The following is a 115343-nucleotide window of genomic DNA, read 5'->3' on the forward strand; positions in this document are numbered from 1 at the left end:
TTGCGGTCAGGCGCATCTTGTGCTGGAGCAGCTGGATGGGCCGGGTTAGCCGCCGGGTCAGCAGATAATGGAGCGTGATTGCAAAAATAATGCTTAAGCCCACGCTGATAATAATCAGCTGCCTGATCCGGTTCGCCTCGGCCACAATCTCCTGCAGCGGGGCTATGCCGATAATCGTCCAGCCTGTTGCCAGTGAGGAGGTATGGACGATGAACCGGGGCGGGCCGCCCGTCTGAAGCACGAAGCTGCCGCTTCTGCCCCGTTCCCCCGCAGGGATCAGGTTGTCCTGAATAACGGCCAGCTCCCCCGCCCGCACAGGAGGGACATAGAGGGGATTGTTCTGCTCGTCCAGCAGGTAGAAGAATCCGGTAGTGCCAATCGTCACCTTGTCGCAGAACTCTTTAATGAAGGAATCGTTCAGGTCCACAATGATATAGCCGATGACCTCATGCGTAATCCGCTGCTTGACCGCCTTCATTATCGAGATCACTCCCTTATCTCCGTAGGTGAAGCCGTCTACCCGGTCATAGCTGGTAACCAGCGGCGGGGGCACCCGGAGGATCAGCTCGGGATTCTGGGATAACGCCTGAAAATGCGGATTGCGCAGCGGGTTGATGCCCGACTGAAAGATTCCCCGGCGTTCGCTGATGCCTTTGCCGTACAGATTAATCAGGCTGATGTTGAGCACATTCTCATACTTGTAGGTGTCCCGGTAGAGGGTGAAGGTCTGTAGAATGTCCTTGGCCTCCTGGTAGGTCTCCGACTGCGAGAACAGAAAGTGGATGACCTGAGGATTATTGCTAAGCTCCAGCAGACGCTCGGTATCCTTGAACAGGTTGTCCATATTCGTTCCCAGCATTTCGGCCTGAAGCATGCTTGAAGCCTTGCTGTGACTGGAGATGGATTGGTAGGATTTCTGGTAGGAAATGAGGCCGACGGCAATCAGCGGTATGGTGGACAGCACTATGAACAAAGCCAGCAGTTTGGCTCTAAGACTGGAGGAGATCCAGCGTGTAATCCGCATTATCGGGAATTCCCTTTCACAAGTAGAGTAGATGCCGTTCCTAGTTTTTATTTTATAACAAATATTGGAATACCGAAACAAAAAAGAAAGCGCAAACAAAATATCCACCTTTTGAATAAAAAAGTACACCAAAATACCTGTTCGGAGGGAACAAACCCAAAATTAGAAAGCAAACGCCAAAGGCTGCCCGTATAATGCCCTTCTGTAAGCGTTCTATAATGGGCACAACACCGGAACATGGTGAACGTCAAGGGGGAGGAATAAGGAGATATGAATAAGCTTGGAAAAGTGGGGGCTGTGCTTGCCCTGACCCTGTCCATGACCCTGCTGGGGGCATGCAGCAGCAATAACGGCGGGAACACGGCGGCGGATGCGGGCAAGACAGACAGTGCAGCAACGAAGGCGCCGGCGGCCAATGCCACCAAAGAGGCCAAGGATATCACGCTCGGCTTCTCGCAGGTGGGGGCGGAGAGCGGCTGGCGCAGCGCGAATACGAAGTCGATTCAGGATTCAGCCAAGGAAGCGGGCTACACGCTGAAATTCTCGGATGCCCAGCAGAAGCAGGAGAATCAGATCAAGGCACTGCGTTCTTTTATCCAGCAAAAGGTCGATGTCATCTCCTTCTCTCCGGTAGTGGAATCCGGCTGGGATACGGTTCTGAAGGAGGCGAAAGCGGCTGGCATTCCAGTTGTTCTGACAGACCGTGCGGTAGATTCCAAGGATACCTCACTGTATGTTACCTTCCTGGGCTCCGATTTCGTGGAAGAAGGCCGCAAGGCAGGGAAGTGGCTGAGCGAGCAGTATAAGGATGCTTCCGGCGACGTTAATATTGTAGAGCTGCAGGGAACTACAGGCTCTGCTCCGGCCAATGACCGGATGGCAGGCTTCGCTGAGACCATTAAGGATAACCCGCACCTCAAGGTCATTGCTTCACAGACCGGCGACTTCACCCGCGCCAAGGGCAAGGAAGTCATGCAGGCCTTCCTGAAGGCCAATAAGAAAATTGATGTGCTATATGCCCATAACGATGATATGGCGCTGGGGGCTATTCAAGCGATTGAAGCAGCAGGCCTGAAGCCGGGCCAGGATATCAAGATTATCTCTGTCGATGCCGTGAAGGACGGAATGCAGGCCGCCAGTGAAGGTAAAATCAACTTCATCGTCGAGTGCAACCCGCTGCTTGGACCTCAGCTGATGCAGGTAGTTAAAGATGTTGTCGACGGCAAGCCGGTAGAGGCCCGGATCGTGACCGAGGAGACCACCTTCACTTCCGAGCAGGCCAAGGAAGCGTTGCCTAGCCGCCAGTATTAAATATTGTATAAGAAGAGCTTAAGAAATTAACGAAAAGCAAAAAGAAGCGGAGGGGAAATTTGGAACTGTAGGAGCGGTAGCGACCGCCTTTGTCACCGGATTTCAACCGCGAAGAGCGGATTAAATCAAGAAATCTGGTGACAACAGCGGCCGTAAGTCCAAATGTTCACCGCAGCGATGACCAAGCTTCAAGTTCAAACTTAAGTGCGTGGAGAATAAGGAGTGGATATAGCCTTGAGCACACAGCAGCCCATACTGCAAATGACCCGGATACATAAACGGTTTCCGGGGGTGAAAGCCCTGACAGATGTGAGTCTGCGCCTGTTCCCCGGCGAGGTGCATGCCTTGATGGGCGAGAATGGCGCCGGTAAATCCACCTTGATCAAGGTGTTGACCGGCGTCTATTCGATTGATGAAGGCCTTGTGGAGATGGAGGGTACCGCCATCTTCATGCGCAGCCCGCAGGAATCACAGTCTGCGGGCATCAGCACCGTGTACCAGGAGGTGAATCTGTGCCCCAACCTGACAGTCGCCGAGAATATTTTCATCGGCCGGGAGCCGCGGCGGTTCGGCTGCATCCAGTGGAAGCAGATGAACCTGCGGTCAGCGGAGCTGCTCCGGGAACGGATGAATCTGCACATCGACGTTACCCTTCCCTTGCAGAGTTACTCTGTTGCAGTGCAGCAATTGGTTGCCATAGCCAGAGCGCTGAATATCTCGGCAAAGGTGCTGATTCTGGATGAGCCGACCTCAAGCCTGGATCAGAACGAAGTGGATCAGCTGTTCCGCATTATGAGGAAGCTTCAGCAGGAGGGGCTGTCGATCCTGTTCGTGACGCATTTTCTGGACCAGATGTATGAAATCTCCGACCGGGTCACCATTCTGCGCGGCGGCGAGCTGGTCGGTGAATACATGGCGAACGAGCTAAGCCGAATAGATCTCGTACTCAAAATGATCGGCAAGGAGCTTCATCTGCTGGATGAGCTGCCAACGCTTGCGGCACAGGACAAGAACAGCCTGGGCGATGAGCTGCTGAGAGCTGAAGGGCTGGGCCGCCGGGGCGGAATCGAGCCGTTCGACCTGAATATCCGCAAGGGAGAGGTCGTCGGACTGGCCGGACTACTGGGTTCCGGGCGGACGGAGGCGGCCCGCCTGTTGTTCGGTGCCGACAAGCCGGACTTCGGGCAAGTGATCCTGCCGCCGTCCGGCGGCGGTGTGCACTCCCCCCGGGAAGCCATAGGACGGCGGATCGCCTTCTGTTCGGAGAATCGCAAGACCGAGGGGATCATCGGCGATCTGACGGTAAGAGAGAACATTATTTTGGCGCTCCAGGCCAAGGATGGAATGTTCAAGACGATCCCGCGTGGGCGGCAGGAGCAGATGGCTGGAGAATACATCCGCATGCTGAATATCAATCCTCCCAGCCCGGACCATCTGATCAAGAACCTCAGCGGCGGCAATCAGCAGAAGGTGCTGCTGGCCCGCTGGCTGCTGACGGAGCCGGAGCTGTTCATCCTCGATGAGCCGACGCGGGGGATCGACATCGGAGCCAAAGCAGAGATTCAGAAGCTGGTGCTGACGCTCTCCCGGCAGGGAATGTCGTTCCTGTTCATCTCCTCGGAGCTGGAGGAGGTGTTGCGGGTCAGCGACCGGATCGCCATTCTGCGCGACCGCCGCAAGGTGAAGGAAATATCAGAGAAGGACATGAGCCAGCAGCAGATTATGCAGGCGATTGCGGGAGGCTGAACCAACCATGAGCGTAGTAATGAAGCATCATTTATTCTGGCCGCTGTGCGTACTGGCTGCACTGCTGCTGTTCAACCTGTGTTATTCGCCGGATTTCTTCTCCATCACCGTCCATGACGGGCATTTATACGGAAGCTTAATCGACATACTGAACTTCGGTGCGCCGCTGATCCTGGTAGCTATCGGGATGACGCTGGTAGTGGCTACCAAGGGGATCGACCTGTCGGTCGGTTCCATAGTAGCTATCTCGGGCGCTATCGCCTGCCTGAGCATCAGCAGAGGAGCGGACCAGAACAGTATGGGGCTGATCCTGACCTCGGTGCTGCTGGCCGCAGGCCTGTCCCTGATGCTGGGGGCCTGGAACGGACTGCTGGTCTCCATGGCCGGGATTCAGCCGATTATAGCCACACTGATTCTGATGGTTGCGGGAAGGGGGATCGCCCAGCTAATTACCGGCGGACAGATTATTACAGTAACCAGCACCAAGTATGCGTATATCGGGTCCGGTTCACTGGCTGCGCTGCCCTTCTCTATTTTTGTCGTAGCGCTGGTTCTGGTGATCGCCCTGCTGCTTACCCGGCGGACGGCCCTCGGCCTGTTCATCGAATCAGTGGGCTGTAATCCGGCCGCCAGCAAGATGTCCGGCATCCGTGCCCACTTAGTCATACTGGCCGTCTATGTGTTCTGCGGCTTATGCGCCGGAATCGCCGGCCTGCTGCTCAGCTCGAATGTCTCCAGCGCTGACGGCAACAATGCCGGTCTCTGGTATGAGCTGGACGCTATTCTGGCCGTGGTCATCGGCGGGACGTCGCTGAACGGCGGCCGCTTCTATCTGACCGGCACCGTGATTGGGGCGCTGATTATCCAGACGCTGACCACCACCATCTATATGATCGGTGTGCCGCCGGAGATTACGCTGGTTGTTAAGGCCTGTGTCGTCCTGGCCGTCTGCCTGATCCAGTCGGACACCTTCCGCGCTGCGGTTGCCGCCCGCTGGAAGTCGCGGCATTACCCCGCTGAGAAGGAGATGAGCCGTCATGTCTCTTAACCGCAAGTATATTCCGATCGTTGTCACCATTCTGCTCTTCATCGTCATGTTCACCGCGGGTTCTTTCCGGTACACAGGCTTCTTCTCCCTTCAGGTGCTGATGAATCTGCTGGTGGATAATGCCTTTCTGCTAATCACGGCGGTGGGCATGTCCTTCGTCATCCTGTCCGGCGGCATCGATCTGTCTGTCGGCTCGGTGATTGCGTTATCCACAATGGTCTCGGCGAGCCTCGTGCAGCAGCAGGGCTGGCCGCCCGCCGTGGTTATCCCGCTGGTACTCCTGATGGGCGCCGTATTTGGTACGATTATGGGAGCGATTATCCATTATTTCTCCATCCAGCCTTTCATCGTCACACTGGCCGGAATGTTCCTGGCCCGGGGCTTATGCTATGTCATCAGCATCGATACCATTACTATTGATAACACCTTCTATACCGCCATGGCGCAGACGCGGATTCCGCTGCCGGGCGGCAGCTTCCTCTCCATCAGTGCTGTTATCGCCATACTTGTCGTAGCAGCCGCTATCTTTACGGCTCACTATACCCGGTTTGGGCGCAATGTGTATGCCCTTGGGGGCAGCGAGCAATCCGCACTGCTGATGGGATTGCCCGTGGCGAGAACCAAGGTGCTAGTCTATACGCTTAGCGGACTATGCTCGGCGCTGGCCGGCGTGGTGTTCACCTTTTATATGCTGTCGGGGTACGGGCTGCATGCCGTCGGCTTCGAGCTGGACACCATTGCGGCGGTCGTCATTGGCGGCACGCTGCTGACCGGAGGGGTCGGATATGTGCTGGGTACCTTCTTCGGGGTACTGATTCAGGGCGTGATTCAGACGATTATCAGCTTCGAGGGCACACTCAGCTCCTGGTGGACGAAGATCGTCATCGGCCTGCTGCTGTTCATCTTCATCCTGCTGCAGCGGGTGCTAAGCTCCAGGCGGCTGACCTTAAAAGAATAAGCAGTTCGCATAAAGAGGAGAGACAATTTATACTTGTCTCTCCATTTTTTTGAAATATAATAATGTATAGGCTTCAAGCTATACATTATCCTTCTATTTCTCGCCGAAACGGTACCGTCCTTTAGAAGGAAGGCAAAGCCGTTTCCACTTGCTATATAATTGTAATCGCTATCATATGGAAGGGGGAATCTGCTTGCGAACAGTAAAAGAGTGTCTGGTGCTGCTGGGCATCGTCCTGACACTGCTGCTGCTGGGCGGTTGCACGGGTGGCGGGAATAACGGCGGGCCGCAGGCGCTGCCCATACCTGAGCCTTCTCCTGCGGCGCTTACAGGCCTGCTGCCCTCCGCAGCAGAGACCGCCGCAGACAAGCCAATCGTGCTGGGCTTCTCCCAGCTCGGATCGGAGAGTACCTGGCGGGAAGCGAACACCGCATCGATCCGCGAAGCTGCCGGGGAGGCGGGGATTACGCTGCTGCTGAAGAACGCTGAGCAGGATCAGCAGAAGCAGTTCGAGGCCATCCGTTCTTTTATCCGCAGCGGAGTCGATGTGATTGCCGTTGCGCCTGTGGTGCAGACCGGCTGGGAGCCGATTCTGCTGGAGATTAAGCAGGCCGGAATTCCGGTGATTATCCTGGACCGTTCAGTCAATGTACCGGACAGCTCGCTCTATGTCACGTTCATCGGCTCTGACTTCTATGAAGAAGGTGTGAAGGCGGCCAAGTATGTGAGAGACAAGATGCGCCATCATAACGGGGAGATCCGCATTGCAGAATTGCAGGGAACCGTAGGCTCAACGCCGTCCATCGACCGTGGGCGCGGGTTCCGCAAGATGCTTGACGATCAGCCGAACCTGCAGATTACCCTCAGTGCTCCGGCGGATTTCACGCGCAGCGGCGGTCATGAGGTGATGAAGACTTTTCTGCAGCAGCCGAAGGAGCAGTGGCCGCAGGTGCTCTATTCCCATAATGACGATATGGCAATCGGCGCGGTGGAGGCTATTAAGGAGGCCGGACTTGTGCCGGGAGAGGATATTATTATTGTGTCAGTGGACGGGACGCGGCGGGCGTTCGAGCAGATGGTGGCGGGCAGCATCAACGCTGTGGTCGAATGTAATCCGCTGCTGGGGCCGCTGCTGATGCAGGCCGTGAAGGAGATTATGGCCGGCCGGACTCTGCCGAAGCGGATGGTGACCCCGGAGGATATATACACCCGTGAGCTGGCTGCTATGGAGATCAACAACCGCAAATATTAAGACATAAAAACCAAAAAATTTCAACTTTTCAAACAAAAATCTACATTGTTCATTGGGCAGAAGTATATTAAGATGAACTCGAATAACAAATATTAGTAGATTCGTTCAAGTAATTCAATAGGAGGGGAGGATTGTGAGCTTCCGGCATAAGTAACGCATCCGATTGAAAGGGTTTACACAAATTGTAATGGAGGAGAATGCCAATGTTCAAAAAGCTCTCGGTGCTTGCGATGACCTTTGTTCTGCTGCTGGGTTGCCTGCCTATGCTGTCTGCTCAGGCGGCAGGGAATGCCACAGCCAAACAGCCGGGAAATTCCAATCCGCTGATGGACCACAAGCTGGGTGCCGATCCCTTCGCATTGACGTATAACGGAAGAGTCTATATCTATATGTCGAGTGATGCCTATGTCTATAACAGCAACGGAACCGTGAAGGATAATGATTTCAGCGCACTGAACAAAATCAATGTCATCTCTTCGGCCGATATGGTGAACTGGACAGACCATGGCGCCATCCCGGTAGCCGGAGCCAATAATGTCAACGGTTCTGCGGGCATTGCCAAATGGGCCTCGCTCTCCTGGGCGCCTTCAGCAGCCGTGAAGAAAATCAATGGACAGGATAAATTCTTCCTGTACTTCGCCAACGGCGCGTCAGGCATCGGGGTACTGACAGCCAACTCTCCAATTGGCCCATGGTCCGATCCGCTGGGCAAAGCACTGGTGACTGGCAGTACACCGGGAATGTCCGGGGTGACCTGGCTGTTTGACCCGGCGGTGCTGGTCGATGACGACGGCAGCGGATACCTGTATGCCGGCGGGGGCATCCCCAATACCTCGAACCCGGCGTCTATAGCCAATCCCAAGACAGCCCGCGTACTCAGACTCGGTGCGGATATGACAAGCATTGTTGGAAGCGCATCCACAATTGATGCTCCCTATATGTTCGAGGATTCGGGCATCCATAAGTACGGCGGCAAATATTATTACTCGTATTGCTTCAACTTCTCCGGCACGCACCCGGCTGCCTATCCGGCGGGTGAAATCGGGTATATGGTCAGCAACAGTCCGATGGGACCTTTTACGTACACCGGACATTTCCTGAAGAATCCTTACACCTTCTTCGGGGTAGGCGGCAACAACCACCATGCGGTATTTAACTTCAATAACCAATGGTACGTAGTCTATCACGCCCAGACTGTGGCGAAGGCTGTCCTTGGTGACGGCAAAGGCTACCGTTCTCCGCATATCAACAAGCTGGTCCATAATGCGAACGGAACCATCCAGGAGGTTCAGGGAGACATGGCGGGCATCGCCCAGATTGCCAATCTGAATCCTTACACCCGGGTGGAAGCCGAGACGATCGGCTGGAATGCAGGCATTACAACGGAACGTACGCAGGCTGCGGGCGGTCCGGTTGGCAATATGAATGTGACCAATATTAACAATGGAGACTGGGTTGCCGTGGGCAATGCCGATTTCGGCTCCGGCGCTTCCAGCTTCAAGGCGAATGTGGCTTCCGCCACAGGCGGCGGTAAAATCGAAATCCGGCTCGACAGCGCAACCGGCCCGCTAGTCGGCACGCTGAATGTTCCTAATACAGGAGGAGCGCAGTCCTGGCAGGAGGTACAGACTACGGTCAGCAATGCGGTTGGGGTGCACAGACTCTATCTGGTCTTCACCGGATCAGGCTCCGGTAATCTGTTCAACATCGATTACTGGCAGTTCTCTACGGGTGGCGATGGCGGCACGACACCTCCTCCGGTAAGCAAGGTGGAAGCGGAGGACATGACGCTCAGCGGAACCTATGCGGGGAAGATTACTTCTCCTTTTAGCGGAGTGGCACTGTACGGGAATGATGACGCTGCCGCGTTCAATCAGTATTATGCCTACGGCACGCATAACTTCTCGGTCCGGGGGGCTTCCAACAATTCCTCTACAGCGCGGGTAGATCTGCTGATCGGCGGTGTGAACGTCGGCTCCTTCAATTTCAGCGGCACAACGCCCTCGGTACAGACGTTGACCAATGTGGCCCATGCCACCGGCAATCAGGAGGTCAAGCTGGTCGTTACCACGGATAATGGAAGCTGGGATGCCTATGTGGATTATATTGAATGGAGCCAGTGACGAGGGAAGCAGGCGGGAGGAGGGGCAATTGAATTCTTATATTTTTAAAAAGGCAGGGCTCTACCTGCTGGCAATATCGCTCATGCTTGGTATCCTGTTCAATCCGTCTACGGCTGCGGCGGCGACCTTTACTAATCCGTTTATTTATGCCGATGCCCCGGACAATGATGTCATCAGGGTAGGCAATGTGTATTACATGACCAGCACCACCATGCATATGACCCCCGGTGTTCCTATCATGAAGTCCTATGATCTGGTGAACTGGGAGATCGTGAATTATGTCTACGATACGTATGCGAACGGGGATGCGCAGAATCTGAACAACGGACAGAATGAGTACGGCAAGGGCTCTTGGGCCAGTAGCCTGCGATACAATAACGGGATCTACTATGTGTCCTTCGGGTCCAATTCAACCGGCCGGACGTATATCTATCAGACTACGAACATTGAAAATGGCCCCTGGACCTCATCGGTCCTGGGCAGCTACTATCACGATGCTTCGCTGCTGTTCGACAATGGCCGGGTCTTCCTGGTGTACGGGGTGGATAATATCAGCCTGATTGAGCTGACGGCAGATGCCAAGGCCATTAAGTCCGGCGGAATCAGTCAGGTCATCATCCCGAGTTCCAGTAATATTGCCGGCTCGAACTTCATCGTGAAGGCCGAAGGCGCGCATATCCAGAAGATCAACGGCTATTATTATGTGTTCCTGATCTGCTGGCCTTCAGGAAGCGGACGCACCCAATTGACCTACCGCTCCACCAGCTTAACTGGAGGCTACACAGGTCAGGTGTCGCTGAATGACTCGGGCATTGCCCAGGGCGGCATCGTGGACACGCCTTCCGGCTCCTGGTATGCGATGCTCTTCAGGGATAGCGGGGCTGTCGGCCGGATGCCGTATCTGGTGCCGGTAACCTGGTCCGGCAACTGGCCGGTTTTCGGAAGCGGTGGCAAGGCGCCGCGGACCCTGAATCTGCCTGCCGAAGGGTATCCAGTGAAGAAGGTGTACGCGTCAGACGAATTCACGGCGCCTTCGAGTGGAAACGGATTAGCCAAGGTCTGGCAGTGGAACCACAACCCCGATAACTCGAAGTGGTCCCTGACCCAGCGCCAAGGCTTCATGCGGCTGACCACCGGCAAGGTAAGTACAAGCCTGCTGAATGCCCGGAACACACTGACCCAGCGGACGTTCGGGCCGAAGAGCACAGGCGTGACGGCCCTGGAGACGGGCGGGATGAAGGACGGGGATGTTGCCGGACTGGCTGCTTTTCAGGCTAAATACGGGTTCGTCGGTGTGAAGATGTCCGGTAATTCCAAGTCCATTGTGATGGTTAACGCCAGCTCCGGGTCCATGACTGAAGTGGCGGGTGTGCCGCTCAGCCAGAACAGAGTCTATCTGAAAGTGCTCTGCGATTTCACTAATCAGACGGATAAGGCTTACTTCTCCTATAGTCTGGACGGCAACAACTGGACATCCATAGGGAATACACTGCAGATGTCTTATACGCTGCCTCACTTTATGGGCTACCGGTTTGCGTTGTTCAATTATGCGACGAAGTCAGCGGGCGGCTATGCTGATTTTGATTATCTGCGTCTGGAATAGCTTGTTTGAAGTAGAAACCAATTATGCAAAGGAGATGTATTATATTGAAGAACAGAATCAAGAAGGTTGTGGGCGGACTCGCCTTAGCGAGTGTCCTGCTCACCTCTGTGATGGCAGGCAATGCCAGTGCAGCCATTACCAATGGATCGAAGTTTCTGGGGAATATCATTGCAGGCAGTGCTCCAAGTAACTTCACCACCTATTGGAATCAGGTCACCCCTGAGAACGGTACCAAATGGGGCTCCATCGAAGGCAACCGCAACCAGATGAACTGGGGTAATGCGGACATGATCTATAACTATGCGATTAGCAAAAACATCCCGTTCAAGTTCCATACCCTCGTGTGGGGAAACCAGGAGCCTAACTGGGTCGCCGGCTTATCGGCAGCGGAGCAGAAGGCTGAGGTCAGCTCATGGATTACTCAGGCAGGCCAGCGTTATTCTGCAAAGACTGCTTTTGTGGATGTCGTCAATGAACCGCTGCATGCCAAGCCTTCTTACCGTAATGCCATCGGCGGCGACGGAAGCACCGGCTGGGATTGGGTCATCTGGTCCTTCCAGCAGGCCAGAGCCGCCTTCCCGAACGCCAAGCTGCACCTCAATGATTATGGCATTATCGGTGACCCCAGCGCAGCCGACAAGTACGTGAACATTATCAATATCCTGAAATCCAGAGGACTGATTGACGGAATCGGCATTCAGTGCCACTACTTCAATATGGATAATGTCAGTGTCTCCACTATGAATACCGTGCTCAATAAGCTTGCTGCTACAGGCCTGCCTATCTATGTCTCCGAGCTGGATATTACCGGTGATGACAACACCCAGCTTGCCAGATACCAACAGAAATTCCCTGTGCTCTGGAACCATCCTTCCGTTAAGGGCGTAACCCTGTGGGGCTACATCCAGAATCAGACCTGGGCAACCAATACCCATCTGGTGAATTCTAACGGCACAGAGCGCCCTGCCCTGAAATGGCTGAAGCAATACCTGGGCGGCTCGTCAGCCCTGATGGAAACCACTGACGCCCAGGATCTCACGATCACTGACAGTCTGATCCAGCCGGACAGTGTGGTTGAGCCAGACCCTCAACTGGATCTCCAGCCGGTGCTGGAACCCGTTCCGGCCGAATAAGCTGAAGCAGGCACGCTTTACTTAAGGGCTGCTCCCGTGGCGCAATGCGCCGGGAGTAGCCTTTTTTTGACTAGGATTGTATTGTATGTGAAAAATCGAACACCTTGGGCATGAGGGAGGCGTGTGAGCCAAATGAACACATTGTAAGTGCAGGCGGAGCGTAAGGAGCTAGTGATCTTCTTCTTGCGTTCGCTGACCAAAAGTGGCACACTGGTAACAGATATATTAAACGTGGCAAAGAATGCCCCGCTCCCTTCTCTTGTAGAAGGAGGCGGGGTTTTGTGCGTTTAGAGATTAATCTCATTGCAGACCGGGGGGATTAAAGTGGGATTTACAGAAGAACATGACCAGTGGTTAAGCAATCATTTGAAACGAAGAAAGGGGGAGCGGCTCGATGCACTTAAGCGGGGGCATAGCTACGGTAACCGCTTATTTGTTGAATGTGTATGGTGGCCACTTACCGGACATTTTCACGGACTCCATCCGGAATATGAAGTTAAGGACTGGCGCGGCAGATCCTATTTTGTTGATTTACTGTGGGAGGTTGGTTCCTCGCGTATTGCATTTGAGATTATGGATTACGGCTCGCATGGTACGGACCGGAGCAAATACCGTATGGATTTGAATCGCGGTCTCTTCCTGCAATCACAGGACTACATGGTTCTCTATATCTCGCTGGATGAGCTGAAGGAGAATCCGTCTTTTGTCCTTTCCACACTGAGGAACGTGCTGACTCCTTATTTGTTGGCAGGAACTGCTAATAGAAGCACAGAGAAATCCTATTCCAGAATTGAACGGGATTTGATGAGGTTAGCTATCCGTAACTATCGTGTCCTTCGTCCAGGTGATGCAGCGAGAGAGCTTGAGTTACATTACACGACAATTATTAAGTACAGCCGTATGCTGGTGGATAAGGGGAAATTCCGTCCTGTAGCTAGAGGGACATCTCCACGAGTTACATATTACGAGTACATTGGTACAATTCAAAGCCCAGATCTGGTCTAAAAAACAGCGTCACCGAATTTAATCGAAAAACCGATTACATTGCGCCGGACGGGGGTTGTGGAGGGAAATGTAATCGAAAAACCGATCACATTGCGCCGGATGGGTGGTGTGGGCGGAAATGTAATCGAAAAACCGATTACAATGGGCCGGATGGGTGGTGTGGACGGAAATGTAATCGAAAAACCGATTACAATGGGCCTGATGGGTGGTGTAGCCGGAAATGTAATCGAAAAACCGATTACATTTCGCCCGCCATCACTCACCGCACAGGCAGCTTGTCCCCGCACCTGCCAATCTCACCCCTCACTCCCATCCGCCGCAGGGAGGGACAGCTTACCCTCCCTATACACCTTCCTGTACTGTGACGGCGTGTAAGAAGTGACCTTCTTAAATATCTTCGAGAAGTACAGCGGGTCGTGGTAACCGACTGAGTAGGACAAGGACTTAACCGACAGCCGCGACTCTGCCAGCAGATCACAGGCACGCCGGATACGCACGGCGGTCAGGTAGCCGGAGATGGAGGTTCCTGTCTCTTTTTTGAACAGCCGGAACAGGTAGCTGCGCTCAATCGTCACATATTCCACCACATCCAGCACTGATAAGGAAGACTTCCAATAGTTACTCTCGATATAGGCCTTCGCTGACCCTACATAGTCCTTCTTGAGACTGGCCTGCCCGCTAGGATAATACTCCATGTAGTACGACAGCAGCAGATGAAGAGCCGCATCCGACCGCTCCCGTGCATACGGCTCCAGTTCGTACCCCTTGACCTGATCGAACATGGCCCTGAAATCCTGCGGGGCGGCCGACACAACGGGCTGCTCCGGTGAGATATGAATCATGGCAAGTAAGCGTAAGGCCTCTGCCCCGCTGAATTCAATCCAGCAATAGGCCCACGGGTCCTGCGGATCAGGATAGTAATACACCTCCGTCTGCGGAAAAATCATAAAGCTCTCCCCCGCCTCCACAGGGTGTACCACCTGGCCAGTCTTCAAGTAACCTCTGCCGCTTACGATATAATGCAGCGCATATACATCTCTGACGCCCGGTCCCCATCTGTGCAGATTAGGGGGCTTATACCCGTTCCCTTTTACCATTGGACCCTCGTTGAGTCCGTATTCCATAGAGTTCATAGTTGGCACCTGTACCCTTTAAAATGATAATACTACTATTATAAGCTGAATATCAGCCACTGGCTCTATGCCCAGTCGTCACTATAGTGAATATTTGGATTTCCTGCACAATACCCCAACAGGCTGGCAGAATTAACTGGATTTTATAGGCGTTTATGCAACTATATAGATTGAACTTGAAAACTCAAGTTAAAGGAAAAGGGGCGGAGGGGAATTTTGGAACTGTAGGAGCGGTAGCGTCCGCCTGAAAGCTTTCCGCAGGAAAGCTATCTACGGAAGCATATGCTTGGTTTGGATTTCTACCGCGAGGAGCGGTTTCAATCAGGAAATCCCAATACAACAGCGGCCGGAAGTCCAAAACTTCTCTGGAGTCGCGGCTAATCCCAAAACATAAAAATAATTAGTTCAATTTATATAATAATGTAGATGGAGCCAGTTAAGTATGTCTTAGCCGTATTCAAAAATGACAACGCTTTCTTAAGAATGTGAGCTTACGGCGCCCCTTCCCTGGAAGGTAAACTAAAGGTACGAGGGAGGAGCGCATATGGAATTGGAAACACAGCCAAAAAGTCCCGGAACCGGCGGCGGCCGGCGGTCGTTTTTATGGAAGCGGTTTAAAAAACAGAAAGTACTGCATTTGTTCGTCGGGCTAGGCATGATCTATCTGCTGATCTTCGCGTACACTCCGATGTTCGGCATCCTAATGGCGTTCAAGGATTACAGCATCTCCGGCGGCATCAAAGGAATCTTCACCAGCGATTGGGTCGGGCTGAGGTATTTCGATGAATTCATCCATGACTATCAATTCGGCAAGCTGGTCCGCAATACGCTGGTCCTCAGTCTGCTGAAGGTCATCTTCGCCTTTCCGGCGCCGATCCTGCTGGCGATCATGCTGAACGAAGTGAAGCACATGGCCTTCAAGCGGTTTGTGCAGACGATCAGCTATCTGCCGCATTTTATCTCCTGGGTGGTCGTGGTGGGCGTATCCTATGCCTTCCTGTCTGCCGATGTCGGTGTGGTCAATAAGGCGCTGATGGCGATGGGCTTCACGGATGAGCCGCTGGCCTTTCTGACCAGTCCGAATTATTTTTGGGGACTGGCGGTAGGGAGTGCGGTGTGGAAGGAGATGGGCTGGTGGACGATTATTTTTCTGGCGGCGATATCCGGGATCAGCCCCTCGCTCTATGAGGCCGCAGAGATTGACGGAGCCGGAAGGCTGGCGCGTATCCGTTATATCACCCTGCCGGGGATGAAGGGAACCATCGTGGTTGTCCTGGTACTGACCATCGGGAGCATTCTCGGCGGCGGACTGGTTGGTTCAAACTTCGAGCAGGCCTACCTGCTCGGCAACAGTATTAATAATCCAACCTCAGAGATTGTCCAGACCTACGCATTCAGGGTGGGGTTAAGCGACGGGCGGTTCTCCTATGCAGCAGCGATCGATTTAATTCAATCGGTGATATCTGTAGCGCTGATTTTCTCCAGTAACTATATCGCTAAGCGGGTATCGGGCTCCAGTCTGTTTTAGAGAGAGGAGGGAAGGCTATGCTGAAGAGTCAGCGGCAGAAGGATTTTGTTTTTGACAGCGTGATCTATGTGGTATTGTTCATTATTATGCTCACGATGCTGTACCCGTTCTATTACGTGTTAATAGCTTCATTTAATAAAGGCTCAGACTCGCTGCTGGGCGGGGTGTATCTGTGGCCCCGGAACTTTACCCTGGAGAATTACCGGGTGTTCATGGATGATCCCAAGTGGGTGAAGGCTTTCCTGGTCTCCGTACTGCGGACGGTGTCCGGCACCTTGCTCGGACTGCTGCTCACCAGTATCGTCGCTTACGGTCTATCCCATCGTGATCTGTTATTCAGCAAGGTTTATTTCACAGTGATCGTATTCGCCATGTACTTCTCCGGCGGACTGATCCCTTATTATGTAGTCTTGCGTTCACTAGGCTTGTTAAATTCCTTTGCGGTGTACATCATCCCGTCCATGCTCAGCACGTTCTTCCTGCTCATTGCGATCTCATTCTTCCGTGAAATTCCCGCTGAGCTAAAAGAATCTGCGCATATAGACGGGGCCGGTGAGCTTACGATATTCTTCCGCATCATCCTGCCGGTCTCAACGCCGGTGCTGGCGACTATGGCCTTGTTCATGGGGGTCGGGCAATGGAATTCCTGGCTGGATTCGGCTTATTTCGTCCAGTCCGAGGAGCTGCGTACGCTGGCCTTCCGCATGATGGAGGTCATCAACAAGAGCAACTCTCCGATGGATTCGCTGGCGGTAGCCAACAGTGCCTCGGCGGGGGTGACCAGCTTTTCGTTACAGGTGACCTCAATGGTCGTTTCCATTGTTCCCATTATCTGTGTGTACCCGTTCCTGCAGAAGTATTTCGTTTCTGGAATCATGCTGGGTTCGGTAAAAGGCTAGGCCAGTGCTTCGGTGTTCAAATGTTCCATCGCTCATACAGCCCATTAATTCAATCATGGAGGGATTAGCTTGAACAAAAGCAGAAGCTTCAAGATCGTCGCAGCCGCACTCTCAATGGCCGTAGTGTTATCCGCCTGCGGCGGTAACGGGGGAAATACCGCCCAGCCCGCCCCGTCCGGCAGCCCGGACGCCGCAGCAGGCGGGAATGCACCTGCCAAGCCCGGACAGGTGAAGGAGTTAAGCCTGTTCATTGATGCGTCGTGGTACCCGGTTACGGAATGGAAGGGCCCGGTCGCCGACATGATTACCGAGAAGACAGGGGTGAAGCTGAAGGTTACGGTTGCCACCGATGACAAACAGCTTCCGCTGATGATTGCCTCCGGTGACCTGCCGGACCTGGTGTTCACCTCTTCCAATGTAGACCGGTTATCCGACTCGAAGCTGTCGTATTCCTGGAATGAACTGATTGAGAAATATGCGCCGGATTTCAAGATTGACAAGACCCGGATTGCCATCCATACCATGGATGACGGCAATTTCTATACCGTGCGGAATTCCTTTGCGACCCAGGAGGAGATGAAGAATAGTAAATATTCGTTAGGCAGCGACGGCAACCCTGGCATCGCGGTACGGGAGGATATTCTGAAGGAGCTGGGGAATCCGCCGATTAAGACCCTGGATGATTTCGTCAAGGTGCTGGGCATGGTCAAGGAGAAATATCCCGAGATGGTCCCGCTGATTATGGACAAGGACTGGATCGAGCAGTATTTCCTGGCCCAATTCGGTACGGAGACCCTGCTCGACGGCTGGTATGAACAGGACGGCAAGGTGGAATATGCGATCAGGCAGCCCAAGATGCTGGACTTCTTCAAGTTCATGAATAGCCTGTACCGCAACGGCTATATCCTGGCTGAGAATTTCGCACTGGCCAATGACCAGATTGATGATCAATATGCTACGGGCGGCAAAGCCTTCGCCCATAGCCACACCGTATCCACCGCAGATACCGATAACATCAAGATCAAGAGCAATCAGGGGAATTTCTCCTTCAAGATGCTGCCAAGCGTATTGTCGAAGGATGCCAAGGTAGTCAGCTCAGGACTCGGCTTCTCCGGAACCTTTATCACCAAGAAGAATAAGGACCCGGAGGCCTCCATCAAATTCATCCAGTATCTGGCCAGCGACGAGGGCAAGAAGCTGACGATGTTCGGGGTAGAGGGCGTGCACTGGACCTGGAATGAAGAAGGCCACCCCGATTTCAAATACAATCCGTCCGATGCCGATTTCGTGAACAGCAACGGTATTAAGTGGTGGTATCTCTATAATGATGGAGTTACTGAAGGCATGCTGTCCTATGTTCCTGAGCTGCAGAAAACTCAGGCGCTGATGGATCTGAAGTCGATCCGCATCTACAAGCCGGAGATCGGCCTGATCCAGACTCAGCCGGATTCACAGGAGAAGACCATTAAGACCAAGATCGATGAGATGGTCAAGAATGAGAAGGTCAAAATCTATCTGGCTGAATCGGAGGAAGCCGCAGTAGCAGCCTATGAGAATATGCTGAAGAACGCAGAGAACATTGGCTTGCAGAAGCTCACCGACTGGGCGAATGCAACCTATCAGAAGAAAAAAGAATTGTTCAAGTAAGCGAATTCCTGCCGGTAGAGATCAGTCTCTACCGGGTTTTACATGTTCATGGTAGGATTATAGAACACAAGTCAGGCACCGGAGGGACAGACTGCCGTGAGCATTGTACGCAAAATGATAGCAGGGTATATCCTTCTGATTTTTATTCCGGTAGTTGCGTTTGGTTACTATTATTATAGTAAGATCTATGACAGTGTAAGCGGCCAGTTTGTGGAGAGCCGTCAGAAGATTCTGGAGCAGGCTTATGCCAACATGAAGGCGGACCTGGCCCGGATTGATTCCACGCAGCGGATGCTGCAATACAATCCGTATGTCACAGATTATCTGGACGGCAGCTATGAGACGGACGCAGAGAGTGTATATGCCTACAACCGTTATATTAATCCGGTGATTATGCAATCGCTTAATATCAGTCCTGAGATTGAGGGCATCAGAATCTATCTGACCAAGCAGGGCGTGCTGCCCATTACTGACCGGCTGCTCGAACTATCGGCGCTGGATGAACAGGGTGCCGAGGCTACCCGTATGCTGCGGCCGGGACAGGGCAAATGGATACTCCCCGACTCCAAGGTGGAAGCTCCCCCGCTGGTATTCTATCAGAATATATATAACAATGATTTTACCGAGATTGTGGGACTGCTGGAGCTGCGGGTCGGCAGTGAGCTGATCCGCAAGTTCTACCGGGCGACAGGCGGAGGGGATTGGACCGCGCTGCTGCTGCCGGCGGAGGGCAAGCCGCTGGAGCGGGAAGGCATTCCCGCAGCGGTGGACGATGCCACCTGGAGAAGACTGGCCTCGGGAGAAGCGCAGACCTATTTCATCAACCGGGAGGTCATTGTTAATCAGTTATATATGAAGGAACTGGGCGTACGTGTCGCCGTAATCGGCAAGGTATCCGAAGTGTTCCGCTCGATCCGGAGCCAGGAGCTGGTGATGATTACGACTTTCGCGGTGCTGCTTGCGTTATTGTCGTTTGCCTATTACACACTGGCTTCAACGATTACGAAGCGCGTTCTCCGTCTTGCCAGACATATGCGCAATCTGAATGATGACAACCTGAAGCAGTCGGTCAGCAAGGAGGATAAGCCGGGGCGAAGGGATGAGATCAGCTTCCTGACCGAGACCTATAATTCGATGCTCCTGCGCATGGATGAGCTGATCAACAATGTCCACCGGGCCGAGCTGCGCAATAAGGAAGCCGCTTACAAGGTGCTTCAGGCCCAGATCAAGCCGCATTTTCTCTATAATACGCTGGAGACCATCCGCATGCTGGCCGAATCGAACAACGACAAGGAAGTGGCCGAGATCTCTTACTGGTTCGGCAAGCTGATGCGCTACAGCCTGTCTGCCCAGGACGATCATACCGTTCTTTCCCAAGAACTTGAGACCGTAGTCTTCTACCTCAATATTCACAAAATGCGGCTGCAAAAAAGACTCACCTATGAGGTCGATATCGCTGTGGCTGCCGAGACCCTGATCTGTCCAAGATTCATCCTCCAGCCGCTGGTGGAGAATAGTATTATTCACGGAGCTGCCGTGACGCTGCGGCCGGTCCATATCCTGATACAGGCGAAGGAAACGGCGGATGAGATCCGAATCAGCGTGTCGGACAGCGGTATTGGCATTCCTGAGGAACAGGTACGGCTTATTCGCGCCCGGTTATCCCGCGGGGAAGAGGTGAAGGCTCAGGATGAGACGGAGGGAGGCGTAGGGCTGTATAATGTGAGCGAACGGATTAAATCATTTTATGGCGGGACCTCACGGCTGGTTCTTGAGAGTGAGGAGGGCAAGGGGACCTGCCTGACCATCATCCTATCGAAAGGGGCGGCAGAGCAAGCATGAGAATTCTGATCGTAGACGATGAGCCGATTATCCTTGGAGGGCTGGTGAAGGTGATTGGCGGAGCCGCGCCGGTCGGAGCTGAGATCCGCGAGGCCGGCGACGCCTTCGAGGCGCTTCAGATGATGAAGGAATATATGCCGGATGTGACAGTAACCGATCTGCATATGCCGGAGAAGAACGGGTTCGAGATGATGGAGGAGGCGAAGGAGAACGGTTTATGTGAGCGCTTCATTATTCTTACCGGACATGATGACTTCGAATATGCCCGCCGGGCACTCCGCTACGGGGTAGTGGACTACCTGCTGAAGCCGGTGGATAAGGAGGAGGTAGCCCGGCTGCTGAGTCAGGTGAACCGGAATCTTCCCTCCCTGGACAGCACGGACTGTCCGCCTCATGCCAAGCGGATTCTTGCCTATACCCGGCTGAATTATATGAATGACCTGTCCCTGGATCATCTGGCTGAGCTGATGCATCTTCATCCGAATTACATCAGCAGCCTGTTCAAGAAGGTCACCGGCGATACGTTCGTCAATTACCTGAATACCACCCGGATCAAGGAAGCGCAGAAGCTGCTGAGCCTCCACCGGGATCTGCCGGTAGTCGAGATCGGACGCCGGGTCGGGTATGAGAACAAGCATTACTTCAACAAGGTGTTCAAAAAATACACCGGCAGCACCCCGGGGGCTTACCGTGACAATCACTGAAGCTTGCGTGCGGCCGGAGGGCGGGCGCAAGGATGGGGCATGCTGTACCTACACGCCCCTCTTGGCCTTCATGCACTTGAGCTTGTAGGTACGCCCGTAGGCTTTGCCGTATCTTACGATCCGGTCCAGCATCCGGGTATCCTTCAGCTTGGTGAACGGGCAGGGATCGGGGGCGGTGTTCACCTCCAGAATCCACGGGATCAGCCGCCGGTCCAGAGCCAAGTCGACGCCGATCTCCTTAAGGCCGGGATAGACAGAGCTTAACTGGATGGCGCATTTCACGCCAAGCCTGTGCATTTGGGCAAGCAGAGGCTTGCGCTTCCCGGAACGGGTGTAAGCCTTCAGCAGCGTCTCCACCGGATAGATGGTTCCGCCTTGGCTGCCATTCGTAACCACCTTGTGCGGATGTGCCACGCGTCCCGCCGCTCCTGTAGCCTCCCACTCTCCCTGAGGATTACGCTGCACCATCACGCGGATATCAAAAGGCCGTCCGCCGTAAGTCAGCAGCCGGATGCCCTTTTGCACCAGATAGGCCCGGCCCCGGGTCTCCGTCAGGAGGGCCTCATATGCCTCGTTATAATTACTGAATGTGCTTATCCTTGTCCCTGCCTGATAACGGTAGGACCGCGTGGTCCCCGAATCAGCTTCGTTTCCGCCAGCGCCGCTACCACTCCGCAGTATCCGCTGTTCAACCCTTATGACCCCTTCGCCTAACGAACCGCAGCAGGGCTTAATATAGACCATCTGATGGTTTTGCAGCATCGCCTGGAGTACTCTCTGGTTTAATTGCCGGGTCTCCGGGATATGCCGCTTTAATTCAGCCTTCTTCGCCAGTACCCTTGTCTTCGTTAATTTATTGGATATCCGGCTGATTTGCTCCTTCATGCTACTCCTCCGTTCATAGACTCTAATAGGCTATAGTACGGTACAGAGCCGGATTTGGCTTGGGCGGATGCCCCGGGGCCGAACACACAGGCAGATGAATACATAGATTATTGAAGGTATTTATCCGGGAGGCTGCGTTCAGGCAACCGGTGCGGGAGGCGTCGAATGGAATGAGGGAGCAGTGGCGGGATCAAGTAAACGAAGTAATCAGGTACTTCCCCTGGTACAAGGATCTTATGGGCAATGAGCACGAGAATTACAGTCTGGAGTATCTTCCCCTGATGACTTCGGATCTGCTGGACACTCATTATTATAATAATGAACCCGATCCTTCTCTTGCCGTCTACCGGACCTCGGGCACCAGTACAGGACGGCGTAAGGCAATCGTCTATTCGGAAGAGGATGAACAGCATTATATCGATATCAAAACCAGGCTGTTCGGGGAATTGCTTCGGGGAAGCGGATGTGCCAGGGCGCTGGCGGATATGGGAACCGGACATGCTGCGGATACGGCACTGGCTATTTTTGCACGGCTGGGACTGGTGAACAGCTCCATTCCCTTCGAGTTGCCGGTAGAACAGCATATTGAGCGTATTCAGGCTTTCCAGCCCGACCTGCTCTACACAATGCCCTCTATCCTGGATCACATCGTACATGCAGCAGAAGACCCCCTGGCGTTTGGAATCCGCAAAATCATTCTGGTCGGCGAGATCGCTACACAGGAGTGGCAGCAGAATATGGCCCGCCTGTTCGGCCTGAAGCCGGAGGATATTACCGATACGTACGGCTCAATTGAAATCGGCACGATTGCTTATTATTCGCATGAGCTGGGCCGGTATCTGCTGGCTGAAGGCATCGTTGCCGAAACCGTAGGAACGGAGATCGTAGGAGAAGGACTCGACCCGCTGGGTAACGGTGAAGGAATTCTCGTGCTGACCTCAACTGTGCGTAAGCTGCTGCCAGCCCTCCGGTTTGTCACCTATGATGTGGTGAGGGATTTCAGGACTGTGGAGGTAGACGGGGTGGAGCGGCAGAGCTTCCAGTCCATCGTCAAGCGGGTGGGCCGCGAACTGAAGCATGGGGAGAAAATCAGCATCTACGATATTGAACAGGTGGTCTACCGTCACCTTCAGCAGGCCAGGGTCCGGGTCGGGGTCAGCCATAATGCATTATCCGTGTATATCCAGAGCAGGTCAGCAGATCCTACCTGCGTTCCGGTCATCAGGGAAGAGATCAGGTCATGCATCCCGGAGATTGGTCTGATGATCGCCAATCACCTGCTTGACGATATTGAGGTCATTCTGACGGCAGAGGACGGGGAGCTTGCGGGCGGGCAGGTGAAGAATAAGAAGCTGTATTACCGGAAAGATCAAATGAAGCGGCAGGCAGTGGAGCAGAGGGCTGAGCCGCAGCTTAACAGCGGGATATTATCGGCTATCGGGCATACACCACTTCTCAAGCTGGACCATCTGTTTCCCGAAAGCGGGTTCAGCGTATATGCCAAAATGGAGCTAATGAACCCCGGAGGAAGCGCTAAAGACCGTCCAGCACTGTGGATGATCCGGGAGGCCTGGAAGGAAGGGCTTATCGGGCCTGGGACCGTAATCATTGAATCCAGCTCCGGGAATATGGCCATCAGCCTGGCCATGATATGCAAGCAGCTCGGGATGACCTTCATCAGTGTGGTGGATGCCAGAACTACCGGGATGAATATTCAGATGCTGAAGGCGCTGGGTGCGGACATTGATTTCATTGACCGCCCGGATCCTGAAACCGGGGAATTCCTGCCGGCCCGGCTGAAGCGTGTGCAGCAGCTGCTCGCGGAGATACCGGGCAGCTATTGGCCGAATCAGTACGCTAGTCCCAATAACTATCTATCCCATTATGATACGACCATGCCGGAGATCGTGACGGAGCTGGGGCAGGTCGATTATCTGTTCTGTAGTGTCAGTACCTGCGGAACGATAAACGGGCTGGCAGAATACGTGAAGGACAAGGGACTGCGGACCCGGATTGTGGCGGTGGATGCAGAGGGTAGTGTTATTTTTGGCGGCCATCCGAAGAAGCGGCTCTTCCCTGGACTGGGTGCCGGTATTGTGCCGCCGCTGCGCAGACTGGAGCTGATCGACCGGATTGTGCATGTGACTGACGCTGATATGGTGAAGGGCTGCCGGGCGCTGGCCCGCAGGGAATCCATTCTGGCCGGAGCCTCCTCCGGGGCAGTGCTTGCCGCTATTCGGCAACTTAAGGAGGAGATCCCTCCCGGCGCAGTCTGCACCGCCATCCTGCATGATAAGGGGGAACGGTATCTCGATACGGTCTACTCGGACACCTGGGTTCAGAGCCAATTCGGAGCGGAGCTGCTGTCAGACACGGAAGAGTTCCTGGTGTGATCACAGGTGGGAACTTTTACGGGCAGCCAAACAAACCTTACCTGAGCTTGGCTTGATCGGCTAGGAGCCGTCGGGTCAAGCTCATAGTCGGAGGGGGGCGGCATTCTTTGGCGGCCTGTACGAGCGGATTCAGATATAGTCATCACCTGGGAAGAAGGCCTATGGTATGATGGACGTAATCGTAATAACAGAACTGCCCGTGATTTTACACCCCATTAACATGCTTCATATGTTCGCGTGATATAACTGAAACAATCGGTTATAAGAGGAGAAGATGAGATGAAGCTAAGCAAAGAGGAGAGATCGTGGATTCTGTACGACTGCGGGAATTCCGCTTATTCGATGGCCGTGACTACGGCGCTGCTGCCGATTATCTTCGGGATGTTCAATAATGTGGGCAGCAGCATGGATCTGGGGTACTTCAATTCGATCGCCAGTATTCTGGTCGCGGTCCTCAGCCCGATTCTCGGTACGATTGCCGATTATAAGGACCGGAAGAAGCGGTTCTTTATTTTTTTCGCTGCGCTCGGTATCCTTGCCACCGCATCCCTGGCCTTCGTGTCCCCGGAGAGCGGGCAATGGCAGCTGCTTATTGCCTTTTACATTCTGTCAGCGGTCGGCTTCGCCGGGTCTAATATCTTCTACGATTCCTTCCTGGTGGATATTACGGAGGATGAACGGATGGACAAGGTGTCTACCCGAGGGTTTGCCTACGGCTACATCTTCAGTTGTATTCCGTTCGGCATCAGTCTGCTGCTGATCTTCCTGCTGGGAATGGACAAGGCCATCGGCTACCAGATCGGGTTCATCATTACGGCGCTCTGGTGGGGACTGCTGACGGTGCCGATGATCCGGGATGTGAAGCAGAGATATTATATCGAGCCTGAGCCGAAGCCTGTGGCCCGGAGCTTCCAGCGTATCGCTGTCACCTTCAGGAATATCCGCCAGCACCGGATAGTGTTTGTGTTCCTGCTTGCTTACTTCTTCTATATTGACGGAGTGGATACGATTATCAAAATGGTTGTGCCCTACGCCACCTCGGTCCTCGGCACAGATGCCCTGGACACCTTCACGCTGCTGGGAATTCTGCTCATCATCCAGATTATTGCCTTTCCCTGCGCGATTCTCTATGGCAATCTGGCCAAAACCTACTCCGCCCGGAATCTGATTATTGCCGGAATCTTCACCTACGTTATTTCTTGTATCGCAGCGTTCTTCATTAGCTCGGTGTGGCATATCTTCCTGCTAGGTGCGCTGATCGGCTCGGCACAGGGCGGTATTCAGGCGCTTAGCCGGTCCTATTTCGCTAAAATCATCCCGAAGGAGAATTCCAACGAATTCTTCGGGTTCTATAATATTTTCGGCAAGTTCGCGGCGATTCTCGGCCCTGCCTTAATGTCACTGACCACTACCTTGACCGGGGATGCCCGCTATAGTATTTTATCGATCATTCCGCTCTTTCTGATCGGCTGCTTCATCTTCATCACATTGCCAAAGGGGACATAGTATGGAATCTGCCGGATTGCAACCGCAACCACTCTCTGCAGCCAAGCATCTGATCGTCATTTCCTATGATGCCTTCTCTGAAGACCACTGGGAGATGGCCAGCCGCCTGCCCAATCTGTCGAAGCTAATCACCGGCGGTGCCTACAGCAACCGTCTCAGAAGTGTCTATCCCACGCTCACTTACGTGGTGCACACTACCATCGCTACCGGCGTCTACCCGGATAAGCATGGTATTCATCACAACAATCCGCTGCAGCCGTTCGTGCCGGAGGAGGAGCAGCGCTGGTTCTGGTTCCGCGAGGCGGTACAGGTACCAACGATCTATGATGCAGCACATAAGGCGGGGCTGAGTACGGCGGGACTACTGTGGCCGGTAAGCGGCAAGTCCTCGATCCAGTATAATATTCCAGAGATCCGGGCGCTAAAAGGGGAGAATCAGGCGCTCAAGATACTGCGAAGCGGCAGTCCCCTGTACTGCGCCCGGCTGGAGCTGAAATACGGACGGATCAGGCAGGGCATCGCCCAGCCGCAGCTTGATAACTTCACCACGAAGTGCGCCGCCGATACAATTAAGCGTCATAAGCCGAACCTGCTCATGATGCATCTGATTGACCTGGATGACACCAAGCATATGTACGGCACGGACTGCGGGGAAGTAGACGATGTCATCCTGCGGATGGACAACCGGCTGGGTGAGATCATGCAGGCGGTAGAGGATGCCGGAATCCGGGAGCAGACGGTGATTATGGTGCTTGGTGACCATGGTCAGTTCAACGTGCGCTACAAGCTGCATTTGAACAATCTTTTGCAGGCTAAAGGGCTGATCTATGACAAGGACGGCGTGATGCACTGGCGGGCTTACTTCCAGAGCGGCGGCGGTTCAGCTTATCTGCATGTACAGCCCGGAGATGAGGAGGCGCAGCGGCTGGCCTTGGCGGCGGTGGATGAATACAGGCGAGATGGAGCACCGGGAATTGAGAGTGTATATACGGAAGAGACGCTGAAGAAGCTCCATGCCAGTCCAGTGGCAAAAGTCATGCTAGAAGCACAGCGGAGCTACAGCTTCGATGAGGCGTTGACAGACACGCTGGTCACCGATCTGCAGGCCGAGGGCATTCGCTATGCTACGCACGGCTACTCGCCGGATGCAAGCGGATACCGCTGCAATCTCGTCATCGCAGGCGCAGGGATCAAGCAGAGCTACCCCATCGGCGATCTGGAGATGGTTGACATCGCCCCGACGATGGGACGGATTCTGGGGCTGGGGTTCGGGCCGGGGGACGGGCGGGTGCTGGAGGAGATTTTTGAAGAATAGAGCAACTTCAATCGGTCTGATCAGGATGTCCGCGCACGCGGCAGCCGGGTCGGGCTTTTTTTATCGTTGGTTGTATCGGCAAATAGGATGATAGCTTGCTCATGCGGTGTTGCGGGGTGGGGTGCGTGTACTCGTAGGCCAAACGTATGCGGAAAAGCAAATACAATCTGCTGGTGCTTAGTAGAGTAGCGTTAGCCTTAGGAAACAGGTGGATTTCCTCCACTTGCTGATGAACGAATGAGCGCTTCCCGGACAACAGTTGTATAAACAACACTTAATTTCAGCCTTTCCAGCCGCAGAAGCCCAAACAAACTATTTCGGTTGTATTATTTCCACTTATTACCTTGTATTTGCCTAAAGCGGGCTTATTAAGATACGTTTTTCCACCTATTTGCCGCTAAGAGGGGGGCGCCGCCCCTGAACATTAATCAACGGCACGACTGTAATTAAAATTTAAATTACCGTTGACAATTTGCCTATGATCAAATATATTATCCATAAGAATAAAAGTTTCCTTAGGGAAACAATTGTGTTTATGAGAAACAATATACACAATAGATTCATTAAATTGCTATATAGATTGAACTTGAAAATATATGTAAAGGGAAAAGTGGCGGTGGGGAATTTTGGAACTGGAGGAGCGGTAGCTTCCGCCTGAAAGCTTTCCGTAGGAAAGCTCGCATCGTAAGCACCCGCAGTCACCGGATTTCTACCGCGTACAGCGGTTCGAATCAAGAAATCTGGGGACAACAGCGGCCGGAAGTCCAAAACTTCTCTGGAGTCACGGCCAATCCCAAACCTAAAAATCATTAGTTCAATTTATATAGATAGTCCAAACAAGAGACGGGGTGCAGACATGATTCAGATTAAAGGCTTGAACGTTGATTATTTCGGCAATTCAGCGCTGGAAGGAGTGACGCTCGATATCCCCTTCGGGCATTCGGTGGGCATTATCGGGCCCAATGGCGCCGGGAAGTCCACGTTCATTAAGGCACTGCTGGATGTGATCAAGAAGAGAAGCGGAACGGTGAAGGCGGAGGGCAAGGACATTGCCCTGTACAGACGGAATATCGCCTACGTGCCGCAGAAGAACGATATTGACCTGACTTTTCCCATTACAGTTAAGGATACAGTGCTGACCGGAACTTATCCGAACCTGAAGCTGTTCCGGCGTCCGGGTAAGAAGGAGCGGACTATTGCGGAGCGCAGCATGGCGATGGTGGAGATCGGTGACCTTGCGGATAAGCAGATCAGCAATTTGTCCGGCGGGCAGCTGCAGCGGGTGTTTATCGCCCGGGCGCTGGCCCAGGAGGCCAGTGTGTTTTTCCTGGATGAGCCGTTTGTCGGCATTGATATGGTTAGTGAGCGTATCATTGTGGACCTGTTCAAACAGCTCCGCGAGGAAGGCAAGACCATTCTGACAGTGCACCATGATCTGCATGAGGTCGAAGAATATTTTGACCTGATCATTCTGCTCAACAAGCAGCTTATCGCCTTCGGAGATGTGCAGGACACCTTCACCACAGAGAATATCCGCAGAGCCTACGGTACATCTTTGGGCAATGTAATGATCCAGGGAGCAGGAGGTGCCGCTCATGATTGAGTCCTTATCCAGTCTGCTGAATATTCCGGTATACGCGCTGAACGCCGGGTTATCTGCGATTATTCTCGGGATTGTCTCGGGGGCGCTGGGCAGCTTCATCGTTCTGCGCAAAATGTCGCTGATGGGCGATGCCTTATCTCACGCGGTGCTTCCGGGCGTCGCCCTGTCTTATATTCTGGGCATCAACATCCTGCTGGGCGCTTCGTTGTTCGGCCTGTTAGCCGCTATTCTCATTCAATTCATCACCAGCCGCAGCAATATCAAGAGCGATACCTCCATCGGCATCATTCTCAGCTCCTTCTTTGCACTCGGTATTGTCCTGATTACATTTGCCCGCAGCGGGCTGGATCTCACTCATATTCTGTTCGGCAACATTCTGGCCGTCCCGCAGTCCGAGCTGCTGCAATCCTTCATCATCATGCTGGCGGTGCTTGCCATTATTACTCTGCTGTATAAAGAACTGCTGATCAGCTCGTTCGACCCGGTGGTAGCGAAGGCTTACGGGCTGAAGACCGGCTTCTATCATTATCTGCTGATGATGCTGCTCTCCGTAGTGACCGTCTCCTCCTTGTCCCAGGTTGGCATTGTGCTGGTCATCGCCATGCTGGTCATCCCGGCAGCCACCTCGTATCTGTGGTCCAATTCCTTGCTGCATATGATCGTATTAGCCTCCGCAGTAGGGGCAGCCTCAGGGATCATCGGCGTATACGTGAGCTTCCGCTATAATCTGCCGACAAGTGCAACAATCGTGCTGGTAGGCGTCACCCTGTTCAGCATTTCATTCATCATATCGCCCAAGAATAATTTTCTGCGGAAAGGACTGAAGCAAGCATGAGACGTACAAACCGGATTCATATCGTCAAAATCATAACCGTATCCCTGCTCCTTCTGCTGCTCGCAGCTTGTTCTGACAGCAGTACCAGCAAGGAGGAGGCGGAAGGTGACGGGAAGCTGCAGATTGTAGCCACCTATTCCATCCTTGCAGACATGACCCGGAATATTACCGGAGATAAGGCGGAGGTCTACAGTATGGTACCTATCGGCACAGACCCGCATATGTATGATCCGCTGCCCGCAGATACAGGCAAGGTTTCCAGCGCGGACCTTATTTTCTATAATGGCTTGAATCTGGAGACCGGCAAAGGCTGGTTCCAGGATCTGCTCAAGGTGACGAAAAAGGAAGCGGCCGCATTTGCCGTCTCCGAAAAGGTCACGCCGATGTACCTGACCGAGAAGGGGAAGGAGTCCCAGGTTGACCCTCATGCCTGGCTGGATATACTGAACGCGGTCAAGTATGTGGAGGTCATCACTGAGCGAGTGATTGAACAGGACCCGGACAACAAGCAGTATTATCTGGATAACCAGACCGCGTACGTGAAGGAGCTGACGGAGCTGGATCAGTATGCCAAGGAAGCTGTGAGCAAGGTCCCGCAGGAGAAGCGCGTCCTGGTCACCAGTGAAGGGGCCTTCAAATACTTTTCCCGGGCCTATGGCTTCGAGTCCGCCTTCATTTGGGAGATCAACACCGACAGCCAGGGAACACCGGAGCAGATGAACCGGATCATCGGCATGATCAAGGAGAAGCAGATTCCGGCGTTATTCCTGGAGACGAGTGTCAATCCCAAGACGATGGAGACGATATCCCGCGAGACCGGGGTGCCGGTCCATTCCAGGATTTTCACAGATTCTCTGGCTAAGGAAGGGGAAGACGGAGACACCTACCTGAAGATGACCAAGTGGAATATCGATAAGGTCGTTGAGGGCTTGTCCCGTTAGACTTCAACAAATAACCCGCCAGCGTGGATGGATTGCTTATCCAGTCTTGGCGGGTTATTTCCGTTATTGTTCATTATTCAAGCGTTAACAATGCCTAACACAAATCCGTCATAGCCCTTGCTGCCCACTGTCTGCAGGGCCGTAGCATCTATGCGCGGCTCTTCCGCGAGCAGATCCATGAACCGGCGGATGCCCTGCACCCGGTCATCTGCACTGTCCGGATTAATCACCTCGCCGTCGCGCACTACATTATCGGCCACAATGACCGCGCCCGGCCGGGCCAGCTTCAGCGCCCACTTCAGGTAATGCGGATTGTTCGGCTTGTCGGCATCAATGAAGATGAAGTCGAACGGCTCCGTTCCCCGGGCTTCCAGCAGCGCCAGCGAATCCAGCGCCGGACCTTCAATGATCTCTGTCTTGTCTGCCAGCCCCGCCATTCTCAGATTATCCTCAGCGACAACGACATGCTTGTGCTCGAATTCCAGCGAGACCAGCCGTCCGTGCTCCGGCAACGCCCGCGCCAGCCAGATGGTGCTGTATCCGCTCAGGGTGCCGATTTCGAGAATGTTGGCGGCCCCCTTCATCTTGGCGAGCAGGTGCAGCAGCTTCCCCTGGTTGGGAGCGACAGCGATATCCGGCAGACCAGCCCCGGCTTGGGCATCCAGTACGGCGTTCAGCACCAGGTCTTCGTCCAGCAGATTGTTATTGAAATAGTCATCGACCTTACTCCATTTGCTCTGTTCGTTCATGTGAATCCCTCCGTTAGTTGTTTTTTTAGTTGTATTGGATCTGCTTTAAATATAAGGTAAAATCATTCATAATACTAATATATGTTTGTACAATTAACATACATTTAGATTATGAATGGAGAATGCTTATGAACCTTCATGCTCTGAGGTTATTCTATTATGTTGCTGAGACGGGCAGTGTTACGAAGGCGTCAGCCTTGCTTAATATCAGCCAGCCGGCGGTGACCAGCCAGATCAAAAAGTTCGAGAAGGAGCTGGGGCTGACGCTGTTCAACCCCAGCGGCCGGGGGATTTCGCTGACGCCCTTCGGTACAGAGCTGGCGAAGCAAGCAGGCAATCTGTTCACCTATGAGAAGCGGATGGAGGAGTTCATAGAGGATTACCGTCAGGGCAGGAAGGGGAAGCTGCGCATTGCCGCCACCTACCTTCCGGCTAATTTCCTGGTGCCGGGTTGGGCGGCCCGGTTCAAGGCCGGGCATCCGGGGGTGGAGATTGAGATCACAACGACGAATTCGCAGCAGGCCTTTGAGCAATTGCAGAGACGTGATGCGGACGTCGCCTTCTATGGGGGCGGGGCCAAGGAGAAGCCGGAGGATGTGGACTGGCTGGAGCTTTTGGAGGATGAGCTGTGGTTCGTAGTGGCCCCTTCCCATCCCTTCGCAGGCCGTACGGTATCGCTGCCGGAGATGATGCAGGAGCCGTTCGTGATGCGTGAGGAGGGCAGCTCCACCCGGGCGCGGCTGGTCTCGTTATGCACGGCCTATGGCCTGAAGCCGCCGCGTGTGACTCTGCAGTTCAGCGGGCTGGGTGAAGTGATCCGTTCAGTGATGGCGGGCTATGGGGCCAACTTCATCTCCTCGCTGGCTGTGCGGGACTATGTGGAATGGAAGCAATTGTCCCGTGTTCATGTGGAGGGCATTCAGCTAAGCAATAACATTGCCGTCTGCACACGTAAGAACGAGACCCTGCCTCTTGCGCTTCAGCAGTTCATAGATATCTGCCGTCAGGAATAAACAATAATAATATATTCTATTTCAATTAAAAAATATTGATTAACGATAAATTATATGCTAAATTGAACTCACATTAATAAGTGAGGTGTTTCTTGATGAATCGTAAGCCGGGATCAACGGCGTTTCTGAAGGCGGTCATTATTGTATTTGCGCTGGCGGCGCTGGCCTTGTGCATCTTTGCCGTACCGGCCATCGCGGAGTTTGCCTTGGAGCTGTATCCGGGCCAGAATTACATCCAGGTGCTGGTAATGATCGATCTTTACGGGGCGGCGCTGCCGTTCTTTATAGCACTGTTCCAGGCCTACAGGCTGTTAGGCTTCATTGACCGTAATGAGGCTTTCTCGGAGAATTCGGTACGGGTGCTGAAGCATATCAAGCATGCGGCAGTGTCGATCAGCGGAATGTTCACTTTAGGATTACCGCTGTTCTATCTGCTGGCGGAGCGGGATGATGCCCCGGGCATTATTGTGATCGGGCTGATCCTGATTTTTGCTTCAATGGTCATTGCCGTATTCGCGGCCGTACTTCAGAAGCTCCTGAATGAGGCAATAGCATTGAAATCTGAGAATGATCTGACAGTCTGAGGTGATGACTATGGCGATTATAGTGAATATTGATGTGATGCTGGCGAAACGGAAGATGAGTGTGACTGAGCTTACAGAGCGCGTGGGCATCACTATGGCGAACCTGTCGATCCTTAAGAACGGCAAGGCCAAAGCGATCCGCTTCTCAACGCTGTCCGCCATTTGCAAGGCGCTTGATTGCCAGCCGGGGGATCTGCTGGAATACATACCGGACAACGGTGAACCGGAGGAGCCGGGAACGGGAGGCGGGCCGGAGTGAATCCCATAACACGGCTGCTGCATTTCGGGTATCATCAGGCGATGAGCTGTATTTTTCCTGTGGCGATCTTCGGGACGCTCATTCTTACGGAGACGTTCCGGCTGCCGTTCATCCACCGCTATGATCTGATTCTGCTGATCCTGCTTACTGTGCAGTACCTGATGTACCGGAGCGGGCTGGAGACGCTGGATGAGATTAAGGTGATCGGTGTGTTTCATGTGATTGGTCTGGTGCTGGAGCTCTATAAAATCCAAATGGGCTCCTGGGCGTACCCGGAGCCCGGCTATACGAAGCTGTTCGGCGTTCCGCTGTACAGCGGGTTCATGTACGCCAGCGTGGCCAGCTTCATGTGCCAGATCTGGCGCAGGCTGCAGATGGAGTTGACCGGCTGGCCGGGTCTGGCTTCGGCGGGGCTGCTGGGCGGCGCGATCTATCTGAACTTCTTCACCCACCACTTCATTCCCGATCTCCGCTGGTGGCTGACAGCACTGGTCGTGGTCGTATTCTGGCGGACCTGGATCATTTACCAGGTGCTGGGCAAGACGTACCGGATGCCGCTTGTACTGGCTTTTGCCATTGTCGGCTTCTTCATCTGGCTGGCTGAGAATATCGCCACCTTCCTCGGGGCGTGGCAGTACCCGGACCAGCACGAGCGGTGGCAACTGGTAGGCTTTGGCAAGATCAGCTCCTGGTTCCTGCTTGTGATTATCAGCGTGATCATTGTCGCTCAGCTTAAGCATGTCAAGGCCGGGAGGACCGGGACCAGATAGCCAGCCCGTCCAGCGGGTAACGGAAGGACGAACCGCTTCCGCCTGGAGCTGCCGGGACGAGCGTACACTCTTCCCCTTCGGCATGGAGCGCGAAGAGCTGCTCGATGTGATAGATTCCGGGCTCCGGGGCAGATTCATATAGCCTTAGCGCAACCCCGGCAGCGGTGACGGCGGTTATGGCCGCTTCGTGGACACCTGCAATTCCGTATTCTACCTTAGCAGGCTTGCCATTCAATGACCCGTAGGCGTCTATCTTGACGGCGTAGCCTTCCGAGCCGAAGCTGATGCGGCTGAGTGCCTTGACCGCGAGATTGCGGACCGTCCGGTTACGAAGCAGGCGGGTCAAGCCGGAGCGCCTCAGCAGGGCTGCGGCGGAGGTGGCGCTGCGGGAATCGAAGCAGAGCCGGGTGGAGACCGAAGGGACATTCAGGGTCAGCGGCAGGGTCACCTGATCCGAGAAAGGAAAGCGGTAGGTCCGGTGCTGCCGCAAGTCAAAGCCGAAATCAGCAGCTTTGGCTTCTGTGAAGCTGGAGACGGAACGCGGTCTGCCGTGTTCGGTGATGGTGAAATCCGCCGCGAGGTTGTCCACCGTCCACTCCAGCGCCGCCTGCCCGTGGCTGTCGCCCAGCCCCAGCATGATGGAGATATCAATTGACTCCGTATGCGCAAGCTCCCGGGCGGCCTGCGCGGTAAGCAGATTCGTTAAGCCGGGAGCGAGGCCGACACTGAGCAGGGCAGAGGCCTGGAAGCCATGCTTGACCGGGTCCAGTTGCTGTAACTTAGTCAGGAATTCTCCGTTTGCTGAGACATCTACGTAATGGGTTCCGCTCTGCAGGCAGGCTGCGGCCAGCCGGGTGTCCGCTTGGTCGAGACACATGATGACCAGCCTTGTCTTGTCCAGCAGCTGAGGGTTCATAGGCTGATCCGCTGCCAGCCGGAGCGGCTTCACATGCCCGCCGGTGCTGCGGGAGAACTCTTCGGCACGCTGCAGATTTCTTCCTGCCGCATAGACCTTGCCGGGGTACTTCTCTCCAAGAATACGACTAATCTGTGATCCCACGTGACCGTAACCGCCAATGACTATAATATCTGTTTTCATGATAGAATCCCGTCCTTTATAATATTACGCAGTATCTGCGGTATAATTAGATTAAAAATATAAGGATTTATATGTTGCAGACGATAACTTATCCTTATATTTCTCGCTGAAACGATACCGTCCTTAAAAAAGACGGCAAAGCCGTTTCCGCTTGTGTATTATTATCCGGGGATTACGGGCGATAGACTATCCCACATTTGTGGGATTTCGGAGAGGAAGGAAGATGAACGAGGCGATACGAAGCATTGCGAAGCTTGATCCGGCACGGGGCGGGCCTGACCAGGATTCGATGCAGTACCGGGAAGCGGTGATTGCCAGGCTCCGCCGGCTGGTTCCCTTTAGTGCGGCCTGCTGTACGACCGTAGACCCGCATACGCTTTTAACGACCGGGGCAGTGACGGAGCAGGGACTGGAGGCGGTGCATTCCGTGCTGCTGGAATATGAATATCTGCGTGAGGATGAGATGAACTACGCGCAGCTGGCTATAGCGGACATTCCGGTAGTCAGCTTAAGCGGAGCTACAGGCGGGGAACCGGAGCGGAGCGAACGCTACCGCAAGGTGCTGCAGCCCGCCGGATTCGGGGATGAGCTGCGCGTGGCGCTGCGCACAGGCGGGGTCTGCTGGGGGTTCCTGACCCTGTTCCGGCCGCTGGGGCAACCGCCGTTCAAGGAGCACGAATGCGCCTTGATCGCGGCGGCGGGGCCGCTGATCGCTGAACGTCTGCGCAGCTATGCCTCTGCCCTGCCGGTGACCGCAGCGGATAAGGAAGTGCCGGAGGACAACGGTATCCTGGTGCTGGATGAGCATCTGTCTCCGCAAAGCTCCAATACTGCGGCGGAGAATTGGCTGGCCCGGCTCCGGCAGAAGGAGAAGCTGGCGGAGGAGGCGCTGCCCGGAACGGTACGCGCCGTCTGCCTGCGGGTACTTGCGGAGCAGGAGAAGAAGCCTGCCGGAGCTGAACCTTCACGGGCAAGAATCTGTCTCCAGACCGGAGACGCGACTTACTTGACCGTAACCGCAAGCCTGCTTGGCGGCCCGGAGCGGCTGCTGGCCGTGTCTTTCGTCAGCGCCCGCTCTGCGGATGTGTTCAGGCTGCTGGCCGAGGCCTTTGCCTTCACCGCGCGGGAGAAGCAGCTCGCCGAGATGCTGTCGCTGGGCTTATCGACCAAGGAGCTGGCCGAGTCGCTTCATATCTCTGCTTATACGGTGCAGGATCATCTGAAATCGATCTTCGCCAAAGCCGATGTATCCAGCCGCCGGGAGCTGATCAGCAGGCTGCTTCCGCGATAAGGGTAGAGAATCATTATTGTAGAACAAATAAGGGGAATCTCCAGCCAGGCGGCTGTGGAGATTCCCCTTGTTTCATGTCTGGGACCTTTACATAACTGGAACGGTTTCGCAACTGGCTGGAAGGAGCGCCCGAATGAACTCTTACTGGCGAAGTGTCTTCAGCGCGCCGCTCCAGGCCAAGACCTGATCCAGCATAGCATTGACGTTGGCGGCATGCAGGTCAGCCGGCTTGAACACCGAGCCGTTCTCGAAATCGGTGAACAGCGAGAGCAGCGGGTGAACACGAACGTCGGCAACGGACAATTCGCCGAGGATTCCGCGCAGATGCTCAGCGGCGCGGGCGCCTCCGGCGGAGCCGTAGCTGACGATCCCGGCAGCCTTGTTATTCCATTCTTCACGGGCAGAATCCAGTGCGTTCTTCAGTGCCCCGGAGAGACTGTGGTTATATTCCTGCACGATGAATACGAATCCGTCCAGCGTAGCCAGCTTAGCTGCCCAAGCCTGGGCTTCAGCGTAGCTGTCGCTTTCCCCAAACATCGGCAGCTTGAAGTCGGCAATATCTACGATTTCGTAATTGGCATCTCCGCGGGCGTCAGCAATTCCCTTCACCCATTGCCCTACCTGCGGGCTAACGCGGCCCTGGCGTGTGCTTCCAAGAATAATTCCGATATTAAGTGTTGTCATTGTAATTCCTCCTCGAATTTTGTTTTCCGTAATTTGTTTTGCTTGATATGTTTTTTATTATAGCTGATAACTTTAATAAAGCAAGTGAAATTTTGAAACCTAGTTAAATTTTTAGCTAAAAATTAAAACGGCCCACTTACATGCATTTTATGGGTATTAGAAATCAACTGATATGTTATTTTGCATAACATTGAATAGTTGATTTTAGGCTTGAATCCAAAATAATCAGCTGGATAATTGATTGTAATGATGAAATTAGCTTAAAATACACTCAACAAGTCAGTTATTCTGACATATAATTAAAGAATCTTATGTACCTATAATATATGGAGAGGTGGGCGCAGCCATGATAGAGGAAAAGAAACGGCAGACAGAGCTTGAACTCCCGCGTGATTGCACCTTCTCGCCTGAAGATTGGCGTATTCTGGCCCGGTACTGGTATCCGGTGGCTACGGCAGCAGAGGTACAGGATCAGCCGGTGGCGGTGAAGCTGCTGGATATGAAGCTGGTATGCTACCGCAGCGGAGGCAAGGTGGTTATTGCCCGGGATCTCTGTTTTCACCGGGGAGCCCCGCTGAGTAAGGGCTGGGTGGAGAACGGGGAGATTGTCTGCCCGTATCACGGGTTCCGCTATAACTGCGAGGGGAAATGTACTGCGGTACCGGCACATCCAAGCGCCAAAATCTCGCCCAAATTGAAACTGATTGTCTATCCGGCCATCGAACGCTACGGTCTGATCTGGACCTGCCTTGCAGATGAGCCGGAGCAGATTCCCGCCTTCCCGGCCTGGGATGATCCCGACTATATTAATATTCTGATCCCTAGCTTCGACATTGCCGGCTCCTCCGGGCGGCAGATGGAGGGCTTCCTGGATGTATCCCATTTCGCCTACGTGCATACGGCAACCTTCGGTGACCGCAATAATACAGAGGTCCCCCAGTACAAGGTGTGGCGCGAAGGGGAGACGGAGCTGGTGGCCGAATACTGGAGCACAGTCAGCAACTATGGCAAAGGGCAGGAGAATCCCGCGCCGGAAGGCTTCCAGTGGCTGCGGGAGTTCCGGGTATTCGCCCCGTTCGCCGCTTCGCTGACGGTCTATTTCCCGGATGAGGGCCGGCTGAAGATTCTGAACTGTGCTTCGCCGGTGTCGGCCCGTTATACCCGGCTGTTCTGCCCGATCTCGCGCAACTTCGACAAGAACGCCCCGATCGAGGATACCATCAAGTTCAATCTCCAGGTGTTCCAGGAGGATGCAGAAATGGTGGAGTCGCAGACGCCGGAGGATCTGCCGCTGGATCTGCAGGCTGAGGCCCACATTCCGGCAGACCGCACCTCCATTGCCTATAGACAGCTGCTAAGCAGCCTTGGGCTGGGGCAGAATTATACGTCCTGATTCATTATTTCAGTTACTTAGGTATTATTAACAGCACACGCCCGGCTGCCGAGATTAGGCTCTCTGCTGCCGGGCGTGTGCTGTTGTGTTGATTAGGTGGAAACTGCCTGCGTAACGGAGTGTTAGCGGCAGCAGCTAGACTGTATAATTTTCCAGCGAAAGGTCCCATCTTCCATCCACAAGCTCAATTCTGTGCAGGCTGGCATAGGAAGCCGGGAATTTACTGCCCCGGTTATTCCAGTCGATCCCTTTGATGATGTGATAGATGATATTTATAACACCGCCATGTGTAACAATAATTAGGTTATCATCAGGGCCGCTGTCCGCATGCTCTTCGCAGAGCCGGGTGAAGGCCTCTTGAATCCGGGTGAAGAATTCGAGCGGACTCTCTCCGCCGGGGTAACGCTCGTCCATCCGCAGTCCTGAGAAGTATAAGCCGGGGTACCGTTCATTCACGATTTCGTTCGGCATACCGGCGATCACGCCATTATTCATCTCCCGCCAGCCCATGCTGTGCTCCAAGGGTAACTCCAGTTCTCTGGCCAGCTCGCCGGCTGTATCCAGCGCCCGCTGGAGATCGCTGCTGACTATACGTTGTATAGGGAATGAAGCTGAATTCTCTCTCAAAAAACGGCCAAGCTTCTCGGCTTGTCTGTAACCCTGGGTATTCAGTCCCCGCTGGCTCCAGCCGCCGCGATATCCTTCGTCATCCTTGCCGTGTCTTACCAGATAAATCGCCAACTGCTCTTCGGCCTCCTGTTCTATGATGCGTTAGTATGATTCCTTAAAAGATTCCTTCAAGTAGGATACCCTGCTAAGTCTATCACTCACTTTCCAGAATGTTCAAGAACAGAAGTTACAATCGAAGCAACGCAGCATGACAATACCCGGACATAGCTTACTTGGAAGGTTCGGAAACTACTTGTGGGGCGGCACGAAGACAACACGCTGCTGACTGCCCGGCGGAGTCTTCCATACTTCTTCAATCTGAGATAGCGGATAAACGATAGGGTTCGCTGTGAGCTGACCCTCTGCAATGGCATGGATCAACGCCGGGAATTCCGCCAGATATCCGGCTGGCGTGACGGACCCCTGGCCGCTGCCGATGATCTGGAAGTTGGCAGAGCGGAGTGCAGCGGAAGGAATTGCAGCGTCCGCGCCAGCCATGGAACCGATCTGAATCCAGGTTAACAGCCGGCTGCGGTCGGAACGGCGGGTTAATATCGGGAGCATAGCGAGTGCAGCAGGCTCACCCCACAAATAGTCGAGCACGATATCCACTTCGGCTGAGGCTTCGCCGAGGTTCCGGGCCACAGTCCCGGGATCTCCGGCAAGCGATATGATTACATCCGCACCAAGCTGTGTAAGTGAACTGAGCCGTTGCGGGTTCCGCCCGGCGGCGATGATCTGACTGGCTCCCATAAGCTTGGCGATCTGAACGGCCATTTGCCCGGAGTTGCCGGTAGCGCCAAGAATGAGAACCTTGAACCCGGACTTAGCCTGAATCCGGCGGCTGAGAGTCACCCAGGAGGACATGGCCGGATTCATTGCGGCGGCGATGAGCACGGGATCAGCATCTGCGGGTAGCGGGACAGCGCGGCGAAGATCGATGAGGGTCTGGTCTGCGAACGACCCCAGGGCATTATCGGTGGCTACAAAATACACCAGCTTGCCATCCGGGAGCCGTCCGACGCCGTCAATACCGGGGATTAGCGGCAGTTCATCCGTACTTGTGTAGTGAGATCCATTGGCTTGTGCCCGGACCCGGAGATGCAATCCGGCAGCGAGCACATCCACCAAAGCTTCGTGTTCTCCTGAAGGTACGAGAGCAGCAATCTTTTCGTATTTCGGACCTGAATCGAATGATCTTACAATAGCAGCGTACATAAATAGGCCTCCAATTTACCAGGATATTTATATCCGGGTGAGTGATTTTGTTTGTGAAACAAACTAAAAAGTTTGTAATACAAACAATATAGTTTGTATTACGTACAATGTCAACGGCTACTGTGGTACAATAGGAGCAAACAAGTCTGAAATATACAAAAGTGCGGAGTGAAATCAATGAGCAGTTACGATAATTCTTTTGATAAGCTGGATGATCTCTCGATGGTAGACAGCCTTGTGCAGCTATCCTTCCTGGTGCAAAATATCCTTGCCCGAATAGGAACGGAGCATGATCTGTCGATTATCCAGATCCGTCTGCTGGGGATACTGCGCGACCGGGAGCCGGGTATGCTGCAGCTGGCCAAGCATCTGGGCCTCGATAAATCCAGCATTACAGGGCTCGTTGACCGGGCACAGCGCCGCGGGCTGGTAGAGCGTACCGTATCACAGATTGACCGGCGGGCATTCAATGTGAGGGCTACGGAGACAGGCTGGAAGATTATTCACGAGGTCGGGGAGCAGATCGAGCGTCAGATTATGGCGGTAACCGATAGTCTTACCGGGGAGGAGCAGGCGCAGATGATTGCCCTGGCCAGCAAGATTCTGGTCACTGCTCCAGGGGTGAGCCGCTGATAAACGGTAGGGTTCTTGACGATGAAGCACATAGGAGGGATTTCCATGGACCAGGAACTGATGGATGAACTGGCGTCTCAATTCAGGAATTCGCTGAAGGTGCTGAACGCGGCCGGTGCCGAGACCCGGCAAGCCATCCTGATGGCCTTGCTGCAAGGGCCGCAAGATCCGGGTATGCGTGTAGGCGAGATAAGAGGGGCCACCCACTTTTCCCGTCCGGTCGTGTCCCATCATCTTAGAATCTTGATAGAGGCCGGAATTGTTAGCGTCCGCAAAGACGGCACCCGCAACTATTACCGGCTGGACTCTGGAAGCAAGCTGATGGTGCTCAAAAGCTTGGTGAACGGGCTGGAGAAGGTTCTGGCACAATGCGAACAAAGCAGCGATTCTCCTGTTAGGGAAGAACTGCTGCTTGAGGACTAAGCTATTACTAATCTGAACTATTAAGGTGTCTTGGTCCGCTCCGCCAGTGCAATAATGGACTTCTTATCCTGCTCGGTCAGCAGTGCCAGGAAGTGCTTGCGTATGGCCGTAGAGACTACCGGAAGTGCCTCATCCAGAATGGACCGGCCGGCGGGAGTAATGTTAATCTGTACACCCCGGTCGGTATCCAGCGGTTTTCTTTGTACCAGACCACGCTTCTCCATCCGTGTCAGATGATGGGATAGCCTGCTCTTGTCCCAGTCCATGGAGTCGGCTAGCTCCTGTTGGCGAAGCTTGCCCTCCCCGAACTGCACCAGCCTGTCTAATACTCCGAAGTCACCCTCGGATAATCCTGTTTGCTCAGACATATCCTTCACAACACGGCCGAAGATTCGTTTGTAGGAGCCTTTCCACATATTCCAAATCCGCATTTCTTCTTCGTTTAATTCGTTCATATTATCCATAGAAGAATCATATCATGGTTGACGTATCAACCACAAGGTGTTACTGTGTATTTATAAGTTGACATGTCAACCAAAGGAGAGATGTATTGTTTTGGTTGATATGTCAACCTATATCAGATATGAAGGGGTGTTTTTATTCTATGGAATATGTGAAGCTTGGAGTAAGCGGATTGGATATATCAAGGTTAAGTCTGGGAACTATGGGCTTCGGTGTGCCGGAACGCGGCAATACGCCCTGGTTGCTGGATGAAGAGAGCAGCAGACCGATCATTAGAAGAGCAGTCGAATTAGGCATTAACTTCTTCAGTACAGCCAATATGTATTCAGATGGCACCAGTGAAGAAATACTAGGACGCGCAATCAAGGATTTTGCCCGCCGGGAAGAAGTTGTGCTGGCCACGAAGGTGTTCGTCCCCATGCGGAAGGGTCCGAATGCGATGGGTCTCTCCCGTAAAACCATAATGACCGAGATTGACCACAGCCTAAGACGGCTCGGAACAGACTACATTGACCTCTATCAAATTCACCGTTATGATCCGAATACGCCCATTGAGGAGACGATGGAGGCTCTGCATGATATCGTGAAGGCGGGGAAGGCGCGTTATATTGGAGCATCTTCTATGCTGGCATGGCAATTTGCGAAGGCCCAGCATGCCGCAGAACGAAATGGCTGGACCCGGTTCATCTCGATGGAGAATAGGCTGAACTTGCTCTACCGGGAAGAGGAGAGGGAGATGCTCCCGCTGTGTAAGGATCAAGGAGTGGGCATTACTCCTTATTTGCCACTGGCTGCAGGCCGCTTAACCAGAGATTGGGATCAGTTCACTGAACGTTCAGAGAAGGACCAGGTTGCCAAGGCGATGTTCGCAAGAACGGAAGAGGCGGACCGCAAAGTTGCACACAGAGTAGCAGAAGTTGCTGCTAACCGGGGGATTTCGCGCGCACAAATCGCTCTGGCCTGGCTGCTGCACAAGCAAGAGGTTACTGCTCCGGTCATCGGGTCTACCCGGATCAGCCATCTGGAAGAAGCAGTAGCGTCACTATCTGTGCAATTGACACCTGAAGAAATCATCAGCCTGGAAGAACTTTATATTCCTCATTCATTACAATAAACCATACGGATCTATGAGCGGACACTCTAGCGGTGTCCGTTTCTCGTTGAAGTTAGAAATAATGACTTCGTCTGTTGTGGCAGAAGGATATCCGTTAATTAAGCCATCTTGTTCCATACAAACCTATTATGCTATAATTACTTACCGACAGACAGTCGGTCGGTAAATCAGCTATGATAAGCATATTTCCAAGCACAGGCAGAACAATCCAAGCTTCACCATAAGGAGACATGACCATGAGAGTTGTCAAAGAAGCGGAAGCCCGCAGAAATGAGATTCTGGATGCAGCCGGGGAGCTGTTCGGACAGAAGGGCTTCGACGGTACGAGCACTGGCGATATTCTGGGCAAGGTCGGCATTGCACGCGGGACGCTATATTATCACTTCAAGTCGAAGGAGGATATTATGGACGCGCTGATTGAGCGGACGAATGCCACTATCCTTCATGCCGCACAGCAGGTTGCTGAAGATAAGAGCATACCCGTCATTGACCGGATTCTCCGTGTAGTCATGGCGCTGAACATCAGCAGCGGAGACGGCAGCAGCACCGGGATCATGGAGCATATCCACAAGCCGCAGAATGCGCTGATGCATCAAAAGGTTCAGAAGGCGGTCATCCGCAGCGTTCCGCCCATTCTGGCCTCCATCATCAGCGAGGGAATAGAGCAGGGGATATTCAGTACTCCCTATCCGTATGAATGTATGGAGATGGTTGTAGTCTATGCCACCACCATTTTTGATAATGACATGGTTGACATGACGGAGGAAGAGCGGATGTTACGCATTCTGGCCTTCATTGCCAATGTGGAACGGCTGCTTGGTGCTGCGGGCGGAAGTCTGATGAGTGTGATGCAGATGTTCGGCGGCGCAGGTGAAGCCAATGTGGAGCATAGGGATGAATAGCTCCGGCACAGGGTTCGGCAGATTTCTGTTTCTGTGGTCAGGGCAACTGATCTCAGCCATCGGCAGCGGGCTCACCGCGTTCGGGCTGGGGATCTATACCTTACAGCAGACCGGGCAGGCATCGGCGATGGCGCTGGTGACCCTGCTGGCATTCATGCCTTCCCTGCTGCTAAGTCCTGTCGCAGGCGTGCTGGCGGACCGCTATGACCGCAGGCTGCTGATGGTAATTGGAGACAGTCTATCTGCCTTAGGTCTGATCTATATTCTGGTCTGCCTGCTGAATGGAGAAGCGCAGCTGTGGCAGATATGCTTAGGCGTGACCGTCAGCTCGGTGTTCTCCTCTCTGCTTGATCCCGCCTATAAGGCTACGGTAACGGATCTGCTCACCGAAGAGCAGTATACGAAGGCCAGCGGTTTTGTACAGATTGCCGGCTCCGCCAAATATCTGATTTCGCCGCTTATTGCCGGGCTGCTGCTGACAGTGTCTGATGTGAAGCTGCTGCTGATCATCGACATCTGTACATTTTTCTTAACCGTACCGACTACCCTTGCCGTCCGCAGCGGTCTGGCCTCCAAGCAGGCGGAACAGGCACAGGCCTTTATCCGGGAATTCAAAGAAGGCTGGCGAGCGGTCTCCGGGAACCGTGGGGTGCTGGTGCTGGTGATTATGACCTCGGTCATGACCTTCTTCATCGGATTCATTGAGACCTTGTCCATGCCGATGATTCTGGCGTTCTCCAGCAGTGCGGTCTTGGGGACGCTGGAGACGGTCATGGCCTCGGGAATGCTGGTGTCGAGTGTCGTGATAGGGATGCTGCGGATACAAAAGAATTTCGTGCGCATGCTGGCAGTGTCGCTTTTTTGCTCAGGAATCAGTATCGCGGTCTTCGGTCTGCGTGAGAATATTGTGCTGATTGGCGCTGCGGGGTTTATGTTTTTTGCCATGCTGCCCTTCACGAATACTGCCCTGGATTATCTGGTCCGCACCAATATCGATAATTCGGTTCAGGGTAGAGCCTGGTCACTGATCGGACTGCTCTCACAGCTCGGATTCGTGGCGGCCTATATGCTGGCGGGTGTGCTGGCAGATTACGTATTTACTCCATTGCTGGTGAGCGGCGGAGTCCTGGCGGATAGTGTGGGACGGATTATCGGCACAGGCAGCGGGCGGGGGATGGGACTTCTCATTATTATTGCCGGGCTGCTGTTAAGCGCCGCTTCGGTCATGATCTATCGGCTTAAATCCATTACAAGTCTTGAGAGCAGGGGGTAAGCTATGTTTTACCGAATAATCCGCAGCGATATCCGCACAAGCAAGGGAATCACGCTGACGACTATGCTGTTCGTAGCTGCCGCAGCCATGCTCGTCTCTCTGTCAGCCATTCTGGTCGTCAACCTGACAGGGGCCATTGATCATCTGATGACACAGGCGAAGACGCCGCATTTTCTGCAGATGCATTCCGGACAGCTGAATCAAGCCCGGCTCACGGCCTTCGCAGAGCAGAACAGCAAGGTTGAGGATCACCAGGTGCTTGAGTTCCTCAACATAGAAGGCGCGAAGATTGGTATGGACGGCCATACGCTTATTGACAGTGTCCAGGATAACGGCTTCAGCACACAGAGCAGGAAGTTTGATTATCTGCTTGATCTGGACGGGAAGGTGATTGATGTACGGGGCGGCGAGGTGTATGTCCCGATCAGTTATATGAAGGATGGCTCCATCAAGGCCGGAGGGACGGTTACCGTGGGTGACACAAGCCTCACCGTAGCGGGGTTCCTGCGGGATTCACAGATGAACTCGCTGCTCGCTTCGTCGAAGCGGTTCCTCGTCAGCCCGGCGGATTATGCAGAGCTGGCGCAGTACGGAACCACGGAATATCTGATTGAGTTCAGGCTGAAGAACCTGTCGATGCTGGGGGCCTTTGAGACCGACTATACCGCAGCGGGACTTGAGGGGAACGGCCCGGTGATTACATATCCCCTGTTCAGAGTGCTTAATGCGATTTCTGACGGGCTGATGATTGCGGTGATCCTGCTGGCGAGCGTTTTGGTCGTTATTATTGCTTTTCTATGTATACGGTTCACCCTTATGGCTACCATCGAGAGCGATTACCGGGAGATTGGTGTTATGAAGGCCATCGGCCTGCGCGTCTCGGATCTGAAAAGAATCTATCTGGCCAAATACGCAGCGATAGCCGCTCTGGGCAGCCTCCTTGGCCTCACGTTATCATTCATCTTCAGAGGTCTGCTCCTTGAGAATATCAGGCTGTATATGGGCGAAAGTGCGCATCCGGCGCTTGCCCTAGCCTGCGGTGTCCTTGGTGTAGTGCTTGTATTCCTTACTATTGTTGTCTATGTGAACAGGGTGCTGAAGCGTTTCCGCAGGATTTCGGCGGTCGAAGCCATCCGTTATGGCACATCCCAGGAGACCCGGATGGGCTCCAGACGTTTCACCTTGAGCGGCAACCGGCTGCTGAACACGAATGTCTATCTGGGGGTTAAGGATGTTGTGTCCAGAAAAGGTCTATACGCAACCATGCTTGCGGTGCTCGTCATCTCTTCCTTCCTGATGATTGTGCCCCAGAATCTCTATCATACGATTTCCTCCCGGGGCTTCATTACATATATGGGCATCGGTGACAGTGATTTGCGCATGGATATCCAGCAGACTGACCATATTGCTGAGAAGGCCGCAGAGGTTGTGCGGGTCATGGACGAGGATCAGTCGGTATCCCGCTATGCTGTGCTTACCACCCGGGCGCTTAACGTACAGCTCGATCATGGAGCCGGGGAACGGTTAAAGGTTGAGCTGGGAGACCATTCTATTTTCCCGGTGGCCTATTCGGAAGGGCGGAGACCGGAGGCAGCGGATGAAATCGCCCTGTCTGCCGTCAATGCGAAAGATCTGGGCAAAAAGCCCGGGGATTCCCTCGTCCTTCTGCTTGACGGAGAACCGCAGACGCTTACGGTAAGCGGAATTTATTCCGATGTGACCAACGGCGGTAAAACGGCCAAGGCCGTATTCACTACACGATCAGCAGAGGCGATGTGGTCTGTCATCTATGCAGAGCTGGCAGATAAGTCGCTGGTGGGCAGCACAGTCTCCGAATATGCCCGGCAGTTCAGTTATGCCAAGGTGTCAGGGATTGATGAATATGTGACACAGACCTTCGGCTCCACCATCCGTTCAGTCGGTAAGGCCGCATGGGCTGCTCTGGCCGTAATGCTGGTCCTTAATGTACTGATTACCCTGCTGTTTATGCGTATGCTTGTAGCTAAGGACCGTTATCCTATTGCTGTCATGAAATCCATGGGCTTCCGGAATTCGGATCTGACGGTACAGTATTATACGCGTTCTATATTTGTACTTGTGATCGGGATGGTGCTGGGAACCCTGCTGGCGAACACCCTGGGGCAGATTCTTGCAGGGGCTGTGATCTCCTCCTTCGGGGCATCGTCCTTCAAGTTCGTGGTCCATCCGCTCTCCGCGTATCTGCTGTGTCCGCTGCTAATGACCGGTTCTGTACTCATCGGGGCGGTTACCGGAACCTCGGGCATCGGCCGCATTCAAATATCCGGCAATATTAAGGAGTAGATCAGGAAGATGAAGAAGATTATTTCGGGTCAAAATATAACCAAACAATATGGCACCGGCGCGGAGCAGCGCAAGGTGCTGGACGGAGTATCTGTCGATATTCACGAAGGTGAATTCGTCTCGGTGATGGGACCCTCAGGCTCAGGGAAATCCACGCTGATGTTTGCACTGAGCGGAATGGACCGGATCGACTGGGGCCTGGTTGCTTTTGAGGGCAGGGATCTGGGAACACTGGAGGGCGATGAGCTTGCGGATCTACGCAGAACGGAGATGGGCTTCGTATTCCAGCAGCCGACGCTGATGAAGAATCTGAACATCCTGGATAATATTATTCTGCCGTCGATGCGCGGTAACCGGCGGAAGGTTGCGGCCATTACAGATAAGGCGCAGCAGCTTATGCACAAGGCAGGGATTGCGGAGCTGGCGAAGCGTAATATTACGGAGGCTTCGGGCGGACAGCTGCAACGGGCGGGCATTTGCCGCGCGCTGATGGGCAGTCCGCGCATTATTTTCGGGGATGAGCCGACCGGTGCACTGAATCTGAAGGCTGCCGAGGAGATCATGGACCTGCTGTCCGGGATCAATGAAGAAGGTACGGCAATCATGCTGGTCACCCATGATGCCACCGTGGCGGCCAGGACGCAGCGGATTATGTTCATGTGCGACGGCCGGATCGTCGATGAGCTGCGCCTGCCGAAATACAGCGGAGGGACGCTTGAGCCCCGCATGAACTTAATCACGGCGAAAATGCGTGAGATTGGGATTTAATAGAAATAAAATAATTGAGTTCAGCATGTCCTCTAAAGCTGCAAAATTACTGATAAAAAACATTACTGAGCACCTAAATGCTTAGTAATGTTTTTTATATAATAAAATGTAATTAAATTGATATTAAAGGTTTTGAATTTCAGGACTTTATTCAATATCCGTTTGACGTTAAAACAAATATAGGTTTAGGAAATTTGGAAGAGGTAAACAATCTGAACAAAATTTAGGCAGATTCATATGAAAAAGAATCTTTTCAGGAGATTCACGAAAAAGTCACAATATGATTCCATTTTTTTACGGGTATATCAGTTATACATAATAAGGAGAGGAGGGAACTTGGTGGATGAGGTGGAGTGGATCCGAAGAATACAGGAGGGGGAGACGCAGTATCTTACACCGCTGATCGAGCATTACTACCCGGGGATTCAGAAGTACTGCTACTACAGGGTCCGAAGTGAGGAAGAAGCAAAAGATCTGACTCAGGAAACCTTCTATCGATTCTGCAGAAGTGTTGACAAGTACAGGCATGCGGGAAAATGTCTTGCCTATTTATACACAATCGCCCGGAATCTTTGTAATGATTACCTGCAAAAACGCCGCTCATTGTCTTGGGAGCAAGTGCAGGAAACAGAAAAAGTATATACACGGCAAACCTCTTCTATTGAAGAGCAAGTGGAAGGAGCGCAACTGGTGACTGAATTGCTTCTGCTGCTGCCTGAAGAACAGAGGGAAATGGTCTTTATGCGATACTGTCTGGATATGACCTTCCGTGACATTGCCCGTGTTACCGGAGTTAACGTATGTATGGTCCAATATCGGGTGAATCGCGGACTAGTTGTATTTAGAAACTATTTAGAAGGGAGTGAAATTGTTGAAAAAAAAACAGCGGAATTTCATCACAACTACACTAAGAAATTACCCTTCATTTCCCGTTGATCATGAGAGCATAGAACAAACGATTTATAGATCTAATAAGTTGCTGCCTCAAATACAGGTGACTCGAAGGGCCTCATTACCAGAGTTTTATAAGGCTCAACTTACTTTTATCAGTTGGAAAGTGTGGATTCTACAATTGTTAATCGTTGCTGGAATGGGTGTACTTCTATATCAATTTATTAATCGACCTCACAGAGATATTGAAGTTGTCATGTTGGCTTCTATTGCTGCCCCATTATTAGTGATTACGGGTTTACAGACACTGACCCGATCTTTGACTTGTCATATGATAGAGATTGAATTAAGCACCTGGCGGAGGCTGGAGAAGCTGACACTGGTGCGCATGAGTCTGCTTGGCATTGCGGATCTAATCGGTCTGATCATTTTGGCCATTCTCTTGAACGCTTGGATAGAGATGGAGATTGTGAGCCTCCTGCTATATTTGCTGGTACCGTTCAATGTGTCATGTCTTGGATCTCTTTGGTTAATGAACCGAGTTCGTAACACAAATTGTGGATATTACTGTCTGGCATATTGCGGACTGTTGATCATAGTACAGGTTATTTGTTCATTTACTCCTCCATTATCCTTATTTCTTTCATCAGCAACCGGATCTTGGCAGATATTACTAGTGCTTTCTTTGGGCGGGATTGTCTATGAGACTCGAGGGATAAGCAGGAACTTCAAAAGTCTGGAAACAGCCGTGAAAATACATTATTAAGTTTATAGTAGACAGATCAATTGTGATTATAAGGAGAAGTGTGGAATGCTTGAACTTAAATTAAATCAAGTGAGCAAGCAATTTTCTGCCAAAAGAGCGGTAAACGGGATCTCAATTCAGCTTTCTAATGGTGTCTATGGCCTACTGGGAGCAAATGGTGCAGGAAAAACAACACTGCTACGAATGATCTGCGGAGTCCTGAACCCTACATCAGGTACGATCCAGATGAATAAAGAAGATATCAGTGACATGGGGGAGCGCTATCGTGACTTGCTTGGCTATCTGCCCCAAGACTTCGGTTATTATCCTGATTTCAGTGCAGAGGAGTTTCTGTGGTATGTTGGATCACTAAAGGGATTGACTTTGGCGGCATCAAAAGGGAAAGCACGGGATTTACTGGGCACAGTTGCTCTAGAAGATGTGGCTCGGAAGAAAATTCGTACCTTTTCTGGAGGAATGAAGCAGCGGCTGGGTATTGCACAGGCTCTTCTTAATGATCCCCGCATTCTGGTACTGGACGAGCCCACGGCAGGTCTTGATCCTAAAGAACGGGTCCGTTTCCGTAATTTAATTGCTGATCTGGCCAGGGATAAAATAGTAATTATGTCAACTCATATTGTATCCGATGTGGAATATATTGCAGATCAAATTCTCGTGATGAAAAAAGGAGAGTTGATTGCGAGCGGAACGGTCGATCAACTGACAACAACGATGAACGGCTATGTATGGACTTGTCATGTCCCGCTTCGGAATGCTGAGGAATGGAATGCCCGTTATTGCGTGAGTAATTTACGCCATGAAGGGGACCAGGTGGAATTGAGAATTGTGTCGGCAGATCAACCGAATGAGACGGCGGTAGCAGTCGTACCCTCATTGGAGGACTTCTATTTATATCATTTCCAGGATGAAGAAGCTGTCACGGCTAAGGGAAAATAGGAGGTATGATCCATGGATATACTGACGCGGTTCGAACTGCGAAAGATTATTCGACGAAAATCATTTTACATAGGAATTTTAGTTTTGGTAGCAGTAGCGATATTATTATCTGTTTTATTAGTAACAAATATTCAAATGACAGGTAAAGAGGCGAAATTCTTGAATGGAGTAGCAGCCATTCAACTAGAGAGAGAGTACAATCGGCAGCTTGCCGGTCCGTTAACTATAGCAGCAATGGAGGCCGCTGTAAGAAGGCATCAAGACTTACTCCATGATCCTAGTAATCTGGATGAGAAGGGGGAGATGACTGTCGAAGCAAATGCAAAATACGATACTAGGGATAATCAAATTCAATTTTTAATAATGGATGCCTTTTCTCCTGCAGGTGAACACGATTATGATTTAATCGACAAAATCAATCCTGAAGAAATGAAGGATTTTTATCAGAAACGGCTGGAAAAGGTCCAGGTGTTTTTAAATAACAATGATTCTGATAACAACTATACTGATAAGGAAAAAGCTTACTTTATTAAAATGGACGAGCAAATTCCAGTGCCTTTTCAGATGGACTATGTTACTGGCTGGGAAAATGTATTCGAGAATTTACCGAGTCTCTTTCTAGTTATTGCTTTTGTTATTGCGCTTAGCCTTGCAGCGGTTTTTGCTGGGGAGTATCAGAGAGGAACGGATGCTATAGTTCTATCTACCCGTTATGGTAGAAGCAAAGCCATTGTTGCTAAATTAAAAGCAAGCTTTATAGTTTCTACAGGATTAATTATTTTTTCAATTGCAATATATACTTTCCTGATACTCGGGGTGTTTGGATTTGATGGTTCAGGCGCCCATGTACAAATGATCAAGTTTTTGGCCCCTGTTCCCTACACTGTTATTGAGACCTACCTGTGGACGGTACTGATCGGCAGTCTGGCATGTCTTATGGCAGGAGCCTTGACACTTTGGTTCTCCAGCCGGATGAGCAATTCATTCTCAGTTATTGTAGCAGCCGGAGTCCTGCTTGTAGGTACTCAGTTTATCCCCGATAGCAAAAATAGTCGTCTATTAGGCTATCTGACAGATCTGCTTCCCGGAAATATGTTTGACAGCTTTAGAAAGATAACGGGTTATGAAATATTTAATATCGGGGGACAGTTGATTCCAACGTATAAAATAATGGTTGTGTTCTCGATAATTGCTATAGCACTTCTGATACCTTTTACTTATCGAGCATTCAAAAAGCATCAGGTTGTATAGGGGGCATGACTCATGAACACGCTAACCCGTTTTGAAATACGTAAAATAATTAGAAGTAAATTATTTTATGTCGCCATTGGGCTTGTGACGGCTGTTGTCTTGCTTTTGGTCAACATGAGGTTTACAGGGGCATACATAACAGATCCAGAGGGGAAAGAAATTAAAGGTTTTGCAGCCATCTCTCTGGAAAGACAATATGCGCGTCAGCAAGCCGGACCCTTATCAACGGAAAAAATAGCAAATGCAATTGAACGCCATAATAAAGTTTTGCTTGATCCGAAAAATATTGATGCTAATGGGAATTTAAATAATCAGGCTTATGCTATATACGAAGTTCCGGATGAACAGATCAATACGTTGATACGGTATGCCTTTTCACCATTAAGTCAGTTCGATTATTCTGTAATGAATAGATTACATGAAGATGAAGCAAAGAGATTTTATGAGAAGCGGATGGAAAAAATCAATGGATATTTAGATTACGATTATTCTTATGGTAATTATTCAGATAGGGAGAAAACTTTTTTTAATGCAATGAACGAAAAACTCCGCGTTCCCTTTCAGATGGATTATGTTACCGGATGGGAGAAGGTGTTTCAAAACCTTCAAAATCTCTTTTTAGTGATTGCTTTAGCCATCGGGATATGTCTCGCTCCAATCTTTGCTGGGGAATATCAGCGGGGCACCGATGCAATAATATTGTCTACCCGCTATGGCAGGAATAAGGTGATTACTGCCAAACTTAAGGCGGGCTTTATCTTATCTTTAGGTTTACTATTCTTAGCACTCATGCTATACACGCTTCTTCTTCTGGGGATATTTGGTTTTGAGGGCGCGGGAGCCAATTTACAGATCATTGATCTTTTAGCTCCCGTCCCCTATACGGTAATCCAAGCATATCTGTGGACGATCTTGATTGGTAGTTTAGGCTGTCTGATAGTAGGAGCATTGACGTTATGGCTGTCTAGCAGGTTGAATAGCCCCTTTTCAGTTATTATTGTGATTGGTATTTTTTTAATTGGTCCATTCTTTATTCCTGCAAGCAAGAGCAGCCGTTTGTTTAATCAACTGATGGATTTATTTCCGGCTAATATGTTTAATGGTTTCAAAAAAATCACTTCTTATGAAGTGATTGATCTATTCGGTGCATTAATTCTAGAGTATAAGTTCATCACAGGCTTTGCTATTATAGTAATAGCCTTGCTGCTTCCGCTTACTTTTAGGGCATTTAAGAAGCATCAGGTGGCCTGATTAAGAATAAAGCGTACTTTATGTATTATTTTAATCAGCTTGCAGACTGCCAATAAATGAATAAAAATAACTTTTAAAAAAGACGGAGACTTTCGCAGGGTTGAAGTCTTCTTTTTTGTGTTATATAGAAGCGCAGCAGAATGTAAACTAGGTGCCAAGCGCTTGAGCCCCGCATGAACTTAATCACGGCGAAAATGCGGGAGATTGGGATTTAATAGAAATGAACGATCTGCCCGGATGGTTCGTATTATAGTTATTTGCTAACACCAAGGAAGAGGTGAGAGGAAATGCTGACCATTAGGCATTTTACGAAGAGTTACAAAGGCGGGGCTAAAGCGGTGGATGATCTTAGCCTCGAAGTTGAACGGGGTGACATCTACGGCTTCATCGGGCATAACGGCGCAGGCAAGACCACGACGATCCGCGCTGTGGTGGGCGTGCTTGATTTTGAACAAGGGGAGATTGAGATCGACGGCATCTCGATCCGCAAGAATCCGGTAGCCTGCAAGGCGAATATTGCCTACATCCCGGATAATCCGGACCTGTACGATCACCTGACGGGAATTCAGTACCTGAACTTCATCGGCGATCTCTTCAGTGTATCGGGGTCCACCCGGGAGCGGCTGATCGGGCAATACGGCGATGCCTTCCAGCTTACAGCCAGTCTGGGCGATCTGATCTCCTCGTATTCCCACGGCATGAAGCAGAAGCTGGCCATTATCTCTGCACTTATTCATGAGCCGAAGCTGTTAGTGCTGGATGAGCCTTTTGTAGGACTTGATCCGAAGGCAGCGCATACGCTGAAGACTATTATGACGGATCTGTGCAGCAGGGGCAGCGCGATCTTTTTCTCCACACATGTACTGGATACGGCGGAGAAGCTCTGCAACAAGATTGCGATCATCAAGGGCGGACGGCTGATTGCCCACGGCTTAACTGAAGCGGTAAGGGGCGAGAACAGCCTGGAGGACGTATTCATGGAGCTGATCGATAATGATTAATGTCTGGAGATTAACGAAGCTGCAGCTGTTGTCCTCCTTCGGCCTCAATCAGGCGCTCCATACGAAAGACCCTGCACGCAGACGCAAGGCGCTGCTGATCAGCCTCTTGGTGATAGCCGGTATACTCATGATAGGAGCCGTGTCATTCGGCTACAGCTTTATGATGGCGAAGTCGTTCGAGCAGCTTGGGCGGATGGAGCTATTGCTGGCTGTGATGATGACAGTCACTTCGCTGGTGAGCTTCTTCACTACGGTCTATAAGGCAAGCGGGGTATTATTCAGCTATAAGGATTACGATATGATTATGTCCCTCCCGGTGAAAACCAGCCATGTTGTGGCGAGCCGGGTGCTTCAGCTCTATGTGATGAATCTGTTCTTCACGCTGCTGGTCATGCTTCCGGCGGGGGCGGTGTATGCTATCCATGTGAAGCCGGGTGTGCTGTTTTATCTGTTTTTTGTAATGACGCTCTTCTTCATTACCCTGCTGCCGATTATAGCGGCTACGCTGGTAGGCTCTCTCATTAGCTGGGTCTCTTCCCGGTTCCGGGCGAGCAAAATCCTGAATATGCTCTTCACCTTCGCCTTCATCATTGTACTGATGCTGGGCTCGTTCACGCTCAATCAAGGACAGCAGGCGATTGCAGATGCTGGAACCGCCTTAGGTGATATGATCTTCAAGGTGTATCCCCCGGCTTCCGTGTATGTTGATGCGGTCTGCTCGTACCGGGTGAGCGCCTTGCTCTTCTTCATCGCGGTGTCTGTGCTGGCCTTCATGCTGTTCTCGGTCCTGCTGGCGACCCGGTACAAGGCGATTCATACAGGGCTTATGACCAGCCGCGCAAGCCGCGGATACACGATGAAGCCGCTACAGGCTAATTCAGCATTCAAGGCCTTGTATCTAAAGGAGCTGCGGCGTTATTTCAGCTCGGTCAATTATGTGCTGAACACAGGGATCGGGATGGTGCTGCTCCTGATGATGTCCATTTCCTTATTATTCGTCAGCTCAGAGCAGCTGGGAGCTATACTAGACATCCCGCAATTGTCAGACTCCCTCAGTACGCTGAGTCCGCTGGTTATCTCTCTATTTGTTGTTCTGAGCTGTACGACAGCCTGCTCTATTTCTCTGGAAGGCAATCATCTGTGGATCTTGACCAGCTCCCCCGTGCCCAAACCGGCGATTGTATTCAGCAAGGTGGCGGTGAATCTGACCATTACCTTACCGGTGATTGCCGTAAGCTGGGGACTGCTGGCCTATACCCTGCATGCCGGGTGGATGGAGGGTCTATTGATGCTTGCCGTTCCGGTTATCTATGCCTGCTATTCAGCCCTGCTGGGCGTTCTTGTGAACCTGAAGCTGCCTAAGCTCGACTGGACCAGTGAAGTTGCGGCGATCAAGCAGAGTGCGTCGGTGCTGGTAACGATGCTAATCGGTGTCCTCACGCTGGCTGTTCCGTTCGTGCTGTTCCTGCTGCTTCATGGGGTGAACGGAAATCTCATTCTGCTGGGATACGGCGTGCTTCTGGTAGCGGTCTGCGCCGGAATGTACAGATATATCCAGATTAACGGGGAGCGGCTGTTTGCGAGGCTTTAGCTGCTGAAGAAACTACTCTTGGAACGGGAGGAGGCCTGACCTGTTCCTGGGAGTGGTTTCTTTGTGTATTCAGAGACAAATGATCACCTATGTCTTAAGTCCGGTCTACGAATAACGTCCTATCCTCGACTTTACCTTCTTAAGCAATGGTCCCGCCAGGGCTCTTGCCTTCCGGGCGCCTTCACTCAAGATTGTGTCGATCTGCTCTGGCGCTGCTATGAGATCATAGTATTTCTTCCGTGGCTCTTCCAGAGCAGCATTAACCACCTGGAACAGCTCCTGCTTGGCCTCACCCCAGCTAATGCCGCTTAGATATTTGTCTCTTAACTCCTGCACTTGAGCGGGTGTCGCAAATTCTTTATATAACAAGAAAATATTAGAGGTTTCCGGGTCTTTCGGTTCCTGCGGAAGCGTAGAGTCTGTTTTGATTTTGCTGATCAGCTTCTTCAGGTTCTCTGCCGTTTCGAACAGCGGAATCGTGTTGTTATAGCTTTTGCTCATTTTCCTCCCGTCAAGACCAGGAATCACCGCTGTGCTCTCATCGACAATATAATCAGGCAGCTTGAACGTATCTCCATAAACCCGGTTGAAGCTTTCGGCGATATCTCTGGCGATCTCCACATGCTGAATCTGGTCTTTGCCGACAGGGACCTTGTCTGATTGAAACAGCAGAATGTCCGCAGCCATCAGAATCGGATAGGTGAAGAGACCCATATTAACACCAGTATCCGCATCCACGCCCAGTTGTTCATTTTGATCTTGGATCGCTTTGTAGGCATGGGCACGGTTCATCAGTCCTTTGGACGTCAGGCAGGCTAGAATCCAGCTCAGCTCAAAGATCTCCGGCACATCAGATTGTCTATAGAAAATCACCCGATCCGGGTCGAGTCCGAGTGCCAGCCAAGTGGCTGCGATACTATAAGACAGATCACTGAACTCGTCTCTATTCTGTATGAAATTTAACCCATGGTAGTCGGCCATGAAGTAGAGTGAAGTGCAATCACTGGCCCCGGCGATTTGCAGTGCAGGCTTGATTGCTCCGATGTAGTTCCCCAGATGGACTTTGCCCGTAGGTTTAATTCCTGTTAATACAATGTCCTTACTCATATTATCCCTCCGTCTATAAAATCAAAAAGGGGTTTTCTCATCCTGAAAAGGACGAGAAAACCCCGTGGTGCCACCTTAATTAGTCCGAACGGTGATCCGGACCGCTTGAACGTATCGAAACATCACTATATGTTTGAATACGCGTCTCTTTTAACGACGAGACATTCGCCAAAGCCTACTTCCTGAAGGTTCGGTTTGGATGCTCAGAAGCCCACTTCGGCATATTCCCTACACTGATTCGCACCAATCATCAGCTCTCTGAAGTATTCGTTATGCTTACTCTCTTCATCATTGCAAAGTTATATAATATTGTATTACTGTATTTTTACAGTACTTTTCGGTGAATGTCAACGGATAGTTCAAATAGGATTAGGGAGTGAGTCTGTGCAGACAATACGTGCAAAGCTTGAGGGATATACGAATCAGTACCTGAAGCTGTGGAATTTTTACGGCGTGATTCAGGTCATCTGGAAGGGCGAGGTGCTCTTCGAGCGGGCCTGCGGGTATGCAAGTATGGAATTTGGAATTGAAAATACGCTGGACTCACGCTTCTCTCTCGCCTCCATGTCGAAGCAGTTTACGGCCTTTGCTATTATGCTGCTGCATGACAAGGGCCTGCTGGATGTTGACCAGCCTGCACACCTGTATCTCCCGGCAGAGCTTGCTATTGATGAGTCGATCACCGTTCATCATTTGCTGTCACATACCTCCGGTCTATATAACTTTTATAATTTTGAGAATGATTTCTTCGGCGGAGACTACCGGCTGGACTATTCCCGGACAAGGTTCTTCCGGCAATACATTAACAAGAAGCCAACCAAGCCGGCAGGAGCAGCGTACGATTATAATAACTCCAACTACAATCTGCTGGCCTGGATCATCGAGCATGTCTCGGGGGAGAGGTACGGGGAGTTTCTGCATCATCATATTTTCCTGCCTCTAGGGATGAGCAGAAGCACAGTGGATGACGGATGCGCCGTGATTGAGAATAGATCCAGCAACTATATCACAGACTTCGAAGTAACCGTCAAATGCCCGTATTACAACGAGAAGTTCAGCATCGGAGCAGGCGGTATTGTATCGGACTGCGCGGATTTGTACAAATGGTATGTCTGTCTGCGTGACCGGAAACTTCTATCGCCTGCAGGCTATGAACGATTCTTCCAAGAGAACGAGAACAGCTACTGCTACGGCCTTGAGCACCACCTTCTATATGGGCAAGACAGGTATTCCCATGGGGGCGATCAGCTGGGGATTTGCACGTATATGCAGAATTTTTACGCTGAAGATCTTTGCATTATCATCCTCTCAAATAATGAAGGAATCAATCAGTATAGACTCGGCCATGCGCTCGCGGATATTCTGCATCATGTGGAGGTGGAGGCTCCGACCCGGCATCTTGAGCTTCAGCTCAGTGAGGAATGTTTAAGGGCGTACTGTGGAACCTATCTACCAGACAAAATTCAGATCGAGCTGACCGGCGGGAAGCTCTACTTCACCAGATTCACCGGCAACGTCCATATTGAGCTCTACCCGGTAGGCGAAGGAGAATTTGTCCAGCGCTATTATGACCAGCTCCACCCCTATAAGATCACTGAGAATGCGCAGGGAGAGGAAATTTTTCTCGGATATGCACGATTAGCCCCTTGAAGTTGCCGTTGCGTCAAGTGATAGGATAGGGATGAGATCACAGGAAGGAGGGCGAAATGAGCAGAACGATTACTATACAAGAATGTTCAGAGCAGCTGGGGCTGACGAGCCGCACCTTGCGGCACTGGGAAGCGGAAGGATTGTTTCAGAGTAAGAGAGAGGTCTCTTCCCGCTGGCGTACATACGATGAACATGCGCTCAAGTGTATCAGGATAACAGCGCTGCTGCGGAGAATGGATATCCCGATCAGAGAAATACAGACTGTCTTGGATAAGAGTTCTGTGCCTGTGCTTAAGCAGGTTATACAGAACAGGATAAGGGCTCTACAGGTGCACCAGGAAGAACTCGAACGGGTGGGACAGCATTTACATCAGGTACTCGATTACCTGAATAATTCCAATAAGAGGACCTCCATTCAGGAGGAACTGCTTAGCGAAATGGAGAATGTCTTTATGAGTAATGTAACGGGACAGTCAACTTTCAAAGTGATTACACTGCCGGCGATGAGAGTAGCTTATCATATCGTGGTGGACCAGTCTCCGGAAGACAAAGCGATAGGTCCTATCATGGATTGGTTGGAATCTGCTAATCTTCTGGGCACCGCGCGGTTATTCGGCGGAAATATGAAGCCTATGCCAAGTATTGCAGGTAAACCCTATGGCTATGGAATGTGTGCGACAATTCCTGATGGAACCACCGTGCCGGAACCCTTCAAGGAAATGACCCTGCCCGGCGGGCTATACGCCAAGCTGGACAGCAGTGACGATATTGGGGGCTCATGGAAAATGCTGATGGATCAGTTAGAGCATAGTCAAAAGTACCGCTCTGACCGCAGCAGACTCTGCCTGGAAGAGCATATCCGCAATGACAGCCCTGCGGGCAGTGGCAACCTGTACGATTTATCTTTACTGGAACCCGTAGTATTGAAATAATTGTAGCCAAACCCAAGAAAAGAAGGGAAGTAAATGAGCATTGAGTTCAGTAAGATCAGCCTGTTTGAACGTGGAACACTCCTGGAGCTGTTACAAGATGCCTATTCCTTTGACGGCAGGTATGAGCAGAGCTGTCTGGAGGATTGGCAGGAGTTCGACAATTTTTTCTTTGACAATCTGCAAATTGCAGATAAATATGGGTTCATGACTATGCTGCATGGTAAGGTGATTGGCTTTGTATCCTGGGACCCGAGGCAGTTGCCCCAATGTGCTGAAATCGGCCATAACTGTATTGCGACTGCTCATAAGGGCAAAGGATACAGCACCCTGCAGCTTCAAGAAGCGGTTCATCGTATTCTGCGGAATGAAGTGCAGCACATTCTAGTGACGACTAATGGCGATCTGATCCCCGCCCAGCGGATGTATGAGCGTGCCGGTTTTATTTTGCAGGGGAAGCGGGACATGGGGCCTGGCTCCGTACTTAAGGGTGAGCATTGGGATTACGTCTATAAGGTATAACGTCAGGAGGTACATACTATGAAAAAGTCAGAAGTTACACTAGGTAAAGCTACGGTGAAGGATGCGGCGGATATTCATGCTATGCAGCTTCAGGCCTTTCTTCCGCTCTTGGAGAAATATCAGGATTACGAGACAAATCCGGCTAATGAAACGCTGGAGAGGCTCGTAGAACGGATGAATCAGGAATTTGTTGATTACTATATCATCCGAAACGCCGGAAATGCTGTAGGCAGCATGAGAGTCAAGAAGACAGATGAGCATCATTACTGGCTCAGTCAGATATGCGTATTGCCGCAATACCAAGGTCTGGGCATAGCCCAGCAGGCATTCGCACGGATTGAAGAGATCTATGCGGATGCGCAAACTTGGGGGCTGGCTACCGTCGTGCAAGAGGAGCGTAACTGCTATTTGTATGAGAAGCTGGGCTACAGAAAGACCAGTGAAACCCGGGAAATCAATGATAAGATGACCTTGTGCTTTTATGAAAAAAGGTTAAATAAAGGTTAGCGCTCCAGAGCTATGAAATGCTGCATAAATTGCAACTCCGATTCATTGATATAGTAGTATTTGCGAGGATTGTTGTATAAAAAGCAGGAATAATCCGCTCAGAAGCTTGGTAGATGCGGGAAAACTGCCTTTTGTACAACAATTTTGGTTTTCGGACTTTACAAAGAGATGAAAGTTGCAATATGTGCAGGATTGTGAATGGTAATCTGGGATGTCCGGGGGATGAGAACCCTGCGCGTCAGCGACTTAGCACGAACCTCACGGACTGGAAATCCGTTATTTCGGCGGATTACAGTAATTCCGCAGATGATGCGAACAGAGAATCCGTTAAGTAACCAGAATTGGCCTGATTTCAGCTCCCAAGGGTGGGATAAGGTCCTCTGAGTCCGCAGCGTGAAGAAAATCAGGCTTTTTCGGCGAATAAGGTCCTCTGTGTCCCCATAACACACTATTATTGTCTACATCCGCCCCGGCTTTGGCAGACCGGGCACATTGAGCGCTTCGCCCAGCGTATCGGTGAAGCTCCGGGTCAGCTACATTTACTTGCCCTCCTGATGGCATAGTGTGTAACTAAGATGCTGATTTCAACAAGTACTTGACAACTGTAACTATAGAAAGTAAGTAAGAATATAAATTATCTTAACTTAAAGATAATATTTAGCCAAATATCTTAAAGTAAAGATATAATCTGAATGAATCAACTTAGGAGGCAATTCAAATGAACAAGCAAACCATGGGTATTCATCATATCACCGCTATTGTCGGGCATCCGCAGGAGAATATGGACTTTTATGCAGGGGTACTGGGACTGCGGCTGGTGAAGCGAACGGTCAATTTCGATGATCCGGGAACGTATCACTTCTACTTCGGCAATGCTGGCGGGAAGCCGGGAACCATTATTACCTTCTTCCCGTGGGCGGATGCGTATCAGGGTAAGATCGGCGGGGGCCAGGTTGGCGTTACTTCGTATGTGATTCCAGTCGGGGCGATGGCATTCTGGAGAGAGCGGCTCACGGCGTTCAAGGTGGCTTACACAGAGATAGAGCGGTTCGGGGAGCAATACCTGGAATTCGATGATCCGCATGGCCTGCATCTGGAGCTGGTGGAACGGGAGTCGGGTGAGCGTAATGAATGGACCTTCAGCGGGGTAACACCGGAGGTGGCGATCAAGGGCTTCGGCGGCGCGACACTATTGTCCACGCATCCGGAACAAACGGCTGAGCTGCTGGAGAAGGTGATGGGACTTACATTCGAGGGGCAGGAAGGTGATGTCGCCCGCTACCGCTCGGCTGCGGATCTGGGCAATGTGGTTGAGCTGAAGGTAACGGCTGTACCGCGCGGTGAAATGGGGGTCGGCACTGTCCATCATATCGCCTGGAGAGAGAAGGATGACCAGGATCAGCTTGAATGGCAGGAAGTTGTGCATAATAATGGATATGGGGTAACGCCTGTGCAGGACCGGAATTATTTCAACGCCATTTACTTCAGAGAGCATGGGGAGATTCTGTTCGAGATCGCTACCGATCCTCCGGGCTTCGCCCATGACGAGACACCGGAGACGATGGGAGGCAGCCTGATGCTGCCTGCACAATATGAGCCGCACAGAGCACAGATTGAACAAATTCTGCTGCCGGTTACTGTAAGAGAGCTTAACTAATCTGATCTGACAATACAAAGGAGGCACGAGCATGATCACTATAGATCCGCAGCAGGGCACCGAACGGGATAATTATAAGCTTCTGGTCGGGACGATTATTCCGCGTCCGATTGCTTTTGTAACCACCTTGTCGGAGGAGGGGGTCTTGAACGGTGCGCCATTCAGTTACTTTAATATCGTATCCTCCAACCCGCCGATGATTTCCGTCTCTATTCAGCATGCCGGGGGTCAGTCCAAGGATACTGCACGCAACATCAAGCAAATGAAGGAGTTTGTGGTTCATATTGTGGATGAGCAGAATGTCGGACAAGTGAATATGACGGCTGTGCCGTTGCCGCCTGATCAGAGTGAGGTCACCTTAGCCGGAATGACCCCTGTAGATAGTCTGCGCATTAAGGTTCCCGGCGTTCAGGAAGCGAAGGTGCGGATGGAATGTGTGTTGGAGCATTGCCTGGAGCTGCCGAATAATGATCTGATTATCGGCAGGATCGTGCAGTTTCATCTGGACGAGGCGATCTACGAGCAGGGGAGAATTAATCCGGTGGCATTAGGGGCGGTCAGCCGTCTGGCCGGGAATAGCTATGCGGGGATTGGGGAGATTTTTGAGATTGAGCGGCCGGTGTAACGATTAATCCTGGCATATCCATGAACAGTGCTAATAGGCTATTTAGGCCAAGTAGATACTTTTGGTTCAAAGTACAATAAAACCCTGGCGGAAGCGCCAGGGTTATCTGTGTCATATAAAAGGATTGCATCGTGTCAGGGAATATGTTAATGTTAATAAACTGTCGGCCATTTTATTTGAAATGGTCAGAGTTAATGCATCTTATTTATATCTTAAGTATAGCAAACGGACATCCAGTTTGTCAAGCCGCCAGTGTGGAACGATTTCAGCAAGAAAAAGGAGTGTTCAGAGAATGGAAGAGACAAAGGTCTGGAAGCAGGAGCAGGAGTGGCTGGAGCAGGTGAAGGAGAAGCTGATCGCGGGGATCGCTGGGCTGGAGCCTGAGGTCGGGCAGCTGAAGGAGCAGGCTGCGGATATCCGCCGGGGATTCTGGGAAGAGGTCACAGTCGATACGAACTCACAGGAGGATTTTGAGGAGAGCTTCTTCACCATCACCCAGCAGGAAGCGGTTTTGTCTGAACGGGAACGCAGTCATGCGCGCAAGCTCCGGCAATGGAAAAATATGCAGCGGCTGCTGCCGTCACCTTATTTCGGGCGGATTGATTTTCGGGAGGATGGGCAGAAGGGGACGGAACAGGTCTATATCGGGGTCTCCTCCTTCGCGGCTGCAGACGGCCTGAGCTTCCTCATCTATGACTGGCGTACCCCGATTGCGAGCCTGTATTACGACTATCCGCCGGGACATGCGGCCTTCGACACACCGGGAGGACGGATCACCGGCCGGATGGAGCTGAAGCGGCAGTACCAGATCCGCGGAGGCCGGCTCCAGCATCTGTTCGATTCGAGCGTGACGATCGGAGATGAGCTGCTGCAGCAGGTGCTGGGTCAGGGCGCTGACTCCCAAATGAAGAGCATCGTGGCTACGATTCAGGCGGAGCAGAATGCCATTATCCGTAACGACACGAGCCGGATGCTGATTGTGCAGGGAGCGGCGGGCAGCGGCAAAACCTCGGCAGCGCTCCAGCGCGTAGCCTACCTGCTGTACAAACACCGCGAGCGGCTGACGGCCGATCAGATTGTTCTCTTTTCGCCCAATCCGATGTTCAACAGTTATGTGTCTACCGTGCTCCCGGAGCTAGGGGAAGAGAATATGCAGCAGACGACCTTTCAGGAGTATCTGGACAAATGGCTGGGAGCCGCGTTCCGTCTTGGAGATCCGTTTGACCAGATGGAATATGTGCTCACCGCCCAGCAGCAGGAGGGTTATGCCGCCCGTCTTAAGGCCATCGAGTATAAAGCTTCGGAAGCGTTCCTCCACGCTCTTCAAGGATATGCCTACTTGCTGAAGCAGGAAGGGATGCTGTTCAAGGATATTTGCTTCCGGGACCGTGTGCTCATATCAGGTGAACAGATCCGGGCCAAGCTGTATAGCTACGATCCTTCCATCCGTCTGCCGAACCGGGTGGAGCTGGTGCAGAAATGGCTGCTCACCGAGCTGGCGGCACTACAGAAGGAAGAGCAGGGGGCAGCTTGGGTAGAGGAGGAGATGAATTACCTCGACAATGAGCAATACGCTGCAATTCACGGTAAGCTGCACAGAGATAAGGGCGTGTTCGACTTCGCGGAGAAATACCTCCGCCTGCAGGAGATGCTGGTGCATAAGCGGGAGCAGGATGAAGGGGATTTCGATTACGCCGAGCGGGAGCAGGAGCTGCTGGGAGAGATGATCATGAAGGAGCAGTTCAGACCGCTGAGACGGGGGATCAGGAAGTTCACCTTTATCGACATGGCCGGGCTCTACCGTCAATTGTTCAGTGATGAAACGGCCTACAGGAAGATGACAGGTGAGACGGAGGTGCCGGAGCTATGGCCGGAGATCTGTGCGCAGACCCGGGAGATGCTGGACAGCGGGACACTCTGGTATGAAGATGCTACCCCGTACTTGTACATGCAGGAGCTGATTGAAGGCGTGCGGACGAATACGCAGGTGCGGCATATTTTCGTGGATGAAGGCCAGGATTATTCGATGTTCCAATACGAGTTCCTCCGCAAGCTGTTCCCCCGCGCCCGAATGACCGTTCTGGGAGACTTCAGCCAGGCGATCTTCACACAGGCAACGAATCTGTATGGGGACCGTTCACCGCTGCTTCAGCTGTACGGGGAAGAGGAGACTAGCCAGTTCCTGCTGGTCCGCAGCTACCGCTCGACCTTCGAGATTGTGGAGTTCACCAAGCCGCTGCTGCCTGGAAGTGAAGGAATTGTGGCTTTTGAGCGGAGGGGCAGTAAGCCTGTATTGTCTAAGCTGGGGAGCAAGGACTTGAAGGCAGAGCGTATCATGGAGGATCTTGCTAAGCTTCAGGCTGAAGGCTATAGCTCTATCGCTATCATTACGAAGACGGCCGCCGAGAGCAGAGAAGCGTATGAGAGTCTGGCTGCTAGTGGAGGGGTGCAAGAGCTGAAGCTGATTACGAAGAACACACCAACTTTTGAAAAAGGAATACAGGTGATCCCCGCCTATCTCGCCAAAGGCGTCGAATTCGACGCGGTGCTAATCTACGATGCTTCTGCGCAGACGTATCATAGGGAGAGCGAGCGGAAGCTTTTTTATACGGCATGTACTCGGGCTATGCACCGGCTGCAGCTGTATACTGCGGGAGAGTGGACGCCGTTTGTTGACGGTGTGGATGAGGAGCTGTATGAGCAGACCGTAGTTACACTATAGATCTAAGAGTGCCTCTCCAAGTGCTGGAGGGGCCTTTGCATGTTGAGCCTGGTTCAACAATGAGAACGAAGCGAATGGCTCTGTGATACTTTTTTCATATCAAAAGGATCATTTAATGATATTTCACCTATTAATAGTGGTTTGTTACGCTTAAATTACTATTAATTTAGGAGGTAAGAAGATGGAATATCGGAAATTGGGTGCTAGCGGCTTATCGGTCAGTGAGATTGCTTTTGGAAACTGGATTACGCATGGTGCTCAAGTGGATTATGACACAGCCAAAGCTTGTGTCCATGCTGCATTGGATGCGGGAATTACTACATTTGACACGGCAGATGTGTATTCAGACACGAAGGCGGAGACGGTGCTGGGAGAAGTCTTAACAGGAGTGCGGCGGGAAAGCATCGAGTTATGTACCAAGGTCTATCAGCCTACAGGAACAGGGCCCAATGACCGGGGGTTATCCCGGAAGCATATCATGGAAGCTTGTAACTCTTCGTTGAAGAGGCTGCAGACGGATTATATAGATATTTACTATGCCCATAGATTTGATAAAAAGGTTTCGCTGGAGGAGACCTTCCTGGCATTCTCTGATCTGGTGCGTCAAGGTAAGGTTCTGTATGTGGGGATCAGCGAATGGACGGCTGAACAGATCACACAAGCCGCAGTTTTGGCCCGGGAGCTGAGGGTTCCCCTGGTGGCTAGCCAGCCGCAGTATTCGATGTTATGGCGGGTGATCGAAGCGGAGGTTATCCAGGCTTCAGAGCAGGAAGGAATCGGGCAGGTCGTCTGGTCACCGCTGGCCCAAGGAATTCTGTCGGGAAAATACCTGCCGAATCAACCGGTTCCACAGGGGTCCCGCGCTTCGACTTCGGCGGGTTCTCCATTTTTCGAACGATTGGCTGGCCAGTGGCTGCACCCGGAGGTCCTTACGGCGGTCTCCAGACTCTCCTCACTTGCACATGAAGCGGGGCTGACGCTGCCGCAATTGGCCATCGCATGGGTCCTGCAGAATCCGCAGGTGTCGTCTGCAATCATCGGGGCCTCCAGACCGGAGCAGGTACAAGAGAATGTTAAGGCTTCAGGGGTGCGTCTTGAACTTGATTTGCTGGGTGAGATCGATAGAGTACTGGAGGGACTGGTTGAACGTGACCCTGCAAAGACCGGCTGAATAAGTCTGTCTGCTCACCATTCACTTGGAATTATGATCTTGTAAAATCTCTACAAATGCAGAGAGGATGGCCTGATTCGTATCCGTTCTCCAGGCAGCATAGAAGGGAACAGGCGGCGAGTTTTCTTCGAAGGGTCTGAATACGACTCCGCTGCGCTGGAACACGGAAACCGAAGAAGGGACAATGGAAACCCCGAGGTTCGCTGCTACAAGGTTTACAATGGTATACATTTGTACGGCTTCCTGTACAATCTGAGGGTAAACATCATGCTCTGCGCAAAAACCCATAATAAGATCATGAAAAGGAAGTCCGTGCTTACGCGGAAAGAAGATAAATGGTTCGGAACGTAAAGCAGAGACGGGCACCGCCGGCAGTTCAGCCAAGGGATGTTGATCAGGCAACACGGCAACCAGAGTTTCGTTGATCAAGCTGCAATGACTAACATTCTTAGCCGGTTCAATGAAGCGAAGGAATCCAATATGGATGGTACCGTCATGTAAGGCCTGCCATTGCTGGGCAGAAGTCATTTCCAGCAGATTCAGCTGGATTTGAGGGAAGCGTTTCCGGAATATTTTGAGCACATCCACCATGATTCCGCCCTCTGCGGAACCGATGAAAGCAATGTTTAAATGTCCAATGATGCCCTGGCTTGCCAGTTGTACCGTTCGAATAGACCGCTCCAGTTGAGATAAGATCCTTCGGGCTTCCTCCAAAAAGACAGATCCCGCCGGGGTGAGACGGACTTGACGCTTGTTCCGTTCAAATAGCTTCACACCCAGCTCTTGTTCCAGTGCTTGAATCTGCTGGGTCAACGGAGGCTGCGTCATATGTAATTTCTCTGCGGCACGATGGAAATGAAGCTCTTCCGCAACCGCAATGAAGTATTGTAATTTTCGTATATCCATTGTGTTGGACCTCTTTTCCTATCCCTCTTGGCATTATAGCATATGAAGGAGGAGAAGGAGGACGCGTTAAGAAGCAGAGATCCTACGAAGAAGTGAGGGCTTCTTATTGACATTGCCAATAAGTTACACCATACTGTAACCAATACAGTATAGTGTAACTTATTTTTTTGATAAGAAAGGAGAATCCAATGAATACCTACACTGCGAAGCAATTGGCTGAGATACTGCAGAGTGAAGATCCGCAGATGAATCTGCGGACGGTCCGGTATTATACGCAGATCGGGATGCTGCCGCCGCTTGAGCTGGACGGGAACAAAAGGGTGTACACCGACAATCATCTGCACTATCTGCGCGCCATCCTTGTATTGTCCAAGAGCGGCGAGACGCTGGCTTCGGCACAGGAGAAATTGGCGGGATTGCCGCCGGATGATGTGATCAAGCTCGGGGATAATCTGCGGCTGTACCAGTCGGATCAGATGCTCCACAGTGAGCTGCATGTTATCAGTGAAGATATAATTCTCTCCGTTAGCCCGCGGATCTCGCCTGCGCTGAAGGAGAAGATGGTTGAGGCCGTCACCCGTTTACTTCAAGAGGAGGGACAGGTATGATCCAAATGCGTTTTGCAAAATCTGCTATTGAGCATGAAGAAGGCATGAATCATCTCTGGATTCAGTTGGCTCTGCCGTGTCCTGTGCAGAATGCCCGCTTACAATTCATCCTTCCGGCAGGGCTTCACCGGTCTCCTGATCTGAGTGGTACTGTTGAAGACGGCAGTGGGAGATTAAGGATTAACGAGATGCTGGCAGTAACGGACCTGTACTTTGAAATCTTCACGCTGGAGCCGATCCCTTGTGGGGAATATACCATTAATGTTGAGCTGTCCTACACGGGCGGCGATGGAACGTTAACCAATGTGAAGCAGGAAATCCCGCTTATGGTCGTGTCTGAGGAAGAGTCGGCTGCGATTCGTACTGATGAGGAAGTAGTGCGCAGAATTAAAGAGCTGCGGGGGATATGCGGCAGCAATGAGCTGAGACAGTACAACGAATACACCCCAGCTAAGCTAATCAGGCTTGATTCCAGCGCTATGTCGGAATGGGAGAAGAAGTACCGCGTTGAAGGGGTAATAAGATAATAATGACTAACCTCTAATTGGCACAATGTATAGTGCGAGCCATATAATTGCATCACAGGCAGGTGAAATCTATGAACTATGAGAACGCCGGGGATATTTTGCCGGAGAAGCTGTTACAGGAAGTGAAGAAATATGCAGCGGGCAAGCTGCTGTATGTTCCGCAGGATAACCATAAGAAGGCCTGGGGAGAGGTTTCAGGCCAGCGTCAAGCTCTGGTCAGACGCAATCAGATGATGCTTAATAAATTTCTGAATGGGACCCCGGTCTGTGAGTTGTCGAAGGAGTACTTTCTGTCCGAGGAGACGGTTAAACGTATTGTGTATTCCAAGAAGGATACGAATAAACTGGATTACCATCCCACTACAAACTCCGCCAAAGCCTACTCGGAAGCAGGCATGCTGGAAGAATGGATTCATACCTATCTGCTGTTCGGCCGCCGTAACAAGGGATTCTCTGACGGATTGCGGCTGATGTGCAGATATTATGCAGGTCCGCTGCGGATGCCGCTCTCCTTGCTGAGCAGATCCAGCGGACCCGAGGGTGGCATGATGTGGAGAGTGGACCGGGATTATTTTGAGCAAAAAGTGTTGCACTGGATGAATGATATCCATGCCGGCCAGGATACTCCGCCGCTTATTGTGAATTACGCACAAGGGGAATTGGAGCTGAATTGCGGCAATCCATTGCTGGAAGCGCTTAAACGCTCTGAGGTGAGTGAGTATCCTGTAATCCTATGGGTTACGGAGCGGGCGGATTACAGCAAGGCGCTGGCGGATTATGCTATGCACGTATAGGCTTATGCCGGGAATAGCTTTAACTATTCTCGTCATATGACCTTTCCCGGCTCTCCGGTATGATGAAGATATCACATAAGGAAAGGCAGACGTTGGGGATGACCTACGGGACTACAGGTTGTGCAATAGAATACGCCCGGCGGGGGGCGATAGAGGAGTGGTTACAGCTCTTTTTGAGAAATGACGGGGGTAATGTGGTATTTGCGGACGGATTACTGCTGGAGCCTAGAACGTATACGGGACCGGTCCGCATGGATATCACAAAGTTTGGCATAGAAGAGGGTCCCCCATCGTATTTGACCAGAGCAGATGAAATTGCCGGCTTTTATGACATTGTTGAGCAGATGACGGAGTGCTACAGCGGGTGGGATATGCCTCCGCTCATTGTTAATTATGCTGACGGGAGATTTGAAATCAATGACGGGCGTCACCGTAACGTGGCCTTGCATCAGATGAATATTACCTATGCCCCCGTGATATTCTGGACGAGTTCAGAGGAGGATCAGCGGTATATTTCGGAATACTTGAGTGAAGAGAGGGCTGAGTACATATGACAGCGACATTGCCATTATTCATTATCACCGGAGCCAGCGGCGTAGGCAAAACAACGGTGATGCACGAGCTAAGGAGACAGATGCCTGAATTTGTGCTGTTCAGCACGGATGACGATAATTTCGGGACGACGGGCCAGAAGCTGGAGTATCAGGACCGGTATAATGTGCTGTTTCATTGTGCGCGTGCCGTTGCGTTGTCGGGGAGAGGAACGGTTATTTGCGGGACGATGATGCCTTGGGATGCCAAGAAATGCGATGTATACGATGCGTTCAGTGAAGTGCACTTTATTAACCTGCATTGTGACGATGCTACCCGCAATGCCCGCCTGCGGGGCCGGGAGGATGCAGCAACCTGGACAGAGGATATGCTTAGGCAGCATCAGGAATTCGCGCAGTGGCTGCTGGACCATGCAGATACGGAGTATGATCCGCCGATGCCGACCTTTGACTCAACCTCTACACCTCAGGCCCGTCTGGCAGAACAGATTAAGGAGTATATCGGGTCAAAATGGAAGGGGAGCGCGGGAATTGTATCATAGCTGTATGTAAAAGTTTAAGGCCATCCCTGCCGGGATGGCCTTTGAACTAGTTTAGCTGGTATAGTCTATCAGATGAATTGGATGCCACCGCTTACGGCTTCATACTATCCCACAGCGCCTGGAAGGCACCGGGCTCAACCTCGAAGAATACCGGCGCATTGCTGTAGCGAACGAGTCCCTGGCTGAACAGGGTCAGCTCCACCCGGGTTTTGTCCTCCAGCTGAAGGTAGACCAGCTTGCGGTCTTCTTTGTCATAGATCCCTTGCTCTATGAGCGGCTCAGCGGCTAGGGGCTTGGCGGTCATGAGGGCGCTCAGGAAGCCGTCAAGCGCTGCGCCTTCGGGCAGCGGCAGGTATTGTTGCTTGCCGTTATTCCAGCTTTCAAAGCTCTCCCACTGGGCGGAGGCGATGCGCCCGTCCAGGTTCAGCTTGCCAATGAGATCGGCTCCGCTGTTCACGGTAATTCCATTCGTATGCTCGTACAGCTCCGCGAACACCTGGCCATCCACTTCTGTATAGGACATGACGAGGAAGCCGGAATCATAGCCCTTGACGGCATAAATATCCGTCTCCCCGATGTTCGAGGCCAGCTCGGTATACGCATCCTTGCTGCTCCATTCATCAATCCCGCTGGTCGTGCGGCCCAGCTTCTCTCCGCGCAGTGCAGCTGCATCAGCCGCTTCCATGCGGATCGCTGCCTGGGTATAGATATTGCCCTGGTAGACGACTAGGCCAATCATATCGGCCACAGCACCGGAGCTTTTATCCGGCAGCTCGATCTTGGGAATAACGACTCCGGCAGAGTTCCCGGCAGCAGGTGTACCCGGATCGACCTGGGCTACTTGATTCGGTGAACCTGTTCCGCCCAGCTGCTTCATTACACTTGGTCCGGCCAGGCCGATCCCGGCAGCAACCAGCACGCTTGCTGCAATATACACCATTTTACGCGGACGGCGCTTTTGTTCCATTTTACCTTCTAACCCTTGCTTCATTTCTCTGCTTGAACTCATAGTATCCACCGCTTTCTTATATTGGTTTCGAAACTGTTCTTCCTTCATTCCGCTTCTGCTCCTTCCAGTTCCAGTCTTAACAGCTGACGCCCGCGCTGAAGTCTCATCTTCACGGCCGACTCGCTGATCTGCAGAATTCTGCTGATCTCCTGGACGGGATAATCCTCGTAATAGTACAGATGAATCACAGTCTTATACTTCACCGGCAGGGCGAGCACAAGCTGCAAGACCGCCAGCTCCTCGGGGTTATCGGCCGTAACCGGCTCCACCCCTTCGAGCTTGACCTCGCGCTTGCGCCAGCCTCTGCCCAGCAGATTCTTGCAATGATTGGTGATGACCCGGATCAGCCAGGCCTTCTGGTGTTCGTCATCCTTGAATACGGGAGCCTTCTCCATCAGCTTGATGAAGGTGTCCTGCGTAGCCTCTTCGGCATCCTGGCGGCTGCCCAAATGAACCAGGGCAATCCGGTACAGCATATCTGCATATTGTTCGTAGCTCTTCATCACAGGATGGCCCGGCCGGGTCATGGGTTGCTGCATGAGGTTATGCCCTCCTTTATCTATAACACCCTTTAGGACGGCATCCGGTCACATTTTGTTTCCGGGAATTTATTCTGCGTGCTCTAAGCTCACCCTGATACAGCAAAAAAAGGGCCATGATTAATGGCCCTATCCCAATTCTTAAGATTCCTCAGATTCCGGCGAACATATCATTCAAGCGGTCCCAGTTGGCCGCGACCCACTGATTCTCCTGACGGAAGCGGACAAGCGGCGGGAATTCATCCTGCCCGGGCACGGCGATCCATTCGGCTTCCTTCCACCAGATTAATTTGAGTGACCGGATGAGTGTACTTGCAGGCAAGGGGGTATATTCACGGTAGCCTGTCACAAACGACCGTACCTGGTCCAGTCCGATCCCTCCTTCAGCCAACGCACAGGAGAGGATCGGCCGGGCTACATCGAACTCCGGATAGACGTAATGCAGCCGGTCGAAGTCCAGGATCGCTGCCACCTGATCTGTACTGAACAGGATATTATCCACGAACAAATCCCGGTGCCCCCAGCCCCGTTCGCAGGCCGCGAAGATGCCGGTGTCCATCCGGTCTATGATCCTCCGCTGAAGCTCAAGCGCCGATATCGTATCCTCGCTCTGCCGGGCAGTGGCCTGAAGATAGCGTGCCTCCCAGTTTCTCACCATAGACGCTTGGCTGCGGACCTCCCAATACAGCGGTAACGAAGCAGGCTGCGCATTAAGCAGCTTGTGCATCTGGCCCACAACCCTGCCCAGTGCATACATCTGCTGCTCCGTGGCCGAGCCGGGGACAAGACTGTGCCCGTCACACAGAGTCATCAGCACATACCGTTCCTGTGAAGACGTTCTCAATACATAATTTCCCTCGTATGAAAATAATTTCGGAACAGGAAGGCCTTCCAGGTATAGATGGTCCTGATGGCTTAAGGAGATCTCCAGTCCGCGGGTGAGCGCTTCAGGGTAACGGATCTTGCTGTACTGCTTCACGAACAGACGGCCCTGATCACTGTCCAGTCTCCACTTCAGATTCAGGAAGCCCTGATCAATCTGGACCGCTTCCGTGACATGCATCCCGAATCGTTCTGTCATAGAATCCAGGATCTCATCCCGGATTCTTGCGGCTGTATCTGACATACAATATCTCCTCGTCGGGGTAATATAAGGGCTGGGTTAGCGAAGTATTCACGCTAGTAGAGCATCAGATTTAATGGTGGAGTTGAGGCTTAGCGATGTCAGAAGGGCTGAAGGCGTGGAGCAATCCCCCCTGGGTGTCCCCATACTCAAACAGGGTTCGATCTTAATTGGGCGTTTGGCTCGGCGTTACGGACTGAGGCGCGCTCATTTCGGAGGAGAGTCACAACTTGGGCAAGTGGCGCAGGCAGATGAACCGGCCTCTTCGCAAACTCTCTATGTGAAGAGACAGCAGTGCAGCGACCTATAGGGTTATAGGAATGAGAAAAAAGAGCGCAATAGACCGCGCTTTCTTGGCGGAGACATCAGCCTGCCAGAGGCAACCGGATAAACCTCTTCATGCGGGGAGAGGGATGGACTGCCGGGCTTCTGCATTGTTTCCAGAGATGCGGATAATTGCTTAATCATTACTCGCATATCCTCAAGCTCTGCACGCTGCTGGAGCAGCTGTACCGAAACGATCTCGCTCGCTTTTTGATCCAGTGCGTGTTCAATATACTCGATCCGGGACCATATTTTATTCATAGGGTCACCGTCTGTATTTAGGCTTGGATTCTCCTGCAGCGGTCCCCTTGACAGCTTGTCGTTGGTGAGATCCGGGTCTATCCCTTCCAATGCTTCCCCCTGATTAATACGGTCTTTAATATGATTAAGCTGGCTGATTTGCTGCTCCGAGAAGGTATAGTGTCCAAGACGGTCCTTTGGAAAGAAATCGGGGAACATGGCCGCCCAGCGTTTGATCGTAGTCTGGCTAACGGACAGCAGCTCCGCAGCTTCCTTTGTTTTCAGAATTTCCATTTCAATCCCTCCAGTGTAGTTGTCTTCTATGAGTAATTCGTTATTCTTCGGCGGCCCCCTGCACGGGTGACAAAGGAAGTGCTGATTCGCCAATCAAAGTGTTATTACGACTATTCTTGCTCTCTAGAGAGCGGTGTACATACAGAAGAGTATAATTGTATCCCTGGGGAGTGGTCCTGCCACGCTTCTTTCTTCATGGACCAGAATTATAGTAGGAATACAAAAAAAGCTTTCCATAACCCCTTCCGGGCAATTATGAAAAGCTTTCTTCAGCTCGTTACAGACATTGTGCTGAGCTGCCTTAAGGGAAAAGGCAGGGGTTATAGCAGGGAGAGCTTGAACTTGAACGTATACGGACGGCCCGCAAGCAGCGTGAACTGCTCATGCGTTGGCGCACCCCAGCTGTCGTCGCCGCCGACACCCATTTGCTTGTAATTGACACGCAGCACGGTTTTGTCAGAGGCTGGAAGCTTGTAGCCGTGGTCGCTGGCTTCAAGCTCAGCCGGAGACCAAGGGAGCGCATTAACTTCAAGCGGCAGCGCGCCTTCTACGGATAATCCGTGTCCTTCGTGTCCTGCGGTAACGGAAGCGAACCGGACATCCGTCTTGTTGCCGCATTCCTGAGGGCGGAGGTAATCCGTGAACTGCTCACTGACCTTGCCTGTGTAGAGTCCCAGCGGAGCTCCAGCCTTACGGTCCCAATAGTTCTCATGCGGCCCGCGGCCATACCAGGAGATCGTGTCCAGACTGCTGTCCAGTTCGAAGACCATTCCGAATTCCGGGATCTCCGGCAGGCTGCTGCTGCCCGGGTTCAGCTCCTGGACAATCTCGACAGAACCATCTGTGCGAATCTCGTAATGCACACGCAGAGTGGACTGCGGCTGCGCACCCAGCAGATAGTCGGCGGTCACGAAGCCGAGATTGCCTTCCACGCGGCAGCTGAACCGGGCCAGCTGACGCTCATAGGAGGCTTCCTTCCAGACGGCGCAGCGCTCGGGATGCTTGTTGCCGAGATCGTTGTCGGTTACGGCCCGCCAGAAGTTAGGTCTGGCCGGTGTCAGCAGATACTCCTTCCCGGAGGACTTCAGAGAAGTAAGCGCGCCGGTTGCAGTCTCGAAGGAGAGCGCAAAGGCGTTGCCCTCAAAGGTCAGGAAGCCATCCTGCTCGTTGACCTGTAGCGTATTGCCTGAGCTATCCGGGTTGCCGGATGGAATGTACGGGGTTAACACGAACTGTTCCCAGGCAATTTCATGCGCGGCCTCAGACCAGGCGGTTGCGTTCTCTTGAACAAATGACACCGTTAGCACTGCTTCCTTGTCCGATTCAAGCAGCGCTGAATCCAGAGGAACCGTGAAGCTGGCTGCTTCGCCAGGCGCTGCGGAGAGCGGCAATTGTCCTTCCTGGGCCGCCCTGCCGTTCAGGGCCAGCGTCCATCTCAGCTGATAGTCTGCCAGATCCGTGAACAGGAAGTTGTTGCGGGCCTCGAAGCTTCCGCTCTTCAGATCAAGGGCAGTGATGATAATATTCTGATAGCATTTCTTCACCTCGTAGAGCTTAGGCGTCACGCTGCGGTCCGCGAACAGCAGCCCGTTGCCGCTGAAGTTGCCGTCATGCGGCTGCTCCCCGAAATCTCCGCCGTAAGCCAGATAAGACACGCCTTCAGGAGTGGTTGTGCGGATCGCCTGATCCACCCAGTCCCAGATGAATCCGCCCTGAATGCTGTCATATTTGTCGAACAGCTCGGTGTACAGATGCAGGCCGCCGCAGGAGTTGCCCATGGCATGGCTATACTCGCATAGAATATAAGGCTTCTTCGGATTGCTGAGCGCATACTCCACGACTTCATCCGGCTTGATGTACATCGTTGATTCAATATCGCTGGCCGCGTCCGAAGGTCTGTAATGATAAGTACCTTCATAATGCACCGGACGGGTCGGGTCTGCTTGCTTCAAGTGGTCATACATGGCCAGGAAGTTATCGCCGCCGAAGGATTCGTTGCCAAGCGACCAGATGATGACAGACGTGTGGTTCTTGTCGCGCTGCATCATGGAGTTACAGCGGTCAATGACGTTCGCGCGCCATTCCGGGCGGCTGCCGGGAACGTTGCCCTCATGCAGTTCCTTCTGCCCGTATTGCCAGGAGCCATGTGTCTCCAGGTTCGTCTCGTCGATCACATAGAGACCGTATTCGTCGCACAGCTCGTACCATACCGACTGGTTCGGATAGTGGGAGGTGCGTACGGCATTGATATTGTGCAGCTTCATCAGCTTGATGTCGGTGATCATATCTTCCTTGGAGAGCGCACGGCCGGTATCGCAGGAGAATTCATGGCGGTTCGTTCCCTTGAATACGATCCGTTTGCCGTTGATCTTCATCAGGCCGTCCTGGATCTCGAAGGTCCGGAAGCCCGTCTTGCAGCTGAGCGCCTCCAGCAGCTCTCCCTGATCGTTCTTCACCGAAATCAGCAGGGTGTAGAGGTTAGGCTTCTCCGCGCTCCATTTCAGCGGGTTCTTCACGGCTGCGGACAGCTTAAGGAGCTGAGTTCCCTCCCCTTCAAAAGCAAACCCGGCTGACACAGGCGCTGCCCATGCCGGTTGCTGTTTGCTGTCGTAGAGCTGCACCTCTACGGAATGTGCCCCGGTGACCCGGTTATAATAGTTCTCCAGCGTCAGGTCGACTTGCAGCTCCGCATCGGTGAAGGTCTTGTCCAGCCCGGTGCGGACGAAGAAGTCGGCTACCCGCACCGGAGGCGCAGTGTAGAGATAGACATCGCGGAAAATTCCGCTCAGACGCCAGAAGTCCTGATCTTCGAGCCAGCTCGCATCACACCAGCGGTAGACTTCAACGGCCAGCTTGTTCTCGCCGGGAAGCAGGTAGGCAGTGATATCGAATTCTGACGGTGTGAAGGTATCCTCAGAGTATCCGGCAAGTTCTCCGTTCACCCATACATAAAAGGCCGATTCCACACCCTGGAAGCTGAGGAATACAGGTTGTCCGTCCCAATCCTGCGGAACGCTGAAAGAACGGATATAGGAGCCTACCGGATTGTATACCGTCGGAGCGAAGGGAGGCTTCAGATCCGGCTCGGACACTTCCCAAGGATAGCGGACATTGGTGTACTGGGGATAATCATATCCCTGGAACTGCCAGTGGGAAGGAACGGTGATATCTGCCCAGCCGGCAGCGTCGTATCCGGTTTTATAGAAGTCCTTGATCCGTGCATCCGGTGTTTCGGCAAAAGCAAATTTCCACGTTCCGTTCAGCGACTGGTAACGGGAGGAGGAAGCTTTATCCCCTTGCAGAGCATCGGCTGCTGCCGGGAAGGACATCATGGAGGCATGGGCGTCTATACGGTTCAATTGAAAAATCTCAGGATTATTGTTCCATTCGGGATATCCGTTGGCAGGCTGCTGATATGAGAGTTTGTTGCGCAAGTTAACATCTCCTTATATTGTTATATTCATATTATAGGATGGGAAATGTTCTGGGTATATATAATGATTTTGTTCAGATATAATAGAATATGAAACAAAGGGGTGCCGGATGGCATCGGAAGGGGGAACGCTATGGATAGCATGATGATCTTTTGCGAGATGGAAGATATGCTTCTGCTGCCGCTGTATGCAACGACCATCGGGTATTGGGAGCATCAGGGGGAGATGGCCCGGCCTGCGGGCTTCCCGGATTATCAGCTGCACCAGGTCCTCGGCGGCAAGGGTGAAGTGAATATCAGGGGCAAGTCCTACCTTGCGGAGGCGGGCGACCTGTTCTGTCTCTACCCCGATGTTCCCCATTCCTATACCCCGCTTAGCCGGGAGTGGGAGCTGGCCTGGATCTCGTTCAACGGAAGAGAAGCAGCCCAGATGCTGCTCTACGCCGGAATCCGCGAGTCCGGAGTCGGACGTCTGCGGGCTGAGCCCATACTTGCTCCGCTGGAAGAGATGCTTACCCTCTCCTCCGGCAATGAGCTGCAGGACAATCTGGAGCGTTCCAAGCTGCTGTATGCACTGCTGCTGGATCTGAAGCGCAGCCTGCTTCCGGCCTCGAATGAGGACAACGAGCTTGCACGGATGAAGCCGGTGCTGCAATATATTGAGCTTCACCTGCACCGCCCGCTGCTGCTGAAGGAGCTGGCCGAGGTGGCGTCTGTCTCGCCGCAGTATCTGTGCCGGCTGTTTCAGCGGACCGTCCGTGAACGGCCGGTGGCTTACATTAATAAGCAGCGGGTCAACCGGAGCAAGCAGCTGATGTTCAGCAGCCGGGGCCAGCGGATCTATGAAATCGCGCAGCGGGCCGGCTTCGAGAATGTCAGCTATTTCTGCGCCGTCTTCAAACGCATTACCGGCATGCAGCCGGAAGAGTGGAGAGGGCTGCACGGATTGGACTAGAGACTGCTATAATTAGAGACAGCGCATTTATACATCTGGATTATCATCCGGGCTTACGCCCACAAATTTTAGAAAACAAGAGAGCGGAGGGATATTATAGTGATCCTAGGACAGAGCAGAGCTTATCAGATCCGCTTAATGGATGAGCCGGCGGCCAGGGAGATTGTCAACTGGAGGTACGAGCCGCCATATACCCTGTACAATATGCTGGATGCGGCTGATGCCGCAGAGGATATCGAGGAGCTGCTGGATGGCTCTTATTTCAGCGTAGCTGCTGCGGACGGAGCGTTGATCGGGTTCTTCTGTTACGGGCAGAACGCGCAGGTTGGGGAAGGGATAGAGAGCGGACTCTACCTCGATGGAACGGCCCTCGATATCGGCTTGGGGATAAGACCGGATCTGACGGGGCAGGGCCATGGACTGGCTTTTCTGCAGGCGGGGATGAGGTTTGCAGAGCAGACGTATGACGCGAAGCGATTCAGATTGTCGGTGGCAGCTTTTAACCTGAGGGCAGTCCGCTTGTACAAGAAGGCAGGCTTCGTCCTTTTACATAGCTTTGTGCATCAGCACGGGGAGAGCGAAATGGAGTTCCTGCTGATGGAGACCCCGGACATGGCTGCCCGCCAATAGCGCGAGTGGAGAATACACGGTGAAGTCTGTTAATATAGAATTATGGCATCATCCATATCAAAGGAGAATTCAATGTGAACGAGAACCTGAAGCAAGCGTATGTGCAATTAGGATTACCTGAAACCGTAACCAGAGAGGAACTGAACAAGCGGTTCGACCTGCTCCTGAAGCGAAGACGCGCCCTGACCACAGAGGAAGAGATAGCAGCCTACGAAGCGGATTTCCGGGCGTACAAGCTGATTCTTGATACCTGGGATGAACAGGAGATCCAGAAGGCTGAAGACGAGCGGCTTGCAAAGTATGGACGTTTCTCCGGTACGGCGAGCAAGTGGGAGACCTTCATGCGGCTCTACAAAACACATGTAATCCTCGGCATTATCGGGCTGCTGGTAGTGATTTTTGGCGGGAAGGCCCTCTATGACAATTACCAGCATCGACAATATCTAGCTTCCCTGCCGCCCGTGGATGCGAAGATTATGTTCATCGGCAGCTTCGGTGTCACGGATACGAGCGGCAAGACCGAGGAGCTGGAGAAGGCGATCATCGCGGCTTACCCGCAGTGGAAGCGTGTGGAGACGGTGATGACTTATCTGCCCAGAACGGGCGATGGCTCCGACTCGCTGGACATGAACTATATGCAAAAGGCAGTTGTGGAGCTGGCGGCGAACCGGCCGGATATCCTCGTGCTGGATGAGGCCACCGTCAAGTGGATTGGCGGGCAGACCGGATTCCAGAATCTGGAGCCGATCACGGCGGACGGGAAGCTTGCGGCGGATGATACCCGGATGCAGTGGGGAGTCAATGAGGACACGGGCAAGAATGAGCTGTACGGTGTGGATATTCTGAAATCCCCGTTCATCTCGGAGCTGCCAATCAATTATAATGCGAAATCGATCATTATCGGTGTCCTGAACGACAAGGACAAGGATAAGATGCTGGCGTTCGTGAAGCATATTGCGGAGGAGCCGCCCGTTAAGTAAGCAGGATACACAGTAAAAAGAAGGGGTGTCCCAAAAGCCATGAAATGGCTGCTTGGGACGCCCCTTTGGTTTGGAGAAGGATGTACGTGTTCGCTTGCTGTTTGTTAGCTTGCCTGATTATCCGTTCGGCCTTACTGCTCCAGGCGGTAGCCCCCGTGGAATACAGGACCGACATATTCATTGAACGCATACCCGTTACGGATAGCGGCGGATACGAAATCCTTCGCCTTCACTACAGCATCCTTCACCGACAAGCCGTTAGCCAGTCCGCCGGTAATCGCTGCTGCGAAGGTGCAGCCGGCGCCATGGTTATGGGCAGGCTCGATCTTCGCAGTCTCAAGGATGAGGTATTCGCTGCCGTCGAAGAAGATATCAATCGCCTTGTCGCCGCCCAGCGCCTTGCCGCCCTTGACGACAACATTCTGTGTGCCCAGCTGATGAATCAGGCGGGCAGCTTCCTTCATCTGATCAAGTGTAGTCAGCTTGCCGAGACCGGAGAGCACTCCGGCTTCGAACAGATTGGGAGTAGCCACCGTAGCCAGCGGCAGCAGCAGATCGCGGATGGCATCCGCACTCTCCGGGTTCAGCACTTCATCCTCGCCTTTGCATACCATAACCGGATCGATCACGACATTGGTCTGCTTGTTGCTCTTCAGGGCCTGTTCAGCCACCTTAACAATCTCCACACTGCCGAGCATCCCGGTCTTCATGGCATCCACTGGACCGCCGGCGAAGATCGTCTTGAGCTGTTCGGCAACGATAGCAGCATCGACAGGGTATACATTATGATGCCAGCCCCGGTCAGGGTCCATCGTTACAATGGTAGTCAGGGCACTAAGGCCGTAGGTGCCGTATTCCTCAAAAGTTTTGAGGTCTGCCTGAATGCCTGCGCCTCCGCTGGAGTCACTGCCGGCAATGGTTAATGTCTTAATGATTTTTGACAAAGGTAACGTCCCCTTCTTGTATATGAATAGTATGCTGCTTATTATAACAAAAATCATCGGCTTAGTCCGCAAAAAAAGTATAAGCTCCAAAAACGCACCGCTGCCCTTGGGTGAGAGCAAGGGTTTGCCGGTTGCCGCACTGCATATCATGGTAGTCTAGTGGATTATTTATTCAGGAGGCTGCCATGATTGAGATCAGTTTATGCATGATTGTCCGTAATGAGGAGAAGAGCCTGCCCCGCTGCCTGGCTTCTGTGGAAGGGCTGGTCGATGAGATCGTCCTTATAGATACGGGATCGGCAGACCGCACCAAGGAGATTGCCGGTGCCTTCGGAGCCGCAGTTTACGATTTTACCTGGATTGAGGATTTCTCCGCTGCCCGTAATTACGCCTTCAGCAAGGCGACCCGGGATTATATCTTCTGGCTGGATGCAGACGACTATCTGAGAGAAGAGGATCAGGCGCTGTTCAGGGAGCTGAAGTCTTCACTGCCGGAACATGTGGACAGTGTGAGTATGCAATATAATCTCGCTTTTGACGGGGAGGGAAGGGTGACGACCTCCTTGCGGCGCAACCGGCTGGTCCGCCGTGCGTGCGGGTTCCGCTGGATCGGTCCGGTGCATGAATATCTGGAGGTCTACGGCCCGTCACTGGCAAGTGCCGTCTGTGTTACCCATGAGAAGGATAAAGCGTACACGGACCGTAATCTGCGGATCTACCGCAAACGGGAAGCGGCAGGGGAGAGCTTCTCTGCACGTGATCAATATTATTTCGCCAATGAGTTGCGTGACCACGGAATTCACAGGGAGGCCTGCCGGTATTATGAGCAGTTCCTCAGCGGCGGGCAGGGCTGGATCGAAGACAATATTCAGGCCTGCCTGCGGCTGGCTGAATGCCTGGAAGCAATGGGGGACAAGGAAGCGGCCTTCACTGCGGTTACCCGTACGCTGCAATATGATGCCCCGCGTGCCGAAGGCTGCTGCCGGCTGGGGACCTGGCATCTGGAGAAGGGCCAGCTTCACCCGGCAATCTACTGGTTTGAGCTTGCCCTTCAGCTGCCAAGGCAGGCGGAATCCATGGCGATGAAGAATGAAGCCTTCGCCACCTGGATTCCGAATCTGCAGCTTGCGCTCTGCTATGACCGGCTGGGGCAGCATGAACGGGCCAACCGGTATAATGAGACTGCGCTGCTTCATTCCCCCAGCCATCCCAGCATGCTGTATAACCGGAATTACTTCCAGAAGCTTCTGGGCGACAAGTATGTCTCCTTGCAGCAGCTCTGAGCACCAATAAGCGCTCCCCCGCCAAGGCTGGGGGAGCGCTTATTATGGTCTAAGGATGTCCAGGCATTGCCGCCGGCTCCAGCAGGAGCTGAGGTTCGCTCGTGCGGATGAATTCCAGCACCTTGTCGTAGATAATCCGGTGGCCGTCCCGGTTAGGGTGGATGCCATCCCGGCAGATGAACTTGGTGTAATCCGGCTGCTGCAGGAAGGCGCCCCGGACATCGATAATCTTCGTCTTGGTGCTCTCGGCGACCTTGAGGATCGCGGAGTTGTAACGCTCCTGCCACCAGTAGATCTTGGTGACGCTGCCGAGGAATTTCATAATGTTCACTTCGGAATCGGGATTGTTGCCGCTGACCCACTTGAAGTAGTTGTCCGCATTCAGCGGAGGCAGACTCATCAGGATTGGCGTGATCTCCTGGTTCTTCAGGAAATGAATCATATCAGCCAGCATCCGCTCGAAGGCCGGAAAATCCGTCTTGGGACTATGCTCAGCCTCAGGGTTGCTCGCAATCTCTCCCCAATGGTAGTCGCAGTCATTGCCGCCGTATTCAATCAGCACCACATCGGGCTTCTCCTTCAGGACATCCCGCTTCAGATTGCCGAAGCCCTTCATCAGCGTATTGCCGAATCTGGCAGTATTGCGCATAGCTCCCTTGAGCTTGCCCTGAAGCATAGATACATAGTTATCCTCCAGAATGACATACTTGCTTCGGGTCTCGTCATATACAACGCCCTTGGAGATAGAGTCCCCGCTGACCATATATTTGAACTGAGACCCCATGGACTCTTGCTGCTCCTCATTTCTGTTCATGCTCCCGCCTCCGATAACCCTAGTGTATATACAATCAGTGTAAACCATACATGCAGCCCTGCCTATGTATAGATGTCATGGTTTCTTAGTCCAGTCAGCAGACTGAATTTCCCATAGAATAATGGAGAAGGAATTTGTTACCAGGAGGCCGTGTTGATGACCAAAATCATTGATTTCAATAAAAGTGCAATTACCAGCTTCAGTCAATCGCTCACTATACCTGTTCCCCTGTCCCCCTCCATCTATACGCTGACCGAATTCGGGCTTGCCACAGTACAAGGCGGGAGTGTCCTGCTCAATGCCACGGTTGGGGTTCAGACAACGCTGGGCAATCCCAATCTGCTGCTTACAATTCTGCGTTCGGGAACACCCGTGTTTACCCTGCTGGCAACGGCATCCGGCGGGCAGCAATATGATCCGTTCAGTCTCTCCTATGTGGATTTTAACTTTCCATCAGGGTATTTCACTTATACGTTGACGATTTCACAAGTGAATTCTTCTACGCTGAACGCAGCCAATCTGATCGGTCCTATAGATTTCTCGGGACTCTCCATGGTGTAAGCGATGACGTTGTCTGCCCTCAGTTGAGAAGGGAAAAAACAGGTCCAGCTGCTTCCTCCAAGCCGGGCCTGTTTTGCCTTGCTATTCTACTTTGTCTATCATCTTCATTCTTCGGAGCTGCCTACCCGTTCTCTGCAAAAGGGCGGCCAACGCGCGCTTTTCCCGCACCGTTCCCGCTTAAAAAGGCGGCAGCCGTCCGCTCCAGGGTTTTAACACTGTTCTCCCAGGTCCATGATTTTGAATCGGCCTCACCGCGCGCGGCGAGCCGGCTCCGGAGTACGGAATCTTGAATAAGCCGCATCACATCCGCCGCAAGCCGGTTCTCATACCGGTAGGACAACAGGCAATTCTCCTCATGGCGGGCATACTCCAGATTTCCTCCCGAATAGACCGAGACTAACGCAGCCCCGCAGCGCATCGCTTCAAGTCCTGGCAATGAACCGGTGTCAAAAATACTAGAGCTGACAAAAATATCAGCACCGTTATAGTGATAGCATAGCTCCTCGTCATTGAGCGGGGTGAAGAAGCGGTATTTGCCGCTGTCCATCATTCTTCTCAGGGATTCGGAACTGAAGCATTCATCCGGCGGACTGATGAAATTGATATTGACCCACGGGAAATGCTGCTTCACGATATCCAGCTGATTCACCAGATAATCCTGCTCGCGGTGCCAGGAGAACCCGTTCTCCACCTTGCGCAGGATCGCTGTTATGTTCAGCGGCTCCTGAAGCTCCTTGCGGATATTCATGTTTCGGAATGAAGCGCTGATCCCTACCGGCACAATGCTTCCGCTGATTCCGTGGCCCAGTCTAATCAACTCCTGCTGCCATTTCGAGAGGACAATCAGCTTATCGGTAATGTTATAGGAGGGGAAGGAGACCTCGTTCTCTGGCAGAAACAGCGGTTCATAACACAGAGAGAGGCGGATATGCATGCCCTTGCCGTTCAAGCTGGCTGCCTGTGAGACAGGAACCGTAGTGTAGAAGTTGGAGACGATGATATCGCTGACCGGGAAATCGGATTCACGAAGCAGTGTGTAGTCGGTAATCAGCAGAGTGGAATGGACGTCATAGGAAACATCCCCTCCCAGCGGCATGACAATTACAACCTGGTGGCCCCGGGCCGTAAGACCGTTCGTAAGCTCCACGAGCATGCGTTGCGCCCCGCCATGGCATAAGGTAAGAATGGGGAAAGTGAACCGCATCTGTGATCCCTTCCTTTCTGCACAATCGCCCTGCAACAATGCGATAGGTATACTATTTTATTCAGTGAAAAGCGAAAAGTACCGCTAAGCGGTACTTTTGGAGGAAATGGGGCTATGACCGGATGATCAGGAATTGCGCAGGCTGCGCAGCAGGTTCACGGAGTCTTGGATCTCCAGGCTAGTGACATCCTCGAGCGAGACATCGATCATCGGCTTATGCGCCTCAAGCTTGTCCAGGAACTCAGCGGTGTGGAACAGCCCGGCTCCGGGAGCGCCGTGACGAATGCGTCCGCCGTCCTCATAGATTCCTTTGAGATGGGCGAGGATGATCCGGTCGCCGAACAGGCTGAAGGATTGGTCGACGATCTCATCCTGAAGATGAACCTCTTGACCGATCAGGTTGCACGGATCGAATACGACACCGATGGAGCTGGAGGGCACCTCATCGAGGATTCGCCGCATTTTGGCAGGAGAGGACAGGGTATGGGTGCTGACGCCTTCAAGTCCTAAGAATACGCCCCACTTCTCCGCTTCCTCCGCCAGTTCCTCGACCGTTGCCTTAAGGGCATCCCAGCCTAGCTCCTCATAGCGGTAAGGGTCGAGCTCCTGGAAGGTCGTGAGTGCTCCCGTCTCCGTGGCGACCATAGGGGCACCGAACAGGCGGGCATAGCGCAGATGCTCCTTGAAGCGGTCAATCTCCGCCCGGCGGACCGCAGGATCGGGGTGAATCGGATTGATGTAGCAGCCAAGCACGCCGATGCGGATGCCGGCCTTGTCGAATTGCTCGGCGATATAGGAAGCGAGTCCGGGACTCAGCTTGCCCGGGGAGAGGTCGATATCCTGTATGGCCTTGGACAGAGCGAGCTGTACGAAATCAATATTGTAGGTCTGAAGAGCGGCAGTCAATTCCTTCAGCGGCAGGCAGCCGGCCGTGTGCGCTAACGTTCCGTAACGAATAATAAACAACTCCTTTGGAATTCTATCAATTTATAACTATAATATTAATGACGCTTACATAGACATGCAAGGTTAAAGAGTGCATGCAACAACAGGAGGAATTGAAATGAATGCAATAGAAGCACGTAAGCAAGAGCTGGAGAAGTGCCGTCCGGAGCCTACTCTGGACCGGGAGACGATTGATGAATTTTGGAATGATCTGCTCGCAGAAGATGAGGAGCAGCCGCTGGAGGTGACCCTCACCCCTGAAGAGACCCCGTATCCGGGTATGAAGGTGAGTAAGGTTAGCTACATGAGCTATGGGGAGACTACGATCAATGCCTGGTATATCCAGTCTGCTGTTGATACAGAGGACACGGGAGACCGGCCGTGTATTGTGACCTTTCCAGGGTACACCGGAGACCGGGGATATCCCGAACGTTACGCACATTTCTTGCTGCTTGGATACACTGTCCTGGCTGTAGATGTACGCGGACAGCTTGGCGAGACCGGTAATCTGCTGCCGCAGGAGCACGGGATTGTCAGAGGCTGGATTACCCAGGGGCTGCTGGAGAAGGAGCAATCCTATTATCTGGCGTTAGCTATCGATACGGTCCGGGCTATCGAGACGGCAGCGCAGCTGCCCGGGGTTGATCCGGCACGTATTGCAATTAATGGAGCCAGCCAGGGCGGAGGTATCGCGCTCTTGGCAGGGGCGCTCAGCCGCCGCGTGGCTGCGGTAGCCGCAGACATTCCTAACTTGTGCCGGCTGGATTTCGGAGTGCTGAATTCCACCAGCTCACTCACTGAGATTGCGGATTACCTGAAGCGCTATCCCGAGCACCTTGAGCGTGTGCTGGGAAATCTGGCCTTTTTCGACATCGTTAATTTGGCGCACCGTTTCACCGTCCCTGTTCAGATGTCCGTAGGCTGGAAGGATACAGTATGTATGCCGGAGACGATCTATGCCGCTTATAACCGGATAGAGTCGCCTAAGGAGATTAAGGATTATCCGTTCTCCGGGCATGAGGTGAGCGAATTCCAGCGCAGACAGACGGCACTGTTCTTCCAGGAACATCTGGGCTCCTGAGTGAATTGTTCTAACCCACAGTGATTAGCAGTAAGGGAATGGTGTGAAGATATAGTAAGGGTTGTCGCGAGGCCATGAATAGGCAGTCTAATCACCGGGAGGGAATTACGGATGGATAATCAGACAGGTAAGCTGCCGGCAGGAGTATTGGTGGAGAGCTTTGAGTATGACAAGAAGAATGAGGAGCTTGTGAAAAAGAGCTTCTGGAGCAAAACCCGGAAAGCCGCCGGTAAAATCCCCTTCACCAGAGAAGCGATAGCCATGTACTACTGTGCTATGGATGCCAAAACACCGTTATGGGCGAAAGGGATTGCCTTTGGCGCGCTGGCTTATTTCATTTCCCCGATCGATGCCATTCCCGATGCGCTAATCGGCCTGGGCTTCACAGACGATGCTGCTGTCATGGCTGCGGGCATCCGGGCCATTGCCGGACAGGTCAAGGAGGAGCATAAACAGAAGGCGGAGGAGTTCTTCGAGGATTAAAAATAGCCTGGAAGACAGCGAAGGGATGCAGCGGGTGGCTGCATCCCTATTTTGCTATGCCCCGTTACACTCCGGTGTCTATAGCCGGACTCTCAGAGATCTGCTGCTTCGCCTGATACTCCAGACCCCAATCTCTCATCAGCTTGATGATCGGAATCAGAGACCGGCCGAATTCGGTCAAAGAGTATTCGACCTTCGGCGGCACCTGATGATAGACCTCACGGTGTACAACGCCATCCTCCTCCAGCTCGCGGAGCTGCAGGGTCAGCATGCGCTGGGTGATGCCGGGGCAGATGCGGCGGAATTCATTGAACCGGACTGTGGAATCCATCATATGGTACAAGAGTACCCCCTTCCATTTGCCGCCGATGACATCGAGGGTGAATTCTACAGGACAAGCAAAGGCATTGCCATCAGGGCAGGTGCCGAAACCGCCTTTACGGTCGCGCATCACTGAACACGCTCCTTAGTATCATTTTGTATACTACATCACAAAAATGTGCGTACTTCTAAATGTGTTGTATATCCATTACTATAAGCATGGGAACAGGAAAACGTCAATTCCTTATCATGAACGGTAGACAGAAAGGGAGTATGGAGGATGGAGAACACAAGCACAGTTAGTGAAATGACGAAAGAGCAGATTTTGGCGGCCTATGAGTATAGACATGCGACCAAAGAATTCGACAGCAGCAGAAAGATCAGCGGGGAGGATTTCGGCTTCATTCTGGAGACGGGACGTATGTCACCGAGTTCGTTCGGGTTCGAGCCCTGGAAGTTTGTCGTTGTCCAGAACCCGGAGCTCCGGCAAAAGCTGCTGCCATACGCCTGGGGCGCCCAGAAGCAGCTTCCGACCGCAAGCCATTTCGTGCTTATTCTGGCCAGACAGCCGCGTGATCTGGCAGCTGACTCAGAATATATTCAGAGTATGATGTCGGAGGTGCAGAAGCTGCCGGTTGAGATTGCAGAGGGCAAGCAGCGGGTCTACGGCGCATTCCTGAAAAACGATTTCGGCCTGGCTGGCAATGAGCGGGCGATCTTCGAGTGGGGGGCGCGTCAGACGTATCTGCCCCTTGGCAATATGATGACCGCAGCGGCGCTGATCGGCATCGATTCCTGTCCGGTTGAAGGCTTCGATAAGCAGAAGATGGAGCAGCTTCTGGCCGACGAGGGAATTATGGACCCTGAACATTTCGGACTGGCCTGCATGGTAGCCTTCGGCTACCGCACCGGCGAGCCGCGTACCAAGACCCGGCGGACCGCTTCCCAGGTGATAGAGTGGATCTAAGGGCGGCGTCATCAGCGGGCAGGAGAATCTGCTGAGAATCTAAAAAGAAACGGGTGCAGCCCTCAAGGCAGCATCCGTTTCTTTTTGCAATTTGGAGGACCTGCGGCAGTTCCTGCTTCCGCATCCACCGTAATGAAAATACATAGAAGAGTCGAAAACTTATTGAAAATTTACTGAAAATTCTGCTACTCTTAGGAAGTCAGCCTGCTGCCGGAAAGAGGCTGTTTATGATCGTCATTTCAAGATTGAAGGGATTCCTGCATTATGAAAATCATCCGCATTATCGCCGAGGTCTGCTTGCTGTATGTGTTCTTCCTGGCCGGAGACTATTTGCAAGAGCTGCTTCATTTGCCGATTCCAGGCAGTATCGTGGGACTGTTGCTGCTGTTCGTTCTGCTGCTGCTGAAGATTGTGCCGGTGAAGCTGATCGAGAACGGCTCGTCCTTTATACTGGCTTATCTGCCCATGTTCTTCATCCCCGCCACCGCAGGCATTATGAACCATCTGGATATCTTCAGCGGAAGAGGGCTGCTCCTGATCGGCATTCTTGTCATCAGCAGTGTGCTGACCATGGTTGTCACAGCACATTCCAGCCAGTGGATTGCCGCCCGCAGCGTCAAACGCTTAACACGCCGGACGTACCGTGCCCGTAATCTCCACGGGAAGGGGAAGGAAGCATGAGAATTCTGCTGGCCATTGGTTTCGTGCTGATGAACGTTGTGATCTATCTCTTCATGTCCATGCTGTACAAACGCTACCGTCTTCCTGTCCTCCTGCCCGCGCTGACCGCAACGTTTACGGTTGTTGTTCTGCTCATGGGCTTCCATATCTCTTATGAGACTTATATGATCGGTGGCGACTGGATTAACCGCCTGCTGGGACCAGCCGTAGTGTCGCTGGCCTATCCCTTATACAAACAGCGGCATGTGCTGTGGAAGAACCTCCCCGCCATTCTCGGCGGAACAGTCACCGGACTTATGGTCGGAATGTTCAGCGGACTGCTGATGGCAGCCGGACTCGGCTTCTCCAAGCTGTATGTGCTGTCCATTCTGCCCAAGTCGATTACCACCGCTGTAGCGATCCAGATCTCCAGCAATCTCGGCGGAGATTCATCGCTGACCTCCGTCTTCGTGATGGTTGCCGGCTTCACCGGCGCGATTGGCGGCCCCTATATCATCAAGCTGTTCAGAATCCGCAGCGAGTCGGGGATCGGCATTGGCCTGGGCACAGCTTCCCATGCTCTCGGCACAGCCAAGGCGCTGGAATACGGCGAAGAGTCGGTGTCCATGAGCTCTGTAGCCATGACCGTATGCGCGATTGTCGGCTCCATTGCCGGACCGCTAGTCGCCTGGATCATGTACCATTAAGCTTGCAGTGCTTCAGTAATCAGCCGTTCACGCGCAGCCGGATCACATTCCAGGAAGCAGCCGGAAGCATTGCACTCACCCGGCCGCCGTCTGCGGCTGCCGTTCCCCGGTTGTGCGGAAGCACATTCGACGGGTTGGAGCGGGTATTGGCCGCCTGAAGATCCTCATGCTCAAGAACCGTGTGCTGAATAACCTCTACAGCGCCGAAGCTCCGCAGATCAACCGCCAGCTCCATGCCTTCGCTCAGATGGCGGTTCACTGCAAACACAGTTACCTCGTTCAGCTCCTCATTATATACACTGACCGCTTCCAGATAAGGAACGTCGGTGAAATCCTTGGAGTCATATTTCGCACTTGTAATCAACGGGTGAAGCACTGTTCCCCGGCCGTAGATGGAGGCATGCATGTAAGGATAATAAGTGGTCTGCAGCCAGAGCGGTCCGCCGTCCTCCGTCATAATCGGTGCAATGACATTAATGAGCTGGGCGATACAAGCCATCTTGACCCGGTCTGCATGCTTGAGCAGGCTGATCAGGCAGCAGCCCACCACCAGCGCATCCTCCAGGGTATAGACATCCTCGAATTCAGGCGGTGCAATCTGCCAGTGCTGCTCAGCACGGCTAGAGCCCTGCGACTTCCACACATTCCATTCATCAAGGGAGAGGTAAATCTTTTTCTTGCTTTTCTTCTTAGCCTTGATATAATCACATACTGCTGCTACGCTGTCGATGAACTGATCCATATCGAGCGATTGGGCCAGGAAGTTCGCTGTATCTCCATCATTGTTATTGTAGTAGGTGTGCAGCGATAGGAAATCTACATTATCGTAGGTGAGATCCAGAACTGTAGCTTCCCATTCGGCAAAAGTACTCATATTGCTGCCCGAGCTGCCGCAGGCGACAAGCTCCAGGGAAGGGTCTACCCAGCGCATCGCTTTAGCGGTCTCATTGGCGAGTCTTCCGTATTCGACTGCAGTTTTGGCTCCAATCTGCCAAGGACCGTCCATTTCATTGCCCAGACACCAGGTGCGGAAATTGTGCGGAGTCTTGTAGCCATGGGAGATCCGCAGGTCGCTCCAGTAAGAGCCGGAGGGATGGTTGCAATACTCGACCAGATTTCTTGCAGCGTCGATCCCGCGGGTGCCGAGGTTCACTGCCATCATCACTTCGGAGCCGGCCAGCTTGGCCCAATCGGCGAATTCATTTGTACCTACCTGATTAGTCTCTGTAACCCACCAGGCAAGTTCAAGAGAGCGCTTCCGTTCTTCTTTGGGTCCGACGCCGTCTTCCCAGTTATAGCCGGATACGAAGTTGCCTCCCGGATAACGGATGATTGGTACGCGTAGTGCCTTAATGGCCTCAAGGGCATCACCGCGGAATCCGTTCGCATCAGCGGTAGGATGTCCAGGCTCATAGATTCCGCCATACACGGCCCGGCCCAAATGTTCAATGAAGGAACCATACAGCCTTGGATCTACCTCGGCCAGCTTGAAGTCTTTGTCGACAATCATCTTGGATTGAATGCTCATAGTTTGAAGCTCCTTTGTGTTAGATTAATGAAATAGCTAATCGTTCAAGCCCGTTTATGATTACATGATACGAATTACGGGGTATACTAAGCAATAATTAATTTCAGGATTAACATAATAACTAATTCAAAGAGCGCGGAGGGCTACCGATGTATTTAACCACAGATTCCGAATCGCTGAAGGTCTATGAAGCACTTGCCAGCGAAGTGCGGCTGCGGATCATCGATCTGCTTAGCAACGAGGAGATGCATATCAAGGAGATTGCAGCCCGGCTGTATCTCAGCAGTGCCATTGTCAGCTCGCATGTAGCGAAGCTGCAGAAGGCGGGCATCGTCAGCTCCCAGATGAAGCGGATCGATGGGGGGACTTATAAATTCTGCTCACTTTCTGCGAATTTCTTGCAGATTAAATTATCCGGGGCCAAAGGAATCGCCCGCAAGGTGGTCGAGGTCTCTGTGCCTGTCGGGCATTACACCGATCTGGAAGCCTCACCGACCTGCGGCATTGCCACCACCGAGAAGCTGATCGGGTATTATGACGACCCGCGTTATTTCCTGGACCCGCAGCGGGTGGATGCCGGCATACTCTGGTTCGCCAAGGGATACGCGGAATATAAGGTTCCGAATTATCTGTTCATGGATCAGACGGTGCAGGAGATTGAGATATCCATGGAGATCGGCTCGGAGGCGCCGAGTGTAAACGAGAAGTGGCCTTCGGATATCTCTTTTATGATGAATGGCATTTCACTTGGCAAATGGACCAGTCCCGGTGACTTCGGCGTAATGAGAGGCCGGCTGACCCCTGCCTGGTGGAAATCGGATGTGAACCAGTACGGGCTGCTGAAGGTGCTCAGAATTAATGCAGGAGGAACTTATATAGACGGCCAGCAGATATCGGCAGTTACCATTGATCAGGTGGGCTGGCAGCAGGATCAGTGGAGCTTCAGGTTCACGGCAGAAGACACCACCCGAAGGCGGGGCGGCTTAACGTTATTCGGGCGCGGCTTCGGGAATTATGAGCAGGATATTGTGTTTCGTGTGTATTATGAGTAAGAGGGGCCTGTCCGGCGAATGGCAAGGGAATGGAAAAGACAAGTACATTGGGAGCTTTGTTCAGATGGGATGTTTGCAAAAGGGGTCCGCGGGTAACTATAACTAAGTAATCCAAATCGCGCACAACTTGCATACAAGGAGGAATTCACATGTCAGATCATTCCGGTAATGAAGCAGACATCCGCAACAAAGAGAATAAAGACGGGGATTCACTCGCAGAACGAAAAAAGATGGAAAACGGTGTGGATATTGAACCGGAAGCCGATGATTGGGAAGCCAAACCGGCCGAAACGGCCCATCCTGACCCGCTGCCTAAGAATTAGGAGCTGGGGTATAGGGTATAAGGCAAATAAGGCATAAGCCAAAAGGCAACATAAGGCAACATAAGGCATATGGCTTATGGACGTAGCAGACTGTCCCTCCGGGGACAGTCTTTTTCTAATGAGAAGCCTAAAATGTATGCGAAAACCGAATACAATGTGCTGGTCCAAACGCAGGAAGTTTTATTAGCATGCGGATGGAGAAACATGAGGAACCGCCTGGGAATTGAATAAAACAGCAGCATCTTAACAGGGTCAGCCATGTGCAGGTCCGCCAGATTTTCCCGTCATAACGTCCGGTTCCTGGAGGCATACTAGCTCCAATTGGAAAATTAATGGGACCGGAGGCGTGAATAACGATGACACCGTTACTTTTACAGCAAAGTTACAGTATAGTGGCTGCATCAAGCCCCTATCTGTTCTATTTCACTGTATATTCGTTCCTGGGGTGGGTCCTTGAAGGCAGCTATAACCTCTACAGCACTGGGACTTTTCGGAAAGAAGGATTCCTCAAAGGGCCATTCAAGCCCATGTATGGCTGCGCACCGCTGCTGCTGCTGGCGGCACATGAAATTAGCCTTCCCTTTCCTTTATTCCTCCTGCTTGCTCTTATCGTCCCTTCGGCGGTTGAATTTGTCAGCGGCTGGCTGCTTAAGGGGATCTTTCGTAGGCAGTGGTGGGATTATTCAGGGATGCCGTTTCAGCTGCAAGGGCATATCTGCCTGAAATTCTCGCTGTATTGGTGGGGACTGTCACTGGCTTGCATCTATGGCTTGCAACCGCTGGTACACTTCCTGTATCTGCATATGGAGCGGATATGGATGCCCATACTTCCCATCGTCCTGCTGCTATTCACAGCGGATCTGCTGTGGACCTTCCGCACCCGCCGCCGCGGGCTGCAATTGCTGGATCATCTGTTGGAACCGCCAGAGCTTGGCGAAGGTTGAAGAGTTAGTGAAGAATGGAAACATGAAAATTACAAAGAACCCACAGATATCTCCGCCTTATGGCTGGAGATATTTTTGGGTTATATAACCTGTCAGACAAGGAATATCATGCAACCATGTCAAATATAGTGCTAACCCGGTTTATCCATAAACCGTGGAGCGGGAGGGCACATGAAGAACTTTTTCAGCAAATATAGCCGGGTTATTATTATTCTTGAAACACTACTTATTGCGGTACTTTCACTATTGCTGATACGGGAAGTCAACAAGCCAGTCCCTCTGGTCAGGGACCAGCGGAACTTGATTACGCATTTTGATCAGCTGGATTTGGACAGAATTACAGAAATGATACATAGATTTAAGGAAGGCAAGGGTGATAACCTCACCATGCTTCAGTGGGGTGTTGACAGCGGGCCGTATATTCATGATTTCTACAACGATGGCAGGGTACTGCACTGGACGGTGGACAACAGCCGGGACTGGGCAGGAGACGGCGGGAAGATTGAGTATGTATGCAGAGCGATCCGGCTTGCCGAGACTATGGAATACTATAGGGTAGAGCTGACGGATTGTGAGAATCAATCGGATGATTTCGTGGTTCATCCGGTTTCTTTCCGCAAGGATGAGCTATAGGCTGGAATTAAGAAGGATATAGGGTCTAATTGGATTCAAGTCAGGAGGAAGCTTCATGTCAATGTCTGAGTATTACCGGGAGCTGAGGGGGAAGGCGGGCAACGGGCTGCTAATGATGCCGTCTGTAGCGGCAGTAGTAAGGGATGAACAGGACAGAATTCTGCTGATCCGCAAAAAGGATGAGACGTTATGGGGCCTTCCGGCCGGAGCGATTGAACCTGGAGAGACTCCGTCCAGGGCGCTGCGCAGAGAGGTGTTCGAAGAGACCGGCTTAATGGTGACGCCTGAACAGATTATCGGCGTATTCGGCGGTGAGAAATTCAGATATGAATATAGCAATGGAGATCAGGTAGAGTACACGGTTATTGTATTTGAATGTATCATTGTTAAAGGCCAGCTCAGAAGCCTGGACGGGGAGGCGGAGGAGCTGAAGTTCTTCAAGGAAGATGAGTTGCCCGGGCTAACCATCCCGTATCCCCCGAAGCTGTTCGTGCGGGATGATGCTGCGCCCAGGAAGGTTATATTTGATTGAGAGAAATAAAGGAGTAGTTTCCAGTGCGGAATTCATTAATACGATCCAGAATGATCTACTGCGGCGCAGTACTCCTGGCCATTGTACTGGGTCTTGGGACCAGGGCATACGGGAACCAGCTGCCGCACTTTGTCAGCGAACACTTTGGGGATGCGATCTGGGCAGGGATGATCTACCTTGCTTCCCGGGTGCTGCTGGTCCGGCATCCGCTATGGATGTCGCTTGCCCTTAGCCTATGCTTCAGCTTCGGAATTGAGTTCAGCCAGCTCTATCAGGCAGAGTGGATTCTGCATGTGCGTGCTACAACCCTGGGCAGCTTGATTCTCGGCCACGGCTTCCTCTGGGTTGATCTGGTCCGGTATACAGCCGGAATCCTGTTCTGCTGGATGGTTGATCAAATCTTACAAAATTGATTCTGGATTATATAGGAAGAAGAATATATATTAAGTGAGGCGATCCGGTCTGTAATAATCTGGAACAAGAAAGCCGGTCATCTGCCGAATGCTGCCTGATTTGGAGATGAGTAACCGTAAATGACAAATAGTTTGTTGGTGGTATGTCTGTTGACTCTGATTATTCATACGGCGGAAACCTTGTCGTATTCGGTGCGTTTTGCCGGAGTGAAGCTGAACAAGATCGCTATCGCCTTATCCCTGACCGGAATTATCGTGCTGGTCTCCAGAACCGCAAATATGGTACAAGGCCCCTTAACGGCGAAGTTCGTAGATTATGCTAAAGCTGACGACAGCTTCCCGCTGCTCAACTATCTGCGGATTATTATGCTGGCATCTTCACTGGGTACATTGATCGCCATTGCGTTGTTTCCGACGTTCGTAGGACTATTCGCAAGAGTGATCTCCAAGCTGGAGATTGAAGGCTCCATTCCCAAGCTTCTGACAAGTGTAACGGTCAGCCAGCTCAAGAATACGCGCAAATATATCCGTAGACCGAAGGTCAGGCTGAGCAGCTTCCGGTATCTTGGAATTCCCAAGCGCTTCATTGTGATGAATGTCTTCGTGACGGCCTTCTACACGGTAGGCGTGTTATCCTCAATGTATGCGGCCAAGCTGTTGCCTGCGTTCAGCACCACTGCTTCCCAGGCATCAGGTCTGATTAACGGGATAGCAACGATACTGCTGACGGTGTTCATCGATCCGCAGCTGGGAATTATCACTCATAAGGCAACCGAGAATGCGCAGTACCGTGACCAGCTCGGGAAGATCTATGTACTCCTGATGGGCTCGCGCTTCCTTGGGTCGCTGCTGGGCCAAGCCCTGCTGGTACCGGGAGCCTTCATCATCACCTGGCTGGTGAAGCTGCTCTAAGCTTCAGAAATAAGCTACTTCGGCAGCTTCAGCTCTGCGGCATGGAGCGCCGTGCTGATCTGTTGCTCCCAGCCGTACAACTGCCCGGCCATGGTACGGATCTCCTTCATCCTGATGTAAGACAGTTTCATCGCAGCCGCAGCCTGGGTGGCGTCTCCCGCCTGGACAGCGGCTTTGTAGCGCTTGTCGGCTTCGGTTCTCTCTGATTGTGCGGCTGAGAAAAGCTTGTTCTGGGCGGCAATCTGCTTCTTGAGCAGGGGGATCGGGGCAAGGGCATCCTTAGCCGGCTTGTTCTTCGCAGCAGTTAACGCTTTGGCTTCTGCCAAGGCTGAGGCGGCCTTCTTCACTTCAGCCCGTGCTGCGGCAGCGGCAGCCTTCAGCTTATTGCGCTTCAGCTCAAGCACGGTGGCACTCTTCAGATTATTTGCCTTACGGGCAGTGGTAATCTGTTTACTGAGAGCAGTGTACTGGTCCAGGAGCGGAGCATGCTTCTTCTGCACGGCTTCCGAGGCAGACTTAAGCTTGGCGAGCTGAGCGGCGTTAGTAGCTTGAAGCTGCTTGTTCACGGCGGCAAGGGCAGTGTTATTCTGCTTGCGCAATTCCTGATTCCGCTGGAGGTCGGACTTCAGCGATGCCTGTAGACCCGTGTAGTCTGTGTACAGGTTATGAATCTCGTCCAGCGCAGCATCCCACCCGGAATCGGCAGAGACACCGGACAAGGGATAGGCCCACAATGACAGTATGATCACCAGCACAGCCATCCTTCGTACAATTCTCCCCGACAAAGGTGTAACAACTCCCTCACTTCTCCAATTCGTGAAGCTCGTGAATCTAAACATTGACTTCAGCTCCTCTGATTGTTCATTTTGGCAATAGACACAAAGAAGCACCTCCAAGAAAGGCATGAACTGCCTGTCCTGCGAGGTGCTTCTCCCGCTTACCATGTGTTACCTGTGCATTTACTATAACCCCGGTGAACCTGCATAGTCAAGCATTTTTGGGAACGTTAGTTCGCGGAATGGGAATTTTATCTTCTTTTTTGTATATGACTCTGCCGGAAAATCTAGTAGAATATATCTGTAGTTTACAATAATATATAAAGTTCGACATCTTGGTACTCACAGGAATGGGAGATGCATTATGCAGCTTAGACATGTGAAAATAAAAGGAACAGGCAAATATTTGCCGGAGCGTGTAGTTAGTGATGCAGAGCTTGATAAGATCCTTGGCACAACACCGGGCTGGGTGAACAAAATCACCGGCGTCGGCACCCGTCATTACGTGGGAACCGATGAAACCGCCTCCTTCATGGGCGCAAGAGCCGCTGAAGCAGCCCTCGCCGACGCAGGCCTCAGCTTCAGTGAGGTCGATTGTCTGGTATGTACGAGCGGAACCAAGGAGCAGCCGCTGCCGAGTACCGCTGTGTTCATTCAGCAGGCCATGGGGCAGGCGGATTCCGGTGTCCCGGCTTTTGATATGGATGCGACTTGTCTCAGCTTTCTGGTAGGGCTTGATGTGATGTCCTACATGGTGGAAGCGGGCAGATATAAGAATGTGCTGCTGGTGGCTACTGAGATTGCATCCGTAGGGCTGAACTGGCAGGATAAGGAGAGCTCAGCCTTGTTCGGTGATGGAGCGGCGGCAGTGGTGATCGGGCCTGCGGAGGCCGGAGATTCCTCGCAGATTCTCCATGCCTCCCTCAAAACCTACAGCAGCGGGGCGCGTTATTCGGAGATTGCCGGAGGCGGGACCAGACTGCATCCCCAGAATTATACAGCCGAGGATGCGCTGCCTTATCTGTTCCATATGGATGGACAGGCTATATTCCGCAAAGCGTCCAAGCTGCTTCCGGATTTCATTGCTGACATGCTGGGCGCCACAGGCAATAAGATGGACGACTTCGCACTGGTCATTCCCCATCAGGGCAGTGCAATGGCTATGCGTCTCCTGCGTAAAAAGCTGGGTATTGCCGAGGAGCGCTTCCTCGACAATACCGCAGGCCATGGCAATACGATTGCAGCGTCCATTCCGATGGGCCTGCATGAAGCTATCCGTCAGGGCCGGATCTCACGCGGAGACCGGATCATGCTGATCGGCACAGCGGCAGGGCTGTCTCTGGGAGGCATGATTATTGATTACTGAGGCCCGGCGTATTCTGATTACCGGCGGGCGCGCTCCGGTGGCCCTGGAGCTGGCAAGGCTGTTCAAGGCCGCAGGACACCGGGTATATGTAGCGGAGAGTGCCGAGTATCACCTGTGCCGGGTATCCTCTGCCGTCGAGGCCAGCTTCCGGGTGCCTGCCCCAAGGCATCAGCCGCAGGCCTATGTCCAGCGGCTGGCTGCGTTAACGGAAGAGCTAGGCATTCACTGCCTGATTCCGACCTGTGAGGAGATTTTCTATGTCTCTGCCGGTCTTGAGCATCTGACGGGGTGCCGTGTACTTACATCAGACCGGAGCATTCTGGCCGGGCTGCACCATAAAGGGGAGTTCATGGTCCTGCTCCGTTCGCTTGGATTCAAGGTCCCGGACACGGTGCTGATCAGCAGTACGGAAGAATGGCGGAGAGCTGTGAAGCAGGCAGCGCAGAGGGGGGAGCATCGGGTCTATAAGCCTGCATATTCCCGCTTTGCGTCGAAGGTCATTCTCCCGGATAAAAGCTCCGCTTCAACTAATCCGCATAGCCGCGTTCCGGGAGAAATAGTGCCTCCAGCCGGACTATCGGCCGAGGCTCCCTGGGTGTCCCAGGAGTACATTCAGGGCAGAGCGGTTTGTACGTACAGCATACTGCACGAAGGCACAGTAGTGGCGCATGCTGCGTATGACAGCAGGTACAGGACGGGGCGCAGCGGGGCCAGCGTGTATTTTGAACCGCTGGAGCATCCTGCGGCTCTGGAATGGGTCCAGCGGTTCGCCGCAGCAACCGGCTTCAGCGGCCAGATCGGATTCGATTTCATCGAACCGGAGAACGGGATGCTGTATCCGATTGAATGCAATCCGCGCGCAACAAGCGGTATTCATCTGTTCACGCCGGAGGAAGGGCTGACGGAGGCGCTGCTGAATCCCGGTCTGCTCGTGCAGAGCGGAACAGTGATTGTTCCGCGTTCAGCCCGTACAGCGATGCTGACACTGCCCATGCTGGGCTGCGGATTTAAGCCGGGACCCGGGGGTCTCCGCAGCTGGAGGCGGGCGCTGCTTGGAGCAGCAGATGTGGTCTACCGCAAGGATGACCGCCGCCCTGCCCGCGAGCAGTTTCGCATAGTATACGCCGCCTGGAAGACAGCCAGGCGGCACCGCATCTCAATCACAGAGGCGTTAACAGAAGATATAGAATGGAATGGTGAGGCATGACCAAAGCGCTGGTAACAGGTGCAACCGGATTTCTTGGACGGCATACCGCCCAGAGGCTGGCCCGGATGGGCTGGGAGGTCTACGCGCAGGGACGCAACCCGGAGCAGGGGAAGCAGCTGGAGCAGGAAGGTGCCGTGTTCCTGGCCGGGGATCTGCGTGACCCGGAGACTGCCTATAGCTTTTGCCGGGAAATGGATGTGGTGTTCCATTGTGCAGCCTTGTCGTCACCCTGGGGCAAATATAAGGAGTTCTATACGTGCAATGTGGAGGCGACAAGCCATATAGTTGAGGGGTGCAAACGGCATCACGTAGGAAGGCTGGTTCATATCTCCACGCCCAGTGTGTATTCCAGACAGCGGTCCCGCTTCGGCATCCGGGAGAGTGATCCGCTTCCCGGCCGTCCGGCCAATGCTTATGCCGCAACGAAGCTGATTGCCGAGCAGGTTGTCCGTCAGGCAGCTCGAGAAGGGCTTGCCGCCTTCATGCTCCGGCCCAGAGCCATATTCGGCCCGATGGACAACGCTTTGTTCCCCCGGCTGCTGGCAGCGAATGAGAGTAAGGGGGTGCCGCTGATGAATGGCGGACAGGCGAGGCTTGATCTCACATGCGTAGATAATGTAGTCGATGCCATGCTGCTCTGCTGTGAAGCCCCGGTCTCTGCAACCGGCAGCGTCTATAATATTACCAATGGTGAGCCGCTAAGGTTCGAAGAGCTGGTTACCCGGCTATTCTCACTGCTCGGGCTGCCGCTGCACACCCGGCGTTTGCCCTACCCGGTAGCTTATACCGCAGCGGCCCTGATGGAGGGGATCTACAAGGTACTGCCTATCCCGGGTGAGCCGCTGCTGACCCGTTATTCTGCAGCCGCACTCGGCATCTCCCAGACACTGGATATTACACTGGCCCGTGAGCAGCTGGGTTATCAACCGCGTATAACAACAGACGAGGGACTTCGCGCCTTTGCAGAATGGTGGAGGGAACAGCAATGATTACAGAAATTCCAGTTGGAGTATCTATATTGTCTGCGGGCTATTGCCTGCATCCCGAGCGGCTGACGCTGCGCGGAGGCACACTGAAGCCGGTTGCCTTCCCGGCAGGTTATGCCCTGATCCGGCATCCGGAATACGGCCCCATCCTGTTCGATACAGGCTACAGCGCGCGTTTCTTCCAAGAGACAGCAAGTCTGCCAGCCTCTCTATACCGTAAGATCACTCCGGTTGTCTACAAGGAGGAAGAGAGTGCAATGCGGCGGTTGCAGGCAGGCGGGATCTCGCCGGAGGAGGTGCGGTATGTGGTGCTGTCGCATTTTCATGCCGACCATATCGGCGGGGTACGGGATTTTCCGCAGGCGCAGTATATTTATTTGCAGAAATCTTACGATGCCGTAAGCGGGCTGGGTCCTGTGCGGGCTACGAAGGCGGGATTCCTGCCCGGGCTGCTGCCGGAGGATTTCAGACTCCGCTCCATTCCTGTGGATGAAGCTTCGGCGAAGCGTGCATTGCCGCAAGGCCTTCCGTTCACGGAAGCCTATGATCTGCTCGGAGACGGCAGCCTGCTGGCGGTTGAGCTGTCAGGCCACGCCGCCGGGATGATCGGCGTATTCGTCTCCACCGGTGAGCATGATTATCTGCTCTGCGCAGATACGGTCTGGTCGAGCCGGGCGTTCCGGGAGAACCGCAAGCCGCACCCGGCAGCAGGCCTGATCATGTCCAGCCGGACAGAATACCACCGCAATTTCGAGCGGCTGCGTCAGCTGCATGAACAATTTCCCCTGCTTCGGATTGTGCCCAGCCATTGCCGTGAGGCGCTTGCGCACTGGGGAACGGGAAGTGTGACATGAAGCGGATCAGGCTGGTGATTACCCATTACATTCTCACCAAGTGGGGCAGACGCTGGAAGAACAGGGCAGCACTTGAGCAATGGCAGGAGAAGCGTATCCGGCTCCATGCAGATAAGGTGAGGCAGCACTCGAAGTTCTACAGGGAGCTGTGGGCAGGCATTCCGTCCAAGGATTGGCGGAGTTTCCCCGTGATCGGGAAGCCGGAGATGATGGAGAATTTCGATCAGCTCAACACAGTTGGCATTACGAAGGAGCAGGCCTTTGCCGAGGCCTATGAAGCGGAGAACAGCAGGAACTTCAAGCCTACGCTGCAAGGCGTCACCGTCGGGTTATCCTCGGGAACCTCCGGCAACCGGGGGATTTTTCTCGTGGGAGAAGAGGAGCAGGCGGCCTGGACCGGTACTGTACTGGCGAAGCTTTTGCCGGGTGGACTGTGGAAGCGGGCGAGAATTGCTTTTTTTCTGCGGGCAAACAGTAATTTGTATGAATCTGTGAAGCAGGGACGGCTGCAGTTCCGTTATTTCGACCTGCTGGAGCCGCTTCCCCGGCTCTTGACCCGTATGAAGGAGTACCAGCCGGATATCTGGATTGCACCGCCGTCCATGCTGCGTCTGCTGGCTGAGGCACAGCAATCGGGCGATATGAATCTGCACCCCCGCCGGATCATTGCGGTTGCGGAAGTGCTGGACCCGCTTGACCGGCAGCAGATTGAGCAGACTTTCGGGCAGAAGGTGCATCAGGCCTATCAGTGTACCGAGGGCTTCCTGGGTGCGACCTGCAGTCATGGAACGCTGCACCTCAATGAAGATATTGTACATATCGGCAAAGAAATGCTGGATGAACAATCACGCCGGTTCGTACCCATTGTGTCCGATTTCTCCAGAAGTGTGCAGCCCATCGTCCGCTACCGGCTGAATGATATTCTGACTGAAGCGGCAGAGCCGTGTCCCTGTGGTTCGCTGTTCACGGCCATTGAGCGGATCGAAGGACGCTGCGATGATATTCTGTATCTGCCCCATGCGGCAGAGAGCACGCACGTTACGGTATTCCCTGATTTCGTTACCCGGGCGGTGCTGGCGGCTTCCGCAGACATTGAACATTACAGGGTCATCCAGCACAGCCTGACTGAGCTGGAAATCTCCTATCGTACACGGACCGGTACCGATGAAGGCACGGAGCAGCAGATTACAACAGAGCTGACGCGCTTGTTCACGAGGCTATCCTGTCGCCCTCCGCAGTTGACTTTTACCGCTTACAGCTTCGTGCCCGGAACTGTGAAGCTGCGCCGGGTGGAGAGGGGCTGGAAGCTGTGAAGAACCGGGTAACACAGTATGACCGCGATTCTGCTCAGGGGCTGGACTGGCCGGATACGGAGTATGGGCGGTATGCCCGGGAGTATCTTACACCGCTGCTGGAGCGGGGAGCGCAACCTTTTATCGATAATGTGAGTACAACTGTTAAGGTGCTGACCATCGATGGGCTGCCGGTTCCGATTACCGTCAATGAAGCAGACTATGACAACTCGTATGTATGCTCACCCTATACTCACTATGTCAGCTATGCGCGTGAGGAGCTGGCCCTGCTCAATAACCGGATGCTAGAGGGCCTATTGTCACTAATGCTCACAGGAGTGGGCTGGATGCTGCGGCAAGCACGGTTTAACCGGGTGGTTCAGGTGAATAACTGGCTGCTGTCCACCAATCTGTATCCTGCCTTAAGTGCGGAACAGCTGACGGCGATACTTGATTACCTCCGCCAGACTTATCCGGGTCATACCTTAATCTATCGTTCGCTTAGCCGGGAGACCTCGGGAGAAATCATCGGCAGACTGCAGGGGTATGGCTGCAAGCTCGTTCCAAGCCGGCAGATCTACCTGCTGCACCCGGATACCGCTGACTCCAAGGCCAGGTGGCTAGTCAAACGTGACATGAAGCTGCTGGCGAAGCATGGCTATACTGAGGTTGGTCCAGAGGAGATCACGCGGGAAGACATTCCCCGCATTGTGGAGCTGTACAGACTGCTGTATATCGATAAATATTCGGCTTATAATCCGCAGTTCACCGAAGCCTATATTGCCATTGCGCTGGAACGGCGAACCTTGCAGATCTACGGTCTGCGTAAGGAAGGAAGGCTGGATGCGGTGCTGGGCTTCTATGAGCGGGAGGGTGCGATGACGGCGCCATTGTTCGGTTATGACACAAGTCTGCCTCAGTCCCTAGGACTCTACCGTATGCTGTCCGCTGTGCTGATCGGGCTTGCAGGCAGCAGGGGGCTACTACTGCACGAGAGCTCCGGCGTCGGCCAGTTCAAGCGCAACCGGGGAGCGACAGGAGCCACTGAATATTCGGCGGTGTATGACCGGGGGACCACTCTGCTGAACCGCTGCGGCTGGTCGATCTTGGAGCTGCTGCTCCGGCGGATCGGCATTCCGCTTATTCAGAAGCTGAAGCTGTAGGCCGGAACAATGAATGTGAGCCAGGAGGCAGAAGATGAACTTAGCTAACCGTACTACCTTGTTCAGGATATTGCTGATTCCCCTGTTCATTGCGCTTTTCCCCATTTACCCGGAAGGATGGGTCAACCAATTCCCGATCCTGCCTATTTAGAGGTGCATGGTGTTTTTTATGCATCCATAGTTTTTATTGTGGCTTCTATAACAGATAAGCTGGACGGGTACGTGGCGAGAAAATATAACCAGACTACCAATTTAGGAAAGCTGCTTGATCCGTTGGCAGATAAGCTGCTTGTTGCCGCCGCGCTGATTCTAATGGTGAGTCTGCATATGATCCCGTCTTGGATTGCTTTTTTAATATTGGCGAGGGAAGTTGTAATGATGGGTGTCCGTATCGCCGCTTCAGCGCAGAAGGTAGCTCTGGCAGCCGATAAATACGGCAAATGGAAAATGGTCCTGCAAGTTGCTGCTATCGCGGCAATTCTTTTGAATAACGCGCCCTTCAGCCTGTTCACTTCCTTTCCTGTTGACCAAACCCTGATGTACGCTGCATTGGTACTAACTGTATACTCGGGTTACAACTACGTTAAGAACAATTATCAGCTGCTGCAATTGGAGACTCATACATCACATCATTAAAAAAGGAGGTGCCCCATGAACACTAATTTAGGCCAGCCCCATGGGCATGAGCCGGTTGCGCTAATTACCGGGACCTCCAGCGGATTCGGGCTGCTGACCGCAATTACGCTGGCCCGCAGAGGGTACCGGGTCATTGCCACCATGCGGGATCTTGGCCGCAGCAAGGAGCTGGTTCAGCAGGCTGAGCATGCGGGTGTGCGGGAGCGCATTCATCTGCTGGCGCTGGATGTGACGGACGAAGTCTCGATTGCGTCTGCCGTTCAGGCTAGTCTTGAGCTTGCCGGCAGAATTGATGTGCTGGTGAACAATGCCGGCTTCGCTGTAGGCGGATTCGTGGAGGAGGTCAGCATGGAGGAGTGGAGGCGGCAGCTGGAGACCAACTTTTTCGGCCTGATTGCTGTAACGAAGGCGGTGCTTCCTCTAATGCGGGTCCAGCGCAGCGGCCTGATCATTAACGTGAGCAGTGTCAGCGGCCTGAGCGGATTTCCGGGCTATGGTCCGTATGCCGCCTCCAAGTTTGCGGTGGAGGGGTTCAGCGAGAGTCTGCGGCAGGAGATGCTCTCTTTTGGCGTCCGCGTTGTACTGGTTGAACCGGGCTCCTTCCGTACCCCCATCTGGGACAAAGGGATTACAGGTATGCACAGAAATGAAGGCTCCCCGTATCATACCAAGCTTGAGGAGGTGCTGCGGTACTCCCGGCGCGCGTCCGAAACGGCTCCCGATCCGCAGGAGGTAGCTGATCTGATTGGACGGATCACTGCCAAACGTGCACCGAAACTGCGCTATCCTGTAGGCCGGGGCTCGCGGGTGCTGATGATCGCCAAGGCCCTGCTTCCCTGGAAGGTGCTGGAGGGGATTATCTCCAAATCACTGCGGGCAATGAAATGATAGCATGACAGAACAGAATGGAGGTGGATGGTTTTGCCGGGAACGGTTGGATTACATATATGCTTTGATGAGCAAGGCCGGGAGATTGAGGTGCTGGATGTGACCCGGGTCGACAAGGACACGTACCGGATTGAGGAGACACCGATTTTTAACCCGGGGATTGCGCTTGGCGACATTATCCGGGTCAGTGAGCGTGAGGGGATCGCGTATTACATTGAGACGGTGAAGAAGTCCGGGCTTGTCCGGTATGCCTGGCTGCTGAGCAAAGAAACGGCGGCTTCCGGCGAGATCCGCAGCTTCACGGAGCGGGTTACAGAGCATGGGGGCAGATGGGAGCAGATCTTCGGCGGACTGCTGGTGATTTATCTGCCTAAGCACTCTGCTGTGGACGCGGAGCTGGAAATGTCGCGGATTATTGAGCATTTTGAAGGCTAATTATACGAATCTGAGGTGAAGGACATTGAAGAAATTCTTGAAGCAGTGGGTGCCGAGCATTGCCATTGGCATTATTCTATCCTTATTTATCCGTACCTACGTAGCGGAAGCAATGCGTGTGCCTACCGGCTCGATGATTCCGACTATAGCAATTAACGACCGGCTTGTGGTGGACAAAATGCTCTGGAATACCTCGCTGAAGCATGGCGATATCGTGGTGTTCCATCCGCCGGTTGCCGAAGATGCGCAGAAAAGATATGTAAAACGGCTGATCGGGCTGCCGGGCGATGTGATTGAGATCAAGGAAGGCAAGCTATACCGCAACCATGAGGCTATTGCCGAGCCGTATCTCCAGGAAGCGATGACCTATACCTTCGGGCCGGTCACCGTTCCCGCAGACCATTATTTTTTCCTGGGAGACAACCGTAACGTCAGCTATGACGCTCACTTATGGGAGACACCGTTCGTAGACAAGGATGCGCTGATCGGCAAAGTACTGTTCGATGTGAACCAGTTGTTCTAAATCCGGTAGTCGACCACCACAACGTTCTCCAGCATTCCCTCCAGCATGGACACGAACTTCTGATGGGCTGGATGAGGCCCGTAGGCACGGAGGGCTTCCTGATTCTCAAAGGTCACGCGGAGCCCCAGCGTATAGCCGTGGACATTCTGCTGCTCTTCGGTTACATTAATGCCTGCTGTAAGGTCAATAATGCCGGGGATTTGCTTTTTCAGCGCCAGCAGAGCTTGTAACAGGTCTTGCTCCTGGCCTTTATCGAATTGCTCATTGAAGCGGAAGACGACGAGATGCTCATACATAATGGATTGATCCCCCTTGGGCAAAGTGTTGGACTACATTAGCGATTATACTACAAATTGGACGGATGGAGGTTGAATGCGTTGACTGGAGATTTCCTGGCCGTAACCGACCGGATCAAAGCGCCTAACCCTGTTAGAGTTTTGATAGGTGTGCTAATTCCCATAATTATTCTGAGGCTGCCCCCTAACCCCGACCCGGATAGACATTTCTATTTAAACTACATCATACAGGTATGGATTGGACTCAGCATTGTGGCCTGTGTCTTCATTCTCATCAACGCGTTGCGGAAGGAAGGTCAGCTTCAGTGGGGGACAGATTCGCTTATTATTCGCAAAAAGCGCATCTCCGCGCAAGGGATTAAAGCCATTTACATAGATGGTCCAATAGTAGGAATATTGCCTGCAGGCAAATGGATTGTCCCGGTTAATCTCTGCTTCAGGTTCACAGAAGACACGGTAGCGGTGAGGAAGAGACTAATGTACTGGGCAGAAGAGAACGAAATTAGGATAAAATACAAGAGATTTGTCAGATGGCTCTGAACAGAATATGGAAAGGCGTCTAAAGACAGGGATTCTATAGAACTAGATTGCTTGGAGTTTGTGACTTTCACCGGATTGTTACTTTACCGTCTGTTGACTATGATCAAGTGGAGCATAACGGAATATTCCTATCATACAAAAGGGGTGCTGGTACTTGAAAGTACATGTCACGGATCTGAAGCACGGTGATTGTCTCATGGCAGACACTTTCAATGGTGTAGGGCTGCACGTTCTCCCCAAGGGGACGCGTGTGGAGCGGGAAGAGATTAGTATCCTGATCCGGCACAAAATTGATTATGTCGATATCGAGCCGCGCAGCGGGCTGAATACGGATGAAGAACCTGCGCCCAGCCACGGGCTGCACGATGATTTTGATCTCGCTATTTTGAATTATGAAGCGATTTTTCTGGAAGCCTTGACGAAAGGCAGCTTCTCGCAATCGGCAGTCGATGATACGCTGAAGCCGCTTCTGGAGACGCTGGAAGGGCAAAAGGATGTTGTCTCCCTGCTGCTTCTGCTGGACCGGGATGACATCGATACATATCACCACTCATTACAGGTGGGCTTATTATCCTATTACATTGCTGCGTGGATGGGTTACTCCAAGGAGGAGCGCTACCAGATCAGCCGTGCCGGCTATCTGCATGATATCGGCAAAAGCCAGGTGCCCCTGTCAATCCTGAACAAGCAGGGTCTGCTTACGGATTCTGAGAAGGAGGAGCTGGCACGCCACACCTTCTATGGTTATGATCTGATCCGCGGCTCCAAAATGGACGAGGTTACCGCGCTGGTAGCTCTCCAGCATCATGAGTATGAGGATGGCTCAGGCTATCCAAATCAGCTGCTCAAAAAAGAGATTCATCCGTACGCCCAGATTGTTTCGGTAGCCAACATCTATATGTCGCTGACCACATCTACTGCGAACCGTCCCAAGCAGGGGCTGGTTACGGTGCTGCGCAAGGTGCATGAGATGGGCTTCGGCAAGCTGAACGAGACGGTGGTGCAGGCATTGACAGGACATTTACTGCCGAGCTTCGTGGGCAAGAATGTACAGCTCAGCAACGGCGAAGTGGGCATGATCGTCATGAACAACCCGCTGGACCTCTTTAAGCCGCTGGTAAAAGTGGGCGAGGGCTTCCGGGACTTGTCGCGTGAGCGCAGCCTGTCCATCGACGAAGTGGTGAACTGAATAACCGGATGAAGAGGCACTGTCCGCAGCGTCCTCTTCTAATGAACGGCCGGACTGTCCTTTTGGACGGTTTGGCTTTTTTTCGTGTGCAGAGAGAAGAAGGGAGGTTGCGTGCAGGAGTCCCTGTGACCAGTGGAAGGTTTGTATTCAAGTCATAGATTGGCTATGATTAATGAGAGAAGGAAGAGTTGCATAGAGATTCTAGTCATTTCTGTGCAGCAGCATAAAGGAGAAATGAAGATGCATACCGACAACCAGTTAGAGAAATTGAAGCAGCTCAAATACGAGCTGACCCGCTTTATGATGATCTATAAGTTCGCTCTTGCCGAGATGGAGACCAAGATTGATATCCTCAAAGAGGAATTCCAGCTGCTTCACGACTATAGTCCGATTGAGCATACCAAGTCCCGGATCAAATCCCCGGAGAGCATTATGAAGAAAATGCTGCGCAAGAACAGTGAGCTGTCCCTCGACCAGATCAGAGCCAGTATTAAGGACATCGCCGGCCTGCGGATCACCTGTTCGTTCATTTCGGATATTTATCAGGTCAGTGCTATGCTGCAGAAGCAGGACGATCTTAAGGTGCTTGAGGTGAAGGATTATATTAAAAATCCGAAGCCGAACGGTTATCAGAGTCTGCATCTGCTGATCGAGGTTCCTGTATTCATGTCTGACTGTCAGGAGCATGTCTGTGTTGAGGTACAGATCCGCACGATTGCTATGGATTTCTGGGCCAGTCTGGAGCATAAAATTTTCTATAAATACAGCCAGGCGGTTCCCGAGCATCTGACCCGTGAACTTAAGAATGCGGCTGACAAGGCGTACGAACTCGATCTGCAGATGGAGCGGCTGCACCGTGAAATTAAGGAAATCAAAGATTCGCAGGAGGACGAAGATCCATTCTCCGAGTTGCGGGATATGATTCTGAACAATCAGCAGTTCAGTCTGCCGGATAATTTTGTTAAGCTGTTGAAGGAATAGAGGATGGCTTGACAGAAAGACATATACATATGGGAGCTATCAAGGGAGCGATTACGGGTTGAGCGACAAGCATCTTCGTAATTGCAGTGAACCAGGCGGTTTGTTCAAGCAGGGGAGATAAGCTTGCCCTGTTCTCTGGGGATACCTCCCGGTACCATGTAATGGATTCAATTGCTGATCAGATAAGGAGACGGGTCCATGCAGTCATTCAAAGTGATTAGTCTGGATATGTTCCAGACCCTGGTGAATATTGAGAGCAGGCGGGCAGAGGTCTGGAGGCCGATTCTCAAGCAGGAGTTCAGTGAAGCAAGGGCACTGCAGCTGGGCAAGCAATTGCTGAGCCGTTATTATGCCGCAGCCTGCGAAGCACGGGATACGGGTACTTTTATCAGCAGCAGAGAAATTTATTACAGAGGGTTTCAGAACGTATTCCAGGAGTCCGGCTTGGATTACGATTGTGAGCAGGCAGTGGATAACCTCTTTGCACAGCACCGGCTGTCTGAAATGTATGATGACACTGAGGCCTTCTTACAGCGCATATGCCGGGATTATCAGGTATGTATTGTGAGTGATACAGATGATCTTATGCTTCCTGAGTTCTACCGGAATTATCCCATCTTACTGTTCACTTCGGAGACGTATCAGTCGTATAAGAATGACGCGTATAACCGTATGTTCACTGAGGTGCTAGCCCACTATGGGGTGGAGCCGGAGCAGATTATCCATATTGGAGACTCTGTATCAGATATTCTTGGAGCGGCCAGAGCCGGAATCAAGTCCTGTTGGCTCAACCGGAACGGTCAGTCCTGGGAGCTTGAAGTCAAGCCTGATGTTACAGCGGGAACACTGGAAGAGGCCTATGGGCTGATATCCAATGAACAATAACAAAGGAGCTGTGAGCGAAATGAACGACAATGTGGAAGAGCAGGAACTGGAGTTGTTAAAATACCCGATTGGAAGATTCGCCGCTAAGGGGAACCGGACAGCAGAAGTGCGGGAAGCATCCGTTGCCGTCTTTAGGCAGCTGGCAGAGGAGCTGCGGGCAGCAGTAGAGCCGCTAACGGCTGAACAGCAGCATACGCCTTACCGGCCGGGCGGCTGGACCGTGATTCAGGTCGTGCATCATCTCGCCGATACGGGGATGTATGCATATCTCCGCTTCAAGCGGGGGCTGACGGAGGAAGCGCCGCTGGTTCCAAGCTACAGACAGGATCTGTGGGCGGAACTGGACGATTCTTCCAATGAACCGGTGGAATCCTCACTTCAGCTCATCGGACTGCTTAATCGCAGATTCGCGACCTTACTGGAATCCTTGCAGCCTGAGGATTATGAACGGACCATCGTAAGCGGTGGTCTGGGTGAGATGACACTGGATGCCGCCGTGGAGAGGTACATCTGGCACAGCCGCCATCATATCGCGCAGATTACAGCATTGATCCAGCGAAGCGGCTGGTAAGTGATAACTTTGTTTTAGCATAAAAAGACGGAGAGGTTGTGTACTCTCCGTCTTTTTATTTTGTCCGGGATAGGAGAAGGGTGTGGAGGCCCGACGAGAAAACGAGGAGTCTTGAATGTATGCGGAAACCGCATACATTCAAGCGGACACTGAGCCTACAGGCAAAATGTATGTGAAAAACAGCATACAATAGAGCGGAAGCGGGCCTCCGGGCAATACGTATGTGGAAATCAGCATACATTCGGGCAGATATGGTCCTCCGGGCAAAATGTGTGTGGAAAACACCATACATATGGGCAGCTACGGGTCCTCCGGGCAAAATGTATGCGGAAAACAGCATACATTAGCATAGGGCGGCTGCGGGCCCTACGAGACGCTGCTCCTTTTAGGGTTGCAGCCCCATCCAGCCCAGCCCGTCCGCCCAATCCATTGTCTAATCGCGCATTCAGCTATTCAATTCCGCTTAAGCTGCAATTTTAGTGTGCGGCGGAGCTATTCATCGTCACCTGGGCATGGGCGGATACATATCCTATAACCAGAACGATAAAAAACGGCCCCGAGGAAAGGACGGATATGTGTGACCTCTTATATGGACTATACGTCGCCCAATACACAGTTTACGTTTGATATGAACGGCAACACCTTATTCAAGAAGGATGATTGCAATTATATCAACGTACTGGGCGTCAAAAATCTGAACACCCTGGAGAATACCTCGCTGCTCGATATCTATCTCAGCAGATCCAATGTGGTCGAGCCGCATTATCATCAAAATGCTGCTGAGCTGGTGTATTGTATCTCGGGCGCGGCTGTGGTGTCGCTGATCAATCCGTTTACAAACGAGCTGCTGCATTTTCCGATCACTCCGGGCCAGGTTGCCAATGTACCGCAGGGCTGGTGGCATTATGAAGTGGCCACGATGGATTGCACCCATCTGCTGGCGATCTTCGATGCCCCTACACCGGAAGTTATCCTCGGCTCGGATCTTCTGAGCCTAACCCCGGCTAATGTGCTGGCACATACCTACTGCCTCAATGAAGCGCTGGTTAAGGAAGCACTCGCTCCGGTGAAGCCTCAGACCTTCATTGGTCCGCCTGCGGATTGCTGTCCTCCTGCGAAGGCGGCAGCCGAGAATATGAAGGGAACCCACCCTGCTTCCGCCAATATGGCTCCGCTGCCGATGATGGCTAATGCCAACATGCCGCCTTATATGCACCAGCAGCAGGCTCCGCAATCCTTCGGCTACCAGCCGATGGCGGTACACGGTTATTGTGCTCAGCCGTACGCCCAGCCCTACCGCCAGCAGCACTACTTCCAGGCTCCTCCGCAAGCTGTGCATGAGGCTGGAGCCGAATAACAGAAATCCACACAGCACAAACGGCAGCGTATTCTGTGAATGCAGAATGACGCTGCCGATTTTTTTGCAAATATAAGAACTTATAGGTTTCACACGATAACTTATCCTTCAATGATGCTTATCTGGAACCTGGAAGGAACGCAGATAATTCTGAATATCCTCCTGCGGGGTTTCGAGCAGATCGGCCAGCATGCTTTGGATAGCGTACAGGGCGGCAACCTTTTCGTCGATTTCGGTGATTTTGTCGCGGACGAGTTCCTTCAGGGTGTCTTCATCCATCTTCGAGCCGAGCAGGGCAAGTGCCGCCTGGATTTCTCTCAGTGAATAACCCAGGGACTGGGCATCCTTAATGAACTTCAGCTTGACCAGATAATCAGCAGAGTAGATCCGGTATCCCTTCGCGGTCCGCTCCGGGGCTGGCAGGATGCCGCTGTCCTCATAGTAACGGATGGTTGCTGCACTCAGCCCCGACTGCCGCGCCAGCTCTCCACGGGTCATTCCCTTCATCTGGTAATCCCTCCTGTATTCGATATCTATCTACTCTACGGTCTCTTGTGCGTGTAGGCCGTGTCAAAGATTACTTCCGGGTATTCGGCCGACGGACCGTTTAGCAGCGCCTGCGGCTCATCTAGCAGATACTGATCGAAGAACGACCGGACATAGGCTCTGCTTAAATCTACAGTATGCACCGGATCAAGACCGTTGGCGAATAAGGAGGGTGACAGCAGGGCTATATCCGTAAAACTCTGGTGAATGAAATGATCCACCGTCAGATAATAGGTATCCCTGGTGCTGCGGCTCATGACCGACTTCAGATCCGGCGTGAATTCTTCATAGATCAAGGGATCTGTATTCGCTTCGGGATGTGCAAGGTGCTGCGCACTCGTTCCGGTCATCATGTACATAAAAGGCTGCGTCAGCCCTTCATGGGCAACTTGTCCCCAGAACCCGCCCTCCAGACTGACACCTGCCTTGAAGCGCTTGTCCTGGGCTAAAGCTTCGGCGGTTGTAGCCCCGCCATAGGAATGGCCGAAGATTCCTGCACGGCTGAGATCAAGCCTGTCCTGGAATAATCCATTCGGGTCTTGGGTATTCCAAGCCGTCAGGGTGTCCAGCACAAAGCTGGCATCCCCTGCACGGATGGCAATTCCGTTCACATTGTAGCTGTAGAGCTCTGCGGAAGTATCAAACTTCGGATCAGGCACGTAATTGACCGAAGCACCGTCCGGGTAAGTGACCTTGGCTGAGGTATAAGGATGATCCAGCCCTACGACAATATAGCCGTGACTGACCAGTTCTTCGATAATTGACATACTCTGAAATCTGGTGGAGCGGATCCCCGGCGAGAACAGCAGGACCGGATAGCGGGCTTCTTGTACCGAGAGCTGCACTCCAGCTGTAACATGTGTAGGAATATGGGTGACATGGCTGAATAGCTGCTTCGGCAATCCGAATACAAGACTGATCGCTTCGCCCAGTGCGGAGGGATAATGCTCCTTAGGCTTACCTGCAGTCTGGTCAGGATCGGCCGGATACCATACATTTACCATCAGCTTCCGATTGCCGCCTTCCTCAGCGCTTAGTGTCTCGTCACGCTGCTCATCGGTAAGCTCCCGCGCAATCGTCCCGATGGCATATTTCCCTGTTGGCTCGGGTAGTGTGAACATGGGCAGCAGCCTGGCCGCATAGACGGATAATCCTGAAAGAAGAAGGACCAGGATAAGCAGGAGACTCTTCCATAGCTTCGCATACCGTTTAGGCTGGCCCGTCCGGGCACGCTTTATAAGTCTGAATCCTAGTATGGTCAACAGTCCCAGCGCTGCGGCGTAGGCCGGAGCCATCTGGATGCGGTAATTCTCCAGCAACCCATGTAGCACCACAGCTATAACGACAGCCAGCAGCATAAGGGTATCCAGCCTCCGGTTTTTCTTTGGGCCAATCATTCCTGCCGTAACAGCCAGAATCACAACTATGACTGCAATCTCAAATAATCTCATTTGACCTACCTCCAACTCTATTCATCTGGAACAATTAGAGTATAAAGGTTGAAGTGTACTTCAAGGTCAAGGCTTAATTTCTAGGATAAGCGGACAAGCACGCGGCCACGGGTGCCCGACTGGAGAATATCCTGAAGTGCCAATGGCAGCTCAGTCAGAGAAATCTCACGGTCCACCAGCGTATCCAGCACCGCAGGCTTCATGTCGCCTGCCATGCGCTGCCAGAGCTGGGCCCGTTTCTCCATAGGGCAAGCTACGGAATCGATGCCGAGCAGACTGACTCCGCGCAGGATAAACGGCAGGACGGTGGTCGGGACAGCCGTGCCTGCGGTTAAGCCGCTTGCGGCCACTGCGCCGCCGTAGGCGATTTTGCTCAGGACAGCAGCCAGCGGGGCACCTCCGACTGAATCTACGGCAGCCTGCCAGAGCTGCTTGTCCAGCGGCTTCACCGCACTGCCCGCGACCTCTTCGCGGGAGATGACCTCAGCAGCACCCAGCGCCTGCAGATATCCGGCTTCAGCCGTTCTGCCGGTACTGGCAGTGACCTGATAGCCCAGCTTCGCCAGGATAGCGGTCGCCGCACCTCCGACACCGCCGGTGGCACCGGTAACGAGCACTTTTCCCTGGTCAGGGGTCATGCCTTGTGCTTCCAGCGCTTGCACAGACAGCGCCGCCGTGAATCCGGCCGTGCCGTAGATCATCGCTTCCCGCAGCGTCAAGCCCTCCGGGAGTTCAACAACCCAATCCGCAGGGATGCGGGCGTATTCGCTGAAGCCGCCGAAGTGGGAAACGCCGATCCCATAGCTGGTGGCAATGACAGACTGGCCTTCGCGGAAACGGCTGTCCTTCGATGAGACTACCGTTCCTGACAGGTCAATCCCCGGAATGAACGGATAATTTCGCACAATATTCCCATTCGGGATGCTTGCCAGCCCGTCTTTATAGTTTACACTGGAATAAGCTACCTTAATTAACACTTCACCAGCGGGCAGTTCCTCCAGG

113 protein-coding genes and 1 other annotated feature (2 of these 114 running past the window's edge) are annotated in these 115343 nt (G+C 52.6%); of the genes, 86 read left to right on the forward strand and 27 right to left on the reverse strand.

Annotated features, from left to right (window positions below):
• Positions 1-1024 carry the 5' portion of a sensor histidine kinase gene (locus NSS83_RS32600; RefSeq protein ID WP_341347351.1) on the reverse strand. Its footprint begins 779 nt before the window's first position, so the window shows 1024 of its 1803 coding nt (coding positions 1-1024); its start codon is at positions 1022-1024; the stop codon falls past the left edge of the window.
• A gap of 270 nt (positions 1025-1294) precedes the next feature.
• Here NSS83_RS32600 and NSS83_RS32605 point away from each other — a divergent pair, with 270 nt between their 5' ends.
• The 9 genes from NSS83_RS32605 to NSS83_RS32645 all read left to right on the forward strand — a co-directional run bounded on the left by NSS83_RS32605 (position 1295) and on the right by NSS83_RS32645 (position 13203).
• The gene (locus tag NSS83_RS32605; protein WP_341347352.1) at positions 1295-2335 is read left to right on the forward strand and encodes an ABC transporter substrate-binding protein; all 1041 of its coding nucleotides are present in this window, start codon (positions 1295-1297) and stop codon (positions 2333-2335) included.
• A 222-nt stretch (positions 2336-2557) separates the two neighbouring features.
• Positions 2558-4081: a sugar ABC transporter ATP-binding protein gene (locus NSS83_RS32610; protein WP_341347353.1), complete on the forward strand. Its 1524-nt coding sequence runs from the start codon at positions 2558-2560 to the stop codon at positions 4079-4081.
• 7 nt (positions 4082-4088) lie between these two features.
• The gene (locus NSS83_RS32615) at positions 4089-5129 is read left to right on the forward strand and encodes an ABC transporter permease (protein WP_341347354.1); all 1041 of its coding nucleotides are present in this window, start codon (positions 4089-4091) and stop codon (positions 5127-5129) included.
• Positions 5119-6087 carry a galactofuranose ABC transporter, permease protein YjfF gene (gene yjfF / locus NSS83_RS32620; protein WP_341186526.1) on the forward strand — a complete coding sequence of 323 codons (969 nt, stop codon included), beginning with the start codon at positions 5119-5121 and terminating at the stop codon, positions 6085-6087. The genes NSS83_RS32615 and yjfF overlap by 11 nt, the downstream gene beginning before the upstream one ends.
• 193 nt (positions 6088-6280) lie before the next feature.
• Positions 6281-7339: an ABC transporter substrate-binding protein gene (locus NSS83_RS32625; protein ID WP_341186525.1), complete on the forward strand. Its 1059-nt coding sequence runs from the start codon at positions 6281-6283 to the stop codon at positions 7337-7339.
• Positions 7340-7542: 203 nt separating this feature from the next.
• Positions 7543-9462, forward strand: coding sequence for a carbohydrate-binding protein (locus tag NSS83_RS32630; protein WP_341347355.1), 1920 nt, complete (start codon positions 7543-7545; stop codon positions 9460-9462).
• Between the two features lie 82 nt (positions 9463-9544).
• On the forward strand, positions 9545-11065 hold the full coding sequence (locus NSS83_RS32635; RefSeq protein ID WP_341348796.1) for a glycoside hydrolase 43 family protein: 1521 nt from the start codon (positions 9545-9547) through the stop codon (positions 11063-11065).
• Between the two features lie 41 nt (positions 11066-11106).
• Complete coding sequence (locus tag NSS83_RS32640) at positions 11107-12198, forward strand: endo-1,4-beta-xylanase (protein ID WP_341186831.1); 1092 nt, start codon at positions 11107-11109, stop codon at positions 12196-12198.
• 324 nt (positions 12199-12522) lie between these two features.
• Positions 12523-13203 (forward strand): hypothetical protein, encoded by a 681-nt coding sequence (locus tag NSS83_RS32645; protein ID WP_341347356.1) that lies wholly within the window; start codon positions 12523-12525, stop codon positions 13201-13203.
• 296 nt (positions 13204-13499) lie between these two features.
• Here NSS83_RS32645 and NSS83_RS32650 read toward each other — a convergent pair whose 3' ends face one another.
• Complete coding sequence (locus tag NSS83_RS32650; RefSeq protein WP_341347357.1) at positions 13500-14336, reverse strand: AraC family transcriptional regulator; 837 nt, start codon at positions 14334-14336, stop codon at positions 13500-13502.
• A gap of 544 nt (positions 14337-14880) precedes the next feature.
• Here NSS83_RS32650 and NSS83_RS32655 point away from each other — a divergent pair.
• The 5 genes from NSS83_RS32655 to NSS83_RS32675 all read left to right on the forward strand — a co-directional run bounded on the left by NSS83_RS32655 (position 14881) and on the right by NSS83_RS32675 (position 20956).
• A complete protein-coding gene (locus tag NSS83_RS32655; RefSeq protein ID WP_341186518.1) occupies positions 14881-15864 on the forward strand; it encodes an ABC transporter permease subunit in 984 nt (327 codons plus the stop codon).
• 17 nt (positions 15865-15881) lie between these two features.
• A complete protein-coding gene (locus NSS83_RS32660) occupies positions 15882-16763 on the forward strand; it encodes a carbohydrate ABC transporter permease (protein ID WP_036695198.1) in 882 nt (293 codons plus the stop codon).
• 69 nt (positions 16764-16832) lie between these two features.
• Positions 16833-18410: an extracellular solute-binding protein gene (locus tag NSS83_RS32665; protein ID WP_341186517.1), complete on the forward strand. Its 1578-nt coding sequence runs from the start codon at positions 16833-16835 to the stop codon at positions 18408-18410.
• A 96-nt stretch (positions 18411-18506) separates the two neighbouring features.
• A complete protein-coding gene (locus tag NSS83_RS32670) occupies positions 18507-20252 on the forward strand; it encodes a sensor histidine kinase (RefSeq protein ID WP_341186516.1) in 1746 nt (581 codons plus the stop codon).
• Positions 20249-20956 carry a response regulator gene (locus tag NSS83_RS32675; protein WP_341347358.1) on the forward strand — a complete coding sequence of 236 codons (708 nt, stop codon included), beginning with the start codon at positions 20249-20251 and terminating at the stop codon, positions 20954-20956. The genes NSS83_RS32670 and NSS83_RS32675 overlap by 4 nt, the downstream gene beginning before the upstream one ends.
• A gap of 48 nt (positions 20957-21004) precedes the next feature.
• Here the strand turns inward: NSS83_RS32675 and NSS83_RS32680 are convergent, their stop codons facing one another.
• Positions 21005-21841 (reverse strand): YheC/YheD family protein, encoded by an 837-nt coding sequence (locus tag NSS83_RS32680; protein WP_341347359.1) that lies wholly within the window; start codon positions 21839-21841, stop codon positions 21005-21007.
• Positions 21842-22011: 170 nt separating this feature from the next.
• On the opposite strand from NSS83_RS32680, the gene sbnA reads away from it, so the two are divergent.
• The 6 genes from sbnA (at position 22012) to NSS83_RS32710 (ending at position 30434) form a co-directional block, all read left to right on the forward strand.
• Positions 22012-24234 (forward strand): 2,3-diaminopropionate biosynthesis protein SbnA, encoded by a 2223-nt coding sequence (sbnA, locus tag NSS83_RS32685; RefSeq protein ID WP_341347360.1) that lies wholly within the window; start codon positions 22012-22014, stop codon positions 24232-24234.
• A 279-nt stretch (positions 24235-24513) separates the two neighbouring features.
• On the forward strand, positions 24514-25740 hold the full coding sequence (locus NSS83_RS32690; RefSeq protein ID WP_341347361.1) for an MFS transporter: 1227 nt from the start codon (positions 24514-24516) through the stop codon (positions 25738-25740).
• Positions 25741-25756: 16 nt separating this feature from the next.
• Positions 25757-27055, forward strand: a complete 1299-nt coding sequence (locus NSS83_RS32695; RefSeq protein WP_341186511.1) for an ectonucleotide pyrophosphatase/phosphodiesterase — start codon at positions 25757-25759, stop codon at positions 27053-27055.
• 859 nt (positions 27056-27914) lie between these two features.
• Positions 27915-28658, forward strand: coding sequence for a metal ABC transporter ATP-binding protein (locus NSS83_RS32700; protein ID WP_341348797.1), 744 nt, complete (start codon positions 27915-27917; stop codon positions 28656-28658).
• Positions 28651-29493, forward strand: a complete 843-nt coding sequence (locus tag NSS83_RS32705; RefSeq protein ID WP_341186510.1) for a metal ABC transporter permease — start codon at positions 28651-28653, stop codon at positions 29491-29493. Before NSS83_RS32700 ends, NSS83_RS32705 begins: the two co-directional genes overlap by 8 nt.
• Before the next feature lie 20 nt (positions 29494-29513).
• Entirely contained in the window at positions 29514-30434 is a 921-nt protein-coding gene (locus NSS83_RS32710; protein WP_341348798.1) for a metal ABC transporter substrate-binding protein, read from the forward strand.
• A gap of 77 nt (positions 30435-30511) precedes the next feature.
• Here the strand turns inward: NSS83_RS32710 and NSS83_RS32715 are convergent, their stop codons facing one another.
• Positions 30512-31183: an O-methyltransferase gene (locus NSS83_RS32715; RefSeq protein ID WP_341186508.1), complete on the reverse strand. Its 672-nt coding sequence runs from the start codon at positions 31181-31183 to the stop codon at positions 30512-30514.
• A gap of 128 nt (positions 31184-31311) precedes the next feature.
• Here NSS83_RS32715 and NSS83_RS32720 point away from each other — a divergent pair, with 128 nt between their 5' ends.
• From NSS83_RS32720 to NSS83_RS32735, 4 genes are all read left to right on the forward strand, one after another.
• The gene (locus NSS83_RS32720) at positions 31312-32196 is read left to right on the forward strand and encodes a LysR family transcriptional regulator (protein ID WP_341186507.1); all 885 of its coding nucleotides are present in this window, start codon (positions 31312-31314) and stop codon (positions 32194-32196) included.
• Positions 32197-32291: 95 nt separating this feature from the next.
• Positions 32292-32780 (forward strand): DUF2975 domain-containing protein, encoded by a 489-nt coding sequence (locus NSS83_RS32725; protein WP_341186506.1) that lies wholly within the window; start codon positions 32292-32294, stop codon positions 32778-32780.
• A 10-nt stretch (positions 32781-32790) separates the two neighbouring features.
• Entirely contained in the window at positions 32791-33039 is a 249-nt protein-coding gene (locus tag NSS83_RS32730) for a helix-turn-helix transcriptional regulator (RefSeq protein WP_341186505.1), read from the forward strand.
• Positions 33036-33809 (forward strand): DUF817 domain-containing protein, encoded by a 774-nt coding sequence (locus NSS83_RS32735; RefSeq protein ID WP_341186504.1) that lies wholly within the window; start codon positions 33036-33038, stop codon positions 33807-33809. The genes NSS83_RS32730 and NSS83_RS32735 overlap by 4 nt, the downstream gene beginning before the upstream one ends.
• Here the strand turns inward: NSS83_RS32735 and NSS83_RS32740 are convergent.
• Positions 33781-34908, reverse strand: coding sequence for a saccharopine dehydrogenase NADP-binding domain-containing protein (locus tag NSS83_RS32740; protein WP_341186503.1), 1128 nt, complete (start codon positions 34906-34908; stop codon positions 33781-33783). The two genes, NSS83_RS32735 and NSS83_RS32740, sit on opposite strands and share 29 nt — an antisense overlap.
• Before the next feature lie 223 nt (positions 34909-35131).
• On the opposite strand from NSS83_RS32740, the gene NSS83_RS32745 reads away from it, so the two are divergent.
• Positions 35132-36199, forward strand: coding sequence for a LuxR C-terminal-related transcriptional regulator (locus NSS83_RS32745; RefSeq protein ID WP_341347362.1), 1068 nt, complete (start codon positions 35132-35134; stop codon positions 36197-36199).
• Between the two features lie 141 nt (positions 36200-36340).
• Here NSS83_RS32745 and NSS83_RS32750 read toward each other — a convergent pair whose 3' ends face one another.
• A complete protein-coding gene (locus tag NSS83_RS32750; RefSeq protein WP_341186501.1) occupies positions 36341-36883 on the reverse strand; it encodes an NAD(P)H-dependent oxidoreductase in 543 nt (180 codons plus the stop codon).
• A gap of 346 nt (positions 36884-37229) precedes the next feature.
• Between NSS83_RS32750 and NSS83_RS32755 the strand changes: the two genes are divergently transcribed.
• Positions 37230-38276 carry an aromatic ring-hydroxylating dioxygenase subunit alpha gene (locus NSS83_RS32755; RefSeq protein ID WP_341186500.1) on the forward strand — a complete coding sequence of 349 codons (1047 nt, stop codon included), beginning with the start codon at positions 37230-37232 and terminating at the stop codon, positions 38274-38276.
• Between the two features lie 135 nt (positions 38277-38411).
• On the opposite strand, the gene NSS83_RS32760 is transcribed toward NSS83_RS32755, so the two are convergent.
• On the reverse strand, positions 38412-39017 hold the full coding sequence (locus NSS83_RS32760; RefSeq protein WP_341347363.1) for a histidine phosphatase family protein: 606 nt from the start codon (positions 39015-39017) through the stop codon (positions 38412-38414).
• A gap of 177 nt (positions 39018-39194) precedes the next feature.
• Complete coding sequence (locus tag NSS83_RS32765) at positions 39195-40163, reverse strand: zinc-binding alcohol dehydrogenase family protein (RefSeq protein ID WP_341347364.1); 969 nt, start codon at positions 40161-40163, stop codon at positions 39195-39197.
• 177 nt (positions 40164-40340) lie between these two features.
• Here NSS83_RS32765 and NSS83_RS32770 point away from each other — a divergent pair, with 177 nt between their 5' ends.
• Complete coding sequence (locus NSS83_RS32770; RefSeq protein WP_341186497.1) at positions 40341-40796, forward strand: MarR family transcriptional regulator; 456 nt, start codon at positions 40341-40343, stop codon at positions 40794-40796.
• Between the two features lie 45 nt (positions 40797-40841).
• Positions 40842-41219, forward strand: coding sequence for a metalloregulator ArsR/SmtB family transcription factor (locus NSS83_RS32775; protein WP_341186496.1), 378 nt, complete (start codon positions 40842-40844; stop codon positions 41217-41219).
• Between the two features lie 20 nt (positions 41220-41239).
• Here NSS83_RS32775 and NSS83_RS32780 read toward each other — a convergent pair whose 3' ends face one another.
• Positions 41240-41683: a MarR family transcriptional regulator gene (locus NSS83_RS32780; RefSeq protein WP_076154525.1), complete on the reverse strand. Its 444-nt coding sequence runs from the start codon at positions 41681-41683 to the stop codon at positions 41240-41242.
• Positions 41684-41823: 140 nt separating this feature from the next.
• Here NSS83_RS32780 and NSS83_RS32785 point away from each other — a divergent pair, with 140 nt between their 5' ends.
• From NSS83_RS32785 to NSS83_RS32840, 12 genes are all read left to right on the forward strand, one after another.
• Positions 41824-42795, forward strand: a complete 972-nt coding sequence (locus tag NSS83_RS32785) for an aldo/keto reductase (RefSeq protein WP_341347365.1) — start codon at positions 41824-41826, stop codon at positions 42793-42795.
• Between the two features lie 236 nt (positions 42796-43031).
• Positions 43032-43697, forward strand: a complete 666-nt coding sequence (locus NSS83_RS32790; RefSeq protein WP_341347366.1) for a TetR/AcrR family transcriptional regulator — start codon at positions 43032-43034, stop codon at positions 43695-43697.
• Positions 43690-44970: an MFS transporter gene (locus NSS83_RS32795; protein ID WP_341186492.1), complete on the forward strand. Its 1281-nt coding sequence runs from the start codon at positions 43690-43692 to the stop codon at positions 44968-44970. Before NSS83_RS32790 ends, NSS83_RS32795 begins: the two co-directional genes overlap by 8 nt.
• A 3-nt stretch (positions 44971-44973) precedes the next feature.
• Positions 44974-47292: an ABC transporter permease gene (locus NSS83_RS32800; protein ID WP_341347367.1), complete on the forward strand. Its 2319-nt coding sequence runs from the start codon at positions 44974-44976 to the stop codon at positions 47290-47292.
• A gap of 9 nt (positions 47293-47301) precedes the next feature.
• Positions 47302-48060, forward strand: coding sequence for an ABC transporter ATP-binding protein (locus NSS83_RS32805; RefSeq protein ID WP_341347368.1), 759 nt, complete (start codon positions 47302-47304; stop codon positions 48058-48060).
• Positions 48061-48399: 339 nt separating this feature from the next.
• Complete coding sequence (locus tag NSS83_RS32810) at positions 48400-48996, forward strand: sigma-70 family RNA polymerase sigma factor (protein ID WP_341347369.1); 597 nt, start codon at positions 48400-48402, stop codon at positions 48994-48996.
• Positions 48932-49717 carry a hypothetical protein gene (locus NSS83_RS32815; protein ID WP_341347370.1) on the forward strand — a complete coding sequence of 262 codons (786 nt, stop codon included), beginning with the start codon at positions 48932-48934 and terminating at the stop codon, positions 49715-49717. The genes NSS83_RS32810 and NSS83_RS32815 overlap by 65 nt, the downstream gene beginning before the upstream one ends.
• Positions 49718-49762: 45 nt before the next feature.
• Positions 49763-50653, forward strand: a complete 891-nt coding sequence (locus NSS83_RS32820) for an ABC transporter ATP-binding protein (RefSeq protein ID WP_341347371.1) — start codon at positions 49763-49765, stop codon at positions 50651-50653.
• 12 nt (positions 50654-50665) lie between these two features.
• Complete coding sequence (locus NSS83_RS32825) at positions 50666-51904, forward strand: ABC transporter permease subunit (protein ID WP_341347372.1); 1239 nt, start codon at positions 50666-50668, stop codon at positions 51902-51904.
• Between the two features lie 12 nt (positions 51905-51916).
• Positions 51917-53155, forward strand: a complete 1239-nt coding sequence (locus NSS83_RS32830) for an ABC transporter permease subunit (protein ID WP_341347373.1) — start codon at positions 51917-51919, stop codon at positions 53153-53155.
• A gap of 287 nt (positions 53156-53442) precedes the next feature.
• Positions 53443-54156: an ABC transporter ATP-binding protein gene (locus NSS83_RS32835; protein ID WP_341347374.1), complete on the forward strand. Its 714-nt coding sequence runs from the start codon at positions 53443-53445 to the stop codon at positions 54154-54156.
• Positions 54149-55747: a hypothetical protein gene (locus NSS83_RS32840; RefSeq protein ID WP_341347375.1), complete on the forward strand. Its 1599-nt coding sequence runs from the start codon at positions 54149-54151 to the stop codon at positions 55745-55747. The genes NSS83_RS32835 and NSS83_RS32840 overlap by 8 nt, the downstream gene beginning before the upstream one ends.
• 105 nt (positions 55748-55852) lie before the next feature.
• Here NSS83_RS32840 and NSS83_RS32845 read toward each other — a convergent pair whose 3' ends face one another.
• Positions 55853-56854, reverse strand: coding sequence for a tryptophan--tRNA ligase (locus NSS83_RS32845; protein ID WP_341347376.1), 1002 nt, complete (start codon positions 56852-56854; stop codon positions 55853-55855).
• Between the two features lie 44 nt (positions 56855-56898).
• Positions 56899-57155 (reverse strand) — a binding site (T-box leader).
• A gap of 83 nt (positions 57156-57238) precedes the next feature.
• Between NSS83_RS32845 and NSS83_RS32850 the strand changes: the two genes are divergently transcribed.
• The 8 genes from NSS83_RS32850 to NSS83_RS32885 all read left to right on the forward strand — a co-directional run bounded on the left by NSS83_RS32850 (position 57239) and on the right by NSS83_RS32885 (position 66637).
• Positions 57239-58504 carry a serine hydrolase domain-containing protein gene (locus NSS83_RS32850; RefSeq protein ID WP_341347377.1) on the forward strand — a complete coding sequence of 422 codons (1266 nt, stop codon included), beginning with the start codon at positions 57239-57241 and terminating at the stop codon, positions 58502-58504.
• Between the two features lie 56 nt (positions 58505-58560).
• A complete protein-coding gene (locus tag NSS83_RS32855; RefSeq protein ID WP_341347378.1) occupies positions 58561-59436 on the forward strand; it encodes a MerR family transcriptional regulator in 876 nt (291 codons plus the stop codon).
• Between the two features lie 33 nt (positions 59437-59469).
• Positions 59470-59955 carry a GNAT family N-acetyltransferase gene (locus NSS83_RS32860; protein WP_341186475.1) on the forward strand — a complete coding sequence of 162 codons (486 nt, stop codon included), beginning with the start codon at positions 59470-59472 and terminating at the stop codon, positions 59953-59955.
• Positions 59956-59973: 18 nt separating this feature from the next.
• A complete protein-coding gene (locus tag NSS83_RS32865; protein WP_341186474.1) occupies positions 59974-60462 on the forward strand; it encodes a GNAT family N-acetyltransferase in 489 nt (162 codons plus the stop codon).
• Between the two features lie 718 nt (positions 60463-61180).
• Entirely contained in the window at positions 61181-62119 is a 939-nt protein-coding gene (locus tag NSS83_RS32870; protein ID WP_341347379.1) for a ring-cleaving dioxygenase, read from the forward strand.
• Between the two features lie 31 nt (positions 62120-62150).
• Positions 62151-62744: a flavin reductase family protein gene (locus tag NSS83_RS32875; protein ID WP_341347380.1), complete on the forward strand. Its 594-nt coding sequence runs from the start codon at positions 62151-62153 to the stop codon at positions 62742-62744.
• Between the two features lie 292 nt (positions 62745-63036).
• Positions 63037-65466, forward strand: coding sequence for an RNA polymerase recycling motor HelD (gene helD, locus NSS83_RS32880; RefSeq protein ID WP_341347381.1), 2430 nt, complete (start codon positions 63037-63039; stop codon positions 65464-65466).
• Between the two features lie 181 nt (positions 65467-65647).
• Positions 65648-66637 carry an aldo/keto reductase family protein gene (locus NSS83_RS32885; RefSeq protein WP_341186470.1) on the forward strand — a complete coding sequence of 330 codons (990 nt, stop codon included), beginning with the start codon at positions 65648-65650 and terminating at the stop codon, positions 66635-66637.
• A 21-nt stretch (positions 66638-66658) separates the two neighbouring features.
• Here NSS83_RS32885 and NSS83_RS32890 read toward each other — a convergent pair whose 3' ends face one another.
• Positions 66659-67543 carry a LysR substrate-binding domain-containing protein gene (locus NSS83_RS32890; protein ID WP_341186469.1) on the reverse strand — a complete coding sequence of 295 codons (885 nt, stop codon included), beginning with the start codon at positions 67541-67543 and terminating at the stop codon, positions 66659-66661.
• A gap of 188 nt (positions 67544-67731) precedes the next feature.
• Between NSS83_RS32890 and NSS83_RS32895 the strand changes: the two genes are divergently transcribed.
• From NSS83_RS32895 to NSS83_RS32915, 5 genes are all read left to right on the forward strand, one after another.
• A complete protein-coding gene (locus tag NSS83_RS32895; RefSeq protein ID WP_341347382.1) occupies positions 67732-68151 on the forward strand; it encodes a MerR family transcriptional regulator in 420 nt (139 codons plus the stop codon).
• Positions 68148-68678: a hypothetical protein gene (locus NSS83_RS32900; protein WP_341186467.1), complete on the forward strand. Its 531-nt coding sequence runs from the start codon at positions 68148-68150 to the stop codon at positions 68676-68678. Before NSS83_RS32895 ends, NSS83_RS32900 begins: the two co-directional genes overlap by 4 nt.
• Positions 68679-68749: 71 nt before the next feature.
• Complete coding sequence (locus NSS83_RS32905; protein WP_341186466.1) at positions 68750-69472, forward strand: CD3324 family protein; 723 nt, start codon at positions 68750-68752, stop codon at positions 69470-69472.
• Positions 69473-69645: 173 nt separating this feature from the next.
• Complete coding sequence (locus tag NSS83_RS32910; RefSeq protein WP_341347383.1) at positions 69646-70026, forward strand: ParB N-terminal domain-containing protein; 381 nt, start codon at positions 69646-69648, stop codon at positions 70024-70026.
• Positions 70023-70565 carry an AAA family ATPase gene (locus NSS83_RS32915; protein ID WP_341347384.1) on the forward strand — a complete coding sequence of 181 codons (543 nt, stop codon included), beginning with the start codon at positions 70023-70025 and terminating at the stop codon, positions 70563-70565. The genes NSS83_RS32910 and NSS83_RS32915 overlap by 4 nt, the downstream gene beginning before the upstream one ends.
• 91 nt (positions 70566-70656) lie before the next feature.
• On the opposite strand, the gene NSS83_RS32920 is transcribed toward NSS83_RS32915, so the two are convergent.
• The 5 genes from NSS83_RS32920 to NSS83_RS32940 all read right to left on the reverse strand — a co-directional run bounded on the left by NSS83_RS32920 (position 70657) and on the right by NSS83_RS32940 (position 77528).
• Positions 70657-71622: a hypothetical protein gene (locus tag NSS83_RS32920; protein WP_341347385.1), complete on the reverse strand. Its 966-nt coding sequence runs from the start codon at positions 71620-71622 to the stop codon at positions 70657-70659.
• Positions 71619-72113, reverse strand: a complete 495-nt coding sequence (locus NSS83_RS32925; protein WP_036729806.1) for an RNA polymerase sigma factor — start codon at positions 72111-72113, stop codon at positions 71619-71621. The genes NSS83_RS32920 and NSS83_RS32925 overlap by 4 nt, the downstream gene beginning before the upstream one ends.
• A 151-nt stretch (positions 72114-72264) precedes the next feature.
• On the reverse strand, positions 72265-73239 hold the full coding sequence (locus NSS83_RS32930; RefSeq protein ID WP_341347386.1) for a phosphotransferase: 975 nt from the start codon (positions 73237-73239) through the stop codon (positions 72265-72267).
• A gap of 309 nt (positions 73240-73548) precedes the next feature.
• On the reverse strand, positions 73549-74094 hold the full coding sequence (locus NSS83_RS32935) for a MerR family transcriptional regulator (protein ID WP_341186461.1): 546 nt from the start codon (positions 74092-74094) through the stop codon (positions 73549-73551).
• A gap of 320 nt (positions 74095-74414) precedes the next feature.
• Positions 74415-77528 carry a glycoside hydrolase family 2 TIM barrel-domain containing protein gene (locus tag NSS83_RS32940; protein WP_341347387.1) on the reverse strand — a complete coding sequence of 1038 codons (3114 nt, stop codon included), beginning with the start codon at positions 77526-77528 and terminating at the stop codon, positions 74415-74417.
• A gap of 132 nt (positions 77529-77660) precedes the next feature.
• Between NSS83_RS32940 and NSS83_RS32945 the strand changes: the two genes are divergently transcribed.
• The 3 genes from NSS83_RS32945 (at position 77661) to NSS83_RS32955 (ending at position 80092) form a co-directional block, all read left to right on the forward strand.
• Positions 77661-78482, forward strand: a complete 822-nt coding sequence (locus tag NSS83_RS32945) for an AraC family transcriptional regulator (protein ID WP_341347388.1) — start codon at positions 77661-77663, stop codon at positions 78480-78482.
• A gap of 99 nt (positions 78483-78581) precedes the next feature.
• Positions 78582-79112, forward strand: coding sequence for a GNAT family N-acetyltransferase (locus NSS83_RS32950; RefSeq protein WP_341186459.1), 531 nt, complete (start codon positions 78582-78584; stop codon positions 79110-79112).
• 74 nt (positions 79113-79186) lie between these two features.
• A complete protein-coding gene (locus NSS83_RS32955; protein ID WP_341186458.1) occupies positions 79187-80092 on the forward strand; it encodes a hypothetical protein in 906 nt (301 codons plus the stop codon).
• 131 nt (positions 80093-80223) lie between these two features.
• On the opposite strand, the gene thiD is transcribed toward NSS83_RS32955, so the two are convergent.
• On the reverse strand, positions 80224-81036 hold the full coding sequence (gene thiD / locus NSS83_RS32960; RefSeq protein ID WP_341186457.1) for a bifunctional hydroxymethylpyrimidine kinase/phosphomethylpyrimidine kinase: 813 nt from the start codon (positions 81034-81036) through the stop codon (positions 80224-80226).
• A 185-nt stretch (positions 81037-81221) separates the two neighbouring features.
• Between thiD and NSS83_RS32965 the strand changes: the two genes are divergently transcribed.
• The gene (locus tag NSS83_RS32965; RefSeq protein WP_341347389.1) at positions 81222-82319 is read left to right on the forward strand and encodes a glycosyltransferase family 2 protein; all 1098 of its coding nucleotides are present in this window, start codon (positions 81222-81224) and stop codon (positions 82317-82319) included.
• A 49-nt stretch (positions 82320-82368) separates the two neighbouring features.
• On the opposite strand, the gene NSS83_RS32970 is transcribed toward NSS83_RS32965, so the two are convergent.
• The gene (locus NSS83_RS32970; RefSeq protein WP_341186455.1) at positions 82369-83133 is read right to left on the reverse strand and encodes an SGNH/GDSL hydrolase family protein; all 765 of its coding nucleotides are present in this window, start codon (positions 83131-83133) and stop codon (positions 82369-82371) included.
• Positions 83134-83289: 156 nt separating this feature from the next.
• Between NSS83_RS32970 and NSS83_RS32975 the strand changes: the two genes are divergently transcribed.
• Positions 83290-83694 (forward strand): hypothetical protein, encoded by a 405-nt coding sequence (locus tag NSS83_RS32975; protein ID WP_341347390.1) that lies wholly within the window; start codon positions 83290-83292, stop codon positions 83692-83694.
• Between the two features lie 121 nt (positions 83695-83815).
• On the opposite strand, the gene NSS83_RS32980 is transcribed toward NSS83_RS32975, so the two are convergent.
• Both NSS83_RS32980 and NSS83_RS32985 read right to left on the reverse strand, forming a co-directional pair.
• Positions 83816-84898, reverse strand: coding sequence for a glycosyltransferase family 4 protein (locus tag NSS83_RS32980; RefSeq protein WP_341347391.1), 1083 nt, complete (start codon positions 84896-84898; stop codon positions 83816-83818).
• Positions 84899-85024: 126 nt separating this feature from the next.
• The gene (locus NSS83_RS32985) at positions 85025-85864 is read right to left on the reverse strand and encodes a sugar phosphate isomerase/epimerase (RefSeq protein WP_341347392.1); all 840 of its coding nucleotides are present in this window, start codon (positions 85862-85864) and stop codon (positions 85025-85027) included.
• A gap of 97 nt (positions 85865-85961) precedes the next feature.
• On the opposite strand from NSS83_RS32985, the gene NSS83_RS32990 reads away from it, so the two are divergent.
• Together NSS83_RS32990 and NSS83_RS32995 are read left to right on the forward strand one after the other, a co-directional pair.
• A complete protein-coding gene (locus NSS83_RS32990; RefSeq protein ID WP_341186451.1) occupies positions 85962-86924 on the forward strand; it encodes an acetylxylan esterase in 963 nt (320 codons plus the stop codon).
• Between the two features lie 111 nt (positions 86925-87035).
• On the forward strand, positions 87036-87407 hold the full coding sequence (locus tag NSS83_RS32995) for a YkvA family protein (RefSeq protein WP_341186450.1): 372 nt from the start codon (positions 87036-87038) through the stop codon (positions 87405-87407).
• Between the two features lie 64 nt (positions 87408-87471).
• Here the strand turns inward: NSS83_RS32995 and NSS83_RS33000 are convergent, their stop codons facing one another.
• Positions 87472-87858 (reverse strand): helix-turn-helix domain-containing protein, encoded by a 387-nt coding sequence (locus tag NSS83_RS33000; protein WP_341347393.1) that lies wholly within the window; start codon positions 87856-87858, stop codon positions 87472-87474.
• A gap of 150 nt (positions 87859-88008) precedes the next feature.
• On the opposite strand from NSS83_RS33000, the gene NSS83_RS33005 reads away from it, so the two are divergent.
• The 3 genes from NSS83_RS33005 (at position 88009) to NSS83_RS33015 (ending at position 90062) form a co-directional block, all read left to right on the forward strand.
• Positions 88009-88695: an NAD(P)H-dependent oxidoreductase gene (locus NSS83_RS33005; RefSeq protein WP_341186448.1), complete on the forward strand. Its 687-nt coding sequence runs from the start codon at positions 88009-88011 to the stop codon at positions 88693-88695.
• A gap of 264 nt (positions 88696-88959) precedes the next feature.
• Complete coding sequence (locus NSS83_RS33010; RefSeq protein ID WP_036695124.1) at positions 88960-89376, forward strand: CidA/LrgA family holin-like protein; 417 nt, start codon at positions 88960-88962, stop codon at positions 89374-89376.
• The gene (locus NSS83_RS33015; protein WP_341186447.1) at positions 89373-90062 is read left to right on the forward strand and encodes an LrgB family protein; all 690 of its coding nucleotides are present in this window, start codon (positions 89373-89375) and stop codon (positions 90060-90062) included. Before NSS83_RS33010 ends, NSS83_RS33015 begins: the two co-directional genes overlap by 4 nt.
• A gap of 19 nt (positions 90063-90081) precedes the next feature.
• On the opposite strand, the gene NSS83_RS33020 is transcribed toward NSS83_RS33015, so the two are convergent.
• Entirely contained in the window at positions 90082-91590 is a 1509-nt protein-coding gene (locus NSS83_RS33020; RefSeq protein WP_341186446.1) for an alpha-N-arabinofuranosidase, read from the reverse strand.
• A gap of 149 nt (positions 91591-91739) precedes the next feature.
• Here NSS83_RS33020 and NSS83_RS33025 point away from each other — a divergent pair, with 149 nt between their 5' ends.
• From NSS83_RS33025 to NSS83_RS33055, 7 genes are all read left to right on the forward strand, one after another.
• A complete protein-coding gene (locus NSS83_RS33025) occupies positions 91740-92642 on the forward strand; it encodes an ArsR family transcriptional regulator (protein ID WP_341186445.1) in 903 nt (300 codons plus the stop codon).
• A gap of 149 nt (positions 92643-92791) precedes the next feature.
• Positions 92792-92965: a hypothetical protein gene (locus tag NSS83_RS33030; protein WP_179090391.1), complete on the forward strand. Its 174-nt coding sequence runs from the start codon at positions 92792-92794 to the stop codon at positions 92963-92965.
• Positions 92966-93321: 356 nt separating this feature from the next.
• A complete protein-coding gene (locus NSS83_RS33035; RefSeq protein ID WP_341186444.1) occupies positions 93322-93909 on the forward strand; it encodes a putative ABC transporter permease in 588 nt (195 codons plus the stop codon).
• Positions 93910-94080: 171 nt separating this feature from the next.
• Positions 94081-94542 (forward strand): hypothetical protein, encoded by a 462-nt coding sequence (locus NSS83_RS33040; protein ID WP_341347394.1) that lies wholly within the window; start codon positions 94081-94083, stop codon positions 94540-94542.
• A 55-nt stretch (positions 94543-94597) separates the two neighbouring features.
• A complete protein-coding gene (locus tag NSS83_RS33045) occupies positions 94598-95074 on the forward strand; it encodes an NUDIX domain-containing protein (protein WP_341186442.1) in 477 nt (158 codons plus the stop codon).
• A 23-nt stretch (positions 95075-95097) separates the two neighbouring features.
• Positions 95098-95487 carry a DUF2809 domain-containing protein gene (locus NSS83_RS33050; RefSeq protein ID WP_341186441.1) on the forward strand — a complete coding sequence of 130 codons (390 nt, stop codon included), beginning with the start codon at positions 95098-95100 and terminating at the stop codon, positions 95485-95487.
• A gap of 120 nt (positions 95488-95607) precedes the next feature.
• Positions 95608-96399, forward strand: a complete 792-nt coding sequence (locus tag NSS83_RS33055; protein WP_076154567.1) for a lipid II flippase Amj family protein — start codon at positions 95608-95610, stop codon at positions 96397-96399.
• Positions 96400-96413: 14 nt separating this feature from the next.
• Here NSS83_RS33055 and NSS83_RS33060 read toward each other — a convergent pair whose 3' ends face one another.
• Positions 96414-97238, reverse strand: coding sequence for a hypothetical protein (locus NSS83_RS33060; protein WP_341186440.1), 825 nt, complete (start codon positions 97236-97238; stop codon positions 96414-96416).
• Positions 97239-97539: 301 nt separating this feature from the next.
• On the opposite strand from NSS83_RS33060, the gene NSS83_RS33065 reads away from it, so the two are divergent.
• From NSS83_RS33065 to lepB, 10 genes are all read left to right on the forward strand, one after another.
• Positions 97540-98541, forward strand: coding sequence for a beta-ketoacyl-ACP synthase III (locus NSS83_RS33065; protein ID WP_341186439.1), 1002 nt, complete (start codon positions 97540-97542; stop codon positions 98539-98541).
• A complete protein-coding gene (locus tag NSS83_RS33070; protein ID WP_341347395.1) occupies positions 98531-99748 on the forward strand; it encodes an ATP-grasp domain-containing protein in 1218 nt (405 codons plus the stop codon). The genes NSS83_RS33065 and NSS83_RS33070 overlap by 11 nt, the downstream gene beginning before the upstream one ends.
• On the forward strand, positions 99745-100737 hold the full coding sequence (locus tag NSS83_RS33075; protein ID WP_341347396.1) for an SDR family NAD(P)-dependent oxidoreductase: 993 nt from the start codon (positions 99745-99747) through the stop codon (positions 100735-100737). The genes NSS83_RS33070 and NSS83_RS33075 overlap by 4 nt, the downstream gene beginning before the upstream one ends.
• Positions 100734-101588, forward strand: a complete 855-nt coding sequence (locus tag NSS83_RS33080; RefSeq protein ID WP_341347397.1) for an MBL fold metallo-hydrolase — start codon at positions 100734-100736, stop codon at positions 101586-101588. Before NSS83_RS33075 ends, NSS83_RS33080 begins: the two co-directional genes overlap by 4 nt.
• A complete protein-coding gene (locus NSS83_RS33085) occupies positions 101585-102901 on the forward strand; it encodes a F390 synthetase-related protein (protein WP_341186435.1) in 1317 nt (438 codons plus the stop codon). Before NSS83_RS33080 ends, NSS83_RS33085 begins: the two co-directional genes overlap by 4 nt.
• Complete coding sequence (locus NSS83_RS33090; protein ID WP_341186434.1) at positions 102898-104043, forward strand: GNAT family N-acetyltransferase; 1146 nt, start codon at positions 102898-102900, stop codon at positions 104041-104043. Before NSS83_RS33085 ends, NSS83_RS33090 begins: the two co-directional genes overlap by 4 nt.
• Before the next feature lie 117 nt (positions 104044-104160).
• Complete coding sequence (gene pgsA, locus NSS83_RS33095; protein WP_341347398.1) at positions 104161-104679, forward strand: CDP-diacylglycerol--glycerol-3-phosphate 3-phosphatidyltransferase; 519 nt, start codon at positions 104161-104163, stop codon at positions 104677-104679.
• A gap of 15 nt (positions 104680-104694) precedes the next feature.
• Positions 104695-105567: an SDR family oxidoreductase gene (locus NSS83_RS33100; RefSeq protein WP_341347399.1), complete on the forward strand. Its 873-nt coding sequence runs from the start codon at positions 104695-104697 to the stop codon at positions 105565-105567.
• 33 nt (positions 105568-105600) lie between these two features.
• Positions 105601-106002, forward strand: a complete 402-nt coding sequence (locus tag NSS83_RS33105; RefSeq protein ID WP_341186431.1) for a DUF4265 domain-containing protein — start codon at positions 105601-105603, stop codon at positions 106000-106002.
• A 25-nt stretch (positions 106003-106027) separates the two neighbouring features.
• On the forward strand, positions 106028-106525 hold the full coding sequence (gene lepB / locus NSS83_RS33110) for a signal peptidase I (RefSeq protein WP_341347400.1): 498 nt from the start codon (positions 106028-106030) through the stop codon (positions 106523-106525).
• Here the strand turns inward: lepB and NSS83_RS33115 are convergent.
• Positions 106522-106821 carry a Dabb family protein gene (locus tag NSS83_RS33115; RefSeq protein ID WP_341347401.1) on the reverse strand — a complete coding sequence of 100 codons (300 nt, stop codon included), beginning with the start codon at positions 106819-106821 and terminating at the stop codon, positions 106522-106524. The two genes, lepB and NSS83_RS33115, sit on opposite strands and share 4 nt — an antisense overlap.
• A gap of 81 nt (positions 106822-106902) precedes the next feature.
• On the opposite strand from NSS83_RS33115, the gene NSS83_RS33120 reads away from it, so the two are divergent.
• The 6 genes from NSS83_RS33120 to NSS83_RS33145 all read left to right on the forward strand — a co-directional run bounded on the left by NSS83_RS33120 (position 106903) and on the right by NSS83_RS33145 (position 112344).
• Entirely contained in the window at positions 106903-107361 is a 459-nt protein-coding gene (locus NSS83_RS33120; protein ID WP_341347402.1) for a hypothetical protein, read from the forward strand.
• A gap of 154 nt (positions 107362-107515) precedes the next feature.
• Positions 107516-108550, forward strand: a complete 1035-nt coding sequence (locus tag NSS83_RS33125) for an HD domain-containing phosphohydrolase (protein ID WP_341186427.1) — start codon at positions 107516-107518, stop codon at positions 108548-108550.
• 240 nt (positions 108551-108790) lie between these two features.
• Positions 108791-109531: a GTP pyrophosphokinase family protein gene (locus NSS83_RS33130; RefSeq protein ID WP_340754267.1), complete on the forward strand. Its 741-nt coding sequence runs from the start codon at positions 108791-108793 to the stop codon at positions 109529-109531.
• Between the two features lie 198 nt (positions 109532-109729).
• Positions 109730-110416 carry an HAD family hydrolase gene (locus NSS83_RS33135; RefSeq protein WP_341186426.1) on the forward strand — a complete coding sequence of 229 codons (687 nt, stop codon included), beginning with the start codon at positions 109730-109732 and terminating at the stop codon, positions 110414-110416.
• Positions 110417-110435: 19 nt separating this feature from the next.
• Positions 110436-110987, forward strand: coding sequence for a YfiT family bacillithiol transferase (locus tag NSS83_RS33140; RefSeq protein WP_341347403.1), 552 nt, complete (start codon positions 110436-110438; stop codon positions 110985-110987).
• A 577-nt stretch (positions 110988-111564) separates the two neighbouring features.
• Positions 111565-112344, forward strand: coding sequence for a cupin domain-containing protein (locus tag NSS83_RS33145; protein ID WP_341186424.1), 780 nt, complete (start codon positions 111565-111567; stop codon positions 112342-112344).
• Positions 112345-112452: 108 nt separating this feature from the next.
• Here the strand turns inward: NSS83_RS33145 and NSS83_RS33150 are convergent, their stop codons facing one another.
• The 3 genes from NSS83_RS33150 to NSS83_RS33160 all read right to left on the reverse strand — a co-directional run.
• Positions 112453-112851, reverse strand: coding sequence for a MerR family transcriptional regulator (locus tag NSS83_RS33150; protein WP_341347404.1), 399 nt, complete (start codon positions 112849-112851; stop codon positions 112453-112455).
• A gap of 35 nt (positions 112852-112886) precedes the next feature.
• Positions 112887-114341 (reverse strand): prolyl oligopeptidase family serine peptidase, encoded by a 1455-nt coding sequence (locus tag NSS83_RS33155; RefSeq protein ID WP_341186422.1) that lies wholly within the window; start codon positions 114339-114341, stop codon positions 112887-112889.
• A gap of 80 nt (positions 114342-114421) precedes the next feature.
• Positions 114422-115343, reverse strand: partial view of an acryloyl-CoA reductase gene (locus tag NSS83_RS33160; protein ID WP_341186421.1) — the 3' portion only. It continues 71 nt past the right edge of the window; the window shows 922 of its 993 coding nt (coding positions 72-993); its start codon lies beyond the right edge, outside the window; its stop codon occupies positions 114422-114424.

The sequence above is a fragment of the Paenibacillus sp. FSL H3-0469 genome (genome assembly GCF_038051945.1).
In the GTDB taxonomy this organism is placed as follows: Bacteria; Bacillota; Bacilli; order Paenibacillales; family Paenibacillaceae; genus Paenibacillus_AQ.

Bases quoted from the DNA above. Each gene is read 5' to 3' on its own strand.
- NSS83_RS32605 (WP_341347352.1), top strand. From the start codon at position 1,295: ATGAATAAGCTTGGAAAAGTGGGGGCTGTGCTTGCCCTGACCCTGTCC.
- NSS83_RS32615 (WP_341347354.1), top strand. From the start codon at position 4,089: ATGAGCGTAGTAATGAAGCATCATTTATTCTGGCCGCTGTGCGTACTG.
- yjfF (WP_341186526.1), top strand. From the start codon at position 5,119: ATGTCTCTTAACCGCAAGTATATTCCGATCGTTGTCACCATTCTGCTC.
- NSS83_RS32630 (WP_341347355.1), top strand. From the start codon at position 7,543: ATGTTCAAAAAGCTCTCGGTGCTTGCGATGACCTTTGTTCTGCTGCTG.
- NSS83_RS32635 (WP_341348796.1), top strand. From the start codon at position 9,545: ATGCTTGGTATCCTGTTCAATCCGTCTACGGCTGCGGCGGCGACCTTT.
- NSS83_RS32650 (WP_341347357.1), bottom strand. From the start codon at position 14,336: ATGAACTCTATGGAATACGGACTCAACGAGGGTCCAATGGTAAAAGGG.
- NSS83_RS32655 (WP_341186518.1), top strand. From the start codon at position 14,881: ATGGAATTGGAAACACAGCCAAAAAGTCCCGGAACCGGCGGCGGCCGG.
- NSS83_RS32660 (WP_036695198.1), top strand. From the start codon at position 15,882: ATGCTGAAGAGTCAGCGGCAGAAGGATTTTGTTTTTGACAGCGTGATC.
- NSS83_RS32675 (WP_341347358.1), top strand. From the start codon at position 20,249: ATGAGAATTCTGATCGTAGACGATGAGCCGATTATCCTTGGAGGGCTG.
- NSS83_RS32680 (WP_341347359.1), bottom strand. From the start codon at position 21,841: ATGAAGGAGCAAATCAGCCGGATATCCAATAAATTAACGAAGACAAGG.
- sbnA (WP_341347360.1), top strand. From the start codon at position 22,012: ATGAGGGAGCAGTGGCGGGATCAAGTAAACGAAGTAATCAGGTACTTC.
- NSS83_RS32690 (WP_341347361.1), top strand. From the start codon at position 24,514: ATGAAGCTAAGCAAAGAGGAGAGATCGTGGATTCTGTACGACTGCGGG.
- NSS83_RS32705 (WP_341186510.1), top strand. From the start codon at position 28,651: ATGATTGAGTCCTTATCCAGTCTGCTGAATATTCCGGTATACGCGCTG.
- NSS83_RS32715 (WP_341186508.1), bottom strand. From the start codon at position 31,183: ATGAACGAACAGAGCAAATGGAGTAAGGTCGATGACTATTTCAATAAC.
- NSS83_RS32720 (WP_341186507.1), top strand. From the start codon at position 31,312: ATGAACCTTCATGCTCTGAGGTTATTCTATTATGTTGCTGAGACGGGC.
- NSS83_RS32725 (WP_341186506.1), top strand. From the start codon at position 32,292: ATGAATCGTAAGCCGGGATCAACGGCGTTTCTGAAGGCGGTCATTATT.
- NSS83_RS32730 (WP_341186505.1), top strand. From the start codon at position 32,791: ATGGCGATTATAGTGAATATTGATGTGATGCTGGCGAAACGGAAGATG.
- NSS83_RS32740 (WP_341186503.1), bottom strand. From the start codon at position 34,908: ATGAAAACAGATATTATAGTCATTGGCGGTTACGGTCACGTGGGATCA.
- NSS83_RS32745 (WP_341347362.1), top strand. From the start codon at position 35,132: ATGAACGAGGCGATACGAAGCATTGCGAAGCTTGATCCGGCACGGGGC.
- NSS83_RS32750 (WP_341186501.1), bottom strand. From the start codon at position 36,883: ATGACAACACTTAATATCGGAATTATTCTTGGAAGCACACGCCAGGGC.
- NSS83_RS32755 (WP_341186500.1), top strand. From the start codon at position 37,230: ATGATAGAGGAAAAGAAACGGCAGACAGAGCTTGAACTCCCGCGTGAT.
- NSS83_RS32765 (WP_341347364.1), bottom strand. From the start codon at position 40,163: ATGTACGCTGCTATTGTAAGATCATTCGATTCAGGTCCGAAATACGAA.
- NSS83_RS32770 (WP_341186497.1), top strand. From the start codon at position 40,341: ATGAGCAGTTACGATAATTCTTTTGATAAGCTGGATGATCTCTCGATG.
- NSS83_RS32775 (WP_341186496.1), top strand. From the start codon at position 40,842: ATGGACCAGGAACTGATGGATGAACTGGCGTCTCAATTCAGGAATTCG.
- NSS83_RS32780 (WP_076154525.1), bottom strand. From the start codon at position 41,683: ATGGATAATATGAACGAATTAAACGAAGAAGAAATGCGGATTTGGAAT.
- NSS83_RS32785 (WP_341347365.1), top strand. From the start codon at position 41,824: ATGGAATATGTGAAGCTTGGAGTAAGCGGATTGGATATATCAAGGTTA.
- NSS83_RS32790 (WP_341347366.1), top strand. From the start codon at position 43,032: ATGAGAGTTGTCAAAGAAGCGGAAGCCCGCAGAAATGAGATTCTGGAT.
- NSS83_RS32795 (WP_341186492.1), top strand. From the start codon at position 43,690: ATGAATAGCTCCGGCACAGGGTTCGGCAGATTTCTGTTTCTGTGGTCA.
- NSS83_RS32800 (WP_341347367.1), top strand. From the start codon at position 44,974: ATGTTTTACCGAATAATCCGCAGCGATATCCGCACAAGCAAGGGAATC.
- NSS83_RS32805 (WP_341347368.1), top strand. From the start codon at position 47,302: ATGAAGAAGATTATTTCGGGTCAAAATATAACCAAACAATATGGCACC.
- NSS83_RS32820 (WP_341347371.1), top strand. From the start codon at position 49,763: ATGCTTGAACTTAAATTAAATCAAGTGAGCAAGCAATTTTCTGCCAAA.
- NSS83_RS32825 (WP_341347372.1), top strand. From the start codon at position 50,666: ATGGATATACTGACGCGGTTCGAACTGCGAAAGATTATTCGACGAAAA.
- NSS83_RS32830 (WP_341347373.1), top strand. From the start codon at position 51,917: ATGAACACGCTAACCCGTTTTGAAATACGTAAAATAATTAGAAGTAAA.
- NSS83_RS32835 (WP_341347374.1), top strand. From the start codon at position 53,443: ATGCTGACCATTAGGCATTTTACGAAGAGTTACAAAGGCGGGGCTAAA.
- NSS83_RS32840 (WP_341347375.1), top strand. From the start codon at position 54,149: ATGATTAATGTCTGGAGATTAACGAAGCTGCAGCTGTTGTCCTCCTTC.
- NSS83_RS32845 (WP_341347376.1), bottom strand. From the start codon at position 56,854: ATGAGTAAGGACATTGTATTAACAGGAATTAAACCTACGGGCAAAGTC.
- NSS83_RS32855 (WP_341347378.1), top strand. From the start codon at position 58,561: ATGAGCAGAACGATTACTATACAAGAATGTTCAGAGCAGCTGGGGCTG.
- NSS83_RS32860 (WP_341186475.1), top strand. From the start codon at position 59,470: ATGAGCATTGAGTTCAGTAAGATCAGCCTGTTTGAACGTGGAACACTC.
- NSS83_RS32865 (WP_341186474.1), top strand. From the start codon at position 59,974: ATGAAAAAGTCAGAAGTTACACTAGGTAAAGCTACGGTGAAGGATGCG.
- NSS83_RS32870 (WP_341347379.1), top strand. From the start codon at position 61,181: ATGAACAAGCAAACCATGGGTATTCATCATATCACCGCTATTGTCGGG.
- NSS83_RS32875 (WP_341347380.1), top strand. From the start codon at position 62,151: ATGATCACTATAGATCCGCAGCAGGGCACCGAACGGGATAATTATAAG.
- helD (WP_341347381.1), top strand. From the start codon at position 63,037: ATGGAAGAGACAAAGGTCTGGAAGCAGGAGCAGGAGTGGCTGGAGCAG.
- NSS83_RS32885 (WP_341186470.1), top strand. From the start codon at position 65,648: ATGGAATATCGGAAATTGGGTGCTAGCGGCTTATCGGTCAGTGAGATT.
- NSS83_RS32890 (WP_341186469.1), bottom strand. From the start codon at position 67,543: ATGGATATACGAAAATTACAATACTTCATTGCGGTTGCGGAAGAGCTT.
- NSS83_RS32895 (WP_341347382.1), top strand. From the start codon at position 67,732: ATGAATACCTACACTGCGAAGCAATTGGCTGAGATACTGCAGAGTGAA.
- NSS83_RS32900 (WP_341186467.1), top strand. From the start codon at position 68,148: ATGATCCAAATGCGTTTTGCAAAATCTGCTATTGAGCATGAAGAAGGC.
- NSS83_RS32905 (WP_341186466.1), top strand. From the start codon at position 68,750: ATGAACTATGAGAACGCCGGGGATATTTTGCCGGAGAAGCTGTTACAG.
- NSS83_RS32915 (WP_341347384.1), top strand. From the start codon at position 70,023: ATGACAGCGACATTGCCATTATTCATTATCACCGGAGCCAGCGGCGTA.
- NSS83_RS32920 (WP_341347385.1), bottom strand. From the start codon at position 71,622: ATGAAGGAAGAACAGTTTCGAAACCAATATAAGAAAGCGGTGGATACT.
- NSS83_RS32925 (WP_036729806.1), bottom strand. From the start codon at position 72,113: ATGCAGCAACCCATGACCCGGCCGGGCCATCCTGTGATGAAGAGCTAC.
- NSS83_RS32930 (WP_341347386.1), bottom strand. From the start codon at position 73,239: ATGTCAGATACAGCCGCAAGAATCCGGGATGAGATCCTGGATTCTATG.
- NSS83_RS32935 (WP_341186461.1), bottom strand. From the start codon at position 74,094: ATGGAAATTCTGAAAACAAAGGAAGCTGCGGAGCTGCTGTCCGTTAGC.
- NSS83_RS32945 (WP_341347388.1), top strand. From the start codon at position 77,661: ATGGATAGCATGATGATCTTTTGCGAGATGGAAGATATGCTTCTGCTG.
- NSS83_RS32965 (WP_341347389.1), top strand. From the start codon at position 81,222: ATGATTGAGATCAGTTTATGCATGATTGTCCGTAATGAGGAGAAGAGC.
- NSS83_RS32970 (WP_341186455.1), bottom strand. From the start codon at position 83,133: ATGAACAGAAATGAGGAGCAGCAAGAGTCCATGGGGTCTCAGTTCAAA.
- NSS83_RS32975 (WP_341347390.1), top strand. From the start codon at position 83,290: ATGACCAAAATCATTGATTTCAATAAAAGTGCAATTACCAGCTTCAGT.
- NSS83_RS32980 (WP_341347391.1), bottom strand. From the start codon at position 84,898: ATGCGGTTCACTTTCCCCATTCTTACCTTATGCCATGGCGGGGCGCAA.
- NSS83_RS32990 (WP_341186451.1), top strand. From the start codon at position 85,962: ATGAATGCAATAGAAGCACGTAAGCAAGAGCTGGAGAAGTGCCGTCCG.
- NSS83_RS32995 (WP_341186450.1), top strand. From the start codon at position 87,036: ATGGATAATCAGACAGGTAAGCTGCCGGCAGGAGTATTGGTGGAGAGC.
- NSS83_RS33000 (WP_341347393.1), bottom strand. From the start codon at position 87,858: ATGCGCGACCGTAAAGGCGGTTTCGGCACCTGCCCTGATGGCAATGCC.
- NSS83_RS33005 (WP_341186448.1), top strand. From the start codon at position 88,009: ATGGAGAACACAAGCACAGTTAGTGAAATGACGAAAGAGCAGATTTTG.
- NSS83_RS33010 (WP_036695124.1), top strand. From the start codon at position 88,960: ATGAAAATCATCCGCATTATCGCCGAGGTCTGCTTGCTGTATGTGTTC.
- NSS83_RS33015 (WP_341186447.1), top strand. From the start codon at position 89,373: ATGAGAATTCTGCTGGCCATTGGTTTCGTGCTGATGAACGTTGTGATC.
- NSS83_RS33020 (WP_341186446.1), bottom strand. From the start codon at position 91,590: ATGAGCATTCAATCCAAGATGATTGTCGACAAAGACTTCAAGCTGGCC.
- NSS83_RS33025 (WP_341186445.1), top strand. From the start codon at position 91,740: ATGTATTTAACCACAGATTCCGAATCGCTGAAGGTCTATGAAGCACTT.
- NSS83_RS33030 (WP_179090391.1), top strand. From the start codon at position 92,792: ATGTCAGATCATTCCGGTAATGAAGCAGACATCCGCAACAAAGAGAAT.
- NSS83_RS33035 (WP_341186444.1), top strand. From the start codon at position 93,322: ATGACACCGTTACTTTTACAGCAAAGTTACAGTATAGTGGCTGCATCA.
- NSS83_RS33040 (WP_341347394.1), top strand. From the start codon at position 94,081: ATGAAGAACTTTTTCAGCAAATATAGCCGGGTTATTATTATTCTTGAA.
- NSS83_RS33045 (WP_341186442.1), top strand. From the start codon at position 94,598: ATGTCAATGTCTGAGTATTACCGGGAGCTGAGGGGGAAGGCGGGCAAC.
- NSS83_RS33055 (WP_076154567.1), top strand. From the start codon at position 95,608: ATGACAAATAGTTTGTTGGTGGTATGTCTGTTGACTCTGATTATTCAT.
- NSS83_RS33060 (WP_341186440.1), bottom strand. From the start codon at position 97,238: ATGTTTAGATTCACGAGCTTCACGAATTGGAGAAGTGAGGGAGTTGTT.
- NSS83_RS33065 (WP_341186439.1), top strand. From the start codon at position 97,540: ATGCAGCTTAGACATGTGAAAATAAAAGGAACAGGCAAATATTTGCCG.
- NSS83_RS33075 (WP_341347396.1), top strand. From the start codon at position 99,745: ATGACCAAAGCGCTGGTAACAGGTGCAACCGGATTTCTTGGACGGCAT.
- NSS83_RS33080 (WP_341347397.1), top strand. From the start codon at position 100,734: ATGATTACAGAAATTCCAGTTGGAGTATCTATATTGTCTGCGGGCTAT.
- NSS83_RS33085 (WP_341186435.1), top strand. From the start codon at position 101,585: ATGAAGCGGATCAGGCTGGTGATTACCCATTACATTCTCACCAAGTGG.
- pgsA (WP_341347398.1), top strand. From the start codon at position 104,161: ATGGGTCAACCAATTCCCGATCCTGCCTATTTAGAGGTGCATGGTGTT.
- NSS83_RS33100 (WP_341347399.1), top strand. From the start codon at position 104,695: ATGAACACTAATTTAGGCCAGCCCCATGGGCATGAGCCGGTTGCGCTA.
- NSS83_RS33115 (WP_341347401.1), bottom strand. From the start codon at position 106,821: ATGTATGAGCATCTCGTCGTCTTCCGCTTCAATGAGCAATTCGATAAA.
- NSS83_RS33130 (WP_340754267.1), top strand. From the start codon at position 108,791: ATGCATACCGACAACCAGTTAGAGAAATTGAAGCAGCTCAAATACGAG.
- NSS83_RS33135 (WP_341186426.1), top strand. From the start codon at position 109,730: ATGCAGTCATTCAAAGTGATTAGTCTGGATATGTTCCAGACCCTGGTG.
- NSS83_RS33140 (WP_341347403.1), top strand. From the start codon at position 110,436: ATGAACGACAATGTGGAAGAGCAGGAACTGGAGTTGTTAAAATACCCG.
- NSS83_RS33150 (WP_341347404.1), bottom strand. From the start codon at position 112,851: ATGAAGGGAATGACCCGTGGAGAGCTGGCGCGGCAGTCGGGGCTGAGT.
- NSS83_RS33155 (WP_341186422.1), bottom strand. From the start codon at position 114,341: ATGAGATTATTTGAGATTGCAGTCATAGTTGTGATTCTGGCTGTTACG.